Source organism: Neptunitalea lumnitzerae (genome assembly GCF_027924185.1).
Classification (GTDB): domain Bacteria; phylum Bacteroidota; class Bacteroidia; order Flavobacteriales; family Flavobacteriaceae; genus Neptunitalea; species Neptunitalea lumnitzerae.
The window spans coordinates 230,687-346,029 of record NZ_BRVO01000001.1; the positions used below are offsets into that span (position 1 = coordinate 230,687).

At 34.4% G+C, this 115,343-nt stretch carries 113 protein-coding genes (2 of these 113 running past the window's edge); 80 read left to right on the forward strand and 33 right to left on the reverse strand.

The annotated features are described in order from the left end of the window. Positions 1 to 91, forward strand: partial view of a hypothetical protein gene (locus tag Y10_RS16940; protein WP_408733611.1) — the 3' portion only. Its footprint begins 38 nt before the window's first position; the window shows 91 of its 129 coding nt (coding positions 39–129); its start codon lies beyond the left edge, outside the window; its stop codon occupies positions 89 to 91. 29 nt (positions 92 to 120) lie between these two features. Here Y10_RS16940 and Y10_RS00985 read toward each other — a convergent pair whose 3' ends face one another. After that, complete coding sequence (locus Y10_RS00985) at positions 121 to 804, reverse strand: tetratricopeptide repeat protein (RefSeq protein WP_281763491.1); 684 nt, start codon at positions 802 to 804, stop codon at positions 121 to 123. 206 nt (positions 805 to 1,010) lie between these two features. On the opposite strand from Y10_RS00985, the gene Y10_RS00990 reads away from it, so the two are divergent. Both Y10_RS00990 and Y10_RS00995 read left to right on the forward strand, forming a co-directional pair. Beyond that, positions 1,011 to 1,832: a hypothetical protein gene (locus tag Y10_RS00990; RefSeq protein ID WP_281763492.1), complete on the forward strand. Its 822-nt coding sequence runs from the start codon at positions 1,011 to 1,013 to the stop codon at positions 1,830 to 1,832. A gap of 100 nt (positions 1,833 to 1,932) precedes the next feature. Further along, a complete protein-coding gene (locus tag Y10_RS00995) occupies positions 1,933 to 2,454 on the forward strand; it encodes a GNAT family N-acetyltransferase (protein ID WP_281763493.1) in 522 nt (173 codons plus the stop codon). A 1,198-nt stretch (positions 2,455 to 3,652) separates the two neighbouring features. On the opposite strand, the gene Y10_RS01000 is transcribed toward Y10_RS00995, so the two are convergent. After that, positions 3,653 to 4,477, reverse strand: coding sequence for a phospholipase A (locus Y10_RS01000; RefSeq protein ID WP_281763494.1), 825 nt, complete (start codon positions 4,475 to 4,477; stop codon positions 3,653 to 3,655). A 101-nt stretch (positions 4,478 to 4,578) separates the two neighbouring features. On the opposite strand from Y10_RS01000, the gene Y10_RS01005 reads away from it, so the two are divergent. Next, positions 4,579 to 4,926 carry a DUF1801 domain-containing protein gene (locus Y10_RS01005; protein WP_281763495.1) on the forward strand — a complete coding sequence of 116 codons (348 nt, stop codon included), beginning with the start codon at positions 4,579 to 4,581 and terminating at the stop codon, positions 4,924 to 4,926. On the opposite strand, the gene Y10_RS01010 is transcribed toward Y10_RS01005, so the two are convergent. After that, positions 4,923 to 6,326, reverse strand: coding sequence for a KAP family P-loop NTPase fold protein (locus Y10_RS01010; protein WP_281763496.1), 1,404 nt, complete (start codon positions 6,324 to 6,326; stop codon positions 4,923 to 4,925). The two genes, Y10_RS01005 and Y10_RS01010, sit on opposite strands and share 4 nt — an antisense overlap. A 292-nt stretch (positions 6,327 to 6,618) precedes the next feature. Between Y10_RS01010 and Y10_RS01015 the strand changes: the two genes are divergently transcribed. From Y10_RS01015 to Y10_RS01030, 4 genes are all read left to right on the forward strand, one after another. Continuing rightward, entirely contained in the window at positions 6,619 to 6,981 is a 363-nt protein-coding gene (locus tag Y10_RS01015) for a hypothetical protein (RefSeq protein ID WP_281763497.1), read from the forward strand. Positions 6,982 to 7,033: 52 nt separating this feature from the next. After that, entirely contained in the window at positions 7,034 to 8,041 is a 1,008-nt protein-coding gene (locus Y10_RS01020; RefSeq protein ID WP_281763498.1) for a TQO small subunit DoxD, read from the forward strand. An 84-nt stretch (positions 8,042 to 8,125) separates the two neighbouring features. Continuing rightward, complete coding sequence (locus tag Y10_RS01025; protein ID WP_281763499.1) at positions 8,126 to 8,734, forward strand: hypothetical protein; 609 nt, start codon at positions 8,126 to 8,128, stop codon at positions 8,732 to 8,734. A 305-nt stretch (positions 8,735 to 9,039) separates the two neighbouring features. Beyond that, positions 9,040 to 9,855: a helix-turn-helix domain-containing protein gene (locus Y10_RS01030; RefSeq protein ID WP_281763500.1), complete on the forward strand. Its 816-nt coding sequence runs from the start codon at positions 9,040 to 9,042 to the stop codon at positions 9,853 to 9,855. 295 nt (positions 9,856 to 10,150) lie between these two features. Here the strand turns inward: Y10_RS01030 and Y10_RS01035 are convergent, their stop codons facing one another. The 3 genes from Y10_RS01035 to Y10_RS01045 all read right to left on the reverse strand — a co-directional run bounded on the left by Y10_RS01035 (position 10,151) and on the right by Y10_RS01045 (position 12,436). After that, on the reverse strand, positions 10,151 to 10,612 hold the full coding sequence (locus tag Y10_RS01035; protein WP_281763501.1) for a hypothetical protein: 462 nt from the start codon (positions 10,610 to 10,612) through the stop codon (positions 10,151 to 10,153). Positions 10,613 to 10,720: 108 nt separating this feature from the next. Beyond that, the gene (locus Y10_RS01040) at positions 10,721 to 11,236 is read right to left on the reverse strand and encodes a hypothetical protein (protein WP_281763502.1); all 516 of its coding nucleotides are present in this window, start codon (positions 11,234 to 11,236) and stop codon (positions 10,721 to 10,723) included. A 69-nt stretch (positions 11,237 to 11,305) separates the two neighbouring features. Then, a complete protein-coding gene (locus Y10_RS01045; protein WP_281763503.1) occupies positions 11,306 to 12,436 on the reverse strand; it encodes a lactonase family protein in 1,131 nt (376 codons plus the stop codon). Between the two features lie 624 nt (positions 12,437 to 13,060). Between Y10_RS01045 and Y10_RS01050 the strand changes: the two genes are divergently transcribed. The 5 genes from Y10_RS01050 to Y10_RS01070 all read left to right on the forward strand — a co-directional run bounded on the left by Y10_RS01050 (position 13,061) and on the right by Y10_RS01070 (position 16,519). Then, positions 13,061 to 13,279, forward strand: a complete 219-nt coding sequence (locus Y10_RS01050) for a hypothetical protein (RefSeq protein WP_281763504.1) — start codon at positions 13,061 to 13,063, stop codon at positions 13,277 to 13,279. Positions 13,280 to 13,405: 126 nt separating this feature from the next. Continuing rightward, a complete protein-coding gene (locus Y10_RS01055; protein ID WP_281763505.1) occupies positions 13,406 to 15,004 on the forward strand; it encodes a hypothetical protein in 1,599 nt (532 codons plus the stop codon). A gap of 69 nt (positions 15,005 to 15,073) precedes the next feature. Beyond that, positions 15,074 to 15,358 carry a hypothetical protein gene (locus Y10_RS01060; RefSeq protein ID WP_281763506.1) on the forward strand — a complete coding sequence of 95 codons (285 nt, stop codon included), beginning with the start codon at positions 15,074 to 15,076 and terminating at the stop codon, positions 15,356 to 15,358. Further along, a complete protein-coding gene (locus Y10_RS01065; protein ID WP_281763507.1) occupies positions 15,355 to 15,825 on the forward strand; it encodes an OsmC family protein in 471 nt (156 codons plus the stop codon). Before Y10_RS01060 ends, Y10_RS01065 begins: the two co-directional genes overlap by 4 nt. 25 nt (positions 15,826 to 15,850) lie before the next feature. Further along, entirely contained in the window at positions 15,851 to 16,519 is a 669-nt protein-coding gene (locus tag Y10_RS01070; RefSeq protein WP_281763508.1) for a hypothetical protein, read from the forward strand. Between the two features lie 18 nt (positions 16,520 to 16,537). Here the strand turns inward: Y10_RS01070 and Y10_RS01075 are convergent, their stop codons facing one another. Then, positions 16,538 to 17,083, reverse strand: coding sequence for a YcxB family protein (locus tag Y10_RS01075; RefSeq protein WP_281763509.1), 546 nt, complete (start codon positions 17,081 to 17,083; stop codon positions 16,538 to 16,540). A 368-nt stretch (positions 17,084 to 17,451) separates the two neighbouring features. Between Y10_RS01075 and Y10_RS01080 the strand changes: the two genes are divergently transcribed. The 27 genes from Y10_RS01080 to Y10_RS01210 all read left to right on the forward strand — a co-directional run bounded on the left by Y10_RS01080 (position 17,452) and on the right by Y10_RS01210 (position 41,092). After that, a complete protein-coding gene (locus tag Y10_RS01080; protein WP_281763510.1) occupies positions 17,452 to 19,542 on the forward strand; it encodes a DUF7477 domain-containing protein in 2,091 nt (696 codons plus the stop codon). Between the two features lie 5 nt (positions 19,543 to 19,547). Further along, entirely contained in the window at positions 19,548 to 20,000 is a 453-nt protein-coding gene (locus Y10_RS01085) for a hypothetical protein (RefSeq protein WP_281763511.1), read from the forward strand. 181 nt (positions 20,001 to 20,181) lie between these two features. Further along, positions 20,182 to 20,928 (forward strand): hypothetical protein, encoded by a 747-nt coding sequence (locus Y10_RS01090; protein WP_281763512.1) that lies wholly within the window; start codon positions 20,182 to 20,184, stop codon positions 20,926 to 20,928. A 70-nt stretch (positions 20,929 to 20,998) separates the two neighbouring features. Beyond that, positions 20,999 to 21,733 carry a DUF4412 domain-containing protein gene (locus Y10_RS01095; RefSeq protein ID WP_281763513.1) on the forward strand — a complete coding sequence of 245 codons (735 nt, stop codon included), beginning with the start codon at positions 20,999 to 21,001 and terminating at the stop codon, positions 21,731 to 21,733. Between the two features lie 159 nt (positions 21,734 to 21,892). Then, positions 21,893 to 22,726 carry a helix-turn-helix domain-containing protein gene (locus Y10_RS01100; RefSeq protein ID WP_281763514.1) on the forward strand — a complete coding sequence of 278 codons (834 nt, stop codon included), beginning with the start codon at positions 21,893 to 21,895 and terminating at the stop codon, positions 22,724 to 22,726. Positions 22,727 to 22,852: 126 nt separating this feature from the next. Continuing rightward, positions 22,853 to 23,716, forward strand: a complete 864-nt coding sequence (locus Y10_RS01105; protein ID WP_281763515.1) for a T9SS type A sorting domain-containing protein — start codon at positions 22,853 to 22,855, stop codon at positions 23,714 to 23,716. A gap of 105 nt (positions 23,717 to 23,821) precedes the next feature. Continuing rightward, on the forward strand, positions 23,822 to 24,451 hold the full coding sequence (locus Y10_RS01110) for a hypothetical protein (RefSeq protein ID WP_281763516.1): 630 nt from the start codon (positions 23,822 to 23,824) through the stop codon (positions 24,449 to 24,451). Positions 24,452 to 24,514: 63 nt separating this feature from the next. Continuing rightward, the gene (locus tag Y10_RS01115) at positions 24,515 to 24,964 is read left to right on the forward strand and encodes a hypothetical protein (protein WP_281763517.1); all 450 of its coding nucleotides are present in this window, start codon (positions 24,515 to 24,517) and stop codon (positions 24,962 to 24,964) included. Positions 24,965 to 25,067: 103 nt separating this feature from the next. After that, on the forward strand, positions 25,068 to 25,616 hold the full coding sequence (locus Y10_RS01120; RefSeq protein ID WP_281763518.1) for a DUF7738 domain-containing protein: 549 nt from the start codon (positions 25,068 to 25,070) through the stop codon (positions 25,614 to 25,616). 263 nt (positions 25,617 to 25,879) lie between these two features. Next, the gene (locus tag Y10_RS01125; RefSeq protein WP_281763519.1) at positions 25,880 to 26,653 is read left to right on the forward strand and encodes an NYN domain-containing protein; all 774 of its coding nucleotides are present in this window, start codon (positions 25,880 to 25,882) and stop codon (positions 26,651 to 26,653) included. An 81-nt stretch (positions 26,654 to 26,734) separates the two neighbouring features. Further along, positions 26,735 to 27,154 (forward strand): hypothetical protein, encoded by a 420-nt coding sequence (locus Y10_RS01130; RefSeq protein ID WP_281763520.1) that lies wholly within the window; start codon positions 26,735 to 26,737, stop codon positions 27,152 to 27,154. Positions 27,155 to 27,270: 116 nt separating this feature from the next. After that, entirely contained in the window at positions 27,271 to 28,206 is a 936-nt protein-coding gene (locus Y10_RS01135; RefSeq protein WP_408733602.1) for a helix-turn-helix domain-containing protein, read from the forward strand. Positions 28,207 to 28,357: 151 nt separating this feature from the next. Further along, a complete protein-coding gene (locus tag Y10_RS01140; protein WP_281763521.1) occupies positions 28,358 to 29,116 on the forward strand; it encodes an SDR family NAD(P)-dependent oxidoreductase in 759 nt (252 codons plus the stop codon). 238 nt (positions 29,117 to 29,354) lie between these two features. Beyond that, a complete protein-coding gene (locus Y10_RS01145; RefSeq protein WP_281763522.1) occupies positions 29,355 to 30,377 on the forward strand; it encodes a T9SS type A sorting domain-containing protein in 1,023 nt (340 codons plus the stop codon). 210 nt (positions 30,378 to 30,587) lie between these two features. Next, positions 30,588 to 31,625, forward strand: a complete 1,038-nt coding sequence (locus tag Y10_RS01150; protein ID WP_281763523.1) for a T9SS type A sorting domain-containing protein — start codon at positions 30,588 to 30,590, stop codon at positions 31,623 to 31,625. Positions 31,626 to 31,742: 117 nt separating this feature from the next. Next, the gene (locus tag Y10_RS01155) at positions 31,743 to 32,516 is read left to right on the forward strand and encodes a hypothetical protein (RefSeq protein WP_281763524.1); all 774 of its coding nucleotides are present in this window, start codon (positions 31,743 to 31,745) and stop codon (positions 32,514 to 32,516) included. 74 nt (positions 32,517 to 32,590) lie between these two features. Continuing rightward, positions 32,591 to 33,196 carry a GNAT family N-acetyltransferase gene (locus Y10_RS01160; protein WP_281763525.1) on the forward strand — a complete coding sequence of 202 codons (606 nt, stop codon included), beginning with the start codon at positions 32,591 to 32,593 and terminating at the stop codon, positions 33,194 to 33,196. A 64-nt stretch (positions 33,197 to 33,260) separates the two neighbouring features. Then, a complete protein-coding gene (locus tag Y10_RS01165; protein WP_281763526.1) occupies positions 33,261 to 34,592 on the forward strand; it encodes a serine hydrolase domain-containing protein in 1,332 nt (443 codons plus the stop codon). Between the two features lie 99 nt (positions 34,593 to 34,691). After that, positions 34,692 to 35,288 carry a hypothetical protein gene (locus Y10_RS01170; protein ID WP_281763527.1) on the forward strand — a complete coding sequence of 199 codons (597 nt, stop codon included), beginning with the start codon at positions 34,692 to 34,694 and terminating at the stop codon, positions 35,286 to 35,288. Positions 35,289 to 35,338: 50 nt separating this feature from the next. After that, a complete protein-coding gene (locus Y10_RS01175) occupies positions 35,339 to 36,064 on the forward strand; it encodes a carbon-nitrogen hydrolase family protein (protein WP_281763528.1) in 726 nt (241 codons plus the stop codon). A 30-nt stretch (positions 36,065 to 36,094) separates the two neighbouring features. Then, the gene (locus Y10_RS01180; RefSeq protein ID WP_281763529.1) at positions 36,095 to 36,424 is read left to right on the forward strand and encodes a TfoX/Sxy family protein; all 330 of its coding nucleotides are present in this window, start codon (positions 36,095 to 36,097) and stop codon (positions 36,422 to 36,424) included. Between the two features lie 21 nt (positions 36,425 to 36,445). Next, positions 36,446 to 37,003: a hypothetical protein gene (locus Y10_RS01185; protein WP_281763530.1), complete on the forward strand. Its 558-nt coding sequence runs from the start codon at positions 36,446 to 36,448 to the stop codon at positions 37,001 to 37,003. Positions 37,004 to 37,080: 77 nt separating this feature from the next. Further along, a complete protein-coding gene (locus Y10_RS01190) occupies positions 37,081 to 37,689 on the forward strand; it encodes a YdcF family protein (RefSeq protein WP_281763531.1) in 609 nt (202 codons plus the stop codon). 186 nt (positions 37,690 to 37,875) lie between these two features. After that, positions 37,876 to 38,253: a hypothetical protein gene (locus Y10_RS01195; RefSeq protein ID WP_281763532.1), complete on the forward strand. Its 378-nt coding sequence runs from the start codon at positions 37,876 to 37,878 to the stop codon at positions 38,251 to 38,253. Positions 38,254 to 38,268: 15 nt separating this feature from the next. Next, positions 38,269 to 39,534, forward strand: a complete 1,266-nt coding sequence (locus Y10_RS01200) for a hypothetical protein (RefSeq protein ID WP_281763533.1) — start codon at positions 38,269 to 38,271, stop codon at positions 39,532 to 39,534. Positions 39,535 to 39,677: 143 nt separating this feature from the next. Further along, entirely contained in the window at positions 39,678 to 40,346 is a 669-nt protein-coding gene (locus Y10_RS01205) for a hypothetical protein (RefSeq protein ID WP_281763534.1), read from the forward strand. 68 nt (positions 40,347 to 40,414) lie between these two features. Continuing rightward, positions 40,415 to 41,092 (forward strand): HAD family hydrolase, encoded by a 678-nt coding sequence (locus Y10_RS01210; RefSeq protein ID WP_281763535.1) that lies wholly within the window; start codon positions 40,415 to 40,417, stop codon positions 41,090 to 41,092. Positions 41,093 to 41,107: 15 nt separating this feature from the next. Here Y10_RS01210 and Y10_RS01215 read toward each other — a convergent pair whose 3' ends face one another. The 3 genes from Y10_RS01215 to Y10_RS01225 all read right to left on the reverse strand — a co-directional run bounded on the left by Y10_RS01215 (position 41,108) and on the right by Y10_RS01225 (position 43,939). Then, positions 41,108 to 41,815, reverse strand: coding sequence for a DNA alkylation repair protein (locus Y10_RS01215; protein ID WP_281763536.1), 708 nt, complete (start codon positions 41,813 to 41,815; stop codon positions 41,108 to 41,110). Between the two features lie 3 nt (positions 41,816 to 41,818). Further along, a complete protein-coding gene (locus Y10_RS01220; protein ID WP_281763537.1) occupies positions 41,819 to 42,283 on the reverse strand; it encodes a hypothetical protein in 465 nt (154 codons plus the stop codon). A gap of 147 nt (positions 42,284 to 42,430) precedes the next feature. Further along, the gene (locus Y10_RS01225) at positions 42,431 to 43,939 is read right to left on the reverse strand and encodes a hypothetical protein (RefSeq protein WP_281763538.1); all 1,509 of its coding nucleotides are present in this window, start codon (positions 43,937 to 43,939) and stop codon (positions 42,431 to 42,433) included. A gap of 259 nt (positions 43,940 to 44,198) precedes the next feature. On the opposite strand from Y10_RS01225, the gene Y10_RS01230 reads away from it, so the two are divergent. Further along, positions 44,199 to 45,860, forward strand: a complete 1,662-nt coding sequence (locus Y10_RS01230) for a patatin-like phospholipase family protein (protein WP_281763539.1) — start codon at positions 44,199 to 44,201, stop codon at positions 45,858 to 45,860. 845 nt (positions 45,861 to 46,705) lie between these two features. Here Y10_RS01230 and Y10_RS01235 read toward each other — a convergent pair. Next, a complete protein-coding gene (locus Y10_RS01235; RefSeq protein ID WP_281763540.1) occupies positions 46,706 to 48,958 on the reverse strand; it encodes a TonB-dependent receptor in 2,253 nt (750 codons plus the stop codon). An 84-nt stretch (positions 48,959 to 49,042) separates the two neighbouring features. Between Y10_RS01235 and Y10_RS01240 the strand changes: the two genes are divergently transcribed. From Y10_RS01240 to Y10_RS01310, 15 genes are all read left to right on the forward strand, one after another. Then, positions 49,043 to 49,696, forward strand: coding sequence for a metal-dependent transcriptional regulator (locus Y10_RS01240; protein WP_281763541.1), 654 nt, complete (start codon positions 49,043 to 49,045; stop codon positions 49,694 to 49,696). Between the two features lie 24 nt (positions 49,697 to 49,720). Further along, on the forward strand, positions 49,721 to 51,592 hold the full coding sequence (locus Y10_RS01245; protein WP_281763542.1) for an Nramp family divalent metal transporter: 1,872 nt from the start codon (positions 49,721 to 49,723) through the stop codon (positions 51,590 to 51,592). A gap of 189 nt (positions 51,593 to 51,781) precedes the next feature. Further along, positions 51,782 to 52,201 (forward strand): hypothetical protein, encoded by a 420-nt coding sequence (locus Y10_RS01250; RefSeq protein WP_281763543.1) that lies wholly within the window; start codon positions 51,782 to 51,784, stop codon positions 52,199 to 52,201. A gap of 96 nt (positions 52,202 to 52,297) precedes the next feature. Beyond that, positions 52,298 to 53,122, forward strand: a complete 825-nt coding sequence (locus tag Y10_RS01255; protein ID WP_281763544.1) for a ZIP family metal transporter — start codon at positions 52,298 to 52,300, stop codon at positions 53,120 to 53,122. Positions 53,123 to 53,518: 396 nt separating this feature from the next. Then, positions 53,519 to 54,412 (forward strand): hypothetical protein, encoded by an 894-nt coding sequence (locus tag Y10_RS01260; RefSeq protein WP_281763545.1) that lies wholly within the window; start codon positions 53,519 to 53,521, stop codon positions 54,410 to 54,412. Positions 54,413 to 54,468: 56 nt separating this feature from the next. Further along, entirely contained in the window at positions 54,469 to 56,940 is a 2,472-nt protein-coding gene (locus Y10_RS01265; protein WP_281763546.1) for a WG repeat-containing protein, read from the forward strand. 250 nt (positions 56,941 to 57,190) lie between these two features. Continuing rightward, the gene (locus tag Y10_RS01270; RefSeq protein WP_281763547.1) at positions 57,191 to 57,985 is read left to right on the forward strand and encodes a hypothetical protein; all 795 of its coding nucleotides are present in this window, start codon (positions 57,191 to 57,193) and stop codon (positions 57,983 to 57,985) included. A 47-nt stretch (positions 57,986 to 58,032) separates the two neighbouring features. After that, on the forward strand, positions 58,033 to 58,833 hold the full coding sequence (locus tag Y10_RS01275) for a hypothetical protein (RefSeq protein WP_281763548.1): 801 nt from the start codon (positions 58,033 to 58,035) through the stop codon (positions 58,831 to 58,833). Between the two features lie 91 nt (positions 58,834 to 58,924). Further along, entirely contained in the window at positions 58,925 to 60,598 is a 1,674-nt protein-coding gene (locus tag Y10_RS01280) for a vWA domain-containing protein (protein WP_281763549.1), read from the forward strand. A gap of 7 nt (positions 60,599 to 60,605) precedes the next feature. Continuing rightward, entirely contained in the window at positions 60,606 to 61,064 is a 459-nt protein-coding gene (locus tag Y10_RS01285) for a hypothetical protein (protein ID WP_281763550.1), read from the forward strand. Positions 61,065 to 61,210: 146 nt separating this feature from the next. Continuing rightward, entirely contained in the window at positions 61,211 to 61,738 is a 528-nt protein-coding gene (locus Y10_RS01290; RefSeq protein WP_281763551.1) for a hypothetical protein, read from the forward strand. A 75-nt stretch (positions 61,739 to 61,813) separates the two neighbouring features. Next, positions 61,814 to 62,488, forward strand: a complete 675-nt coding sequence (locus Y10_RS01295) for a hypothetical protein (protein ID WP_281763552.1) — start codon at positions 61,814 to 61,816, stop codon at positions 62,486 to 62,488. Between the two features lie 99 nt (positions 62,489 to 62,587). Then, a complete protein-coding gene (locus Y10_RS01300) occupies positions 62,588 to 63,682 on the forward strand; it encodes a glycoside hydrolase family 53 protein (RefSeq protein WP_281763553.1) in 1,095 nt (364 codons plus the stop codon). Positions 63,683 to 63,776: 94 nt separating this feature from the next. Continuing rightward, a complete protein-coding gene (locus Y10_RS01305) occupies positions 63,777 to 64,334 on the forward strand; it encodes a hypothetical protein (RefSeq protein WP_281763554.1) in 558 nt (185 codons plus the stop codon). Positions 64,335 to 64,631: 297 nt separating this feature from the next. After that, positions 64,632 to 65,780, forward strand: a complete 1,149-nt coding sequence (locus Y10_RS01310; RefSeq protein WP_281763555.1) for a lycopene cyclase family protein — start codon at positions 64,632 to 64,634, stop codon at positions 65,778 to 65,780. Here the strand turns inward: Y10_RS01310 and Y10_RS01315 are convergent, their stop codons facing one another. Beyond that, positions 65,781 to 66,755, reverse strand: coding sequence for a polyprenyl synthetase family protein (locus Y10_RS01315; RefSeq protein WP_281763556.1), 975 nt, complete (start codon positions 66,753 to 66,755; stop codon positions 65,781 to 65,783). It lies immediately after the preceding gene. Between the two features lie 278 nt (positions 66,756 to 67,033). Between Y10_RS01315 and Y10_RS01320 the strand changes: the two genes are divergently transcribed. From Y10_RS01320 to Y10_RS01340, 5 genes are all read left to right on the forward strand, one after another. Further along, positions 67,034 to 67,633: a TetR/AcrR family transcriptional regulator gene (locus tag Y10_RS01320; RefSeq protein WP_281763557.1), complete on the forward strand. Its 600-nt coding sequence runs from the start codon at positions 67,034 to 67,036 to the stop codon at positions 67,631 to 67,633. After that, the gene (locus Y10_RS01325; RefSeq protein WP_281763558.1) at positions 67,630 to 68,964 is read left to right on the forward strand and encodes a TolC family protein; all 1,335 of its coding nucleotides are present in this window, start codon (positions 67,630 to 67,632) and stop codon (positions 68,962 to 68,964) included. The genes Y10_RS01320 and Y10_RS01325 overlap by 4 nt, the downstream gene beginning before the upstream one ends. A 10-nt stretch (positions 68,965 to 68,974) precedes the next feature. After that, positions 68,975 to 70,132, forward strand: a complete 1,158-nt coding sequence (locus Y10_RS01330) for an efflux RND transporter periplasmic adaptor subunit (RefSeq protein WP_281763559.1) — start codon at positions 68,975 to 68,977, stop codon at positions 70,130 to 70,132. A gap of 9 nt (positions 70,133 to 70,141) precedes the next feature. Then, entirely contained in the window at positions 70,142 to 73,669 is a 3,528-nt protein-coding gene (locus Y10_RS01335; RefSeq protein WP_281763560.1) for an efflux RND transporter permease subunit, read from the forward strand. Positions 73,670 to 73,778: 109 nt separating this feature from the next. Continuing rightward, positions 73,779 to 74,492, forward strand: coding sequence for a hypothetical protein (locus Y10_RS01340; RefSeq protein WP_281763561.1), 714 nt, complete (start codon positions 73,779 to 73,781; stop codon positions 74,490 to 74,492). A gap of 4 nt (positions 74,493 to 74,496) precedes the next feature. Here the strand turns inward: Y10_RS01340 and Y10_RS01345 are convergent, their stop codons facing one another. The 4 genes from Y10_RS01345 to Y10_RS01360 form a co-directional block, all read right to left on the reverse strand. Beyond that, positions 74,497 to 75,198, reverse strand: a complete 702-nt coding sequence (locus Y10_RS01345; protein ID WP_281763562.1) for a glycerophosphodiester phosphodiesterase — start codon at positions 75,196 to 75,198, stop codon at positions 74,497 to 74,499. Between the two features lie 139 nt (positions 75,199 to 75,337). Further along, positions 75,338 to 76,222 (reverse strand): hypothetical protein, encoded by an 885-nt coding sequence (locus tag Y10_RS01350; protein ID WP_281763563.1) that lies wholly within the window; start codon positions 76,220 to 76,222, stop codon positions 75,338 to 75,340. Positions 76,223 to 76,254: 32 nt separating this feature from the next. Beyond that, entirely contained in the window at positions 76,255 to 77,382 is a 1,128-nt protein-coding gene (locus Y10_RS01355) for a glycosyltransferase family 2 protein (protein WP_281763564.1), read from the reverse strand. Next, positions 77,376 to 78,242: a hypothetical protein gene (locus Y10_RS01360; protein WP_281763565.1), complete on the reverse strand. Its 867-nt coding sequence runs from the start codon at positions 78,240 to 78,242 to the stop codon at positions 77,376 to 77,378. The genes Y10_RS01355 and Y10_RS01360 overlap by 7 nt, the downstream gene beginning before the upstream one ends. Before the next feature lie 95 nt (positions 78,243 to 78,337). Between Y10_RS01360 and ruvC the strand changes: the two genes are divergently transcribed. Together ruvC and Y10_RS01370 are read left to right on the forward strand one after the other, a co-directional pair. Beyond that, positions 78,338 to 78,889 carry a crossover junction endodeoxyribonuclease RuvC gene (ruvC, locus tag Y10_RS01365; RefSeq protein WP_281763566.1) on the forward strand — a complete coding sequence of 184 codons (552 nt, stop codon included), beginning with the start codon at positions 78,338 to 78,340 and terminating at the stop codon, positions 78,887 to 78,889. A 1,059-nt stretch (positions 78,890 to 79,948) separates the two neighbouring features. Beyond that, positions 79,949 to 81,742 carry a metallophosphoesterase family protein gene (locus Y10_RS01370; protein WP_281763567.1) on the forward strand — a complete coding sequence of 598 codons (1,794 nt, stop codon included), beginning with the start codon at positions 79,949 to 79,951 and terminating at the stop codon, positions 81,740 to 81,742. 737 nt (positions 81,743 to 82,479) lie between these two features. Here the strand turns inward: Y10_RS01370 and Y10_RS01375 are convergent. The 6 genes from Y10_RS01375 to Y10_RS01400 form a co-directional block, all read right to left on the reverse strand. After that, positions 82,480 to 84,252, reverse strand: a complete 1,773-nt coding sequence (locus Y10_RS01375) for an alkaline phosphatase (RefSeq protein ID WP_281763568.1) — start codon at positions 84,250 to 84,252, stop codon at positions 82,480 to 82,482. Continuing rightward, entirely contained in the window at positions 84,245 to 85,384 is a 1,140-nt protein-coding gene (locus Y10_RS01380) for an alkaline phosphatase (RefSeq protein ID WP_281763569.1), read from the reverse strand. Before Y10_RS01380 ends, Y10_RS01375 begins: the two co-directional genes overlap by 8 nt. Before the next feature lie 74 nt (positions 85,385 to 85,458). Continuing rightward, entirely contained in the window at positions 85,459 to 87,162 is a 1,704-nt protein-coding gene (locus tag Y10_RS01385; RefSeq protein ID WP_281763570.1) for a RagB/SusD family nutrient uptake outer membrane protein, read from the reverse strand. Positions 87,163 to 87,182: 20 nt separating this feature from the next. Then, a complete protein-coding gene (locus tag Y10_RS01390) occupies positions 87,183 to 90,422 on the reverse strand; it encodes a SusC/RagA family TonB-linked outer membrane protein (protein ID WP_281763571.1) in 3,240 nt (1,079 codons plus the stop codon). Between the two features lie 89 nt (positions 90,423 to 90,511). Further along, positions 90,512 to 91,438 (reverse strand): FecR family protein, encoded by a 927-nt coding sequence (locus Y10_RS01395; protein ID WP_281763572.1) that lies wholly within the window; start codon positions 91,436 to 91,438, stop codon positions 90,512 to 90,514. Positions 91,439 to 91,691: 253 nt separating this feature from the next. After that, complete coding sequence (locus Y10_RS01400; RefSeq protein WP_281763573.1) at positions 91,692 to 92,255, reverse strand: RNA polymerase sigma-70 factor; 564 nt, start codon at positions 92,253 to 92,255, stop codon at positions 91,692 to 91,694. Between the two features lie 152 nt (positions 92,256 to 92,407). Between Y10_RS01400 and Y10_RS01405 the strand changes: the two genes are divergently transcribed. The 3 genes from Y10_RS01405 to Y10_RS01415 all read left to right on the forward strand — a co-directional run bounded on the left by Y10_RS01405 (position 92,408) and on the right by Y10_RS01415 (position 94,517). Continuing rightward, positions 92,408 to 92,800, forward strand: coding sequence for a DUF1801 domain-containing protein (locus Y10_RS01405; protein ID WP_281763574.1), 393 nt, complete (start codon positions 92,408 to 92,410; stop codon positions 92,798 to 92,800). Positions 92,801 to 92,879: 79 nt separating this feature from the next. Then, positions 92,880 to 93,872, forward strand: coding sequence for a YARHG domain-containing protein (locus Y10_RS01410; protein ID WP_281763575.1), 993 nt, complete (start codon positions 92,880 to 92,882; stop codon positions 93,870 to 93,872). A 3-nt stretch (positions 93,873 to 93,875) separates the two neighbouring features. Continuing rightward, entirely contained in the window at positions 93,876 to 94,517 is a 642-nt protein-coding gene (locus tag Y10_RS01415) for a DUF2306 domain-containing protein (protein ID WP_281763576.1), read from the forward strand. Positions 94,518 to 94,522: 5 nt separating this feature from the next. Here Y10_RS01415 and Y10_RS01420 read toward each other — a convergent pair whose 3' ends face one another. Beyond that, positions 94,523 to 95,248, reverse strand: coding sequence for a tetratricopeptide repeat protein (locus tag Y10_RS01420; protein ID WP_281763577.1), 726 nt, complete (start codon positions 95,246 to 95,248; stop codon positions 94,523 to 94,525). A 136-nt stretch (positions 95,249 to 95,384) separates the two neighbouring features. Between Y10_RS01420 and hemW the strand changes: the two genes are divergently transcribed. The 3 genes from hemW to Y10_RS01435 all read left to right on the forward strand — a co-directional run bounded on the left by hemW (position 95,385) and on the right by Y10_RS01435 (position 98,074). After that, positions 95,385 to 96,530, forward strand: coding sequence for a radical SAM family heme chaperone HemW (gene hemW / locus Y10_RS01425; RefSeq protein ID WP_281763578.1), 1,146 nt, complete (start codon positions 95,385 to 95,387; stop codon positions 96,528 to 96,530). A 72-nt stretch (positions 96,531 to 96,602) separates the two neighbouring features. Continuing rightward, entirely contained in the window at positions 96,603 to 97,355 is a 753-nt protein-coding gene (locus Y10_RS01430) for a cyclase family protein (RefSeq protein WP_281763579.1), read from the forward strand. Positions 97,356 to 97,438: 83 nt separating this feature from the next. Then, entirely contained in the window at positions 97,439 to 98,074 is a 636-nt protein-coding gene (locus Y10_RS01435; protein WP_281763580.1) for a hypothetical protein, read from the forward strand. Here the strand turns inward: Y10_RS01435 and Y10_RS01440 are convergent. Next, complete coding sequence (locus tag Y10_RS01440; protein WP_281763581.1) at positions 98,071 to 99,288, reverse strand: BaiN/RdsA family NAD(P)/FAD-dependent oxidoreductase; 1,218 nt, start codon at positions 99,286 to 99,288, stop codon at positions 98,071 to 98,073. The two genes, Y10_RS01435 and Y10_RS01440, sit on opposite strands and share 4 nt — an antisense overlap. Before the next feature lie 171 nt (positions 99,289 to 99,459). Here Y10_RS01440 and Y10_RS01445 point away from each other — a divergent pair, with 171 nt between their 5' ends. From Y10_RS01445 to Y10_RS01480, 8 genes are all read left to right on the forward strand, one after another. Continuing rightward, positions 99,460 to 100,437, forward strand: a complete 978-nt coding sequence (locus Y10_RS01445) for a hypothetical protein (RefSeq protein ID WP_281763582.1) — start codon at positions 99,460 to 99,462, stop codon at positions 100,435 to 100,437. A 184-nt stretch (positions 100,438 to 100,621) separates the two neighbouring features. Next, entirely contained in the window at positions 100,622 to 100,903 is a 282-nt protein-coding gene (locus tag Y10_RS01450; protein WP_281763583.1) for a hypothetical protein, read from the forward strand. Positions 100,904 to 101,027: 124 nt separating this feature from the next. Further along, positions 101,028 to 102,044, forward strand: a complete 1,017-nt coding sequence (locus Y10_RS01455) for a transglutaminase domain-containing protein (RefSeq protein WP_281763584.1) — start codon at positions 101,028 to 101,030, stop codon at positions 102,042 to 102,044. A gap of 35 nt (positions 102,045 to 102,079) precedes the next feature. Beyond that, complete coding sequence (locus Y10_RS01460; protein ID WP_281763585.1) at positions 102,080 to 102,808, forward strand: YqjF family protein; 729 nt, start codon at positions 102,080 to 102,082, stop codon at positions 102,806 to 102,808. A 58-nt stretch (positions 102,809 to 102,866) separates the two neighbouring features. Continuing rightward, positions 102,867 to 103,559 carry an SH3 domain-containing protein gene (locus tag Y10_RS01465; RefSeq protein WP_281763586.1) on the forward strand — a complete coding sequence of 231 codons (693 nt, stop codon included), beginning with the start codon at positions 102,867 to 102,869 and terminating at the stop codon, positions 103,557 to 103,559. A 40-nt stretch (positions 103,560 to 103,599) separates the two neighbouring features. Next, complete coding sequence (locus Y10_RS01470; RefSeq protein WP_281763587.1) at positions 103,600 to 104,121, forward strand: hypothetical protein; 522 nt, start codon at positions 103,600 to 103,602, stop codon at positions 104,119 to 104,121. Between the two features lie 80 nt (positions 104,122 to 104,201). Then, the gene (locus tag Y10_RS01475) at positions 104,202 to 104,888 is read left to right on the forward strand and encodes a DUF4919 domain-containing protein (protein ID WP_281763588.1); all 687 of its coding nucleotides are present in this window, start codon (positions 104,202 to 104,204) and stop codon (positions 104,886 to 104,888) included. A 332-nt stretch (positions 104,889 to 105,220) separates the two neighbouring features. Beyond that, the gene (locus Y10_RS01480; protein WP_281763589.1) at positions 105,221 to 105,538 is read left to right on the forward strand and encodes a hypothetical protein; all 318 of its coding nucleotides are present in this window, start codon (positions 105,221 to 105,223) and stop codon (positions 105,536 to 105,538) included. A gap of 64 nt (positions 105,539 to 105,602) precedes the next feature. On the opposite strand, the gene Y10_RS01485 is transcribed toward Y10_RS01480, so the two are convergent. From Y10_RS01485 to Y10_RS01500, 4 genes are all read right to left on the reverse strand, one after another. Next, positions 105,603 to 106,040 (reverse strand): hypothetical protein, encoded by a 438-nt coding sequence (locus tag Y10_RS01485; RefSeq protein ID WP_281763590.1) that lies wholly within the window; start codon positions 106,038 to 106,040, stop codon positions 105,603 to 105,605. A gap of 133 nt (positions 106,041 to 106,173) precedes the next feature. Continuing rightward, on the reverse strand, positions 106,174 to 106,368 hold the full coding sequence (gene rpsU, locus Y10_RS01490) for a 30S ribosomal protein S21 (RefSeq protein WP_281763591.1): 195 nt from the start codon (positions 106,366 to 106,368) through the stop codon (positions 106,174 to 106,176). A 125-nt stretch (positions 106,369 to 106,493) separates the two neighbouring features. Then, a complete protein-coding gene (locus Y10_RS01495) occupies positions 106,494 to 107,051 on the reverse strand; it encodes a sugar O-acetyltransferase (RefSeq protein WP_281763592.1) in 558 nt (185 codons plus the stop codon). Between the two features lie 79 nt (positions 107,052 to 107,130). Next, positions 107,131 to 107,421, reverse strand: coding sequence for a hypothetical protein (locus Y10_RS01500; protein WP_281763593.1), 291 nt, complete (start codon positions 107,419 to 107,421; stop codon positions 107,131 to 107,133). A gap of 145 nt (positions 107,422 to 107,566) precedes the next feature. On the opposite strand from Y10_RS01500, the gene Y10_RS01505 reads away from it, so the two are divergent. The 3 genes from Y10_RS01505 (at position 107,567) to Y10_RS01515 (ending at position 111,619) form a co-directional block, all read left to right on the forward strand. After that, the gene (locus Y10_RS01505; protein ID WP_281763594.1) at positions 107,567 to 108,667 is read left to right on the forward strand and encodes a DUF4407 domain-containing protein; all 1,101 of its coding nucleotides are present in this window, start codon (positions 107,567 to 107,569) and stop codon (positions 108,665 to 108,667) included. A gap of 524 nt (positions 108,668 to 109,191) precedes the next feature. Further along, the gene (locus Y10_RS01510; protein ID WP_281763595.1) at positions 109,192 to 110,643 is read left to right on the forward strand and encodes an MBOAT family O-acyltransferase; all 1,452 of its coding nucleotides are present in this window, start codon (positions 109,192 to 109,194) and stop codon (positions 110,641 to 110,643) included. A gap of 13 nt (positions 110,644 to 110,656) precedes the next feature. After that, positions 110,657 to 111,619 (forward strand): hypothetical protein, encoded by a 963-nt coding sequence (locus Y10_RS01515; RefSeq protein ID WP_281763596.1) that lies wholly within the window; start codon positions 110,657 to 110,659, stop codon positions 111,617 to 111,619. 26 nt (positions 111,620 to 111,645) lie between these two features. Here the strand turns inward: Y10_RS01515 and Y10_RS01520 are convergent, their stop codons facing one another. From Y10_RS01520 to Y10_RS01540, 5 genes are all read right to left on the reverse strand, one after another. Next, on the reverse strand, positions 111,646 to 112,131 hold the full coding sequence (locus Y10_RS01520) for a hypothetical protein (protein WP_281763597.1): 486 nt from the start codon (positions 112,129 to 112,131) through the stop codon (positions 111,646 to 111,648). Positions 112,132 to 112,228: 97 nt separating this feature from the next. Then, complete coding sequence (locus tag Y10_RS01525; RefSeq protein WP_281763598.1) at positions 112,229 to 112,921, reverse strand: hypothetical protein; 693 nt, start codon at positions 112,919 to 112,921, stop codon at positions 112,229 to 112,231. A 113-nt stretch (positions 112,922 to 113,034) separates the two neighbouring features. Next, positions 113,035 to 113,610 (reverse strand): hypothetical protein, encoded by a 576-nt coding sequence (locus Y10_RS01530; protein ID WP_281763599.1) that lies wholly within the window; start codon positions 113,608 to 113,610, stop codon positions 113,035 to 113,037. A 74-nt stretch (positions 113,611 to 113,684) separates the two neighbouring features. Further along, positions 113,685 to 114,506 (reverse strand): helix-turn-helix domain-containing protein, encoded by an 822-nt coding sequence (locus Y10_RS01535; RefSeq protein ID WP_281763600.1) that lies wholly within the window; start codon positions 114,504 to 114,506, stop codon positions 113,685 to 113,687. A gap of 104 nt (positions 114,507 to 114,610) precedes the next feature. Then, positions 114,611 to 115,343 carry the 3' portion of an ion transporter gene (locus Y10_RS01540; protein ID WP_281763601.1) on the reverse strand. Its footprint extends 50 nt past the window's final position, so 733 of the gene's 783 nt are visible here — the last part of the coding sequence; the start codon falls outside the window, past its right edge; its stop codon occupies positions 114,611 to 114,613.

The window sequence follows — 115,343 nt, forward strand, 5'->3', positions numbered from 1 at the left end:
AGGTAGATATCAGTTAGAAGACCTTACCACAGGACTATATTTAGTAAAAATTAGCACTAACCCAGGGGGTACTTACCAAGCAAATGATTAAAAAATAATCCATAAAAAACGCCCTGAAATTCAGGGCGTTTTTGTATTCACTATTTCTGCGTTACTGCTCAAGTGTTTTTTTATAATCGCTATTTGTTTCCTATGCTCAGGAAACTTCATAAAAAATCCGGTAGCTATATAATTCGCCTTTTCACACTCTTTACCTTCCTTTTCACATTGGTGTGCATAGGCTAAAGCCCTTCTATAATTGGCATCAAAAGAATCAGGAAAATTCTTTAAAGCCATATCATATTGGTAAATTGCATTATGCCATTTTCCTCTTTTCAAAAAGTCATCGGCATTTCCCATAAAAAAGTTAAAATTACTGGTTAACTTTTCATTCCATAGGTCTGCATCGGTAGTACCAAGTAGTACTTTACGCTGTTCTACTTCTAAATTATAGCGTTGTTCTTTTTCCTCTATACGCATATAATTTAAATAAACGAGTACAGCACTAATTGAAAGCGTAAGTATACCCCCCAGAATAAGCATCCGGTTTCTACGTTCTTGCCGCTGTAAGGTAGCTTGCCTAATGGCGGTCAATTGGGCCTTATCTGCTGTTTTCGCAAAAATTAGTTTATCTCTATTTTTAATAGGAGGCTCAGAAAACGGAGATTCACTTCTTTTAAAGAGGCTACGATGCTTACTTTTTAGGCGCTCGTTATTTTTAATAGAATTTATCATGGCTTGCGCCGATCCGCCTACTCCAAACATACAAACAAAAGTTTACTCGATAACGAAGATTATCTACTGTGATACATACCTTGAACTACCAATAATTTTATGGGTTAATAGTTATACGGCACAAATACTACTTTTGTTACAAAAAATTAGAAATACATAAATAAGTCTATAAGCCAGTAACAGCAAATAATACTTTTAATTTAGTATTTTGCCATTCTTTAAAACAACACTACACCATGAAACACACGTGCTTGCTACTTTTAGTATTTGTTACCACCATTGGTTATACACAGCAGTACAAAGACCCTGAAAAATTAGTAATCGACTTTATTACAAATCAGGTAAAAACTCGTACTAAAGTTTTAACAGGGGAAGCCTATGAGCAGCAACTATCACCTCAATTATTTGAAGATGCTAGCATACAAAGTGTTACCACTATAAAAACTACTAAAAAAGAGCTGGTACAAGCGGTAACAATAAAATACCCAAGTGATGAGTTACAAGATGTATATATTTTCACCATAAAACAAAAAGGCTCTTGGTATATATCTAACATTAGAGCATTATGGATGCCTCCGTTTTTTTTACAAATGCTAGAGGCTTACAGAGGTAAAACAAAAGCAGACTTAGAAGCTTATTATGAAGGTGGATTTTCCGAAATGAAAGCTAAAAATGATACGCTTACCAGAGCGTACTTTGAGGAAGTAAATGGTACACTACCTGAATTTATTTATGAAGTAGAAAACATGAAACTCACCATTGCTACAGATGCCCAACTGATAGCACATTTTAAAAAATATGAGTCTGATTTTCAAAGTCTAAACAATTCTTTAGAAGAGGTTGATAAAGAAAGTCTGAAACACAAATACAAACACCTGTTAATTTCTAACATTACTAAATTTGAAAATATTAAGTACTTTATAATTTACAGGCTAACCGACAATGAAGTGGGATATTTGTATTGTGCCAACCCAAAGGAATTACCTGAAATTACCGCAGAAAGTTATATTATGATTAAAGAAATTGGTAATGGGTGGTATATATACAAAACCACTTAAAAGAGCTTCCAGCATTTGTACTACATAATTAAGATTAAATGCTTTGTGAATTTACCCAGAACACAATTACTCCCTAAAATATTCCTATCTTTTATAAAAAATGTTGAAAGTAGACCAACCTCAGCTTATTACCGAACGTTTAGTGTTACGAAAACTTGGCATAACCGACTGGGAAGTAGTTCAATTTTTACGCTCAGACTCGGGTGTGAATAGGTATGTAGACAGACCTGAAACCCCAACTAAAGAAGAAGCCATTGCTTTTATTGAAAAAATATGTGATGGAATAGACAACCGTAGGTGTTACTACTGGGTACTTTGTACTAAAGACAATCCAGAAATGATAGGAAGTATTTGCCTGTGGAATTTTGCCCTAGACGTTACCTCTGCCGAAGTTGGATACGACTTGCACCCGACACATCAAGGTAAAGGATATATGAAAGAAGCGCTGGAGGCTATTTGTAATTTTAGCTTTGATATACTTCAACTTACACATATAGAAGCATATACACACAAGGATAATATTGCTTCTAGAAAGTTATTAGAAAAACAAGGATTCATTTTACAAGAAGGTAAAACCGACCCAGGATTCCCTCATAATATTGTTTATAGACTAGCCCCCTAACGCCCAAAGAGGGAATAATCACTCAGATAAATTAGTATCGTCACCCTGAACTTGATTCAGGGTCACAAAAGTAGCTCAAAAAAAAAGCACTTACTCTGATGGGATGCTGAATCGAGTTCAGCATGACGCACCAGATGAAAATCACGTAATTCCGTCACCCTGAACTTGATTCAGGGTCGCACAAAAAACTCAGAAAAAACACTTACTCAAATGAGATGCTGAATCATGTTCAGCATGACGTGCACAATGAAAATCACATAATTCCGTCACCCTGAACTTGATTCAGGGTCGCACAAAAAATTCAGAAAAAACTCTTACTCAGATGAGATGCTGAAATCCAGTTCAGCAAGACGACAGATCTAATGAAAATCACATAATTCCGTCACCCTGAACTTGATTCAGGGTCGCACTAGAAGCTCAAAAAAATTACTTACTCAGATAGGATGCTGAATCTAGTTCAGCATGACGCACTAGATGAAAATGACATAATTCCGTCACCCTGAACTTGATTCAGGGTCACAAAAGTAGCTCAAAAAAAAGCACTTACTCTGATGAGATGCTTAAATCCACTTCAGCAGGACGACAGCTCTAATGAAAATAACCTAATTCCGTCACCCTGAACTTGATTCAGGGTCTCACTAGAAGCTCAAAAAAAAAGTACTTACTCTGATGGGATGCTGAAATCCAGTTCAGCATGACGTGCACAATGAAAATCACATAATTCCGTCACCCTGAACTTGATTCAGGGTCTCACTAGAAGCTCAAAAAAAGCACTTACTCTGATGAGATGCTGAAATCCAGTTCAGCATGACGTGCACAATGAAAATCACGTAATTCCGTCACCCTGAACTTGATTCAGGGTCGCACAAGAAGCTCAGAAAAAGCACTTACTCTGATGAGATGCTGAATCGAGTTCAGCATGACGTGCACAATGAAAATCATGTAATTCCGTCACCCTGAACTTGATTCAGGGTCACACTAGTAGCTCAAAAAAAAAAGCACTTACTCTGATGGGATGCTGAAATCCAGTTCAGCATGACATGCACAATGAAAATCACATAATTCCGTCACCCTGAACTTGATTCAGGGTCTCACTAGAAGCTCAAAAAAAAACTTACTCTGATGAGATGCTGAAATCCAGTTCAGCATGACGAGAGATTTAATGAAAATATGCTGATAAAATAAGCATACTTTAATTCTAGTAAAAATTAAAGTTCATATCTTTAATACTAAACCCTAAGCGAATATAGCTCAACTCTTTATCGTAGTTAATTAAATCCTGTCCGTACCCTTGAAAAAACTGTAGATATAAATACTCATTACCCGTTTTCGTAATTCTAAAGTTAACACCTAGTTGCAAACTTCCTTTCCAACCTTCAATACCTTTTCTACCGGTAGCCTCCAATATCCATCGGTTACCAGGGCGGTATGCCATATCTACTTGTCCGTACCCCAAATAATCGGTTATATCTGGGTTATCAGATTTAGAACCTACCGGCAACCATGCTTTTACGGTATACAAAAAATGTCTACTCACAGGGATAAAATACGATAACGATAAACGGTTCCAACTCCTTGATATCTCGCCTCCTTCTCCATTAGACTCATGCTCTATTTGAAACCAAAATGCCCCCTTTAGCTTATCATTTTCATCAAACACCACTTTCCCTAAACCTAAACTAGGATTATAATTAAGTGCTCTAAAAGGAAATGATTCTTCATAAATTTCCCAAAATGCCTTTTGCCTATACGCCAAAAACAAGTAAATATCCCATGGCAACGGGTCTTCTACCAAACGCTGTTTAAATCCAATCTCAAAACGAGCATCGCTAGTAGCATCAGCACTCGACTCATTTATCTGAGAACCTGCAACAAAGTAATTATCTCCATAAATGGTAAATCTTGGTGCATCTTCAATATACCGCTTGTAGTTATATCGGGTAATTTGCGAAAGCGAATCGGTTTGTGCAAAAGCAGCTAATGTAGCTATACAAAAGCTTATAAGAGTAAGGTATTGTTTCATATAGCAAATGTAAAATATAACCTATTAAAATAGTCAAAAGGAAATCTTAAGATTCCTGAATAAAGTGCTAATTACACCAATAAATTATATAACTTTTCAGCATGAATCCATTAGACCAGTTTTACAGCAAACAACCCGAACCTCTACGCAGTGTTTTCTTGGCACTACGGCAATACTTATTAGCCAAACCTGGCTTTACGGAAGCGCTTAAATACGGACTCCCATTTTTCTATTACAACGGAAAACGCTGTTGTTACTTTTGGAAAGATAAGAAAACAGCACACGTATACATTGGTTTGGTAGATGGTAATCAACTACACCACCCTTCCTTAGAGCAAGGCAATAGAAAACGGATGAAGATTTACCGCATTAACCCACATAACGATATTGATGAAAACACTCTTGAAGAAGTTATCAATGAAATGTTAGCGTTGTATAAAGGTGGTTAATTTTTTAGTGCATCCAAAAGATTTATTCTTTTAAACAAATGGTCTAAGGCTATATCACAAGAACGATCAAAATTAAAACCTTCTACTAGTTCCTTATGTGCATCTTTAGTTTTACAATATTTACTTTTAAAGATAAAATTTCCGTGTGAATCTTCTTTAAGCAAATCCTCTTTTCTTTCATAACTATTAAATTTATTATACGAATGAATCAGATTCATTTCTAAGTAAAGTAATTCATTAGAATAATCCTTTTGATAACTCAAATATTTATTTGAAACTTCATAGAATTTTACCTGAAGTTCTTTTACAGTTAGATCGCCATTACAAATTGAAAAATAAAAAGAACTTTCAAACATCTTAACAAAACATAAAAAGAAAAGAATATCAGGCAAGACATATTCGTTAAACTTAAATCCTTTCAAACTAATTCTCAAAAGAATAAATATTTTTTCCTGTTGCCTTAACAAAATTTTACCAGAACTGAAATACATACTTATTATTCTAAACAAAAGCCCACCATCTTTCATTAACTCAGGGTATCGAACTCGTTCTTCATTATTAAAGAAAGCTTCTATCTCATAATATTTATAAAGAAATTGAGCATATTTCATGGCATCAGGTTGAGGTAATGAGTACTCAATATCAATAAAACGACGTAAATATTCATCAGCATTCAATTTATCACTACCATAAACACCACGCACTGCATGTCCTAATTGCTCCTTATCAATTGAAAGTACAAAGACTATATTAGGAACAGAGAAAAAATGTTTAATTTGTTCTAAAATAGATACCGCATAATTTGGTCGGCATCTATCTAACTCATCGATAATAAAAACAAGTGGTTTCCCATTAAACTGAGTTGTTTCTATCAATTTTACGAGACTATTTTTAAAATCTTTAATACTTGCCTTTTTTGAAGCATACTCGTTAACTTCATGCTCAAAAACATCTGTTACACCCTCAGTTAAAGCTGTTAAACCAGCTTTTAAAGTTTCACCATCAACATATTTATTTAGGATAGCTTTTGTTACAACAGGCACCAAATGTTTACTTAATTTAGCTGCCTTACTTAGAGCACTCTTAAAGTCTGCATTACTGCTTTCCATTACTGCTTTCAGCTCTCCCATAAGTGCAACAAGAGCATTATCTTCAAAATCATTCTCCCAAGCATTAAAGTATACTGTATTATGCCCTACTTTTTTTAAGTATGTCTGCCACATTTTTACAAAAGTAGTCTTACCCGTTCCCCACTCATTATTAATAGCTAGTACAAAACCATCAGCATAACTATCTACAATAGTAGTCAACACTTCAGCATATACTTCTCTTCCTAGTTTACAATTGGCAAAAGGTTCATTATCTGAAATCTCAATTTCAATATTTCTTATGCTAGCCATTATATTTTAAATTTTGATTAGAAAGCCCTCATAAATATACAAATTACCTTATGCGCATAAAAATAAAACCAATTAATACCACGTTATACACTTAACTATACAACCAAGCTATGCCTCTTAAAAAACTCATACTCCATAGTACGCTTAGTTTTTGCATATATTTTACATGCGGCTCTAGTGATGTAGTTATTTTTAAAAAAATAGATCATCGATGGGTATTATACATTTATACGCACTTCGTATATTTTTAACTCCTTTTACAATCATTATAATTTAAGTACATTAGCACTTTATGAAACCCGCTAATACACATACCAACCCATTACCACGCGTTTTAGCAGTAGTACTACTACTATTTATGCTAGCACCGTGTGTGGTAAAACAAAGTGTATTACAGCCTTTGGGCATTACGTATGTAAAAACGGTAAATAAAACCAAAACTGCCCATCAATGCCAAACGCAGCAGTTACTAGAGCAAACCAACACCCAAGTAGTACATCTGCAAAAACAACAACGCAGTACTTTCCATGCGCAAAAAACTATTACTAGCCCTACAGAAGTTTATATAAATAAACTATGGTATGGTAAACTTCTTTCGGGCAATAGTCCGCCTAGGTATATCCTATACCAGCAGTTAAAATTGGCTATGGTTTAAGACTTTTCTACAAAGTTTTAAAACACAATTTTTAACTGTAATATATTTAATTATGAAACATACGGTAACCCCGGCAACCACTAATGCCGGACTATTTACATTGGCATTACGCTTGGTAACAGGCTATACTTATTTTTCTGCGTTATGGCGCAGAATAGTTTTAACCGATAAACTTAACCCTGAAGGTGCCAAATATATTGGCGAAAAATTCAATCATTTTTTACCCAATGCATTGGGCATAAAACCTATTATAGAATATTTAGTTACACACCCGGAAGCCCTCTGGTGGAATATGCTTTTATTTACCCTAATAGAAGGCATTGTAGGTTTATGCATAATGCTTGGTTTATTTACCAGACTTATGAGTATTGGGGTTAGTTTACTTGCCTTAGGTATTTTACTAGGTTCTGGTTGGCTAGGCACCACTTGTTTAGATGAGTGGCAAATAGGTATTTTAGGCATTGCCTCAGGGTTCACCCTTTGGTTTACGGGTAGTGGCCCTTACTCTATAGATTACTATTTTCTGAAAAAGCACTATAAATTTAGCACCACCAAATGGTTTAGCCTTTTAGGGTCGGGCACTTTACCTATAGGTCGTACAAAACCTTTTGTTTTGGCAGGTAGTATGCTTATTCTATTTGTTACTCTATTTACCAACCAATATTTTCATGGAGGGGTATGGGGTACCTTACACAACAAATCGGTAAAACCAAAATTAGAACTCAGTAATGGGCACATAAGCAATACACATCTATCTTTTGAAATATACCGTACCGAAGGTGCAGATGTATATGGCGCATTTGTCATTGGCATTACCATATCAGACATCAATGGAAATACCTTGAAACATTTTAATGGTGATAACTTAGCAGAGCTAGAGCCCTCAGAAATAAACAATAAGTACATTACCAAAATAAAACCAGGCAAACATAGTTTAGTAGTACCTCTGGGGGCTAAAGGAACTCTCTCCTTACCTACAGAAGACATTGCACCAACAGATGCTTATACAGTAAAGGTTACCGATATAAGTGGCCTAGAATGGATGCTTACTCTGCAATAGTTAAGTAAAATTTAAAGGGGTAATGATTATAGAGTAAAGATATATTTTCTTACTTTTAACTTAAAATCATTACCCTTTATCGCTATGGTTGATTTTTGGCTATATAGAAGAAGCATTCTATTAATTCCTTTGTTAGGGATTCTATTTTATAGCTTTGCTAGTATTAAATATGACAAATCAAGTAACTCCCCCATTATTTGGGTTGTGAGCCTATTTGGATTCATCTTATTGTGGTTATTATATGCCCGCATGTATCGTTTGGCTAATAACCTAAAAAATGGTAATTGGTATAAATTAAATCCACCACAGGACATCTGGAAAAGAAAAACTCTTAAAGTGGTTTTACCTGTTGTCTATTTAGCCATTTCTTTCTGTGCAATAAGGTTAGGCTCTGAAACCGATATCTGGATTTTTGGGTACTTTATACTTATTTATATTCTAGATAGTTTCTACCCTTTGTTTGACTATAGAGTATTGCTAACCCATAAAGGTATATTTTATGATAAAAGCTTACGTAGAACAAGCTTTATGAAATATCACGAAATAGAAAAACTAGTACTTATGAAAACAAATATTGCACTGATAAGTTTTGAGGGCGAAATTATTATTGAACTAGAGACAGAACAAGAATTTCAAGATCTGATTGAATTTTTACAGGATAAAGTGCCACAAATGGAAGTTATTGCAGAATAATTGCTTTCAAATTTTCTGTCTTAATCATAAAAAGAAATTATTATAATATATTTAAAAAAAGAAGTCACTAATCAAGTAAAATTAAATTTAGTTTACTGAATACAGACTAAAACATAAAAATACCGACCAAAAGCACAACTAAGGTATATTTTTATTAATTTGCCCGAATTATAAGTTTTTAAAGAGATTTTCTTTATAACATTTTGTTATATGCCCCCATGAAAATGATGACTGTTATTTAAAATCGTACGATTTTAAAAATGAGATTTTTAGAAGCCATAGTATTATAACAAAAACAATCACCCTTGTATCCGTTATCAATAACCACCTATAAGCCTACTGAAATATCACATGTTGTAGAGCGCATGTGGATAGCAGAAACCAACAGAAGTGACTTTAACTTACTCATGTTGTCTACACATTTTATAAATGTATTATTCCCGTTAGATGCTAATGGTATTACCATTGATGGTAATACCTACCATAAACCCATAATTAAAGGTACCGTACTAAAACCTTTTATTATGAAAATACCTGCCCATAGCAAAGTATTTGCTATACGTTTATACGCCTACGGGTTATACCCCTTTAGAGATGCTTTTAACATGGTAAATGGCAAAGCTGTTGCTTCTGAAACTTTAGAAAACTTTTTTGAAGAGCACAAAAGCATCTTTTTTTCACAAGAAGCAAAAGATATTGAATCGTTAATTACAACAACCTTACAAGACTGCTATGTACCCGAACTAGAGAAAAAAATTGCCTTGTTTAAAAACTACTACTTACAACTTTTAGAAGAACCTTGCTGCACTGATCTTATTAGTTGTTTTTGCCGTGACAACGATGTAAATTACATAAACCTCAACCGAATTTGCAATAAGGTAATAGGTATTACTCCTAAAAAACTAGAACGACTAATTAAATACCGAAAAGCGGTAGATTTCATGTTAAAAACTGACATGAATTTTACAGATATTGCTTTAAATGCCGGTTACTTTGACCAACCACATTTTGTAAAAGAATTTAAGCATTTTACAAATTCTACGCCTTCAGAGTTTATTAAATTCTTAAAAGAGGAGCAAGTTTATACCACAAAAGAAGTTACGGATTTTTCAACTTTTTAGCTGATTGTTAAAAATTTACAAGTTTTTTATACACTTTCACTTTACTTTTACAACAGGGAAAAATTGAGGATCAAATAGATCCTTGGGGTGTTTAAAGTTAATTCGGGTATGGTTTCATACCCGGATAGCTTTTAAAATTTAAGAGGTAATCTCTTTCTTTCAATTTAAAACAAGTATAATTATTAATTTATTATAGGTTTTTATATTAGTAGATTTAGCGGTCTACAAATGATTGTTGTATGATTACTCTTGCTAACAACGGTTCTTAGCCGTTATACTAGCAAGAGTAATTTATTTAATAATTATAATAAATATCTGGTTTCCCTCTAGAATCTCTATATGAAGTTTTTTCTGTGTATACCTCAATAGCCGTTTCTTTAGGTAATAATTCCGGTATTTCCACCAACGCAAAATGATCGGCATTAAAAGTAACTCGTAACGTCTCTGTAACTATATCCTTTTTAGCAAATCTTATACTAAAAGTCCCCTGTTCATCTACAAACAAATCACTAGCAATCATAAACTTACCAGAAAAAACCTGCACCATTACTGATTCATTAACAACCCTCCAGCCTAAAATTCCTTTTGCAAATACGGCTCCACGTATGGTAATGCTGTCACTTAATGCTTCTGACTGTTCTAGTTTCCAAGTACCAGATCTTTTTTTCTGGGCATTTCCAATAGTTGCTGTAAACATGGTTACCAAGAGCATAACCACTATAGAGATTTTTTTATACGTAAAAGTGTTATTTTTCATAGCTTTTTTATTTAGTATTTACCTAAGGTAATAAAATCACCTATACGAGACCATAATACTTAAACCATTTAACACCCTAAATAACATACGGATTAATAAACAGGTAAGTTACTGTTTATCTGTAGGGATGTTAACTGCGCCACAACCATCAACTTTCCACTTACCATCAACTTGTACCATTTTTACTTTAATAGTATAACTAGGGTTACTTACCCGTTGTAAGGTTACATAATCTTGGTCATCATTACTTACCACTTGAAAACCCTTTTCTGGAATCTCCTCTGAATTAATAACAGGGTCAAATGTTGAGTTTGTATCAGCAAGCGTTTTATTAAAAGCGTTTATAAAATTCTCTGTTACACTTTTGGTTGCTATCCAATTTTTTAAATCAACATCAGATTTATCTTCTTTTAAAAATGCTATATATTTATTTACAAACCTAGCAGCTTTAGCTTCTTGAACGTTATCAAACAGTCTTAAACTTTTAACTTCCTCAAAATTATCTTTATCAACAGTCTCTATTCCTATTTTGGTCCTTTTATTCACCTCTTCTTTCTTCGGTGTTTGTTCACACGCTGTTAATGTAGCTATAGACAAAACTGCTATTGAAATGTATTTTTTCATATTCATTTTAAATTTGCTTAAAGGTAAAAATATTAAACTATTCTAAAGTAATCCCAGGGTTCAATAGTACTATTCTGCTACGCTATAGGTACGCATTTGTAAACAAGAAGGATTGGTAGGAATATTGATCACAGTTCCTGTAGGTGTGAGTTCTCCAGTTTCTAAGTTTCGCTTAAAAACAATAATGTTTTTACTTTTTAAGTTGGCTACCAACAAAAAGTTACCAGTTGGGTCTATGGTAAAATTCCTAGGTCTATCTCCCAAAGTAGAAGAATGCCCTACCAAATTCAATTTTCCCGTTTCATCTATGGCAAAAATTGCAAGGGTATTTTCTTCTTCCTTTCGGTTAGACACATATAAAAACTTACCATCTGGAGATACATGCAAATCTGCTGTGGCATACCCCTGAAGTTCTTTAGAATATGCAAATATTTGTTGAATAGGCATTAAAACACCATTAGCATACTTGAATGCTGTTACGCTACCGCTTAGCTCATTAGCCAAATAAGCATAAGCACTATTGGGGTGAAACGTAAGATGCCTAGGTCCACTTCCCTTCATGGCTTCATACGTTAATTTAGAGATAGCTTTCAAAGGGCTTTTTTTACGGGTAGTAAACTTAAAAGCATGTATTTTATCCATTCCCAAATCGGGCACAAATAGATACTTATTATCTGGTGAAAAAACTGCTGAATGCGCATGGGAAACTTCTGTACTATCTATTAAAGTATTAAAATCAAAATGTTGACTATAGGCGTTTAAACCACCATCTGCATTGGTTTTGTATATGGCAGCTGTACCGCCGGTATAGGTAGCAGTAGCAACATAGGTACCATCTAACGATGTAGACACATAAGCCGGGTTATCTCCGTGGGTAGGTTGTTTATTTATAAATTGTAAAGTCCCACTACTACTGTCAAAAACAAAAGCACTAATGTTTCCATTATCCTTTAATTTACTTTCGGTACATGCGTACAAATATTTTCCGTTGGGTGACAGCGCTATATAAGAAGGGTTCACAACATTTTGCACAGCACTCATCTTTTCAACTTCTCCCGTTTGCACATCAAAACTATAAACATACAAACCACTATTGGGTTTACCATCTGTATAACTTCCTATAAACAAAAAAGTTTTACTAGTTTGACCATGCAGTACTACACAACTAAAAATGGTCAAAAACAAAAATATTTTTTTCATAAGTAGTAGTTATTCTTTTAAAAGTATCTAATGTAAAAGTACACATAACCACTAATTAAAAAAGCCCTTAAAACTAAGAGCTTTTTGTAATCAAGAACAAATATTAAAAAGTATGATACTTTTTAAAAATCGTATAATTATGTTTAGTGCATAAAAAATTATGCTAGTTAGTTTTCATTTTTCTTTACAAGTGTAAATATAACACTTTTATAACAAATAACGAAAACTAGCAAAATCTTACAATCTAGAACTAACTAAGTTATACCCTTAAAACACCTTTATATTAAAACAGCTAAACCAAGCTTTAGAGCTGTCACAACTAGAACTGAAAAGAATTATAGAGCTATATAAAAAAACCCTTTTTTACTTAAAAAGGGTTTTAATCTTAAAATTTACATACTCAAATAGGGGAAAAGTCCTTACCTAAACTAACCAATAATAAGTTATTAGCTAAATTTTTTGGATTAATATCTTAATTTAGCGTTGAAATACTTACTACCAATGAAAAACAGGCAACCAACAAACTATAGACACTGGGCTTTTAGGCTTTTTATATATGTTATTTTATTAAACATTCTATTAGTTTATATTGAGGCTACATCTACTCATCTTGTTTTCAACACAATGGAAGAACCCACAACTTATTCTAATACTGAAACAGTAGCTATGGTAGCTGGGCTATTGGCTAACTTACTTTTTTTAGCAGGCATCGTATTTACCACTATAATGTGGGTAAAAAAAGAACCCAAAGATTACAAATGGTACACTGCTACCATTGGCTATCCAATTTTTACAATGACATTTATGGGGTTAACCTTTTACTCCTTCTTCGCTATTGACTAAGTAAAACCCACCAACCCGCTTATGGAAATAGCTTCTTTTATAGAACTATCCTAAATTAGCATTTTAAATATGTTAATTATCTGCTTTTAAGATAGTACCCTATATTTTTTAGCTAATTTTAGGGTAATGAAACTATTTTCATTTCATAAAAAAAACACTCCCTCAAATTTTACCGAAGAAACAAACCTGCCCTGGCAGCATAAACCTGCATTATTTTTGCACATCAAAAATAATCTTGACGAGGGAGGCATAGTAACTTCGGAGGGGGATACTTTACCCGACGATGATCCAAACCGCAACAATGGTTTAAAATGGGTTTCCGGCGGGCATGATAGTGTATTGTCTTTTCATACCAATATAGACTACCCTGCAGATACACCTGAAAAGGTAGCCAACCTTATTGCAACAATTGCTAGCACAAACAGCCTAAACAAAAAAATTGAGCTCTATACCATTTTAATGACCGACAATGTATTGGCTTACATTGAGAAGGTAATGGAGAAAATGGCAGAATTAGAAATTCAAATTTCACCATACTTAGACAAATATGCCCGATGGTTAGCTTTTCAAGCTCCGCATAGGGGTGCAGTAAAACTTGGCATAGCCCTCTTGGGTATTATTGGCGATGCCCATGACAAAAATGGAATTCTAATTTTAGGAAAGCACGAAGAGTTTACCCTATTTGTGTCGGTGGCTATATTGTACATGTCTGATAACCCCGAGAACGATTTATGGAACATGGCTAAATATGTAAGCGGATGGGGGAAAATTCATATTGTACAAAGGTTAGCAGAAACCGCTAATCCGAACATTAAAAAATGGCTTATAAGAGAAGGTTATAAAAATGATATTTTATATGAATACCTTACCTACACTTGTGCGAAAGCAGGAAATTTATATCAAGAACTTTCAGCTAAAAATATTGATGACAAACTATTTAGAGGTGCTGGCGATATTATTACTACTTTATTAAACGACAACAGCCCAGTAGAAGATATTTATAGCTATGATGAAGGTGCAGAAGTAGTACAGTTGTTTATTGCCCATATGGAACAAAGACCCTCCTACGGTGTAGTAGATTTTATTATTTTACATAGAATTAAAGCCTTTTTAGAAAGTAATAAAGAAGATTGGGAGGCTTTGCAACAAATGGGATGGACAGATGACCACAAAGCTAACTTATTAATAGACATCCACACCCTACTTACTCATATTCCATGGGATACTATTATTCAGGAACAATCTGAACTACCATCTAATCATTTTTGGCAAATTAAAAAAGCCGGAGAAATGTTGGCTATTGATACTTTTAAAGGGTATCTAAAAAATCTTAAAGCTGCCGGTATAGACCCTAGGCTATGGCATATGACTACCGATTATGCCAACCAGACCACAATAGACACACTAATTACCATTGCAACAGAAAAATTTACACCTGAAAGAATAACAAATAATAAAAACCCAAACGAAGAATTTCCACTATATAATGCATTCGATTTTTTCTTGAACACTTTGGAAGGCTATCCTGGAAAAGGGTTAAACCTAATAAAACTAGCACTTAAAAGTCCGGATAGAAGAAACCGTATCACCGCAACCAAAGTATTAAACGCTTGGGGAAAAGCCTATCATACTTTTAAAGTTAGATACATGATTAGGTTAGCGTTAAGAAAAGAGAAAGAAAAAGACATTAAAGGACACCTAGCAGATCTCTTAAAAAAGTACTAAATATAGGCTCTAACAGATTTTACAATCTCTTAATTAAGTATATTTATGGTTTATTTAAAATACTACCCCATGCAATATACCCTAGTTGAACATTTTTTGTCGGAAGAAGGCAAAAATTATTTACCACAATGGATAAAAGAAATTAAAGTAGCCCTAAATGACTTTGACGGATTTCAAAAACTAGAATTACTCGAAGACGTTACCGACAATGAACGAACCCTATTTTTACTACAATTTGAAACTCTAGATAATTTACAAAAATGGGCCACCAGTGAAACGCATAATTGGTTTTTAAAGAAACTGCACCCCCATATGCTACAAAAACAACATTCACAACTTTTAAGATCTAAATGAAATCTCACCAGTATAAAATTACTGTAGAATGGACAGGAAATACAGGAGAAGGAACTAGCAACTATCGCAGTTACACCCGAGACCATTCTATTTTAGCAAAAGGAAAATACAAGGCTATTTCAGCGTCTTCTGATCCTGCTTTTTTAGGAGATGCTACTAAATACAATCCAGAAGATCTATTCTTATCATCGTTAAGCGCCTGCCACATGCTGTGGTATTTACATTTATGTACCGTTAATAATATTGTGGTAACTTCATATACAGATGATGCTACAGGCACCATGAAAGAAGAAAAAAACGGAAGTGGCCAATTTACCAGTGTTACTTTATACCCTAAGGTAACCATCACCAACGCTTCTCAAATAGCACTTGCCAATAGTTTACACAAGAAAGCAAATAAAATGTGTTTTATTGCAAATTCTTGTAACTTTACCATACACCACCAACCAGAAACCATAGCAACCTAAATAAACAAAACTTAATCAACAACCTATGCATTTAACCCGCTTATTTTTACTATTGTGCTTCTTTACACTATCGCTTACCACTAAAGCACAAAAATCTTTTGAAGGAATTATTACTCATAAAATAACCTATAACTTTAAAGACAACAAAGAATACTCTGAGTATTACCAAACCATGTTGTCTGACACCATTACCTTTTACATTGGTAAAAAGAAGCAGATGTATGTTTTTAATGCCAGTGCCTCTAGCCCCACTTCAAAAAACGTATTACTAATTAAAAAAGGACTTGATTATACATACACAGCTGGGAATGATACCATTTTTACCGCAAACGCAAACGAGAACAAAGATGTACTAATGTCATTCAAAAAAAACCAAAAGCCTAAGAAAACAATTATGGGGTTAGAGTGTGAATCTATAACTATGAGAGTAAAAGGTACAGAAGGAGGGTATACCGTAACTAGTTATTACAATCCAAAGTATTACCTAAATCCAAAACCCTACAAAAATATTGAACAATCTTTTTATAATCAATTCATTGAAGAGGCCAAATCTATAACACTATCTACAATTATTGAATATGAAAGCGGACTTACCGTTACCTTTGAAGCAATTAGCGTTAACCCACAAAATATAGCAGACAGTACATTTGAACTTCCAAAAGATAAAGTATATGCAGAGGGGAAAAAACAGTAGTGCTATCGTATAAGGTGTTTATTTAAAACCGCCCCATTTCCATTGTTTTTCGTCTACATAAGTTAGCCCGTAACTTTTAAATTCAGTTATAAACTCTTCTGAATTTGAAACAGCTTCTTTTGGCACCATTACCGCATTATTATTATCCATTTGCAAAAAGAAATGGGTTGGCACCTCTATTATGGTAGTAAACTTTTTCATTTTAATGCTACTCTGCCCTGCTTCTTCAATAATGTTTACAAACTTTTTAGAAATATCCAGTGTAGTTTCTTGCCCAAGAGCATCTTCATACTTCTTTTTAATATTTTTAAGGTACATATTTTTATAACTATATGCATTATACATAGGTTGCAACCACCACCAAGCAATAGCAAAAATTACAAATACCAAACCATATAACCACTTGTGTGTAGCCACCACAATAAAAACACCTAGCCCAACATACAAAATAGGTATTAACCAACGGCTACGTAAACGCCTTTTTCTATGGCTTTCAGACTTAGAAGTCAGGTACAATCTATACATCAAAAGGTCTTCTGCAGATACAGTATAAGTAACAGTCATATAAAATAAAAACTTTATGCCGTGCAAAGTTAAACATCTTTATCAAAACCAGTTTATTTATTCACTTATACCTACCTCTTAGCAAAAAAAATGCTCATTTTCAATAGGTAAAAACCTAGTTGCTTTTTTCCAATACCTTTCTCAGTAACAAAAAAAGAATAAACCACTCTAAAACAAACACTTACAACTACGTTAAATTTAAGAAAAATCTTCACTAACCCAATAAAAACAAGTGTATTACTAATAAAATTGAAATTCAATTGATTTTTTTATTAAATTGTAAATCAGATACATAAATAAACACTTTTACTCCCCCAAAATGTACTTTTAATAACTAAAAACAAACCTAACACTTAAAAGCTTTTACAATGAAAAAATTAATTTTTGTTTTAGTAGCATTACTATGCTACAAGACAGGAATTTCTCAAACATTCTACGAGACTTCCTGGAATGGTTCTGACGGCACCACGTATACAGGCTTATTAATTTATTATGATGATAATGATGCCTTAATGCGCATTAAGTATAATAAAAACGGTAGTTATAAAGTTGCTGAGTATAGATGTAAAGGCAAGTACTTTGACAAAAACGGATTAGAAGGGTATTTGCTAGACGGCCAGAATGCTAAAATTGTGTATGGTGATAAAAATAACTCTACCTATTACTCTGACAATTTTATTTTTGTAAAAAGAGGCGATACCTATGGTAATCCGGTTTTAATAGATGAGGTAGGTTTAACCTCTAGTAATCCTAAAAGTAAAACACATGATGTAACGTATTGGAAAACCATTCCTACCAGTACTTTTACTACTGACTACGTTCACAATTTTTTTGAAAAAGACGAAGATTTATACAATGAACTTTTAGCTTACAACAGTGCTGAGCCAACCACTACTACCACTACCACAACCACAACAGCAGGTTTACAAGAAGGCACCATACCTTATGGAGAATATGTACTAACAAATATTAGTACGGGGCCCGAAAAATGGGCTTTTATAATGAGTGAAGGTAGCGGATTCACTTCGCAGAAATGGCAAAAAATAGATGATTTCCCAAAAGACTTTATAAGAGAACAATGGGATGATGGATATTACATAACCAATCTTGGGCATAAGGACGGTAACTGGGTTGCTGTGATGAGCAAAGGCTCGGGGTATACACATCAATATTGGAAAAAATCGGATACGTTTCCTAAAGAATGGATTTCAGAAAAATGGGATGAAGATCACTCCATTACCAGTGTTTCCTATGGACATGGAGAATGGGCTCTGGTAATGTCTAAAGGAACAGGATACGGATATCAATCTTGGAAAACAAGCAAGGAATTTCCACAAGAATGGATTAAAGAACATTGGGATGATAGCTATTATATTACTTCTGTCTCTTATGGTAACGACTTGTGGGCTGTAGTAATGACCAAAGACTGTGGTATATATCAACAATCTTGGAAAACCAATTATGACTACCCTAAAGATTGGATACGTGAAAAATGGGATGACACCTATTATATAAACGCCATTGCAAAATCATCCGATTTGTGGGCAGCTGTAATGTCTAAAGGAACAGGATATACTAGACAATCATGGAATAGTGGTAAAAACTTTCCAAAAGATTGGATTAACGAAAAGTCGGGCGGATATAGCAATACTACTACCACTACACCAACTACTACAACCCCTACCACCACTACACCTGTAGTAAACACAGGAAATGCTAAAATTCATTTGATTACCGTATCTAATACTATGAGTAATATTGGTCCAAGTTGCCAAGTAGATGAAAACAACATGGTTCGTGAATTTGAAAATATTAGTGAAGCATTAAATATACCATTAAACAAAGTGGTATTAAATAATAAAGACGTTTCTAGAACTGCTTTGTCAAATGCCTTAAGAAATTTAAATCCAGGAAGTAACGATATAGTAGTATTTGCCTATTCGGGTCATGGCTACCGTTGGAGCAACCAAACCTCTAAGTATCCTAATTTGGATTTAAGATACTCAGACTACATGGAAATTTCTAATGCTAATAATTATAATTTAGAAGATGTTTACAACGAAATTACCTCTAAAGGTGCCCGTTTAAATATTGTTATTGGAGATTGTTGTAATAGCGATATTGGTGTAACCAGCCGTGGTGGGAACCCATCGTTAGCATCTCGCAGTTTTACGCAAGGTCAGGTTGAAAAGCTTGCAGAATTATTTATTCAAAAAAGAGGAAATATTATAGCCGCTGCTGCAAGACCTTACGAAACCTCTTGCGGTAGTAATGCAGACGGAGGCTACTTTATTAGCAGCTTTATTGCTTCTTTACACAAAGAAACCAGCAGTATTGCAGATGATGAACCACAATGGAGCCAAGTATTTGATTTAGCCATTGAAAGTGCTAATTATAAAACTCAAAACCTTAATGGTTGTGATACTCAAAACGGAATGTACACTTCAACTGTAAACTAATGGCTATGAAAAAAATACTATTTATATTTTTAATACTAAGTATAGGTCTTATGGGATGCGAAGAACTAAATACCATAAAAAGAAAAATTAACAGAGCTCATAATGTTTCTGTATATGCCGTGGCTATATCACCTACAGCACCAGAGGCACAAGACTCCTTGAAACAATATATTTTAGACTTTGAAATAACAGACACACTACCCGTAAATGACACTGACCTAGCAGCCTTAAAAAAAGCATTTGTAAACGAGGATAATTATGACTCATTACATATAAAACGTTGCCCTTTTATAGGAAGTTATGCTGTAACTTTTGACGATAAAGTAACGGCTATTTTAAGTAAATCTAGCTGTGCTAAGATAAAAGCAAAAATTACGAAAAAAGATACATTATATGCATTTGACCTTTCTAGCGATAATGACATTTATAAAGTTTTAGATAGTTTACAACCAAAATAACAAGAACAAGAAGCATCTTAAATGCTACCTTAAGATAAGAAAACAGCATTTTATTTTGATTATAAATAAGCAAGCGTACGGAATACCGTAAACAATTTATAAGGTATTTCTATATATTTACTATCAGATTAATTATTGTAAAAAAATCGAATAACTGATACTAATTTTAAAGTTTAAAAATTTGCCAACACCTTATTTTTTAAATTTAGTTTCAACGCTCAACTTAGGGCTGTTATCTTCCCCCGCAGATTTAGAAAAAACATGTAAATCGTTAGCGGTACTGGAAGCTATTATCTGTCCGGAATGGAAAAATCGTTATTGTACTTTTGAAATTATAAACAACGAATCTTTATTTCACCTACAAAATGAGCAAGGTGATCATATGTGTATTTGGTTTACTAGGCATGGTGTTCTTATTAATGGTTTTGCTATGGAAAGTACTATGAATGGTTGGAGAAATAAAAACACCCAAGACAAATATTCTGTTTTTAAATTGTTCAAAATGGGGAGTAGCTTTTTTGAACTAAAAAAGCACTATCCCATGTGGAAAGGTCTAACCGATAACATACCAGAAGAACTACATAATTACATATATAAAGAGCCTATAAAAAGCCTAGGGACTACTTTTTGCATATGGCAAGCAAACCACCAAAATTCTTGGCAAACTGGTAACATAGAATTACCCAATGATGACATAGGAGACGGTTCTGAAGAGCTTCTATTCTTAGTAGATGGTAATGCAGATACCTACTATATTTGGGCAACAGAATACTATGATTTTCAAGATTTACAATTAGATTGTGTAGCCCTTATTTATCAACACGAACCCATCTCCAAAGAATTACTTTATCAAATCAATTCTGAATACGTATCGGTAGACTTGCTTAAAAAAGAGCTAGACGCAATAGAATATCCGCATAACCTCTAACGCTACCTTAACCTTTTCATCGTACTTTTTTTACTATTTTTGCGTTTTATACAAAACCCCACAAGTGCATATGAAACGTATAGTAGGTATTTATATAATAGTTTTTTTGAGTAGCATAACAACAATGCTGGCTCAAAACTTTGAAGGTTCTTTAAGTTATTCCGTAGATTTTGAGTTAACACCAAAAATGAAAGAAAAAGGAATGACCAAAGAAATAGTAATGGAAATAATGTCTAAAGACGGTGGATTCTCCAAAGTTATCAACTACTGGTACAAAAAAGATAACTACTTATTAGAAGTACCCAATACGGGATCTAAAAGCATTTACATTGGAGAAAAGAATACACTATATAGTTTTACTAAAGAGAACCCTAATACCATTATAGCAACTGATGTTACCATAAACCTTGACAATCAAATGTATGGTAATAAACCAACGGTTTCTGTAGAAGATACTGATGAGGTAATTTTAGGCAAAAAATGTAAGCGTGTTACTATTAGCTGGAGTAACGGTACTACGGAATATTATTTTAGCCCTGGGTTTCTACCAATGGACGCAAAACTGTACAAAGACTTTAACCATAACATGTGGAATGCTTATCTTGAAAAAAGCAATGCACTACCGCTACGAATAGTAAAAAAAGGAAGTAATGACTACCTTACCTTTATTATGAATCTACAAAACATTGATGAAACCAGAGTAAGTAAAAAAGAGTTTGATTTACCTGAAATGGTTATAGATGAATTGAACTCCGATTTTATGCCTGCTAACCAAAAAGCATATACCAAAATAAGTAAAAAATAGTACCTTCATACTATAGTAAACACATTGGGCTACCTAAAGAAGTTTACTATTAACAACTAATTAAAGCTCCTTTAAATCAATGATTTAAAGGAGCTTTTGTTTTATAGGTATATTTTTATACTTTTAAAATCTAATCTAACTATACTATTGGTTAGCCCTATGCAAACAGTTACCTTACCACACCCAAATACACTAATTGCGGTAGAGCCTTTAGACTACCCCAACACATATGACATACATACACCTCACCGACATAACTACTTTGAGTTAATGCTTATAGAAACAAAAGGAGGACATCAATTTATAGATTTTACCAAACACCCATTACAAGCTCAACAAGTATTTATTATCTACCCAGGGCAAGTGCACCTATTAGCAAGGGAAAATGCTCATGGCATTGTTTTACAATTTAAAAAAGAAATATTCGATTTTTTATTTCCTTTAAAGCATCATCAATTTTATAAAGAAACACCCCTTCTCAAAGTTTCTCCCAATTGCTTTAAACACTTATGTGATTTAAGCCATACTATTGGACATTTTCTAAAAGAAGAAAATCCGTCTGCTTTAGCCAAAGAAAAAGTTTATAGCTATTTAAAAATAATTCTAATAACCATAATTGAGCAGCAGGGAAATAAGAGCATTAGCCTTGAACAACAAAACTTTGCTTCTACCTTTCTATCGTTATTAGAGCAACATATTTTCACCAAGCGAAAAGTAACAGACTATACAAAGCTAATGGGTTTAAGCAATGATAAATGCACCTTACTCTGCAAACAAACTTTTGGTAAAACACCCCTAAAACTAATTCATGAAGAACTACTAATGCAGATTAGGCGTTTGCTACTATTAAACCAATACACGCTAAAAGAAATAGCCTTTGAACTTAACTTTGACAGCCAGGCACATTTTAGCAGTTTTATAAAACAAGTTACGGGTAAAACAGCCTCCGACCTGCAAACAGAGATGCTAAACATCTATCAAACAACCTCATAACCAACTACTTTTAGCCATCTAACCTCCATAATACTGTTCAGAAAATCTATAAGTTTTTTCATATTTTTTATAACCCACAAACATAAAAGCTATAGTAGGTTTGTATACAACTCAAAACTATTACAGATGAAAAAACTTTTACTAATGGTAATGATGCTTCTAAGCACAATTACCCATGCGCAAGTACAAAACTTAGATTTTGAAAGTTGGGAAGCCTCTATAAATAGACCTACTGGTTGGGAATGTGGCTATTATTACAATTCAGATCCTTTTACCAACTTTTACTTTCCACCAGAAACCAATGCACAAAACAACAACTTTGCACTTAAAATATGCTTATGGTATATGTATGTAGAAGATATGGCTATACAAAAAGCTCCTATCAACTATAAACCAACTTCTTTACAAGGTTATTATAAATACGAACATAATTTGATTTATGACAGTAACGATAATATAGTAACAGATACGGCTACCGTAAGTGTGTACCTAACCAAATGGAACCCTACAACAGTACAAAGAGACACCATTGGTTCTGGCATACTAGAGCTAGGAGAAGAGAAACTAGCATACACACCATTTACAAACCCTATAACTTATGTAAATACACAAATGCCAGATTCTATAACCATGGTATTTGAGCCTTCTAAATTTCCAGCCTATTATTTACCAGGATTAACGGCAGACCAAACCTCCACTTCATTTTTTACCATTGACAATTTAATGTTAACCCAACTACCATTAAAAACTGATGAGGTACTTAAAAATGAAATTAAAATATACCCCAACCCTGCTAATAAGCAATTAAGTATTGCCAACTTCACAGGGGTTATAACCATTTATGACAGTACAGGTAAACTTGTATTAAAAGCGGAAGACATTACTCCTATACACAACAAAATAAAGACTTCTGATTTAACAGCTGGCATATACACGATACAACTTACACAAGGCAACAACAACATATACCGCAAGTTTATAAAGCAATAATTAGACGATAAAATAAAGAATACATTTTAATGATGTTAAAAGGATTATAAAGCTAGCTTTATAATCCTTTTATTTTAGGTACTTTACCACCCTAATTAAAGACGTATGCAAAAGATAATAGCACTTGTTTGTTTTTGTTTGTTAACACTAGTATCCAATGCGCAATCTATATTTGAGCTAGATACCGATGCCATTGAAAACCCTAAAGAAGAAAAGCCTTTTCAAATAGACTTAGAAGACTCTGCTAACTACAGCACCTATATAGCCGATTCTTTAGCGTTAAGCATAGGTTTACCCGACAGCTTAGTAGTTATTAACACCAACCAAAACGGAAACCCTCTAATCAATATAGGCCAAAACAAAGAGCATTTTCATAGAGAAACAGCCACTACCATGGTTATTGTAAATACCCAACAAAAGGGAAACCCAAAAGAGCTTATTACCAGAGATATCTTAAATATTTACGATAATATGAAAGATGATCCCGAACACTTACATGAGCTAGAAAACGGAAAAGATTATATTAATGGTTCAGAAGCGTATTGGTTTTTAACTTCACTTACCAATACCGATTCAGGTAACCGAAATTCCTTTTTAGGGTTTTATGTACAGCACCCAAAAACCCAAGAGATATACAATATTTTCATTTTTACTTTTGAACCAAAAAACTATAAGAAACAACTAGGTACTTATTATAATTACTTGCAAACCTTGCAGTGGAACAAAGCTGAATAATAGCCAAAAAAAGGAAAGCTTCTTGCTTAAATTCCGTATATTTAAGTATACTTTCACAGCACTATGAATACGGATGATTTTAAACCAACAACAATAGATATCACCCCCAGAGACACGGTATTTTGTACCTGTGCAGAGCATACACAAGAAAACATTTTACTCATTACGCTTTCTGGTACATGCGAACCTGGTTCTACAGGAGAAAATTATGGTAGATTCTTTTACCAAAAAATTGGTTTAGCCCTGTTAAAATTTCAACCCAACGCGGTATTAATAGACATGAGAAATTTATCTTATAAGTATGGCGACCGTATAGGTGGGGTGTTTCAGGTATTTAATGAGGTACGTATTCATGAAGATGATGTAGTGTTAGCTGCTTTTGTTCTTTCTAACAAAAATGTGCACGGTATTGCTTCCCTATTAAATTTTAACCCTGACAACCTAGAACCTCCATTATTTTTAGACATTGACACTGCTTATAGTTATCTATACACAGAATACGATAAAATATAGTAGTTGTCTACTCCTTTCACAGGTAATAATTTTAAATTTTCAAGAATATAAAAAACTTTATATTTGAATGATATTTTAAAACCCAACACAAAATAGTTACCAGATGAGCATTTTAAAAAAATCGTTTCCTATTTCTATATTGTTCTTTTGCTGCTTTACACTTACCGCATTTGCACAAACAAAATCACACACGATTGTATATTCTGAAGAAGGATTTACCATAGACGGTGTAGTAATTAACTCTGGTAAAACGGTAAAACAAGTAGAACGTATTTTAGGCGTGGAGGGTAGAAAACAAAAGTTTGCTGGTAACGCTTATGCACATGTGTATGACGAATTAGGCATCACATTGTTTTCTAACAATAAGAAAATTGAAAGCTTAACTATTAATCTAGTAACCGGACTAGAGGAAGGCGCTCCTGATAAAGCATATACTGGCACTTTTAAAATTAACGACGTTACCATTTCTAAAACAACCACCCGAGAAAATATCTATGCACTTAAAAATATAGATATGCATTGCCCTGGCACAAGTTTTTGCGAAATTCAAATGTACCGTAACCCAGCAACAGCAATGATAGGTTTTACAAAAGAGGGTACCGTAAGTGTTATTAATTTTATCTTTACCCATATACACGCAAGCCACAAGTAGTAATTAAAAAAGAGAAACACTAAACTACACCTCATCAATTAATTATCACAACTACAGTATGATGTTATAAACAGCTTGTTCTGTAACTAATCCTATTTTTAGCAAGTATATTTTTTAGTTCTATAGTATGCTTGAAGAGCTAAATAAATGAATAGCTCACCTTAAAGAAAAACATCCTCTCAAAAAGGTTAAATAGTGCTAAAACCAGCGGTTATCTGTTTTATTCTACCTATATTCAACTAATTAAACAAAACTAATATAAGATGTCTTTAAAAGGCATTACTAACACCAACATGGATAATAACAAATTTCATATAGCCGTTTTAATAGATGGTGACAACGCACAACCAAAACTTATAAAAGAAATCATAGAAGAAGTTTCTAAATACGGTAAAGCTACTATTCGTCGTGTGTATGGCGATTGGACAAACCACCTCATGAATGGATGGAAAGATGTAATTAATCAACATTCTATAAATCCAATTCAAAAATTTTCATATACCACAGGTAAAAATTCAACCGATGGTTCATTGATTATAGACGCTATGGATATATTACACACACAAAGCTCTGATGGCTTTTGTATAGTAAGCAGTGATAGTGATTATACGGGTTTAGCAAAACGTATACGAGAAGAAGGGTTGTTTGTAATGGGGATAGGACAGAAGCATACGCCTGAGGCATTTGTGAAATCATGTGAAGTATTCACCTTTACCGAAAATTTACAACCGGAAGAAACCGAAAAATCAAAAGAAAAAACGCTTCAGAAAACAGTAAAATCTAGTCCTAAGTCTAAAATTAGAATCTCTAAAAAAGACTTAAGCATTATTGACAAAGCTTTCGAAATTTCTGCGAATGAAGATGATGAAGCGCACATTTCTAAAATAGGGGATAATATTAGAAAAATTGATCCTAGTTTTGACCCACGTTCGTACGGGGTTAAAAGTCTTACCCGTTTATTTGAAACCATAAATAAGTATGAAGTAGTGAAAAATGTAGTTGGTGGACTTAATCATCCTATGCTTCGATTAAAGTAAACTATACAAAAAGGGTTACACAATTTGAATAATGTAACAAAAAATTGGTTTAACGACTAATACTTGTAAAACCAACACATTATGGAAACAGTTCAACCAATTAAAAACAATTTAAGCACTTTTAGAACACTTTATCTGGTATATGCCATACTGATAGGATTAGGCACCCTAGCATTAGTAGCTTACGGACTTTTCTTTTCATATTTTCTGGAAGGGGCTGTAGAAGCTGAGATTCAACAAGAAATGATGCACAATGATATGCCTTTTAATCCACTGAATGTTTTATCAATCATATTAGGAGTTGCTTTTCTATTCTCACTTATCGTGTGTATCATGAACTTTTTAGCTAGTAAATATATTAAAGAGCAGACCCATTACAATCTTATTTTTGCTACAGCTATTTTAAACTTCTTTTCTGGTATTTTAGGTATATTATTAGGTGTCTTCACTATTGTAGAGCTAAACAAGCCAGATGTAAAGCATTTATTTGGTAAGAAATAAAACAATATTAACATATAAAGCAAAAGCATGGCTCGTTTATGTGCCATGCTTTTTTGTTCATCGCTATACACACAAATATTGTATCTTTGAATTTTACAAATTCAATGTCATAAACAATGAAAGCAGGCAGTAATTCTTTAGATGACTTTTACAAAGAGGCTGCGGCCTTTATGGGGAAAGATATTACAGACTTATTACCTCCTGGTATTCAGAATGAAGTAGGCCATTTTAATGTATTTGATATTTCACAAACCATCAGAGATTTCAAAAAGAAAAATATAATGCCTTATAACCGCAGAGATTATTATAAAATTAGTCTCATACGCGGTAAGAACAAAGCAGAATATGCAGATAAGGTTATTGAAATAAAAAAGAACGCTTTACTTTTTGCAACACATAAAATACCCTACCACTACGTTCCTTCTGATGATAAGCAATCCGGCACATTTTGTGTTTTTACAGAAGCCTTTATGGTAAAAAATAAAAGCGGAGTTATACTAGATGAACTACCTATTTTTAAAGTTGGCGCAACCCCCATATTTGAAATATCAGACAAGGAAGCCGATGATTTACAACTCATTTTCAATAAAATGAAAGAGGAGCTTGTATCAGAATATGAGTATAAATATGATTTATTACGCAATTACGTAGTAGAGCTTATTCATAGAGGTCAAAAACTACAACCTGCAACCACTTTACACCATACACAAAATGCGGCAAGCAGAATTATTTCTTTATTTATTGAATTATTAGAACGCCAGTTTCCAATTGAAACACCAGGGCAACGTTTGGAATTGCGCTCCGCTAAAGAGTATGCCAATCGTTTATCTGTGCATGTAAATCATCTTAACAAAGTACTTAAAGAAAGTACTGGTAGAACTACTTCAGAAATTATTAGCAGTAGAATTTTACAGGAAGCTAAGATTCTTTTGAAACAAACAAGCTGGACCATTTCTGAAATAGCTTATAGTCTAGGTTTTGAAGAGGTAGCACATTTTTCTAATTTTTTTAAAAAACACACAAAGATGACTCCTTTAAAATTTAGAGATTAACTTTTTAAAGACTTAGAATTCTCTATTATTCTAACCAGTTACCCCACCTCATTCTTATTATTTGATTTTTGCAAATGATGGTTTGTTACTTGCAAACTCCTAGCACTATACCCTTCCGATATTTGCAGCATACAAATAATAAAACAATATAATGAAAACAAAAATTGCATTAATTACTGGAGGAAGCCGTGGATTAGGAAGAGACATGGCATTAAGCTTAGCTAAAAACGGAACTGATATTTTATTTACCTACCATAGCAATAAAGAAAAAGCTAATGAGGTAATAAAAGAAATAGAAAACCTAGGCCAAAAAGCATGGACACTACCTTTAGACACTGCTAAAACCACCAACTTTGATGCTTTCTTTAGAGAGGTCTCTACAGTTTTAGAAAGCGCAACAGCAAATAACAAGTTTGATTATCTAGTGAACAATGCCGGTACTGCACTGTATAAATCTTTTGTAGAAACTACCGAAGAGGAATTAGATAATATGATCAACATCCATTTTAAAGGGGTGTATATGTTTACCCAAAAAGCGCTTCCATTTTTAAATGATGGCGGACGTATTGTAAATATTTCTAGTGGGCTGGCACGTTTTTCTTTCCCAGGTTCATCTGCATACGGGGCTATGAAAGGGGCTATTGATGTATTAAGTAGATACATGGCGAAAGAATTAGGTGAAAAGCGTATTACAGTAAATTCTGTAGCACCAGGAGCTATACAAACCGATTTTGGTGGTGGCCGCGTTAGAGATGATAAACAAATGAACGAAACTATTTCTGCGCTAACAGCATTAGGTAGACCAGGATTACCCGAAGATATTGGTGGCGTTGTAACCTTTTTATGTTCTGAACAAGGCCGCTGGATTAACGGGCAACGTATTGAAGTAAGCGGCGGTATTTTCCTTTAAAAAATGTACCCTTTAAACTCAAATTAATGCTTCTTAAAATTAACTTTAAAAAATTGATAAATACCAACTTTTAGGTATTTTTTAGGTAGGTAAAGATTGTACATTTACACCTAACATTAGTTAACAAGATCGCTATTAATTTATTAATGTTTCCAAACAGCTTGTACAATAGTACAAGCTGTTTTTCTATACGTAAATTTTAAAAATACGTATCTTTCCATTCTATAAGTAACACCACATGATCAGAAATACAATTACATTCATCATCTTTTTTATAAGTATTGGTTTAAAAGCACAAACACCCGTTTTTACAGGGTTTACTTTTCTGTTTGGAGTACATATTGAAGGTGACAGCCTGTATTTTTGCGATGCGAATGCTTTATACAAAAGTAACCTTACACAAACTCCCCTAACCTACACTACTGTTTATAACAACTATTTAGAAACTCTTGGGTTTGATGTGTATAACAACTATTTATATGGAGCCTCTGAAGGTGCCGATGAAATTTATAAAATTGATTTAAGTACAGGTGTAAGAACCACGGTATTATCAGGTCTTTCAAATCCGGAAGGAGTAGTAATTATAGGAGATCATTTATACTATAGTTCTGTACTAGACAGTAAAATATACGCTATAGACCTAACAGCAGCCACTCCATCTCCAATACCAATAGTAGATGGTTTAGCAGGCGGTGCTGGTATGTACAATGTTGGAACTACCATTTACGTAGCAGATTTATATGGTAATGGCATTTACTCTTTTAATAGCGCAGATACACTACCATCCCTTACCCTAGAAGTTGCAGAAACCTCTATAGTAGATCTTATAGTTATTGGTAATTATGTTTACTACATTAACCTATCTAATGCCACACTTAGTAGAGCAGACCTTACGGGAAATACACCTAACACTGTACTACTTTCTGGACTTGGTTATCCTGTTTCCCTAGACGCTCATGGAAATCAGCTCTATATTTCAGACGGAAATACTACCCTTTATACCTATACACTACCTTCTCTTAATACTGAAGACGTAGCTCTAAATAGACTGAACCTGTACCCTAACCCAACGTCAGAATATATACAACTCAATAACCTTAAAGAAGCTACAGATTTTTCAATCTATGATATGTTAGGTAAAAAGGTTCTAAAAGGTACTATGCTTCCAGATACACCTTTTAAAATTTCGGCATTAGAAAATGGGAGCTACTTTTTAAAAACAATTGACGGACAAACTTTTAAATTTATTAAAAACAGGTAACTAACTTCTAGGCAAACTCAAGAAGCATTTATTTAAGCATAACTAAATAAAATCTTGTAAGTATGGGTACATCGTATCTCTATTTTCAAGTAAACTTTTAAAACTCACGCCTTTAAATATAACCTTTATTTAATTAACTTTTTTTTAGGTAATGTAGTACTTTTGCGGAAATAGCAATCTGAAAAACTAACGTAAAATAAGTACACAAGTATGAAAAGAAAATTACCTTTTTATATAGCAGCATTAGCCTGTTTTTTCTTCATTCAATTAAATGCCCAAACTACTGTCTTAAGCGGAATTTCAAACACACTGGGTTTAGCCGTTGACGGTGATAATCTATACTTTAATGATGCATCTGGGTTTCATATGATAGATTTAACCCAAACAACACCCTCTGTAGAAAATATCTTTACACAATCTAACAGTAATACAATAGGCATGAATGTGTATGACAATAAATTATACTGCGCATCTGAAGGAATGGATGAAGTTTTTCATTTAGATTTAACCGAAACCTCACCTTCTAAAAATACACTTGTAAGCGGCCACACTAACCCTGAAGCAATTATAAAAATTGGAGACATTATTTATTTTTGCGTATTAAATAGTGGTAGTATTTACCAATTAGATACAGCCAATAGTACGGCAACGCCTCAATTAGTTTTAGATGGTTTAGCTGGCCCTACGGGAATGTGTAATGTTGGTAATAAATTTTATGTAGCCGATTTATATGGAAGCGGTATCTACTCCTTTGATATTACCGATCCGGCAAATACATTAACATTAGAGGTTACCGATATTTATGTTACTAACCTAGTCGTTTCTGGTAATTACATTTATTACCTAAACCTTGCCTACGGAGATTTACGTAAGGTAGATCTTAACGACCCTACTTCAATAATTACGGTACACAGTGGTTTAAATTCTCCTTTCGGTATTGCAATTCAAGGTAATACGGTATATTATAGTGATGCACAGAATATTTTTAAAACAACTGATAATTCATTACTAAACACAAGTACTGTAACTGCTAACAAATTAAAATTGTATCCTAATCCGGCTTCTAGTGTTATCTACGTTAGTAACTTAAAAGCCAATACTTCTTACAGCATTTTTAGTATAGATGGTAAGCAAGTACAAACAGGGGTTGCATCACCTAACACACCAATTCATTTAGATAAATTAAATACGGGTATGTACATTATAAAAACAGCCAATGGACTTACCCAAAAAATAAGCAAGTTATAAACGAAATAAATTCATAAAGACCTTTATTTCGCTTATTGAATAAAAAATAGAAAAACGATCTACCTAGTGTAAATCGTTTTTTTTATTTTAGACAACTACACATCAACTATTCAATAAATGAAAAGCCATTTTTGTCTATTTCTATTATTAACTATTACTGGTGCTATATACGCCCAAACATCTATTGATACTGAGCTATCACTATTAATACCAACTAGACAGGGTTATTATAAAGTAAAACACGGTGAACCTAAAGAGATTATCGTAACCATAGAAGATAGAGGAGAAAAAAGTAATATACACTACCAGTACTATAATCCGCAATCCATAGGTTATACAAATAAATCGTACCGAGGAACCATACATCTAGATTCTTTAGGAAGAAAAATTTATCAGGAGAGCTATTCAAAATATAAGCAAAGATTACGGTATACCCGAACCAAATATGTATATACACAAAACACCAAAACCATCCTGAATGTTACAAAAGATGATGATACCTTAAACACGTATAAGGTTACCTTTAACGAATTTGGTCACCCTACCAAAATAGAAAACTTTACTCCCGACGGTTATTTAGAATCTTACGCCACTGCAACCTACAGCATTGCTGAAGGTACTTTTTTGTATGAAGTCTATAACTTTAATGGTAGAAGGGTTTTAAAACAATTGAAATATTTTAATCCGTATTTTATTATAAATACCAATGAGCACGGAGATGTTTCTGAAATGTATTGGCCTACCAGCTATATTGAAAGTGAAACTACATACACCATTGAATACAAATATGACAAAAAAGGAAACTGGACCTATGAAAAAGTAGTAATGCACACACCAGAATCTAAAAAAACCATTAAAAGAGTTACCCGAAAAATTAGTTACAAAAACTGAATTTATTTACCATAAAGAGATGATTCGTACGTAAACCCGAATAGGTTATAATTATATCTGCTATCTTAGCTAGTATGGAAAATTGGACACAACAACCGATATTAGAACATAACACCGTACAACTAATTCCTATGGAAATTAGTCATAAAGAAGCACTTTTAAAAGCTGCTTCAGATGGTGAACTTTGGGATTTATGGTATACCTCTGTACCTTCTGAAGACACTATAGAAAACTATATGGGTACAGCCCTAAAACATAAGGAAACAGGATATCAGTTTCCGTACGTAGTTATCTACAAACCTACGAACACCATTATTGGCACTACCCGTTTTGACCAAATGGACCCCAGCAACAGACGCTTAGAACTAGGCTACACATGGTATGCAAAAAGTTACCAACGTACTGCAGTAAATAGCGAATGTAAATACTTAATGCTACAGCTAGCTTTTGAAAAGCTAAACTGTATAGCCGTACAAATTTCAACCAACTGGCACAACCATCAATCTAGAGCAGCCATTGCTCGTTTAGGAGCAAAACAAGATGGCGTAATTAGAAATCATAGAATTAATACCGATGGCAGTTATAGAGACACCGTAATTTTTTCCATAACCAACAGCGAATGGATAAGTGTTAAGAAAAACCTCTTGTTAAATTTTAAAAAGCACAACAATTCTAATTAAGTTTATTCAGTAATCAACTGTAACAAAACAACATACCACCCTACCTATTAATAAAACATTGTCTATGAAATATCTTTTACACGTTTTAGTAATACTATGTTTAGGTTGCTCAACTGTTAGTTTTGCCCAAGAAAACAATTGGGTTAACACCAAAAACTTAGACCGCTATTTTAATGCATTAGAAAAGCACAACAAGTTTATGGGAACGGTTATGGTGTATAGAAATGGAGAAAAATTCTATACAAAATCGGTAGGTTATGCCACTATAGAAGACAATATCCCAAATAAAAGAAATACAGTATACCGCATTGGGTCTATCTCTAAAACCGTAACTGCAACGCTGGTTTTTAAAGCTATTGAAGAGGGTAAGTTAAAACTATCTGACAAACTAAATACTTGGTTCCCATCCGTACCAAATGCCAAATCAATTACCATACAACAGTTACTAAACCACCATAGTGGTATAGCCAACTTTACTAATGACCCCAATTACAAAACCTATATGACTACCGCTAAAACCGAAAAAGAACTGGTAGCTATTATAGCAAAAGGAGGCAGTGATTTTACACCTGGTAGTAAAGCGGAATATAGCAATAGTAATTATGTGCTATTATCGTACATTTTAGAACATACATACAACCAAAGTTTTAAAACCATTGTAGAAGAAAAAATAAGCAAACCGCTACAACTTGAACAGCTTCGGTTTGCCAACGGTGAAGATATTAAAACCATAACTACGGCTTCATACACTTTTGCAGGCAATTGGAAAAAAGCACCGTTAACGGCTCCTTCAATTCCTATGGGTGCTGGGGGTATTGTTACTAACGCAGATAATCTAGCGCAGTTTGGGGTAGCTCTTTTTAATCATAAAATTATAAACGAGAAATCTTTAGCTACTATGGAAACACTTACCGATGAGTATGGATCGGGGTTGTTTAAGTTTCCGTTTAATGATAAATATGCATACGGACATATGGGAAGTATTGACGGCTATAGAAGCACATTGGGTTATTTCCCTGAAGAAAACCTATGTTTTGTAATACTTGCTAATGGTTTGAATTATGATAGTAACGAAATTACAATTGCACTTTTAAGCGCTATGTTCAACAAGCCTTTTGAGATACCCAATTTTGAAACTACGGAAATATCAGCTGAAACCTTACAACAATATGTTGGTATATATACTACACCACAACTACCGTTAGATATCACCTTTACCATTAGCGGTACTACCTTAATGGGGCAAGGTACCGGGCAACCTGCTTTCCCTTTAGAATATAAAGGAGACCATACCTTTACCAATAATATGGCGGGTATTAAAATTATATTTAACCCAGATAATAACACTATGATTTTAGAACAAGGCGGAGGTACATTTACGTTTACTCAAAAATAAATATGATATGTTAGGCTGTTTAACTAAAAGACCTAATTTACGCAACCATTAGGTTATGCAAGCATCTATAAATAAACATACAAGCTAAAATTCACCTTTATGAAAAAATGGATGTTTATGACCTTAGTGGCACTATTAAGCTCACACATTGCTATTGCCCAAAATGAAAATCTAGAAAAAAGTATTTGGGGTATTCAACTAGACACTGGGCTTGACTTTTACAACGAAACCAGACTAGCCAACAACCTATCTTTACGCGCAGAAGCAGGAGTTGCTATGACAGTATCTAACGAGTTTTTATTTTTAATTGTTCCTTCGGGCTTAGTACCCAAAGTAGCATTGGAATCTAGATACTATACTAATTTTGGAAGAAGACAAAAATTAGGAAAAAACACAGCCGGCAATAGTGCTAACTTTATCTATGCTAGAGACGAATATAGAGCCGATTGGTTTGAGATTCCGTTTGATGAACCATTAACCTATGCTAATTCAAACGTATTTTCATTTGGGTATGGATTGCATAGACAATATGGAGATCATTTTTCTTTAGGCATTACCATTGGTCTATCATACATCTCATTTACTGGAGATATAGATCCCGACTTTTTTAACGATTATGTGCCAATTATCGCTTTTAAATCTGAACAAGATAGCTGGGCGTTAGACAATGGTATTACATTGAGTTATCGTTTTTAATAGCAATTCACTATATCATATAGAATTAAAAATTTTAATATCTTAAGGCTATGAAAATAGCCTTAGCACAAATTCAACCAATTGCAGGGTCTATAGCCACTAATATGGCTACACACTTACAGTTTATAGAACGCGCTGCCAAAGAAAAAGTGAAACTCATTGTTTTCCCCGAACTCTCACTAACCGGTTACGAACCCCGATTAGCAAAAACCCATACCGTATTAACTTCAGATGGGTACCTTCAATTTTTTAGAGATGCCTGCGAAAAGCACCATATTACCATAGCTGTTGGAGCACCTGTACAAGCAGATGAAGGCATTGCCATTGGAATGCTTGTTTTTCAGCGAAAGCCAGGGTTAGAAATTTATGAAAAACAGCTATTGCACCCAGACGAAGAACTATACTTTACTCCAGGTAAAAAGCAACTTATTTTTGAAGTTAAAAAAAACAAAATTGCACCTGCCATTTGTTACGAATCCTTACAACCAAAACATGCTGTACAAGCCAAAGCACTAGGAGCCGAGATGTATATAGTATCAGCCGCAAAAACAGGAGGTGGTATGATAATGGCGGAAGACCATTATGCAGAAATTGCAAAAACATACCAAATGCCTGTCTTAGTTTGCAATAGCATTGGGTTTTGCGATGACTTTATGAGTGAAGGATTATCGGCAGTATGGGATAAAAACGGAAAAAAAATTGCACAACTATCAACTGACACGGCTGGCCTATTGATATATGATTCTGAAACTAACATAGCTACCACTCACTATTAATATGTACCTTTACCCTAGTAATAAATTCATATGGCATCTGATCAAACCTTTGTAGATTTTGTTGTAGACCAAATACAAAACGCAGGCGTTATACATGCTCGTAAAATGTTTGGAGAATATGGCATATATTCCGATGGTAAAATATTTGGACTTATTTGTGATAACAAACTATTTATAAAACCTACCCAAGCTGGTAGAGAATATATAGGCACGCCTGTTGAAGCCCCGCCATACTCAGGTGCAAAAAATAGTTTTTTAATAGAAGAACAATTAGAAGATGCTGAGTGGCTAAGTGAATTAGTGCGTGTTTCTGTAAAAGAACTACCAGAACCAAAACCTAAAAAGAAAAAAAAGAGTTAATACCTTACTTTTAGCACTCGTATGTTAGAAAAACATCAACATTGCAATTACTGTACCCACCAAGAAAAAAACGTGTTTAAAGGTACTTTATGTGGGCTTACGCATGAAAAACCTAACTTTAATAAGACTTGCCCAAAAATACAATGGAGTACCTTATTAAGTAAAAAAATTGCAGCAGTACATACCTTAAATGCTTCCCTAGAAAAAGACCAGCTATATACCTACGTAAAAACCATATTGCTTATTGTATTAGCCATGTCTATGGGGTTAGCCCTATCTGCATATGTACAAACAGAAGAATTCATTCGTTTAACATCAGAAGGTTTTGCTGTTAAAAGCTATAAAATTTATGCTATTCCGGTAAGTTTAGTAGCTGCTATGATTATTTTAGTACTCTATGCAGTTAAATCTTTTGTAAACTACCTCAAAGCAAAAAAAGAAGCTAACCAGAAAAAACAACAATTAGATACTTTACTACAATTATACGGAATCAGTTTTAGAAAGGCTGTTGAACTAAGTGAAGAAAAAAACGGGATAGAACAACTAAACTCTCTCACAAAAATTAACGGAATTAGTTAATATTTTGTCTGTTGTATAGCCAAACCACAACTATTTTCTATTTTAGTCGTTAAATTGCTAAGCACTGATTGCTTTTTATGACCAAAAGAAAAAAGATAAAATTTTACATTTCTGTATTGCTATTGTTGCTTGTAGGATGCTTTGCTTACACCGCAATAAGCATTCATAATTATGCCAATGAATACTATGAAACTCCATCAGATGTAGCATTGGTATTAGGGGCAGGTACTAGCAAAGGTAAAATTTCTTATGTTTTTGAACAGCGTATTTTACATGCCGTAGAACTTTATAAAAGCCACAAAGTAACCTACATTATATTTACCGGAGGTTACGGAGAAGGGCAAACTATATCTGACAGTAAAGCAGCTAAAAACTTTGTAGTTTCTAAAGGAGTACCCGAAGATAAAATATTAATAGAAGAAGCCTCTACCATTACTTTTTCCAACATTAAAAATGCAAAGAAAGTAATGTACAGCAATCACCTAAACACGGCATTATTGGTTTCTGACCCATACCACATGAAACGCGCCATGGCTATGTGCCATCAAATAGGTATTAACGCTTTACCTTCACCTACTCCCACATCTATGTACAGATCTACCAGTAAAAAGTTTAGTTTTTTAATGAAAGAAACTATTAATTACTGGGCTTATCAAGTAGTGGGAAGATACAGAGCTACCAAATAGTCTATACCATTCTCATTCTCTACCTAGCATCTAAAAAAAACTGTAACAAATCTTTTCTTGTTTTTTGTAAATTTACACAAAAAGCGTTAGGATTTATCCTTTGCATGATTAGGCATACACCTACTCAGTAACACGCAACAACCATTTACTTTTACCAAAAATTAATCAATCTAAAACCTATGTATTATGGCAGTCTACATTGAAAAATCTGGCAAACTTGTAATGAAAGTAAATAATGATCATAGCGAAGTAATGCTTAAATTAAACACCTATCATGGTACTATTGCTACCGTTTCTTTCTACGATATTCTTAACAACGAAAAAATGGTTCATTATGGAGGAAAGATTCAAGTTGGTACAGGAAAACAATTAAAAGGAAAAACAATAGTATTTGTAGGGGCCTCAGGAAACCCGGATGGAGGTCAGATTAAAATAGAACACCTATTTTTAGAGAATAATATTGCTGAATTGGAGTATACCTTTCCTAACCATTATACAGGCTCACCAGCGGTAGAACCGCAAGATGAACAGCCCACCTATATTTTCACTGTTACCTTTATCTAATCTAAACCTACAAAAATGAAACGTTTTCAACCACTATTCATCATCATCTGTCTTTGTTTTGGAAGTGCTTTATATAGCCAAAGTTTTGAAGACCTGAATGCTCCTTCTTTCCCTGCTGCTACCATTATCAATTCAGATGCTAACGAAATTAGCAGACCAAAGTCATTAAAAGGTTTTGAAGCTGTATTGTTAAACAATTTTGTAGACTCTACCAATAACATCTTAGTTCCAAATAACTTTGCATTAGAATTTAACCCTTATACCTTAAGCAAAAGAAAAAACTTTAATTACGAGGACTATATAAACAATTATAAGGGGTTAAAAACCTTATCGTTTTCGTTAGCAGCCAATACAACTTATAAAATCAATGATTCTACTAATATTGAAGCCATTGGTGTGGGTGCCAGAATGTTTATTTTAAACGGATTACCCGCTTCTTTTGATAGTACAAAATATCAACGGCTAGTAGCTCAATACAAAAAACTAACATCATATAATTCTTCACTCATATTAAGAGCTACAGCATTTATCGCTACAAAACCAGAGGCTACTATAGCTACTGATGAGTTAAAAAATGCCCTTAAAAAAGAAGGTGATCAAGAAGAACTTTTAAACTTAATTGACCTAATTTTTGAAGATATAGACGCAACAATAAATAAAAATGAAATTGTAGAGGTACTTGACACTAGTATTAAAACAAAGTCTAGAAATAAAACTTTAGAAGCGTTTAAAACCTACCTAGACAAAGTTAAAAATGAAAGATACGGCCTTATTTGGGAAATTAATGGAGCCGTAGGAATTGCCAATGCAGCTACTATAACCTCACCACAACAGGGAATATGGTCTACTTTTACCTACCGACCTATTAAGAAAGATGAAAATGGAGATAATGTACCGTCTCCTTTTGAGTTTACCAACCTCATTAGGTATACCAACATTAATAATGATTTTATAAAAGGCATTGACCCCTATGCAAATGCTATTAATCTGGAACAAAATTTTGATATAGGACTACAAACTGCTTTAGACTTAGATCAGTTCTCGTTAGAATTAGAATACATCTATAGAATTAATAGCGAAAAGAACACTGATAAACTATTACTAAATGTTGGGTATAACATTACAAATGATATACTGGTATCATTTAACTTTGGTAAAGATTACCATGAACTTTACGATACCTCTAAAGAAAATCTTATTGCAGGCTTATCGGTTGATTTTGGCTTTGGCACTATTTCTAAAAAGAGTATTACTGACTTATTCAACAACGACTTAAATTAGCAACTAACATTCAACTATATATATAAGCACCTTACTAAAACAGTAAGGTGCTTTTATTTTTTAAATAAAGTAACCCAATCAAACATCTTTGGGTAAAAAATGCAGATGGCATATATTTGTTATTCAAAACCAACCTCTAAAACATGATAAAAAAAATAGTTTTTACCGCCTTACTTGTGTGTACACTAACCAGCCTACAAGCACAAAACATTATTTGGCATACCTACAAATTTGATAACAACTTTGGAGTTGAGATGCCAGGTACGGTTAAAAAAACAGAAAGCACTAATGCGTATGCAAACATTACCAATCATATTGTACATACAAATGAAAGCTTTTGCGAAGTTATAAAAGGTAAGGTTAAAAAAACTACCGATGGGCAATCGTACCTTTTAGATTTACCATACAATAAAGAAGGTTTAAAAACATTCTACGAAGAAGTTATTGAATACTTAGAAGATACATACGAAATCTCTAATGCAACGGTTGAGTACATTGAAAGTCAAAGTTTATCGGGGGCACAAGTAGTTGCCCAATCAAATGGAGATTTACAATATTACGAAGCAAAAATATTTTTAATAGGTGATACGTTTTATGCGCTTAGCTACGGAAGTAAAGGTGAAGCAAACCAACAAATGAAAGATCGCTTTTTTGATACTGTTTCCTTTATTGACCCAAAAAACATGAACCAAACTATTGGTGTTGAAAATGCAAACTCATTACCTATTGCATTTTACATTCTTATAGCAGCCACTATTGCTATGGGTATGTACGTTCTGGTAAAAATCAAACAAAAAAGAAGACAACGCTAAGATTGTGTTAATAGCAAGGCATTGCTAAGAGACCTTTGTATATTAGGTGAATCACATAAATACTTACCATGAAACTAAAACATATTATTTTTGATTTTGACGGCACACTGGCAGATTCTGAAGCACTGCATTTTAAAGGTTGGAATGAAACATTAAAACCTTACAATGTGCAACTTGATGATTTTGAGCATTACCTTAAAACGTATGCAGGTATACCTACCCCAGCAAACGCAAAGTCATTTATTGATATGTTTAACCTACCTATGACGGTAGAAGAATTTTCAGAAAAGCGAGAGCACACCTTTCATACGCTATTAAAAGCGCACGAACCGGAGTTTATGCCATACGCTATAGAAACGCTCAACTTTTTTAAAGACAGAGGCTACCCTCTTTATTTAGTTACTGGTAGTCCACGGTTGACCATTGATATTATTTTTGAGAAAACAGGTCTAAACAAGTACTTTGAATTTGAAGTGACCCGATCTGATGTAACCCACAGCAAGCCACATCCTGAAAGTTATATAACAGCTATTGAAAAAATTGGTGACACCCCTGAAAGCATGATTGTTTTTGAAGACACCAACAGTGGCGTAACTGCCGCTAAAGCTGCTAATTTGCGTTGTTTTGCCGTACAACATGATGTAGAAGCTCATGCTAATTTAAACGCTGCCGATAAAATATTCACCAACTTAAAAGACGCTACAGATTTTTTAGAAACCACAGATTTACTCAATAACAAAGATTAAGTAGGTTGAGGTTCTTTAAACAGAAGGTCGGTAAATGCTTCTTGGATAATCAGACATACGCACCTCTTTTTTGGTTAGCTCTTGCAAGGCATTACTCCCTACCCAGTAAGCCGTTTTATTTTTAGTTTGTACCAACCTGTTGGCGCAAGCAATTGCTTCTTTTTGTAAATCTCGATTACGTTTACCAATACTTCGCAACGCCCAATTAACAGCTTTCTTAACGTATAAACGCTCATCGGTTGCATGCTGTTCTACAATTTCTAAAAGTTGCTCGTAAATATCGTTCGTAGCTTTTTTGTCGGCCATACAATAAGAAGCCATCGTTGCTAAACCAGCTCTCTTCTCATATTCAGGTGTACGTTGGGTAAATTCTAAAATACAATGCAAAGCCAAGTTACTTTTACCAAAAACAGCCAAGCAAAAAGAATCACAGTCTTCCCAATTCGTGAAGCTCTTTACCCATTTTTCAGCAATTTCTTCTGTCAGATGGGCAGGCTTAAACAATTTAGCACATAGTAACCTTGCCTCGTAAACACCCGTATCAAAAAGTTCCATAGCCAACTTAGTATCTTTAGGTAATTGTTTTGCTAAAGCATTCAAATCTTTCTGGTAAATCCCTAACGCATTATCAGCAACAATACCAAAACGCTTTTGCTTATTTTCAATTACCGAAGCATCTGCTAGGCTATGTAATTCTCTTAGTATTTCTGCACAGCTTTCCATTATCTAAAAAGTAAAACTCTCATAGAAACGTTGAAAACGAAAGTCTTTCACTCCTGCATTTTCAAACTTATACCATTTTTCAGGTGTTTTAAGAATTACTATTTCGCTATATAAATCGGGGTTACTAGACTTGGTAGCAATAATACGCTCTGCCTCTTTTCCATTAATAGTAATAGTTTCACGTTGTACATCGTATCCTTGATAAAAGTCTGCATCGTTAAAGATAAAGTCAATACGATCTTGGTCAGTTACGTCACTCCACATAATCATAAATTCAGCATTACCAAAGCCCGACTCTTTCCCACAATAGAACCCGTTTTCACCACCCTTAGCTTTCCACTCTTTAGGATACATAACTGAATACCCTAATTTCTTATTTTTATACGTTTTCCACTCTTCCTTTTGCGCCATTCCTGCGGTACAAACAAAACAAAAAAGCAATGCCATTAGGGTGTGATGTAATTTCATATCTAAAAAAAATTTAACTTATTGTAGATACGAATATACTAACTTCCTGATATTAGAAAATAGTTTCATGGTATTTAACAAAAAAAGGGCACCTAACTATGTATAACAGCAGATGCCCCCGACCAATCAATAAATAAACTACTTCACTTATTGTTTCATTTGTTTCATATAATTTGCTAATCCAGTGGTATCTATATTACCTTGTACAGACCACGCAAAATCAATTTTTAACTGGTGTTTAAACGCGCTATCATTCAAACCTATATAGGCATTACCTACATAAGGTGTAACCGAAAAAATACTGCTATCCATCATACTAAATTCAGCTGGATTTACGGTTGCCATGGCGTGGCAACTCATACAATTGGTACGCACACCCACATAGGTAGGAGTAGCTTCACCAGGCGTTTCTACATAACTTAAATCATCATCAAACACCGAGTATCCAAATCCTGCTTCCAAATATGGGTTAAATGCATAATTAGTGCGTTGTTCCTTTGGTGCCGTATACTTATTTTCTGTAGGGTTTACCATATAATACGCAACTGACATTGCATAATGACTTGCCGCACCTTCTAAAGCATCCGGACGATAAGAGGCTATTTCACTACTACTAGGTAACGGAGGATTATCAGCATCTGGTGCCCACCAAAACGTTTGCCATGTCCAGCGTTCAATTTCTCTGGTAGTAACGTGCATTGCCACCAAAATAACTGTATCACCTGGTACTGCTTTCACCTCATCTTTATCAATATCTTTATTGTAAGCTTCGGCATCTTCCTCATTTAACACATAGTAAATAAAATCATTTAACTTATAGGTTGCCTTATCAATCTGTTCAGGTGTTGGGTTGTCACCCACCATTAACTGGCTACCATTGCCCATACCCTCATTGGCTGTATTTACATACACATAACTCTTCCAGTCTTTTTCAGGAAATTCAGTAAAATCATCGGTTGTTCCGTGCCAAGAAGCAATAGGAAAAACTTCTAAACCAGATGTACTAGTTTTAAGTAATTTATACACCGGTTTAATGGTGATACCCGTACTAGGAAAAGGTGGTATGTTTTTTATTAAAGAATCTGATTGCTTATAAATATCAAGTAAAGAGGTGGCCATAAACAGCTTATTTTTTATAGCGTGCTCTGCCGCAGTTGGGTCATAGGCTACCGACTCTTTTATGGCGTTGTTTACTACTACAGTATCTTGAAACTTAATAGCTTTAAATGCAGGTGCTTGTCCGAAATGAGTTAACTGATGTGGTTTTTTTAGGTTAGAACGGTTACTACGTAAAAAGGAATCTGTTTTAATGACGCTAATCATTTCAGGCGGAGTTAACCAAGTTTCGTATACGTGCATGGCATCTTCCTCTACTACCTGCCCCGTAAGTTTTGTTAACCCAGCCCAAATACCCCATCCGTGTATGTAAATGGAGTCATTTTGCTCTTTCTCTACCCAATCTATAAGTTTGTTAGGGTCTTCAGGAAAAGAAAATCCTGCAATATCTAGTACCGGAAAAGGTACTGGTGTTACTTTAGTATATTCATACGTTGGTTCATCATCAGGAGCGTCCTGAGCCCCTGGTTTTGTATTCTTGTCACAAGAACATAGGCACAATGTTAGCAAACATGCCCATACATAGTTAATTTTTTTCATAACATATCAATCTAAATTAGCTTAAAAAGTAGGTGCTTCAACATCTCTGTTGATAGGTGATCGTGACCAAGACAAGGGGATTTTGAATATGGTTTTTGTTATAAAGCAATATTATAGCTTTTTTAATTGTTAGAAATACCTACTTCTTGGTATTTTTGTAACACAGAAACATTTTAAAAATACCCACAGACAGGTATTGTATTGATTCATACTATTTTATAAACTACACACGCCAAATCTCATCTTAAAAACCTGTAGCATGTTACAAAATATTGCATTATGTTTTAGCGGAGGCGGATACCGTGCTGCCGGCTTTTCATTAGGTATTTTATCTTACTTTAATCATGTTGAAATAATTGACCCCGCAACTCAATTAAAAAGCCCCCTTTTAGACAACATTAACGGACTTAGTACTGTTAGTGGTGGTACGTTAACGGGGGTAATTTTTACGCTTTTTAAAGCTAACGAACGTTCGTTTGAAGATTTCTATGCGTTCTTCTATGAGTTTTTAGATGATGACCTTCTATTAGAAAAGGCTCTCACTATTATGGAAGATGATGAGATTTGGAAGCATACTTTTAAAAAACAATCCCTTATCAATGCCTTTTCTATTGCCTATAGAGAACTACTTACCGAAGAAACCTTTGCCGATTTGAAACCTGCCGAAGGTTCCCTTGCAGATTTTTGCTTTAATGCTACTGAATTTACAAACGGATTGGCATTCCGTTTTCAGAATAATGGCTTGTTTGGTAATTACTATTTTAGAGATAAAGACGGACTACAGAACCATAAGGGTGACTTTTACCTTGCGGATATTATCGCCTCTTCTTCTTGCTTTCCGTTAGGTTTTGAACCGCTTACTATGCCCAATGATTATTTTGCAAAGGACTCTATAACCTATAAACAACTAATGCAAGATGCCGACTTTAGAGCGGGTGTTGGTATTATGGATGGCGGTATTGTAGATAACCAAGGTATTGGTAGCACCATGCTTGCCGACAAACGAAAAAAGGAAAACAACTTACCCCAATACGATCTTATTTTAAATTGTGATGTAGGGAGTGGTACCATGCCGCCCTGGGCACCAAGTACCACTAATACTGATAAAACAAGTACTATTGACCAACTGTTAAACAAAGCAGGAAGCTGGTTGAAAAATAATGTTTTGCCTACTATTTTTATCATACTAGGTGCAGCAGGCATTATTTTTGGTCTACTAACCCCGTTGTGTATAAGTGATTGGGCATTGGTGTTTGGTAGCTTTTTATTAATGGGCGGTGTATTGTTATTTTTAGGCAAATACCTAGTGCTGTATTTTTATAAATTTCTGCACAATAAAATAAAAGCTGTGATACCTCATTTTTATGAGGACAAGCTTAAAGCCTTTGACCAAATTGGATTAGGGGTTTTGAAAAGAATGATTACCGAGCGCCTTACCTCTGGTTCTTCTATGATTAATTATGTTTTCTTAAACCAGATTAGACGCCTTAATTATGACTTATTTTATAAAAGTGACGATTTAGAAGGCAGACGTGCCTCGGCACTTATCAATGCGCTTACCAAGGAAAAGTATACTGAAAGTAAACAGGTTTATAAAAATATGAATGCTGAACGTACTTTAGATATTGAAGTACTAAAACACATACCAGAACCTAGCACCGCTATTTTTAATTCTGCTGAAATTGCAGCTAGTTTTGGTACCACCCTTTGGTTTGTACCCGCCGACCGTGATGTACAGCGTTTAAAAAACCTGGTTGCCTGCGGACAATTTACAGCCTGCTATACCTTACTAAAATTTGTAATACGCACAGAGCTTACAACCGATACGCCTATACCAGAACTAAAACCGATTAAAGAAGCACTTTTAAAAGATTGGGAAGCATTTATAAAAGACCCGTTTGTGTTTTTAGGACATGATTGATTTGGTTAACAACGTCATGCTGAACTTGATTAACTACGTTGAATCTCCGATTTCAGCAACACACAAGAAGCTAACGTACTACATAGCTTACTCTGATGGGAACCGGAATCTCGTTCAGGGTGACGATACTCTAAAAAAAGACGTCATGCTGAACTCGATTCAGCATCGCACAAATAGCTTACGTACTGCATGGCTTACTCAGATGAGATCCTGAATCTCGTTCAGGGTGACGATAATCTAAAAACACAAAAACAACGTCATACTGAACTTGTTTCAGCATCACACAAATAGCTTACGTACTGCATGGCTTACTCAAATGAGATCCTGAATCACCTTCAGGGTGACGATACTCTGAAAAAACACAAAAACAACGTCATACTGAACTCGATTCAGCATCCCACAACAAACTAACGTATTGCATCGCTCACTCTGATAAGACCCTGAATCATGTTCAGGGTGACGATACTCTGAAAAAACACAACAAAAAACGTCATGCTGAACTCGTTTCAGCATCTCACAAAAAGCTAACGTACCACATGGCTCACTCTGATGAGACCCTGAATCACCTTCAGGGTGACGATACTCTGATAAACATATCCAAAACGTCATGCTGATTTGATTAACTACGTTGAATCTCCGATTTCAGCATCCCAATACAAACTAACAAACAACATAGCTCACTCAGATGAGACCCTGAATCACCTTCAGGGTGACGATACTCTGAAAAAACACAACAAAAAACGTCATGCTGAACTCGTTTCAGCATCACACTAAAAGCTAACATAATACTTGGCTCACTCTGATGAGACCCTGAATCCTGTTCAGGGTGACGATACTCTAAAAAATTACAAGATTGTATACCTCAACCCTATAAACCCACGAATACCTTGGTTGGGTGCATATACATAGCCAGGATCAAAAGTAAGTGCATAGGGGTTATTAGCGGTTTGCAACACATTCCCATTGGTATCATACTGCACATTTTCATCAAATGGGTCGTTAGCACCAGCAATTAAAAATGGTACGCTTTTATCAGGTGTCCAATTTAATAAGTTCTTAACCCCTCCGTAAAGCTCAAGGTTTTTTACTTTTTTAAAAGTAGCCTGAATGTTTTGTATGCTCCATGTAGGCGAATATGGAGCGCGCGGATCATACTCACCTGCCAAAGGCAATAACATGGAACCATAAACATTCCCTGTATAGTCAAATGTCCAATCATTATTTTCGGTAGTATAAGACACCGACCATGTTCCCGAAAAACGCTCCGTAAGTTGTTGTCTACTTTTAATTCCCTGTTCTGTTTTGGTAACATCCATCAAAGTAGCGCCTGCACTTATGGTAATCTGATTAGGAAAACTAAGTTCTACATCTGCACTTACCCCTTGGGTAACCGCATGCCCTGCTAAATTAGCAAACCTAATCTCATTGGCATTCGTATCATAATCAGGTAAAATCTGATTGCTAAAATACGTATACCATGCCGAGGCATCCACGGTAGCTACCAATCCACCTTTCAAGTAAAAGCGTTGCAAGTAGTTTAGATTTACATTCATAGAACGCTCTGGTTTCAAGTCTTCTTCAATAATAACTTCCCTTGCACCAGTTAAAGCAGCATGTTCCTCTGTAAAAATACTTACAGCTCTAAACCCGGCACCGGCATTTAATCTAAGTACGGCATCGTTACTAGTATTCAATTTATAAGCAATACGAGGCGTAACTATATGCCCATGACGTTTATCATAATCCCATCGTGCCCCTAGCAGTATACTATGATGCTCATTAAAAGTATGTTCGTTTTGTACAAACACCCCAGGAATAGTTACCTCATCGGCAGTGGGTGTAGCTACCGTATTATCTTGATAATAATTATATTTTACAGCACTTCCTAATAGCAACTCATCTTTCTCAAAACTCTTAAAACAAGTTAGCTGAGCAAAGGCAATTTCTTGTTGGGCATCAAACAGGGTATTTCCATAAACCGAATTTTGGTCGTGATATGTATAAGACGTATTTAGCATTACCAAATCTTTAAATGGCAACTGGTAACTCCCTAGTAACTCCACTCTATTGGTATAAATACTTTCGCCATATACCTCATCACCCCCACGATACTTCGGTTCCCATTGCATTTCACCTCCCCATCGGTCTTCATAAAAATAGCGCCCTGCTAAGGTAAACTTACGCTGTTCAGGCCGTTCAAAACTAACTTTATTAAATACTGAAACTCGGTGCTGTAAGGTTACATCGGTAAAATTATCATTGTTATTATCGGTGGGATTATCAAAATAATAGTAATTCACTCCTGTTAGAAGAGAAGTCTTTTTACCCAAATTGGTTTTAAAGCCAATATCTAAATTATTCTCTAACCAACTGGTAGTATAAGCATCTACCGATAGTTTTGGGGCACTAAAATTTTGTTTTGTTATAATATTGATAAGTCCTCCCACTGCCTCGCTACCATATAAACTAGAGGCAGGACCTTTTACTACCTCCACCCGTTCAATAAGCGAATTAGGGATACCACTTAACCCATACACAGTGGAGAGCCCGCTTACAATAGGCATACCATCAACAAGTACCATCGTATAAGGTCCTTCTAATCCGTTGATATGAATATCCCCTGTATTACAAATATTACAATTCAGCTGTGGACGCACCCCATTTACATTTTGTAAGGCTTCAAAAATATTTGGTGTTGGATTCTTCTGTAAAAAAGCAGGACTATACACCGCCACCGGTATGGGGCTTTTTAGTCGGCTCACCGCTTTTAAACTACCCGATACCACCACCTCATCTAATGTAGTATCTTCCTCTAAAACTATTTCTAATACTACATTATTAGCTACCACTAAAGTAGTGCTGTATGGCTTAAACCCTGTATAAGATACTATCAACGTTTGTTTACCCTGTAAAGAATGTGAGAGTGTAAAACTTCCATCTTCTGTGGTAGCCACGCCAATAGCCGTATTTTTAATGTATACACTAGCATAGGGCAACCCTGTACCTGCTGCATCTACTACCTGTCCTTTTATGATATTTTGAGCACAAGTAATTTGCACTAACCCCATCAACACTATACACCTCAACAAATTAACCATAGTCTAATTTTAAATTTAGACAAATCTAAAAATAGTTTTTTACAAATAAAAATGTATTTTTGTACTCATGTAATTTTGTATTGTATGACGCTTTCTGAAGAGAACTACTTAAAAGCTATTTATCACCTATCGGCAAAGTCTGGAATTGCTGTAACCACTAACGATTTAGCAGATGCCATGGACACCAAAGCTTCTTCTGCCACCGATATGATTAAAAAGCTAGCCGATAAAGATTTTGTAAACTATAAAAAGTACCAAGGTGCCACCCTTACTAAAGAAGGCCGACTTATTGCTGCCTCAATTGTAAGAAAGCACCGTTTATGGGAAGTTTTTTTAGTAGAAAAGCTGAACTTTAATTGGGATGAAGTGCATGAAGTAGCAGAACATTTAGAGCATATAAAATCTGATAAACTAATTGAAGAATTGGATGCTTATTTAGATTACCCAACCGTAGACCCGCATGGCGACCCCATACCAGATAAATATGGCGAAATACAAGCTGGTAAAAAAGTTCCTCTGAGTAGTTTAAAACCAAGCGAGAAAGGACTTTGCGTAGGGGTTAAAAATACTTCTAAAGAGTTTCTACAATACTTAGATAAAATTGAAATTGCTTTAGGGATAGAACTTACCATAATAGAAAAGGAAGTTTTTGATGGTTCTGTAACCATTGCCTATAAAGAATTTCAGAAAAATATATCGGCAGTGGCAGCCGCTAACTTATACGTGCGTAAAATATAATTAAGTACCTTAAAATACATTTTTATGAAAGGTAAATCACTTGAAGAAGTTCATGAGTCTATAGACACCAGCCAAAAAAAATCGTTATGGAAACGATTTGTTGCCTTTTTAGGTCCGGCATATTTAATTAGTGTTGGTTATATGGATCCTGGTAACTGGGCTACCGATATTGCTGGTGGTTCTCAGTTTGGGTATGCTCTTATATGGGTTTTATTAATGTCTAACATCATGGCATTACTACTGCAAAGTTTAAGTGCTAGGTTAGGTATTGTAAAAGGGAGAGATTTAGCTCAAGCCTCTCGTGAGACATATTCGCCTTTTGTAAATTTCATTTTATATATCATGGCAGAAATTGCCATTGCTGCCTGTGATTTGGCTGAGGTATTAGGGATGGCCATTGGATTGGAATTATTGTTTGATATTCCACTACTTTGGGGAGTTGGTATTTCTATGCTAGATACCTTCTTACTTTTGTTTTTAATGAATAAAGGCATCCGTAAGATGGAGGCTTTTATTATTACTTTAATAGCCATTATTGGAGGTTGTTTTTTACTTGAAATGGTATTAGCTAAACCCGATTTTAGCGAAATGGCTACCGGTTTTATACCTACCCTACCCAACAAAACAGCGTTATACATTGCTATTGGTATTATTGGAGCAACAGTAATGCCACACAATTTATACCTGCACTCATCACTAGTACAAACTAGAAAGTTTAACAGAGATAAAAAGAGTATTAAGCAAGCACTTAAATACAACATTTTTGATTCTGCCATAGCACTTAACTTGGCATTTTTTGTAAATGCCGCCATTTTAATATTGGCAGCAGCAACGTTTCATAAAAACGGATTGTTTGAGATTGCAGAAATACAAGATGCACACCGAATGTTAGAGCCGTTGTTAGGATCTAAATATGCATCGGTGTTATTTGCATTGGCTTTAATTGCCGCAGGGCAAAGTAGTACTGTTACCGGTACGCTTGCCGGGCAAATTGTAATGGAAGGATATCTAAACTTGCGTATACAACCATGGGTACGTCGCATCATCACCCGTCTTATTGCCATTGTACCCGCAGCTTTAACCGTATTTTATTTGGGAGAAAGTTCTACCGGAGAATTACTGGTACTTAGTCAGGTAGTGCTTAGCTTACAATTAGGTTTTGCCATTATACCGCTTATTCACTTTGTAAGTGATAAAAAGAAAATGGGCGACTTTGCTATTAGCTTAAAAACCAAAATAGCATCATGGGTAATTGCTATTATTATTGTTGGACTTAATGTACAATTAGTATATGACGAAATTAGTAAATGGATAAACACTTCAAATCATCCTATTTACATTTGGATATTTGTAGTACCTGTAGCTATTGGCGCTGCGGTTTTACTGGTTTATATTACTATTAAACCCATATTTAAATCGCGCATTAAGGTTACCAAGCATGTACCGCACATAGATGAATTAATGCTTACTAAGAAAATACCTCCATTATCGTATAAACGTATTGCCATAGCAGTAGACTTTTCAGATGCTGATAGTAATAGCATTTACAAAGCGTTACAAATTGGTAAAAAGGAAGCGAGATACAGTCTAATACATGTAGTAGAAACACCAGGAGCTTTGGTACATGGAGAAAACACTAAGGACTATGAAAGTAGTAGTGACCAAGCATATCTAAATCATTACGAAGAACAACTGGTAGCTCAAGGTTTTAAAGTAAGTACCCATTTACGATTTGGAAGTCCGAAAAAAGAGATTCCAGCATTGGTAAACAAGGCAGAATACGATTTGCTGATTATGGGAGCTCATGGCCACTCATGGTTTAAAGATATGGTATTAGGTACCACAATAGACACTGTACGTCATAAAGTAAAAGTACCAGTAATGATTGTGAAGTAGTATACATAGGGGTTTACCTATTATAGTATTAGGGTTTTTCCTTGCTAAAATCTTACAACCCCTAAAAAAACATACGTTAAAGGGTTATATTTTTGTTTTTAAACGATTTCAATCAAATATACATTGAATATCACATAGTTAATTATTAACTTAAATGTATAAAAACAAACCTTTTAAACCACTTTAATTATGAAAAAGTTTATTCTTTTTAGCTTCTTATTTATTAGTATGTATACTCTTCAGGCGCAATCGAGAGATTTTGATGGTATTTGGACAGGCACCCTTACTACCAATGATGACCGTACCATGAGCGTAACCCTGTATATTGATGACAATAACGTTTATTCTGTAACCACCGATTCCGATGGCGACCGAATAAAAGACACGGACTACGAAGTTATTTGGAGTAAAGGTTATGGTGAACAACTAAACTATGTTTGGATGAACAAAGGAGGGGTATGGACCGAAACGCAATCGTACTTTATGGCTTATATAAATAGCACTAAATTATCCGTGTATTTTACACGACACGTATCTAACGAAAGTGAAGATTATGACGGTAATACCGACTGGGGGTATACTGCAACCGGATATTTGTATAAAGAGTAAAATTAAATTACCATAACCAATCGTTAGCCCTTACTTATGTACGTAACATGTAAGGGCTTTTTTGTATCTTTCTACCATATAGAATAACGTACATACATGTTTACATCTTTACTTGAATTTTTTGAATCTATAGATCCGGTATGGGGTGCTTTAATAGCTACCGTATTCACTTGGCTAGTAACTGCCGCAGGTGCTGCTTTTGTTTTCTTTTTTAAAACCATGAAACGTACCGTACTAGATGGCATGTTAGGATTTACTGGTGGTGTTATGGTGGCTGCTAGTTTTTGGAGTTTACTGGCCCCTGCTATTGAAATGAGCAGTGGCGAGGGTTTTGCTAAAGTAATACCCTCTGCTATAGGTTTTGCATTGGGAGCACTATTCTTATTTAGCTTAGACAAGCTATTGCCACATTTACATATAAATTTTACCCCAAATGAAAGTGAAGGTCTCACAACTAATTGGCATAGAACTACTTTATTAGTACTTGCCATAACCCTACACAACATACCAGAAGGGCTAGCCGTTGGAGTGCTGTTTGGTGGAGTAGCCGCAGGCATACCAGAAGCTTCTATTTCAGCAGCTGTTATATTGGCTATTGGAATCGGAATTCAAAATTTCCCTGAAGGCATTGCTGTTTCCATGCCATTAAGAAGACAAGGTATGAGCAGAAGACGCAGTTTTTTCTATGGGCAACTTTCTGCTATTGTAGAACCCATTGCAGGTGTAGTTGGGGCTATAGCTGTAAGTTTCTTTACCCCTATTTTACCCTATGCACTAGCATTTGCCGCAGGAGCTATGATATTTGTAGTTGTAGAAGAGGTGATACCAGAAACCCAACAAGATGGTCATACAGACATATCGGTGCTTGGTTTTATAGGAGGGTTTTTAGTCATGATGATTTTAGATGTTGCTTTAGGGTAATTGCTAAAACTGGTGATGCATAACCTAACCTATATCGATGAACTACACATCTTTGTCATTTACCTTTAGATAGCTACCATTCGTCTACAGATAAAATACACTCGACAATACTTTTGTAAAAAAGTGAAGATTTCGCTTTAACATTGCCTTGTAAGTTTAAGTAGTAATATAAACATCTTTTTTGTCCCAAACCAAAACGAATGTATGATTAAAAATTTACTAATGTAATTTACATTTAATACATACATGAAATATTACCGCCATAGCCTAAAGCTTTTCACCAATTCATATCTTTAGAGCAAACTAATAAAGTAAATAATTAAAGTGAAAATTAACTTGAAGCTTACGGCGGTAGTATTAAAAAATGAGTATATTAAGGTTTACATAGCCTTTATCATGAAAAATATTCTTCTTACATTTTTCTCTTTAATTAGTACTATTTCAATGTTTGCCCAAAATGCCAATACTTTTGAAGTAGCCGTAAAGAAAACAAATACCTATCTTTCAGTATACAGCCAGGTACAGCCCTATCATTTCGAGATTTCCCTAAATGAATATACCCTTCCGAAAGAGGATATTTTAGCATTACATAAAGAGTACAACATCACCAATGACTCCATTGACACCATTGATACTTATGAGTTTTTAGGGTATTTACAAGATAAAATAATACACCACTTGGTGACAGCTATCAACCAACCAGAATTCAATACAGCAAAAATTGAAAACCTTTTTCATTCAAATTTAGGCATTCTTATTTCAGACGACGGACTACTTTATAACTTTATGCTAGATGAAAAAACCGGAGGCTCTTATCGTAGTTATCTATCTTTTGTTTACTATAAACCACTTACTACTGAATTAAAGGTAACTGCAGAACAACTAAGAAACAAAGAACTACCTCCTCCCTATTCAGCATTTTCAGGAGATGGTTTTACCGCCATTAAAAAAATGACCTCCGCAACAAATGAGGTTCAGTACATAGCTGAAGGTTATGTTAAAGGTTGTGGCACCTGTTTTATAACTTATGTTAGTTTAATAACATTGCGTAATGCTAATTTTGAAACAGATTTTAGTTACGCCGTTGAAACCAGATTAAATGTAGCAGATATATCCTATAGCAACCATTTAAACACCATTACTATTACCTACGATACAAGTGATTTAACTCCTGATTGTTATTGTACTGAAGAAGAATCACACAAAGATTACAACCCAGAAAATAGCTCAAAAAAATGCATTTGCATTTTTAACTACAGCAACGGTAATTTTAAACCGTCCAATTTTTAAAGTAGGATTTTTCAAAAAAAATAGTATTTTAGCTACTACAACAACCCAATGCATACATGAAATTTTTCCTTTTTGCTGCATTCCTACTTTGTGGTATTACATTAGTTTCTGCACAGGTAACTTATGCAACAGACAGTCCACACGAAAAAACTGATAGCAATCCATATTCACATTTTTATAAACTTCCAGCACAACCCAATGGCAAAACGGGAGTTATAAAAGGGAAAGATACCATCATACCTCCCAAATATGACATTATCTACAAATTTGAAAATCGTGGGTATTTTGTGCAAAAGGGAGATAAAATGGGATATTTTGGAAAAGATGGCGAAGAAATTATTCCAGTAAAATACGACTCACTAATTCCATTTAAAACCATTAATTACTATACATATTCCATCAAAACAAAAAACAAAGGTTTGTATGGATTAATGAATATTCATGGTATAGAATATTTAAAAGCGGAATATAAAGATATTTTAGGCTTCAACACAGCCAAGCAATATGCAGTCTACGATAAAAAAGGAAATTTAACGATTATATCCGAGTCGGGTAAAAACAAGAAACTGAATCCCGACAAAATAATTTTTTATGAAAATGCCTTAGTGTTATACCAAGGGGGAAAAGTGGGCTTTTTTACCAATGATACCTTTACAGGCTACCAGTATGATATTATAAAAAACGGAATATCAAAAATACCAACACCTTTACCTGATGCTCCTAAAGAAACTATTTCCTATATAAACACAAAATTAGAATATCCTATAGCGATACAAAACGGAAAAGTAGGCCTCTTAAACTTGCAAGGAGAAGTGTTGATTCCTTTTAAGTACAACGGAATTACCAAACACAACAACAACGATTACTTCACCTATAAGGATAATAATCTATTAGGTATATATTTTAGAAAAACAAACACCTATATACCAGCTAAATATCAAAAAATACAGCAAAAAGGACAAGATAATTTCATTGTATCAGAAAATGGGAAATACGGCGTATTAGACTATAAAACCGGAGCTGAATTAATACCCTCTAAATACAAACGTATTACCATTTATGGTTCTAAATCTAATCCTATTTATGAGGTTAAAATAAACCATAAATATGGTTTTATAGATGCTAACGGAAAGATGATTTTGGAACCGGAATATGATGCCATTTCCAAAATTTATGGTGCAAGAGGTATACCATCTAGTACCTATATAACCAAAAAAGATTCTTTACATGGCCTTTTTGACATTTACAAGGGAAAATTAATGCCTGTAAAATACCTTTATATAGGCAGCTTTGCTAACAAATATTTAATGGCTTGCACCCCTGCACCAAACCGTAAATACGGCCTTTTTAACTATGATGGCACCACCGTTTTAGACACCGAATATGACAATATCTACGAGAAAAGAGACTCCCACTACAAGAATTACAAGTTTAAGAAAGATGGTTTGTATGGCTTTATTGATACCAATGGAAAGGTAACCATACCAGCACAGTATACCCATGTAACTACCACACCAACTATCAATCATGATATTATTTACCCGGAAGGCGTTAAAAATCATTATCAAACGATAAGTACCAAGAACGGAAAAAACGGAGTTATAAACCGTTTTACTAATACGATTCCTATACCAGCAGAATACGATACCATTGTAGCTAAGCTAGAAGATACAGACAACAATGAGGTATATTTTGTAGCTAAACATGAAAAGTATTATGGAATTATTGATGATGCTAATAAAATTATTGTTCCTTTTAAATATGATACCTTAGACCTCTATTTGAATGAAGAATATCAAAGCTTTGACAAAGCTGATATAACCTTTGCCGCATCAAAAAAAGGTAAGTTTGGTATTTTAAACTTAAATGAGAAAGAAATACTCCCCTTCAAGTACGAGTATATAAGTAAAGTTAGTGCTAAGAACCTATTTAAAGTAAGAGAAAACGGGGCATACAACTTATACAAAAACAATGTTAGAGTAACCACCACAGGTTATGACGAAATATCAGAATTCGAAGGTAGCAAAGCCTTAGCTTTTAAAAATAATAAAATGGTTGAGATTGATTTAACAGGAAAGGTGCTAACACAACCAGTACCCATGCAACCTCACCAAGGTTTCACCTCAATGTATGCCATGAAAAAGGCATTTTACGATGCTATGGAAACCAACACTGAAGAGGCGTTTAGAGACCTTGCCAAAAAAATGGCTCCGTCTCCACATCTTATGTATTTCTTTAAACACAAAACCAGTAGAATACAGCAACACATCTCATACCTTAATTATGAAAATATTGAAGAAGAGTACTACCAAATACTAATAAAAATAAGAGGCTTAATTTGGTCTTATGATTATGATAAAAGAAATTTATTAGACACCGAAGACTATACTATAATTGAAAACGGAATAGAAACAAATACGAGGACGAACTCTCACACTTATGACAACAAAAAATACGTGGAGAAGTTTTTAAGAAACTCCTTAAAAATAAATGGTTATTGGATTAGTTCTTACTTTTTTAGATTTTAAAGAAAGGCAAGGCCCATTAAAATACGTAAAAATACGTACAAAAAAAATCCAGCAAACCGATAAGTTTGCTTTGTAAAATAGAAATACATTTTTCCCAACACAAAACGCCCCTACATCTATTTTTCCCCCCGATGCCTTACCTATCCCAACAGGTAAGGCGTCATCAGGGGCTATAAATTTCCTTTGAGTTATTAAACTCCTTTTGCTAGGTTTACGTATCTTTACTACGAGCGTTTTAAAAATGCTGCTAATGAGAAAGATAAAATGGGCTGTGATATTGCCATCACCAAAACTAAAAAACTTGAAGTACTACATAATTCTGCTAGCTACATTTTTGGTAGCATGTGACAGCAGTTTCGATGCTAAGAAGTATCCCCAACAGGTGACCAAAAAAACCAAATGTTTCCCTGTTCATAGTTGCTATGCAACAAACTATAACGACTTTAGTTTACTTCCAAAATCTATAAGAAATAGTATTAATAATTACCTTGCAGATAGATTAGGTGATAGTATTTACACTAAAGTTACCTTTAATGATTGCACCGTTTATACCAACATTCCTAAAACTGAAATTGGAGCTAGTAAACAAGTTGCTGAATTTTTATTACACGAAGGAGACTCACTACCCCAAACATTAACAGGGTGCGACTCTAACATGGCATACCCCATATATTCTGCACTATATACACTACACTGGCCAGAAAAAGGGATAGAACGTTATGACTTTTGTATAATGTTAGATAAATACGGAGCGCCAGTTTTAGATATTGCTTTACCCAGTAAAAAACATTTGACAAAGTTATTACCTATAAACACCGTAATAGACACCCTTATACACCGCGAAATACCCTATAAAAACACACAAATTAACTTGTATTTTGATAGGTATTTAGAAACTCTCCTATGGGAAGCCGCATTAATTACCGAACCTTGTGATGAAAGCGTAGCAGGGTGCACGCCCAAAGTAAAACACCTCTTTACACTAAACGCCTATAACGGAAAGGTAATGCAGTTTGACCCTAGTAATTTACAAGTGAATCATTAGGGGATACTAAATAGTAGCTAAAAACGTTTTAACATAAAAAAATCCTTATGAAATTATGGTTGATACTATTTATTACTATAACTCCCTTACTGGCAACTGCACAAAAAAACTTAGAGAATAAAACATTTATAAATGGTAGTACGGCATATTGGAATAAAACATCTGACTTAGATACTTCTAAAAGCATTAACGATATAACCCTAAGAGCAGACAATACCTTTCAAGTTTACTCTAGACCCAGTTACAGTTGTTGGTCATGGCAATCATACGAAGGCAACTATACTATTCACAAAGACACGTTAACCATGTTTAGTAATTATGAAGTAAAAGAAGCATCATATACCATATCATATTCTAATACTGAAAAACGTGAAGCCTACCGCATTCATTTCAATCTAGATAACAACACCTCCTTAAATACCGAAACAGTTTTCATAGCATATAACTATGATGAATATTCTCATATAAAAACAACAAAAGATACTTTATACACTAATACCAATGGTGTACTAGAAATACCCTTTAAAAGAGTAAAACACCGAAAAAAACTTACTTCTATTCAAATCAAATTACAACGAAACATCGATTATGTTGTACATATTAAAAATGATAATTCGCTAGACATTAAACCATTTGAAATTCCTAATACTATACAGGTAGCCCTCAAAACTAATCCAAAAATTGATACGGTTTATAGAACAGTAAAAGCAATTCTAAACGACACTTTCTTAAGAGTTATCTCGATAAACAAAACTGTCTCCAAATATCCTGAAGCTGATTATGGTAATGGCATTTACTTTCATGATCTCCATTACGAAAGCATATACACACTAAACACAAACCTCTAAAAACAAGTGTTTTATAAAATTAATAGCATCATTCACAAGTTTGGCATCTTTATTGATTTTCGCATAACAGCAACCAATAAAAAAACATGTGATGAAAAAAATGATGCTTTCTGTCGCCACGCTTTTAGTACTAATAAGCTGTGGTTCTAACACCCCAAAAGAAGATGTAACTAACCAAGAAAACGCACCTAAAAGTACTGTTACCAGTACAGATAAAACTCCACCACCACCTAAACAACAACAAAAAACCGAAACCTTACAATTTGTAGTTATGGAAGATGCAGAAGAAGTTGCACCTAACGGTTCCTATAGCTACGATATGGGGGCATTGCAAAAAACTTATAATACCGAAGAATACGATGTAATTACTGAAAACAATTTTAAAGAAGTACTTAAAAATCCGCTGTCTACTTTTTCTGCAGATGTAGATGGAGCATCGTACAGTAACACCCGCCGTTTTATATCTAAAGGGCAACTACCACCTAAAGATGCGGTGCGTGTAGAAGAATTTATTAATTATTTTAATTACAACTATAAACAACCCAAAGGAAATCATCCGTTTTCTATAACTACAGAGGTAAGTGATTGCCCATGGAATGCAAATAACAAACTAGTACATATTGGTTTACAAGGTAAAGAAATAGATATGGAAAATGCCCCTAAAAGCAACCTGGTATTTCTATTAGATGTATCAGGCTCTATGGATAGCCCAGATAAACTACCTTTACTAAAATCATCGTTCAACCTTTTAGTAAACCAACTAGGAGAAAATGACCGTATTGCCATCGTGGTTTACGCCGGGGCAGCTGGCGTAGTTTTACCCTCTACTACATGTAATTATAAAGAAACTATTATGGAAGCTATTAACAACCTTAATGCTGGTGGTAGTACCGCCGGTGGCGAAGGTATTCAGCTTGCTTATAAAATTGCCCATGATAATTTTATACAAGGTGGTAACAACCGAATTATACTAGCAACTGATGGCGACTTTAACGTGGGTACTTCTAGCAATGCAGCATTGGTAAGGCTTATTGAAGAAAAAAGAGCATCTGGCATCTTCTTATCGGTATTAGGGTTTGGAACCGGAAATTATAAAGACAATAAGATGGAACAAATAGCCGATAAAGGAAACGGAAACTATAATTACATAGACAACTTGTTTGAGGCTAAAAAGGTATTGGTAAATGAAATGGGCGGTACGCTAGTAACCATTGCTAAAGATGTGAAAATTCAAGTAGAGTTTAACCCAGCTAAAGTAGCTCAATACCGTTTAATTGGGTATGAAAACCGAACTCTAAATGCTGAAGATTTTGACAATGACACTAAAGATGCCGGTGAGTTAGGCTCTGGACATACCGTAACCGCTTTATATGAAATTGTTCCAGTAGGTAACGAAAACACCACCGAGGCTGGTTATAAATACCAACAAACTACTATTGCCGAAACTGCTTATAAAGGAAATGAATTAGCTACTGTAAAATTTAGATACAAAGCACCAGAAGCCAATGAAAGCACATTGCTTGAAGAAATCATAAAAGACAATGGAGTAACCTTGAACAAAACCTCTGACAATTTTAGATTTTCTGCTGCCGTAGCCGAATTTGGATTGTTACTTCGTGATTCTAAATTTAAAGGCATCTCTAATTACGCACAAGTACTTGCGCTAGCCAAAGCCGCAAAAGGAACTGATGAAAATGGTTACCGTATTGAATTTATTAAAATGGTAGACATGGCTAAAAACTTTGACACCAATGGAAACCAATAAAAAACATATGAAAAACAAAAGAGCACCAAGAAAAACCGTAAGCTTTAAAATGGTTCATATGGCTATTATTCTGTTAATAGTAACCGCATTTGTAACCATGGCTATGAAACCGGCACCTTCTGTAGAAGAGAACATAGTTGGTAGTTGGACATTTGATTTCTCTAAGGGTAGAGAAACTATTCAACTTAAAAAAGTAGATAAATTAAAAAGAGATGCATCTGGCATCACTTTTAAGGCAGACGGTACCTTAATAAAAAGACAAAATGAAAGCTGGTGTGGTACACCGCCTATATCTTATAAAAATTTCTTTGGCACTTGGGAAAAAGTGGCAGAGAATACGTTGCTACTAAAATATGATTATTGGGGTGGTAAAATTCACAGTACTTGGAAAATTACCGAGGTTTCTGAAAATACAATTACTTATAACGAATTGAAAAGCGAAACTATTAGAAACAAGAAAAGATAGCCATCCCCGATGAAAAAATTAAAAATAGCACTGGCTATATCTAGTTGTTGTATGGGGTGGTATGGGCATAGCCAAAATACCACTTCATTAACATTGCTTTAAATATTCAACTTATTTAAAACTAAAAAACCTACTTCCACTACTCAATGAACCTCATTACCAACAAAAATTACGGTATACTTTTTACCTTGTACATACTCCTAACCACTGTTGGGCACACACAAGAACAACCAGACTTTAATAAGTTTGCTAGGTACAAATCGGTTAACCTTTACACGGGTTATAACTATAGCTTTGGCGATCCGCACAGTAATAACTTTCATCTTTTAGATATTGGTGTTAATAAAGCTGCATATGGCGGGCGTCATGGAGGAGGTTTCCAGTATGGGCTTGGAACAGAAATAGCTCTCAACACACATCACTTTACTGTAGGACCTAAAATTACTGCCCACATATCTACTATGGGACTAACCATTGGCTCAGAACTTATTACTTATACAGATTTTAATAACTACACTTTACGGTATGTTCCGTATTTTGGTATAGGTGGCGAAAAATTAAGAATTACCATCAATCCTCATGTAATTCTTACGAATAAGAAGTATCAACCTATAGATAAAGGGGCTGTAACTATTGTCTTTAATTTAGCACTGAAGAGGGAGGCTATTGATTAACCTCAAACAGTCATTAATAATAAAAAATGTATTTTCACAAACTTAACTATGTAAAGCAAACATATAATATTATTTATGATTCATAAGTTTTATAGTAAAACATCCAAAGAGCAAAAAAAAGTTCAAATAAAAATAGGTCTGCTTGCCTTGTTAATAATAGCAATTGGAGTATGGATAGCGTGGTTCACCCAGGTATACATTATAGGCATTCTTATATTTTTCATAATAATTACCCTGCTAGCCCCATTTGTAGATACCCCTTCAATGAAACAAGCTGGGCGTTTAACCTATCACTCTTTACTATTTATTACAGAGAAGCCAAAAGACAATAAAATAAAAGTACATGGTGGTACCTTATTTGATTATGTTTTTGTGCTTTGCAAACAAATACCACGAGAGAAACGAATTCATTTTATTTTACAACAATACGTAGAAGGACTTATACACCTCATTACCTCTTTAGAAAATAGCAAAGAAGAACATATAATAATTAGTGGCACCAGTTATATAATCAATGAACGCACGGCTAAACGACTAGGTTTTAAAGTTATAGACACTGACGGCCTGCAACTTATAATTTTAGCTTTGAATTATTGTAATATCACCACCTCTTACTCCATTGCTAAAGGAAAAATAACCCTTCCCAATATTGCTAAAACCAAAACCTTTGAGGTTTCATTGGCCGATCTTAAAGAAAAGAAAAGCTACCTAATAAGTCTGAACAAAAAATTGTACTCACGTTTAAAATAGCACAACAAATAAAATCAACCACCGTTTAATAAAAATTGATATTCATCATAAATTCAAATTGAGTATTCTCTATATTTGTTTTAGAAATAGATTTTAATAATGATTCGTTCTATAAAACATAGTATCTGTGCATTCCTATTGCTATGGGTATGGTCATGTGGTTCTAACAATGACAATGAAACTCCAGATACTCCCGAAGAAACAGAAACTACTTTTATCTCTGCTGTTGATATTTCAAGTTTACCAGAAATTTTAGAAGCTAATACCATTTTTTACAACTTAGACAATGAGGCTACTAATGCGCTCACCTTGTTAAAAGATAGTGGAGTTAACACCATACGCTTGCGCTTATGGGTAAACCCTGAAAACGGACACTCTGGTTTTTCAGAAGTACAGCAATTTGCTACTACTCTTAAAACCTATGGTTTTAAAATATGGCTTACTGTACATTATTCAGATACTTGGGCAGACCCAGCGCAACAATCGATACCTGCTGCTTGGGAAAACGATAACATGGCAGCACTAATTACCCATGTACAAGATTACACTACCCAAATAATGACAGATATAGCACCCGATTTCATACAGATAGGGAATGAGATTAATAGTGGTTTTATGCACCCTATGGGTAACATTAACACCAACCCATCTCAGTTTATCACCCAAATGGAAACTGCCATTTCAGTAGTACGTATTGTAAAACCCAACACCAAAATTATAGTTCACTATGCGGGCATAGAAGGTGCTGAGTGGTTTTATAATCAAATAAACATGTTAGATTATGATATGATAGGGCTCTCTTATTACCCTATTTGGCATGGCAAAAGCTTTACCGATTTAGAAAACACCATAAATACCGTGGCTACCACACACAACAAACAAGTGGTTATTGCAGAAACAGCGTATCCGTTTACCTTAGGGTGGAATGATTGGACTAATAACATTGTTGGTCTAGATGAACACCTTATTTTACCTGACTACCCAGCTACTCCAACAGGCCAGAAAGACTTTGTAAATGCTATTAAAAACCTTATGCTAAACAACAGTAACGGAATAGGATTTTGTTACTGGGGAGCCGAATTAGTAGCTTGGAAAGGTACAGAGGCCACAGACGGATCCTCATGGGAAAACCAAGCTTTATTTGATTTTGATAATAAGGCATTACCTGTAATAGAAACTTTTGCCGTAGATTAACAAATAACCAAAATAAACCACATATATTAAAATATCAATATTTTTTTTACGATAAAAAGATAATATCGTATCTTTTCCGAATAACCAATTTAAAATGAAAACACCCCTCCTAAAAATTTTAATTGGATTATTACTGCTATCCTTTGTTGGAATAAAGTATCATCCAGAATTTAATGAACCAGACTTTTTTATTAAACACAAGCCTAGCCTAAAAATGGAATATAGAAGTCCGTTAGCAGAAACGGACAGTGATATCTCATTACTCAGCAAACAAGATCAGGCAGAAGAATTAGCATATCGAGAATTTGTAGGCACTTATATGAACTATGACCTATTTGATGATATAGCGCCCCTTATTATTGCCTTAATTATGTATTGCTTTTCTACCGGTATACTTCAAATAGCTATTAAAAGGCGTAGAAGAAAACCTAACAATTTAAAAAGGAAAATAACCAGTTACCTAGGTAATCTGATGTTATTTTTTGTTTTGTATGCATTTTATTGGAATGTATACAGTAACGGCGTTGTATTGATAGTAACATATGCTGTTGCAAGCCTTTCCTTCCAGTATGTACTATTTAAGTGGAACCGGAAAAAAAAGAAAAAAAAACCTACACACAACGATTACGGTTTACGTAAAAACTATAATTAGACCAAAAATTACGTATAAATAGGTATACCGCCGCCTACTTTTTTAAAGTAAAATTGCGGCGACCAAACTGTAATAAATAAATTTAAATTTTCACTAGTAATGGAAATCGAAAAGCACCTTCTTAAAGGTGCTTTTTGTTTTTATTACTTTTTTATCTTTTTATAAAACCAACTTTTCCTTACTTTCGTAAATACCCATAAAGAATCTAATAAAACAAAGTTTTAAGTAAATGTCTACACTTTAGTTAGAAAAAGATCGTTTTTACTATAGATTCAATTACATTTTAAAAAAATATTAATGGGGGGAGACAAATATGTAATTGCAGGCGGGGGAGCGTCTGGTTTACTACTAGCATATAGATTGGCAAAAGATAGTTTTTTTGATAATCACCAGATACTGCTAATTGAAAAAGAGAAAAAAAATGAAAATGATAGAACTTGGTGCTTTTGGGAAGATAACCAAAATGAGTTTGAGCACTTACTTTCAAAAACCTGGAATCAGTTTCATATAAGTAATAGTAACGGATTTTCTTGCTTACCTACCAATCCATACTCCTATAAAATGCTAAGAAGTAAAGCATTTTACCAACATATTCACAGCTTCTTAAAAACAAAACCGAATGTTGAAATGATACATGACACAGTGGTTTCTATTAATGATAAAGAAACAATTGTAGAAGTACAATTAAGCAACCAAATAATAGAAGCTGACAAAGCATTCACTAGCATAATTGATAGTCAAGAGATAAAGAATACCACTACGCCATTACTATATCAACACTTTATAGGTTGGTTTATTAAAACTGAGCAACCTGTATTTGATGAAGAGGTAGCAACCTTTATGGATTTTTCGGTACCACAAAAAGGTAATACAAGATTTATGTATGCGCTTCCAGTGTCTAACAATGAAGCTTTAATAGAGTACACATTATTTTCTGAAGATTTACTTAGTGATAATGAATACAACGATGCCATAAAAGCGTATTTAGAAGAACAGGAAATTACCAACTATACCATTATAGAAAAAGAAAAAGGGTGCATACCCATGACTACCCATAATTTTTATAAAAAGAACACAAAAAACGTATTACATATAGGCACTACAGGTGGCTTTACAAAACCAAGTACCGGTTTTACTTTTAAAAACTCACAAGAAAAATCATTTCTTATAGCAGAGGCATTAAAACATGGCAATGTAGACGTAAGCAAACTCTTTAAACAAGATAGATTTACAAAATACGACACTATTTTATTAGAATTACTAGCTAAAGAAAATCATAAAGGCGCAGAAATATTTAGCACCATGTTTGAGCATAACTCGGCACCATCAATTCTAAAATTTCTAGATGAAAAAACAAGTACTGTAGAAGAGTTATCTATCATCAACAGTTTGCCCAAAACACCATTTTTAAAAGCACTTATAAGAAGCTTTAAGCAAGTAGTATAACTATACCGTACGCTTCATTAATGTATTACCAAACGCTCTTAAAAAACTCTTTTTGTCTTCAGAGATGTTAATTTTCTCTAATGCATCAAAAGCCTTGTTGGTATACATCTCTATAGCTTCTTGAGTAGCACCATCAGCTCCAGAGGAGATAAAATAAGCTTTTACTTCTTCTATTTTATCTGTTGGGTCTACGGGTTTAATAGCAAATAAATGTTGCAATTGCACCTGTTCGTCTGCACTTAAAGACGCCATAGTTTTAAGATACAAATAGGTCTTCTTATTTTCAATAATATCACCCCCAACTTGTTTACCAAAAGTAGCCGGATCTCCAAAAGCATCTAAATAATCATCCTGTAATTGAAAAGCGATCCCTAAATTCAACCCAAAGTCATAAATAGCATCTGCTTCATCACAACTAGCATCTGCAACTATAGCTCCCATTTTCATTGCTGCAGCCACTAACACCGCAGTTTTGTAGGTTATCATTTTAAGATATTCATCTAAAGATACCGTATCTCTTGTTTCAAAATCAACGTCATATTGTTGTCCTTCACAAACTTCAATAGCCGTTTTACTAAACAACTTAGCTAATTTTTGAAACTTAGCAGGCTCATAATATTCAAATAACTGATATGCTATGATAAGCATCGCGTCACCCGATAAAATTCCTGTATTCAAATCCCATTTCTCATGTACGGTTTGCCTTCCTCTTCTTAAGGGTGCATCGTCCATAATATCATCATGTACCAGAGAAAAATTATGAAAAACCTCAACAGCAAGGGCTGCATCTAACGCATCTTCATAACGATTTCCAAAAATATCGGCAGTCATTAGGGTTAATAACGGGCGCAAGCGTTTACCGCCAATACCTAAAATATAATGCATGGGTTCATACAAATTTTTAGGCTCGGTAGCATTGATACGACTTTTTAAATGTCCTAAAAAAACCTCTCTGTAATGATCTAGGGTTTGCATAAAGAAAATTTTTCACGAAAATACCATAATATTTAAAATTTACCAGCTATAAAACTCGTTGTATAGACGCTTTTAAGAAAATATTAAAAAAAAGTTCCTTTTTCCTGTTATAAAAATCTTAGTTACGCGTCTAAGTACTAAGTTACCCTCCCCTCTTCCAAACCAACTTACTGAAAAACAAGAAATAACAGCAAAAAAAAACAGAACGTTAAGTTAGTGTAAACTATGGAAACTTTTTTTGTTTCTTTAGTTTCCTTTTCACTATTTTTGTATTCGATATGGAAGACAAAATTGTACATCAGGCAACCGAACTATTTTTAAACCTAGGTTTTAAAAATGTTACTATGGACCAAATTGCCAAAGAAGCCGGTATATCAAAAAAAACCATTTACCAATATTTTGAAAACAAAACAGCACTAATAGAAAGCTGCTTAGAAAATACATTGGTAACCATTGGTGAAAATATTAGCTACGTAAAGAGCAAAAACTTAAATGCTGTAGAAGAACAGTTAGAGATTAAAAAATTATTAATGCAACAAATGAAGCTTGAAAAAACTTCACCGCATTATCAATTACAAAAATACTACCCTAGCCTTTATGCCAATATAAGACACAAACATGTTGCCGTAATGCACGCCTGCACGGCAGAAAATCTTGCCAAAGGTATTGAAGAAGGGGTATACCGAAAAGAAGTAAATATTGAACTGACGACCAAAATTCACTTTATCTGTGCTATTGAATTAAAAAATGCAGAGCACTTTCCTCCAGATCAATACTCAGCAAAAGACATCATGAACATTTATACAGAGCATTTTTTACGGTCTGTAGTAACACCTAAAGGATTAGAAATATTAGAGCAACAACTAAAACAACAATGAGAAAAATTTTAATACCTATACTATTAGCATGCATTGGTATTGTACAAGCGCAAGAGCAGCCTTTAAAGTTTAGTCTTGAGGAAGCCATTAATTATGCGTTAGAGCATAACCGTACTGTGATAAATGCACAACGTGATATTGAAGCAGCCAAAAAGCAAAAATGGGAAACTACGGCTAGTGGTTTACCACAAATTAGTGCTGCAGTAGATTATCAGAACTACTTAAAACAACAGGTATCTTTATTACCTGCAGAATTTTTGGGAGGAGAACCAGGCACCTTTGAGCCCATTACTTTCGGAACCAAGCAAAGCGTTTCTGCTACGGCTACCCTATCTCAATTAATATTTGATGGGTCATATTTAGTAGGGTTACAATCTGCTAAGGTATACTTACAAATTTCTGAGAATGCCAAACAGAAAACAGACTTACAGATAAAAGAAATGGTTATTGAGGCTTATGGCAATGTATTATTATCTGATGAGAGCATAACCATTCTTGAAAGAAATAAAAGTGTATTAGAAAAAAACTTAAACGAAACTCAACAAATGTTTGAGAATGGTTTAAGTGAAGAAGAAAATGTAGAACAGCTACAAATTACACTTTTACAGATAGAAACTACTTTAACGAATGCCAAACGACTTAAAAAATTAGCATATGATATGCTAAAAGTTACCATTGGTGTAGACATTAGAGATGAAATTGAACTAACAGACGATTTAGATGCCTTAGCCATAGAAAACATTGACCTTGATTTAATAGAAGCTGAATTTATTTTAGAAAACAATATTGATTACAAGATTGCCAAAAACACTGAAATTTCTCAAGAACTTCTTTTAAAACTAGCTAAAAGTAACGGACTGCCAACCTTAAGTGCTTTCATTAATGGTGGGTACCAAGGGTATGCAGATAAAGAGTTTACATTTTTAAATAGCACACAAGACTGGTTTGGTTCTTCCCTTTTTGGAGTTAGCTTAAACGTACCCATATTTAGCTCGTTAGCCAGATCGGCTGCTACCCAACGTGCCCGAATAGAATTAGAACAAGCTAAAACAGACCTTACCGAAACAGAGCAACAGCTGCTTTTAGGGTTTGACCAAGCTAAAAGTGAGTATCAATATGCTATAGAATATTTTGAAACTACACTACAAAACCTGGAGTTAGCTGAACGTATAGAACACAAAAACCAAGTAAAATACACTGAAGGTATTGCTACTAGTTTTGAACTTAGACAAGCACAAACACAGCTTTATACTGCACAGCAGGAATATTTACAAGCCATGTTAGATGTGATTACCAAAAGAGCCTCACTTGAAACTATCCTAAATAATTAAAAAGACTACAATGAAAAAATTAATCCTATCCATATTAACACTTGCAAGTATTGTTTCCTGCGGAGATAAAGACAATAAAACTGTAGAAAAAGCACTTGAAAGCAATAACACAAAAGAATTAAAAGAAGCCAAATCTCAGGTAGAAGCTAAAATTGAGGCTTTAAAAGTTCAGGTAGACTCTATTGATGCCAGATTAGCAAAACTTGATACAGTAGAAAAATTTGTTTTGGTAACGGCCTTTACTGCTAAAGACACATTATTTAAGCATTTTCTTGAGTTACAAGCCAATGTAATTACCGACCAAAATATTGAGTTAAACGCTGAGTATAGCGGTATCTTAACTAACATTTACGTTAAAGAAGGTCAACGCGTGCGCACTGGACAGTTACTTGCTAAAATAGATGATGGTGGTTTAAGTCAGCAATTAGCTCAATTAGAAATACAAACAGAATTGGCTAAAACTACGTATGAGCGCCAGAAGCGATTATGGGACCAGAAAATTGGTTCTGAAATTCAGTTCTTACAGGCAAAATCTAATTACGAAGCTCAAGAGAAAGCGGTTACACAATTGAAACAACAAATTGGTAAAACCACTATCAAAGCACCATTTTCTGGTACTATAGATGAAATTATTACAGATGCTGGTTCAGTAGTAGCGCCAGGCGCTCCTGTATTCCGTATTATTAATTTAGGTAATATGTACCTAGAGGCAGATGTACCCGAAAGTTACATAGGCAGTATTAACGAAGGTACTGTTGCTAAGGTAGACATTCCTGTACTACAAGAAGAAATAGAAACCAAGGTAACGCAGGCTAGTAATTTCATTAACCCAGGTAACCGTTCATTCCGTATTAAAATAGATGTTCCTAACAAAGAAGGACATATAAAACCAAACCTTACTGCAAAAGCAAGAATTAATGATTACACCAACAAATCGGTAGTTCAGGTTCCTGTAAGCATCTTATCTGAAAACTCAGAAGGAGAGCAGTATGTTTATCTTGCAAAAGAAAAAGATGGTGCTACTGTAGCTGTGAGAACTATAGTAACCACTGGTAGAACACAAGACGGAAAAATAGAAATACTATCTGGTATTAAAGCAGGAGATACTGTTTTACTAGAAGGTGCCAGAAGTGTAAAAGACGGTCAAAAAATAAGCATCCAAAAATAAATATAGACCATGAGCAACAGCAATACAGATAAAGAATTCCGCCTCTCCTCCTGGGCTATTGACAATAAGGTTACCATTTATGTATTAGTAGCTATATTTTTAATAGTAGGTACACTAGCATACATGGGGATGCCACGTGAGAGTTTTCCGGAAGTAAAAGAAACCAAAATATATGTAAGTACAGTATACCCAGGTAATACCGCCGAGGATATTGAAAAACTTATTACCACCCCGTTAGAAGACGAACTTAAAAATCTTAACAATAAAACCGATATTGAGTCTACCTCGCAAGAAGACTATTCCATAATAACGGTTGAGTTTGATGAAAATATAACGGTAGAAGCTGCTAAGCAACGTGTAAAAGATGAAGTAGACACCAAAAAAGCAGGTGAAGACTGGCCTACTTTTAACGATGCCAAAGTAGAACCAAACGTATTTGACCTGAATTTATCGGAAGAAATGCCGATAATGAATATTAATATTACCGGAGACTATCCTATTGAAAAACTGAAAGACTTTGCCGAGTACCTGCAAGATGAAATAGAAAGTTTACCAGAAATTAAAGAAGCTAGCATACGTGGTGCACAAGAAAAAGAAGTTGAAGTTGCTGTAGACATTTACAAAATGATGGCTGCTAAAGTAAGCTTTGACGATGTTATCAATTCCATTAGAGGTGGTAACGTAACCATGTCTGCCGGTAGTTTAATTACAGAAGGGCAACGTAGAATTATTCGTATTCTAGGAGAAGTTGAAGACCCTAAGTTATTAGACAATTTTGTTGTAAAAACACAGAACGGCGTAGTATACCTAAAAGATATAGCTAAGGTACGTTTTAAAGAAGAAGACAGAACCACCTATGCACGTGATAGAGGTAATAACGTGGTAATGCTAGATATTAAGAAGCGCGCAGGTAAAAACATGGTAAATGCTTCTGAAAAGATTGATGTAGTGCTGGAAAATGCTACTAAAAAATTACCACCAGATTTAACCATCACCAAGGCAAATGACACCTCTGAGCGTACTATAAATCAGGTAGATGATCTTGTAAACAACATTATTTTTGGTATTCTGTTAGTAGTATCGGTATTAATGTTCTTTTTAGGATTCCGAAATGCATTATTTGTAGGGTTTGCCATTCCTATGTCTATGTTTATGTCGTTTATGATATTAAATGCTATGGGCTATACCCTAAACACCATGATTCTATTCGGATTAATTATGGGACTAGGGATGCTAGTAGATAACGGTATCGTGGTGGTAGAAAATGTATTTAGGCTAATGGACGAAGAAGGCATGAGCCGTATGGAAGCCTCTAAAAAAGGGATTGGAGAAATAGCTATTCCTATTATCATATCTACCGCAACAACAGTAGCGGCCTTTGTACCACTAGGTATGTGGCCTGGTATGATGGGGTCTTTCATGAAATTCTTCCCTATTACACTGTCAGTAGTTTTAGGTTCCTCGCTCTTTGTAGCCATATTTATAAACTCTATGTTGGTATCAGAGTTTATGAAAGTGGAAGAAGACAAACTTTCTATAAAACAGTTAGTTGTACTTTCTATAGTTTTAGGAGTACCAGGAATACTTATTCTACTTAGCGGAACTAGCTATAGAGGCTTAGGTAGCGTAATGATATTTTTAGCTGTAATGTTCTGGATGCACCAATTATTTTTGGTAAAACTAGCACACTGGTTTCAATATACCATTCTTACGGCTTGGGAAAACTTGTATGCAAAAATGCTTAGAAATGCATTGCACAGATACATGCCTATTATTTATGTAGTAGGTACTGTTTTACTACTTATTGTATCGGTAATGTGGTTTGGAAATAGAATAGAAAACAAGCAAACGGAAGTATTGTTTTTCCCAGAAAATAAACCCAACCAAATATTTGCATATATAGAGTACCCAGAAGGTACCGATATTGAAAAAACCAACCGATTAACTAAGGAAATTGAAAACCGCGTATACGGTATTATCAATAACCCTATGTATAAAGATGACGAAACTGGTGAAAACTTTATGGTTGAAGCGGCTGTATCTCAGGTGGGTGAAGGTGCAGGTAACCCACAAACCGATGGAGGTTCTGCTGCTGAAATGCCACATAAAGGTAAAGTTTCTTTAACCCTTAGAGAATTTAAGTACCGTAGAGGTATGGACTCTCAAGAGCTTCTAGAAAAAATACAGGACACTTTACGCAATGTATATCCTGGAGTATTAATTTCGGTAGAAAAGGATGCTGTTGGACCACCTGCAGGATACCCTGTAAACATTGAATTATCTGGTGAAGACTATGATGAGTTAATCAATGTTGCTGAAAACATGCGTGACTTTGTTAATAGTAGAAATGTAGAAGGTGTAGACGAACTGAAACTAGACGTTAACAAAAACAAACCTTCTATGGAGGTAGAAATAGACCGTAAAAAAGCAGGAGAGTTAGGAGTTTCTGCGGCTATGATTGGTAACCAATTAAGACGTTCTATTTTTGGTGAAAAAGCCGGAGTTTACAAAGAAGGCGGTGACGATTTTGACATCTATGTTCGCTTTAACGCAGATAACCGCTATAACATGAGTGCGTTGTTTAACCAAATGATCACCTTTAGAGATCAGGCTACAGGACAACTAAAACAGGTACCGTTATCTTCTGTGGTTAAATATAAAAACACAGCAACCTTTACAGCTATTAAGCATAAGGAAACTACCCGTGTTGTAACCGTATACTCTAACCTAGCACCTGGATATAACGATGCAGGTTTCGTAGTAGAAAATATTAAAAAGGAATTAGAAGCTGGAGGTTTTACCATACCAGACACTGTGAAATCTGACTTTACAGGACAGATTGAAGAACAGAACAAGCAAATGGCCTTTTTAATGACCGCGTTATTTATAGGACTTGGCTTAATTATGCTTATTTTAATATTCCAGTTTAGCTCAGTATCCAAACCATCTATTATTATGGTAGCCGTATTTTTAAGTTTTATTGGTGTATTTTTAGGACTATGCTTTACCGGATGGCCGTTTGTAATTATGATGACCATGATGGGTATTATATCACTTGCCGGTATTGTGGTAAATAACGGGGTAGTATTATTAGACTATACCCAAATATTATTAGACCGTAAAAAAGAAGAAATAGGCGCTCCTACCAACGCGTTTTTACCAGCTGCTCTTGTAAAAGAAGCGATTGCACAAGGTGGTAAAGCACGTTTACGCCCTGTATTATTAACGGCTATTACAACCGTATTAGGGTTAATACCATTAGCTATTGGACTAAACATTGATTTCTTCTCACTAGCAGCAGATTTTGACCCTAAAATATATGTGGGTGGTGATAACGTTATTTTCTGGGGACCACTAGCTTGGACCGTTATCTTCGGATTGGTGTTTGCTACCTTCTTAACTCTGGTAATTGTACCCGTATTATTTTATCTGTCGTTACGTTTAAAGTTTGCTCTAATAAAAAGCAGACGTTTTGAACCAAAATTAATAGAAGACCATGAGTACCCTATTGTTCCTTCTGATAACAAGGAGGAATAATCTATATACCTGTTATTAATGCAGAACCCCCTCAGGAATCACTACCTTGAGGGGGTTTATTTTTTATAATTATAATTATCTTAATAAAGTGAAATTATATTAAAAGTAGATGAAAAAAAAGAATATTCAATTACCATCAGAATATTTAAATTCTAGACCAGAATTAATTGAAACATGGGATTCAATTAAAAAATTGATTTTTAATATTACACCCATCGGAGCTGCTCTTCATGAAATATTATTTGAATTACCTAGTAAGATTCAACAAAAAAGAATCAATGATACGGTTGAATTGATATCTAAAAATTTAAAAAATATCGAAGAAAATAGTATAGATAAAAAGTACCTAAAATCAGAAGATTTTTATGACTTTACTAGAAAATTATTTCAAGAGTCATTAAAAGTTCAATCAAAAGAAAAGAGAACTTTACTAAGCAACATATATACTTCAGCAATAATTAAAAATGAAAGTTTTGACAATGGACGAAGTCAATTTTTCATGAGGATAGTTAGCGATATATTTATTGAGGAAATACTAATACTTAAATATATAGAAGAAAACGAGTATAAATTAAAGAAAATCAGTAATTACATCAATTTCTATGATCATTTTAAACAAAAAAATTCAAATTGGTATAAAGGAGAATATGATTTCAAATATTTCTGTTTAAACCTAGAAAACAAATCTTTAATATCTACTGGATCAGGACTTAAAGATTTTAGGTCAAAAAGTAGTTTTATTGCTCTCGAAAATCATGAAGAACCTTCCGTTACAGTAACACCACTCGGAAAAAAGTTCATTGACTACATCTCTTTTAAATAAGGTATTATTGCACTCTATCAGGATAATTCGTGATGATTCCGTCTACACCAAGCATTTTCATATAGGCAATGTATTGTTTGCTATTAACTGTCCATGTGTAAATCTTAAATCCTTTTTCATGAATTTTTGCAACAGTATCTTTAGTAAGGCTTTTGTAGTGTGGGTTAATAGCCTCTGCATGTAACTTGCCTGCCACTTCTAAAGCCAATAACGGATCTTTCTCTGTTAATACAGCTAAAGGCATGGTACTATCTAAATCGTATACCTTTTGTAGCTCATCCCATCTAAAGCTAGAGAATATTACCTGTTCTTTTGTCCAACCTTTATTAGCTATATAATCTATAACTACTTGGTAGCTATCCTTTGCCGTATTAGCTCCTTTCAATTCAATATTTAAACGGCATTTTGTACCAATAAGATCCATTACTTGTTGTAACGTAGGTATTTTATGTCCACCCTTAACGGTAAGCTTCTGTAATTCTTCAAAAGTGAAATCTTCAATAGTGCTATCGGTACCCGTTAATCGTTGCACATTATTATCATGGAATACCACCAACTCACCCGACTTTATTTTGTACACATCTATTTCAATAGCATCTACCGAAAAATCAAGTGCCTTCTGAATAGAAGCCAAAGTGTTCTCTGTTGCATACCCCATAGCACCGCGGTGCCCAATAACTAAAGGTTTTTCTTGTGCTGAGACCATAAACAAACCCATTAGAAAAAATAAATACAACGCTTTCATAAGTACAATGATAGGTATAAAACAACCTAACCAATTAATGTAAATATTAAATTTTGGCTAAATAAACACTACCAAACAGGTAGCCTTTGCCTTATGATACTTAAAGTTTAAACTTAAGTCCTAAATTTAAATCAACAGGAAACTCTCCATTACTCTCATAAAAAACAGCCACTATATCGGTATACTGAAAGGTTAAGAAAAGAGAATTTGAGATTTTTACGTCTGCCCCAAAACCAAAACTTACAGGTATATCTACATCTAAACCATCTTCTTCATAACTCTCTACAGCATTATCCACTACATAATAATTTGTATAAGACTTATAAGCAAAACTGAATATCTTGGCTTGACCATATAATTTAAAAGCATCTTTATTTACTACCTTATATCTATAGTTTACAGAAAGTTCTGTTGCTGTATAATCAAAATCATCGGCTGTAAAATTCTGCTTTAAATGTAAAAATGCACTATGCCCAGATGCTGGGTTCAATGCATTATATGCTTCAAGCTCTGCAATTACCTGTGGTGCCATTACATTTTCAGGATTACTAGTAAACACATTGTTAGACACTCCTCCCATAATCCCTAAATTTAAACCTAGTTGAAAATGCTTATTTTCATACACATAAGAAGTATCTTTTTGTCTGTTATATGCCAACACTACTTTCTTTAAACTAGTAATAGTTAAGGTAGTACGCTCTATATTTACATCTAGTTCTACATCAGACGTCTGTTCCTTTAAAACCGCTTTATACTCAAACTGATATGTTCCTGAAGCATCTTGTGTATTTACTAATTCATAAAAAGTATCTCCCTTAGCTATAAAATATCTATAGGTATAGTTTTCTTTACTAACATATAAAGACATAGGCCCTTCTACTTCTGCCTCCATAGTTACAGAAGTTCCGTTAACGGTATGCGTTTCTTGTGCAAACCCTATTAACGACATCAAACAAACCAGTAAACTAACAAGTGTATTTCTCATAGATTTAAGTTTAAGTAGGCTAAAAGTATCAATTATTTTTTAAATGTTTTTCCTTTCCAGTTATATGAACCAAAAAAACTACTAAGTGCAACATAGCAACAAAAACCAGGATATATAAAAGCCGCTAAATAATAGGTCCGTAGTAACTGTTGCTGTTTAAAAAAACCTGCGGTAGTGTAGATCAGAAAAAAATCGAGATTAAACTTTACCGCAAACCCTAATAACAACCATTTAAACCCAAACACCCCTAACATAGAGAGTACTGTAAATACGGGTAAAGAAAGGTTCATGAGTAATACAATAACCGCCACTAACTGCGACCATGGGTTTTTATATACAGATGCCTTAGCTGCCCATCGTTTACGTTGGTGCAGAAGCTTTTTAAAAGTAGGCTGTGGTATGGTGGTTACAATAGCTTTTTCAGATTTTAAATAATGAACGCCTTCTGGGTACTTATGGGCTATTTTCTCCATCATAAAAATATCATCTCCGCTGCTAATATGGTTGTTCCCTTCAAAGCCTTTCACCTTGTAAAAGGTACTTTTCTCATAGGCTAAGTTGGCACCATTGCACATAAAAGGTTTCTTCAATCCAAAACCACCTATGGTGCTCCCCATTAAGCTAAGAAAATCTATCAACTGAAACTTATCTAAAAACGTATTATTTACAACATAGGTTACTGGCATTGCTACCATTTTAGGTTGCTGCTTTGTAATAAAACCGGATAATGTTTCTAACCATTTTTTGGGTACTAAACAATCGCCATCGGTAGTAACAACCCAATCAAAATGGGCTTGTGATATAGCAAGGGTAATAGCATCCTTTTTAGGGCTACCACTAGCCCCCATACTATGCAGCATGTGTATATTATATTCTGGGTTGGCACTCATAAAATCGGTTACCACCTTTTCAGATGTATCCGTAGAATTATCATTTACCAATAAAACTTCCCATAAGCCTCTAGGATAGTCTAATTGTTTTAACGCAGTAAGCACTAATGGCAAATGCTCAGCTTCATTTTTAAAAGGAATTATAATACTAAACCCTATGGCCTCAATTTTTTTGGAAGGCTTATATGTTTTTACCTTAGAAAACCCATACAATAATGCAATAATTAACAATGCGTATAGTGCACAAATAACACCCCAAACAATTAGCATACGGTTGTAGATTTTAATTTAAAATTACCGACCACAAAGGTACCTAACAAAGCTGGAAAACCAGTATTACAAATCCACATTAATACGGTAACTCCTAAAACTATTATTGCCGGTACTTTAAAAACAGTAAATAAACTTACTGCTATACCCGTTTTTAATACTACATCTAATAAAGACATTAATGGCACTAATGAGGCTAACAAATACATGGCAGTAATACAGCCCATACACGTTGCATAGTCTAAAGGTACCTGCAGCACCCACAAAAACAAGTAAAACTGATGCGAGAAAACAATGTACCGCATCACTGACAAAAGCATATTCCACGCTCGGTTTTTTAAAGGGATGGCTTTATAGGTATTATACAGTTGTTGTAATGAATAGCCTTTAACCACTTGCCTCTTTAGAAGTTTAGAGAGCATAAGCATTGCTAAAAAACCTATCACAATAAAACTTGCCATATAGGTATAAGACAAATAAAAGAGTCCTAAAACACCGGCTACAAATGTTATCCCTAACTGGTGCATGTTATGATAAAAAGTAAATGCCAACACCTTTCCCTTCTGTCCTTTTGGATAAAATAAGGCTTTACCGCCATACTCTCCTAACCTACCTGGTGTAAGTATGGCTAAGGTTTGGGCACCTATGGTTTGCTGATAGGCATTTTTAAATAATGTAGGCCGAATTACCTCTGCTAGTTGTTTCCACTTAAACACCTCAAACAACCAGTTGAATACCGAAAGTAACGAAACACCCACTAACCAAGGGATTAATTGTTGTTGGTTGGCTACCTGCCATAAGTATTGTATGCCATCTCCATCGGTTACCATACGGTGGTACACCACATAAATTGCTGTCAATATTATCACTGCTTTAAGCAGAACTATAAGATATTGTTTAGATTTGTAAAAAGGCAACCGCATAGGGGTGCAAATTACATAATAAAGAAACACTATTGAAAACAGAGAAGATTATATTAGGAATTGACCCGGGAACTACCATTATGGGGTTTGGACTTATTAAGGTGGTAGGAAAAAAAATGGAGTTTTTACAACTGAATGAACTAGACCTTAAAAAGTATACCGACCATTACCTAAAGCTGCAAAAAATCTTTGAACGTACTATAGAGTTAATAGACACCCATCACCCAGATGAAATTGCTATTGAAGCTCCGTTTTTTGGAAAAAACGTACAGAGTATGCTAAAGCTTGGACGTGCCCAAGGAGTTGCCATGGCTGCCGGACTTTCTAGAGAAATTTCTATTACCGAATACGAACCTAAAAAAATAAAAATGGCTATTACCGGTAATGGTAATGCCAGTAAAGAGCAGGTTGCTAAAATGCTACAACAGCTTTTAGGCATTAAAACACTTCCTAAAAACTTAGACTCCACCGACGGACTAGCTGCCGCGGTATGCCATTTTTTTAATGGTGGTAAACCCGCTAAAACAAAAAGCTATAGTGGTTGGGATAGTTTTGTTAAGCAAAATCAGGATAGGGTGAAATAAAAATCCCCCTAGCCCCCAAAGGGGAACACTCTCTCAAATGAGATGCTGAAATCGGAGATTCAACGTAGTTAATCCAGTTCAGCAGGACGGTACAACACAAACCATCGTCACCCTGAACTCGATTCAGGGTCGCACAAGAAACTCACATACTGATTGACTCACTCTTATGGGATGCTGAATCCAGTTCAGCATGACGGAAAACAACAAAACCATCGTCACCCTGAACTCGATTTAGGGTCGCACAAGAAGCTCACGTACTCATTGGCTCACTCTAATGAGATGCTGAATCCAGTTCAGCAGGACGGCACAACACAAAACATCGTCACCCTGAACTAGATTCAGGGTCGCACAAGTAACTCACGTACTGATTGACTCACTCTTATGGGATGCTGAATCAAGTTCAGCATGACGGAAAACAACAAAACCATCGTCACCCTGAACTCGATTCAGGGTCGCACAAGTAACTCACATACTGATTGGGTCACTCAGATGAGATGTTGAAACAAAGCCCCCTAGCCCCCAAAGGGGGAAACTCACTCTTATGAGATGCTGAATCTAGTTCAGCATGACGGTACAACACCAATCATCGTCACCCTGAACTCGATTCAGGGTCGCACAAGTAGCTCACGTACTCATTGGATTACTCAGATGAGATGTTGAAACAAAGCCCCCTAGCCCCCAAAGGGGGAAACTCACTCTTATGGGATGCTGAAACCAGTTCAGCAGGACGGAAAACCACAAAACTATGGTCACCCTAAACTCGATTCAGGGTCGCACAAGTAACTCACGTACTGATTGACTCACTCGGAGGAGATGATGAATCCAGTTCAGCAGGACGGTACAACACAAACCATCGTCACCCTGAACTCGATTCAGGGTCGCACAAGTAACTCACATACTGATTGACTCACTCTTATGGGATGCTGAATCAAGTTCAGCAGGACATAGATTGTTTTATATTCAAATCTGAAAGCCTACAGTTCACTCAATCCTTAAATTTCATTTAACTTACACCTGCTAAGGAATGTTTATTTTTATTGTTTACAATTCCGTATTTTCATGTTTTACAGAACCATTTGTTTACTCCTACTCATAAGTTTTAGTGCTATGGCGCAACAAACCAATTCCCCTACCCAAATTGCTTTTTTAGCAGATGTTCATTTACAAGATATTTATGGTAGTTTTTCAGACACTGATTATAAAGGTATTGTAAACCCTAAAATAGGTAAGTACACTATTGCCCGCACTATGGGTTCGCAACTACATTCTACCCGCATATTTAATGAGAATTATTTTGCCTTTATAGCGGCTTTAGAAGATATAGTAGCACGCAACATAAAACTGGTTGCCCTTCCCGGAGATTATTCAGATGATGGACAACCCATACACATCAAAGGGTTAAAACGCATACTGCAACACTATGAACAGCAATATAATATACAGTTTTTCATTACTACCGGTAATCATGATCCGGTAGGACCTTTTCAGAAAGAATCTGGAAAAAGCGACTTTCTAGGGGAAGGTGGAAAAGCGCAACCTATTTATAGTAAAGAAGGATTGCATTCCGTAAACCCCGAAACAGAACACCCTACTATTATAACTAAAGACATTGCTAAAATGGGCTATGATGGTATTTTAAAAGAGCTAGGGTCTTTTGGTTTTTATCCTAGAAAAGAACACCTTTATTGGGCTACTCCTTTCAGTACATACACTTATGAAGATTATAGTTATGATAAAGCCCATAAAGAGGCACAACTACCCCACCGTACATATGAAGTTGAACCTAATTTTATAGTGCCTGACGTAAGTTATGTAGTAGAACCCATACCGGGTATTTGGCTACTGGCTATTGATGGTGATGTATACCTACCCATAGATAAAAATAAAAGTGCCACCAACCCTAATAACTACCATGGTGCTAGTACAGGTTACAACAATGTACTTACCAATAAGCAACACCTTATTAGCTGGGCAAAAAGGGTTGCAGATGAGGCCAAAAAACAAGGAAAAACGCTAATTACCTTTAGTCATTTTCCAATGGTTGATTTTAATGATGATGCTAGCAGTACCTTACGTGCATTGCTAGGTCCTAAAAAATGGCAATTAGAACGTGTACCCGATGAAACGGTAGCTGAAGCTTTTGCAGAGGCTGGTATTACCATTCACGTAGCAGGACACATGCATATTAACGATACTGGGGTTCGCACTACCAAAAATGGAAATACTTTAGTGAATATTCAGTCACCATCTTTAGCGGCTTATATTCCCGGGTATAAAATTTTAACCCTGCACGATAATACAACTGTTGAGGTTGAAACCATTACTTTAAATGAAGTGCCAAGATTCAATGAATTATTCCCAATATACGAAACAGAGCATCAATTCTTAACCACCTTAAACATACTTGGAATATGGGATAAAGAAGTACTTAACGCCAACACTTACCATGATTTTATGTTATGGCATTTAAAGGAATTGGTGCGTTTACGTTTTTTGAATGACTGGCCAGCACCCGTTAAAGAATTTTTACTTACTGCCAACCTAGAAACTATTGCTAATAAGACTAACGTAACGCTTTCAGATGGAGCTATTGCTTATTCGGGAACCGATTTATTATACGATTTTTACAAACTACGCAATGCCGATGTTTTAGCATTAAAAGATATTCCTGAAAAGCGATTAAAATATTATAGACAGCTCATAAAAGCTTATAAAACTATCACCCCCGCCGATACACTAACAGCACAATTACAACAAGTCTTTTTCTGTATGAATCAGTTTTTAAATGGGGCACCTTCACAACATTTTATGGTGAATTTAAAAACTGGAGAGGTAAAAGCTATAGTCCCCTAGAACACTCACTCTTATGGGATGCTGAATCTTGTTCAGCATGACGGAAAACAACAAAACAATCGTCACCCTGAACTCGATTCAGGGTCGCACAAGTAACTCACATACTGATTGGATCACTCAGAGGAGATGCTGAATCTTGTTCAGCATGACGGAAAACAACAAAACAATCGTCACTCTGAACCCGATTCAGGGTCGAACAAGTAGCTTACGTACTGATTGAATCACTCAGAGGAGATGCTGAATCTTGTTCAGCATGACGGAAAACAACAAAACAATCGTCACCCTGAACTCGTTTCAGGGTCGCAAAAGTAGCTCACGTACTCATTGGCTCACTCTTATGGGATGCTGAATCAAGTTCAGCATGACGAGAGACCACGAAACAATCGTCACCCTGAACTTGTTTCAGGGTCGCACTACTAGCTCACGTACTGATTAACTCACTCAGAGGAGATGCTGAAACCAGTTCAGCATGACGGAAAACAACAAAACAATCGTCACCCTGAACTCGATTCAGGGTCGAACAAGTAGCTTACGTACTGATTGGATCACTCAGAGGAGATGCTGAATCAAGTTCAGCATGACGGGAAGTGCATTAACGCATAAAGCGTAGCTGCAAGGCTACGCTTTATAATAATTCAACTAAACACAAAAAAGTAATTCCTAATTGCCAAAAATTTGGGGTTTTTAGCAAACTGAATTAACAATCTTAAGATTGTTAGTAGGTTAAGTACTCAACACTATTGTTCTAATATCTCCAATATTTTATGGAAGATATCTGTATTTTCAAATACACCTTTAAACTGTTCTGCTTGCGGACCATAGGCAAATAATGGCACCATTACGGCGGTATGGTCGTGAGTTAAAAACCCAGCCTTAATACCATTATTATCCAAGCCTTGCATAATTGCCAAACCACTAGTTTCATGGTCGGCTGTAATAATTACTAGTGTATTTTTATTTTTATCAGCTACCTTTAATACCTCAGCAATTGTAGCATCAAAGTCTAGCATTTCATCTACAATACCTTTAATATTATTGGTATGTCCGTTACTATCTATTTTAGCACCTTCAATCATCATAAAGTAAGGAGCTTCTTGAGCCTCTAATTGTTGTAGCACCTGCTTTACATGTTGTGGAAAAATAGCGCCACGCTCACTAGCCGCACCAATACTTTTTTCAGAAAGGTACATAGCCGCTTTCTCTTGTACCGAAGTAAAATCAGTTATATTCTTTTGAGTATATGTTTGGGAAATTGCAGGATAATCTTCTGCTCCAGCCGACACAAAAAAGTTGAGATTACTTTTACTTAAGTACTCTAAAATAGCCTTACTATTATCACGTTCTTCTACATGCGCAAAAAATGATGATGGAGTGGCCCCTGTAATACGGTCGGTAGTAGCAATTCCGGTAACAAAACCTTTTTCAGATAGGTACTCTACCATAGTAGTTAAAGCATTTCCATTCGGGTCTGTACCAATAGCTCTATTATTTGTTTTAGTACCTGTTGCCATAGCCGTACCACCTGCTGCAGAATCGGTTACCAAATCATCATAAGAACTAGTTTTTACCAACCCTATATCTTGTAATTGTGTTACCGTTAGGTTACCTCCATTGCTAATCATAGCAGAAGAAATCTGACTTAACCCATTTCCATCACCCACCATTAAAATAACATTCAAAGGCTTACTTTGCTTATCATAAGCATAGGCAGGTTTATAAATATCTTGTTGTTGGGGTAAGGTATAACTTTGGGCATCTACGTTTGCCAAAAATGCCGTAGCCTCGGCAGGTTTATCGGTATTTATGAAATCAACTCCTAATTTTGCAAACCTAAACCACGCGGTTTTAGTATCCGGAGCTGCCCAAAATCTAAATGGCTTACCTGTTTTATGTGCTTTTTCAATAACCGCGGTTACTTTTTGTAAATCTTCTTTTGTAAATCTACCTAACCCATTCCAAACCGAGTATGGTTTAAAGCTTGTACTTATCAAAGCCACCTTGCTCAAATCTGCCGTATCTAAATCATCTAAATTCTGATGATCGAACCAAACATAGTCAGGGTACTTATGGTACTCTTTAAGTGCAGGTCTGTTTCCTGAAATTACCAACTTAAAATTCTCATTCCCTATTAATTTAGGGTAGTTTTCCATAATTTTCATCAACTGCTTCAGTGTTGGTTTTGCCTTAGATTTAAGGTCTACCAACAACTGCAGCGGTTGCAATGTGTTTTGCTCAGCCAACTGAGCAATTGGGGTAATATATAAAGATTCAAAAGTGTGGTTGGGGGTTATTTCATCCTCACTATGTGTTACGTATACTATGCCATTTTTTAAAAATACATCTACCTCTATTGAAGCCGCCCCGTTAGTATAAGCTCTCCAAAAAGGAAACTGCTGCTTATAATCGTTATGCGAATGTATAGCATACTGACTTTGTGCAAACAAAGAAGATACTCCTAAAACCAAAAGTAGTGTAGTGATTATTAAAACTCTATAGGTTTTGTTATTCATTGGTAGTAGTATTTAAAGCTTTAAAGAATTTGTGGTAAATCTCATTATTTTCATAAATACCTCTAAATAACTCTTCTCCCTTTCCTTTAGCAAATACGGGCACTAACTCTGTACTATGCTGGTTATCATGAAAATAAATTTGCACTTTATCTTTTACTTCTTGTTTTTTGCCATCAGCACCCGTTTTATAATATTTACCAATACTTGCCCCTCCGGTTTCGTGGTCTGCAGTAATTACCACTAAGGTATTTGGGTGTTTATTTACATAGTCTAATACAACCCCAATGGTTTTATCAAAATCAAGTACTTCTTTGATCATCATGGTATCATTTTCGGCATGTCCGCCCCAATCAATAAAAGAACCTTCTACCATCATAAAAAAAGGTTTATTTTGCGCCTCAAAATAATCTAAAGCTGTTTTGGTAGCATCTGGCAAATAATCGCCACGCCCTTGAATTTTGTTTGGCAATTCATCATCTGCCAATATATAAGCATTAGGTTTACTAAAATCAGCCTTACCTAAAGAAACGGTATCTAATTTATAATTTTTAGCCAACAAACTATCTAACAGATTTACTCCATCTGCACGTTTGTTAAAGAATTTTTTCCCGCCACCAGCAAAAAAATCAATATTCGCATCTATCAATTGTTTTGCAATTTCTTCATGCATATCTCTGTCTGCAACATGAGCATAAAAGGCAGCCGGTGTTGCATGTGTAATAGAGGTTAAGCTTACCAAACCAGTAGCATACCCTTGTTTTTTAAGGTCTTCTAAAATAGTAGCCTTAGGCATTGTATCTGTAGTAACACCAATAGCTCTTTTATATGTTTTTTCTCCAATAGAAAAAGCGGTTGCGCCAGCAGCAGAATCAGTAATTAAATAATTGCTACTAGAAGTTCTACTTAATCCTAAAGAAGTAAATTGTTTAAAGTTTGGAGTTTCATCACCAAAATAAAAAGCACTAGATACTTGCGGAACTCCCATACCATCACCTACCATAAAAATAATGCTAAGTGGCTCTTCATTTGTAGCAGAAGTAGTCTGCTCAGTTGTTGTTTCTGTAGCCTTATCGCATCCCCAAGTTAAAGATGCCAAAGCTACTACCATTGCTATTTTTCCTAAATATCTCATCTCTCTTTTTTAAAAAATAATGGCAGAAAGCATACTTCACTTTCTGCCATTAGAATACACTTATGCTTAATCAATTAATATCCAGTATTTTGTTCTAAATACCCCTCTGCACCTGGTGCATCAATAACACTTTGTGGAATAGGGAATAAACGTTTGTGCGGATCGGCATCTGTTTTAGAAGTCCAAGAATCCTCATAATGTCCAAATCTAATCATATCAGAACGTCTTTGCATTTCCCAATAAAACTCAAAACCACGCTCACGGTACATAATATCTAAATCAATAGCCGTTAAAGCAGCAGGTACAGGAGTTCTTGCTGTTCTAGAAGTTCTTACAAAGTTTACATCTGCTAAAGCACCAGCGTTATCTCCATTTCTAAGATATGCCTCTGCACGCATCATATAAATATCTGCATAACGTAATAAAACTAAATCTGCTTGCCCTCTGTTTCTACCGGTGTTAGAAGTACTAGAAAACTGGTATTTCTCTACACGGTATCCATCTGAGTAATCTCTGTTATTTTCAAGGTCAATAAGTAAAGTATGGTCTACATAACTATCGTACCCACCTCTTTGTTCAATTACAGGCCCTACATAATAAGAACCATCTGAACATAAGTCAAAAGGTTGTCCATCATCAGCATTACGTAATCCCCATTGTACACCTCTTAAAATACCTCTATTAATTTCAAAATCAGCACCATCAATACAAAAAGAATCGTCTGTAGTGTATCCATCAGGCACTACTAAATTCTCTTTAAAGAAACGGTTATCTGCCTCAGCAGGGTCTACATTCCCATACGCATCTACCCAAGTTTGGTAAAAGTCTGGCGTAATAGCAGGCCCATCAGTACCATTTGCACCAGGGTAAGCAGGTAACGGATACATACTACCTGAAAGTGACCAATAAGCCCAACGGTTATGGCTACCTTCTAACTCAGGACGTTGATCTATTGCAAAAATAAGCTCTGGGTTTTCGTGGTTATCATCATCAAATACATCAAAATATTCTGGTGAAAGACTAAACTGACCTGAATTGATTACTTGATTACAATGGTAAATTACATTATTCATATCTTCTGCAGAAAATGAAGGAGTACCATAAGGGTCACGGTATACCGCAGCATTTAAGTATAATTTTGCTAAGAAACCATGTACTGCCTGGCTGGTAATTCTACCTGGCCCTACTGTATCATCTAAATAATCTGCAACTTCTAAAAATTCACTTTCAATATAATCTATCGCCTCTTGTCCTCTTAAAATCTGAGAAGTTTCTTGCGTAGAATTTTTCACAAAGGCAATACCCCAGTTATCTAAGATTAATAAATTATAATATGCTCTTAAAGCACGCATTTCATACGTAGCTGCAATAGCATCCGGATTATCTGGAGTTTTACTAAACTCTTCTATAGCTACAACAGCCCTTGCAAACAAATCGGTAGTTAAATAACTCCAAGCATCTCCTACAACTCCATTACTTGTAGTAAATGTATGTCTGTGTAGCTCAATATATTTTCCGTTATCATACCAGTCCTGATTTGCCCCACGTGGAGGTAAAATACCTTCATCTGAAGCCACTAACTGCAATCCAAAATAACGTGTATGTCTAAAAGCTTGCGCCATTGGCCCATAGGCAGCAGATAAAAATGCATCTACCGAGCTTGATACCGTTTCGTCTCCGGTTAAAGACTCATCTATTACTTGCTCCTCTAAATCGGTACAACCCCATGTAAATAAAAGATTGATCCCTAAAAACGCTATACATATTTTCTTTATCATTGTAATACTGTTTTTATAATTTAAAAATTAACATCTAAACCAAACATGAATGTTCTGGCTTTTGGATAACTGTTATAATCGATACCAAATGATTGTACTCCACCTGTAGAGTAATCAATATTTACCTCCGGATCGAACCCTGAATAATCTGTAATTACAAATAAGTTTTGCCCAGTTACAGATAAACGCATACTCTTAACTACGTTCTGTATTCCAAATATTTTAGTATCAAATGTATACCCTAAAGTAGCATTGTTTAAACGTAGGTAGCTACCATCTTCTAAGTAACGTGTAGATACTTCTGAAGTGTTATTAATATTCTCATTAGGATATTGTACTGCAGCATCTGTAGTATTAGAAGAGATTGATAAATCTCCAATTGTAAATGAAGTCAACGCTGTATTATTGAATATTTTATTTCCTGAAACTCCATTAAAGTTTAATCCTAAATCAAAACGCTTATACTTAAAGTTCATGTAAAAAGCATACGTAACATCTGGTAAGGCAGACCCAACCGCCATACGGTCGTCGTCATTACTTTCACCATCACCATTAATATCTCTAAAAATGTTATACCCATTTCCATCTATCCCCAAAAACTCTTTCATGTAGAAAGCTCCAATAGGCTGACCATTTACATACCCATTAACCGTTGCATTTGTTAACCCTGGTCCTTGAGCAGATCCCGTAGTTAATACTGTAAAAGGAGAATCTTCAACTTTGTTTTTAATGTAACTTACATTACCACCTAAACTAAAAGAAAAATCATCTGAAATTTGCTCTGAATAATCTAATGCGAATTCTACCCCTTCATTCTTAATTTTCATGCTAGGCACATTATACCAACCTACACTACTAATAGAAATAGGATCTGATATAGAAGCTTCTAACAATACATTATCAGATGTTTTATTAAAGTAATCTAACGTACCGCTTAATTTTCCTTTTAAGAAACCAAAGTCTAAACCAATATTAGTTTGTGTAGTAACTTCCCACTGAATATCTGGGTTTGCTACACGTGTATAATAACTACCTGTAGGTAATTCATCAGTTCCATAAATAGGGTATGTGTTGTTTTGTCCTGTAGAGTTCACAAAACTTCTTTGAGTAATTTTATTAGGTAAATCTTGGTTACCTGTTTTACCCCAACTTACACGTAGCTTTAAGTTATTCAATACATCTTGGTTGCTCATAAAGTTTTCCTCAGTAATTCTCCAACCTAAAGCTACCGATGGAAAATAACCATACTTATTATTAGAACCAAATTTAGAAGAACCATCTGCTCTAAAAGTACCTGTAATTAAATAGCGGTTATCAAAGCTATAATTTACTCTACCAAAGAACGACTGTAACTCGTTAATAGTAGCTTCAGATGAAGGCACGTAACTATTAGTTGCCGCTTCTGGCTGATACTGTGGCTCAATCCCATTTACAGGAAACAAGTCGTAATTCCAGCTCTTATAGTTATAAAATATCTCTTGGTAAGTATGCCCTGCTAATAAAGTTACATCATGTTTACCAAAATTAGCTTTATAGGTTAAAGTATTCTCTACCAAAGAGTTTCTGTTTTCTACATCTGTTAAGGTTAAACTACCCTCCTCGTATGGTAATACATTTGGTGTATTCTGTACTACTCTGCTTGTAGTTGAATAATCTACCCCTAAGTTTAACTTATAAGTTAAGCCTTTTACAATTTCTAAAGATGGAGCAACATTGGCTAAAATTCTATTGTTATTTGTTTCATCTTTATACAATTGTTGTCTAATAAGTGGGTTAAAAGCACCATTGTTAAAAGTAGTTGTAGGTTGCCCATCTGTGTATGCAGGATACGTTGGGTTTAGTGTTAACATATTACCCACTATAGTAGAAATTATTGGACGGTTATTTTTAGTACGCGACCCTGTTAGGTTAAAATCTACTTTAAAACGATCATTAAACATTTTTTGAGTAATGTTAACTCTACCCGTGTATCTTCTTAAATTACTGTTTGCAAAAATACCTTCTATATTCTGACCATTAATAGATCCATAATACGTAGTTTGCTTGTTACCACCACTCATAGAAAAACCAAGGTTATGAGAAATTCCTGTTCTGCTTAATACATCTTGCCAATCGGTATTTCCATCAGCATCATCTAACGTACCACCAACAGCAACAACCTGGTTACGAAATTCATTTGCAGAAAACACATCAATTTCATTTGCCATATTAGAGATAGAAACACTAGAGTTAAACTCCATATTAGCAGTTCCCGTTTTACCCTGCTTAGTAGTAATAACAACTACCCCGTTAGCTGCTCTGGTACCATAAATTGCCGCTGCAGAAGCATCCTTTAAAATATCAATGCTTTCAATATCCTTCGCATTGATAAAGCTTAATGGGTTAATAGGCATACCATTGCTTGTATTATCTAAAGCAAAACCATCTACCACATATAAAGGTGTTGTACCAGATCGTAAACTTCCGATACCTCTAATAGTAATGTTTTGTGCACTACCAGGCTCACCACTAGCAGAAGTAATGTTTACCCCAGCAACTTTACCTTGTATCATTTGCTCTGGAGAAGTAACAATACCACTATTCATATCTTCTTCACCTAGAGATGTTACAGAACCCGTTACATCTGATTTTTTCTGAGTACCATATCCTATTACTACAACCTCATCTAACTCTGAAGTATTTGGTTGTAAGGTTACATTAATAGCCGTTTGCCCATTTACAGCAATTTCTTGGGTTTCGTACCCTAAGTAAGATACTACTAAAACAGCATTCCCATTAGTTACATCAATAGAATAGTCTCCATCAAAACCAGTAGACACCCCATTGTTTGTTCCTTTTTCTACTACTGTTACTCCTGGCATTGGCACATTTGTTTCATCAGTTACTATACCAATAACTGTTAGTTGTTGGGTGTAAGCAGTTGTATCTTCGGGTTGGGTTATAATAACGTTATCACCTTGTGCAATATACCCAAACGATGCTTTACCAGATAAATCATCTAAAATAGTCTTCACTGTAGTATTTGTATACACAGCTTTGTATTCATATTGATTTTCTAGTACAAATTCACCATACGTAAAAGTAAGATGAGACTTTTTTCCTATTTCAGAAAAAATCTTGCTTAAAGAAGCTTCTTTTAAATTAATACTTATTTTTGTTTCTTCAATTTTGTTCTTCCCTATTGCGTAAGAAGAAGTAAGCATTAAGAAGAGGAAAGCAACGGTACAGTACAAGTACCTGTTTTTTTTCAAATTCATCATAAAATGTAATTAAGTGTTTGTGTTATCTATTTGCATTGACGCTTTTTGTGGAGAGCCTGTGACCGCAGGCTCTCTTTTTTTAGTATCTATTAGTTTACTTTTTCAATAATAATCATGTTTGTTGGCTTTTGAGTTAGTTTAACTTCGTTTAAAAGGTTTATACGTGCTATAATGTTTTCAATAGCTTCTCCACGGTTAAAACCTACAGATACTCTAACCGATTTAGAAGCTTCATCTTTAAAAATTACGTTACTATGAAATACTGCTTCCAACACCTTAGAAAAATCTTCCATAGTAATACCCGTTAGGCTTACTTTCTCATGTTGCCATAAATTGTACAAGCCGGACTTAACAGGTTGCTCTTTTAATTGAGCCGATTGTAAATCAAACACCCCTTGCTCATTTACTACTAAGTTTACGGTATCTTTTTGGTGGTATACTTTTACTTTACCTTCTGTTACAGTAACCTTAATATCTTTTCTACTTTCTTTAATATTAAACTGAGTACCTACCACTCTGGTTTGTAATGCTCCTGTTTTTATAATAAAAGGCTTATCTGGGTTTTTAGCCACTTTAAAAAAAGCCTCTCCCGTTAACGTTACATTTCTCCCTTCATCATTAAAGTTATTTTCATAAGCCAATGTGCTATAAACATTAAGCGTAACAGAAGTACCGTCTTTCAGCATTACTTTTTTAGGAGCATCTCCTGTATTTTTAACTAGAATAGTATTCAGAGTAGTTTTACTATACTGCAATACCCCAAAACCAGCACCTATAACAAGTATTACCGCAGCAGCAATACGCAACCAAAAGTTCCATCCCTTACTAATTCTATTTTCTACACTTTTAAAAATTTCATTCTTAATTCGATGTTTTTCTAAATCTGTAGTAAACACTTTTTGGTGTTCGGTATTCATAAAATGGCTTTCAAACCTTTTTAGTAATTCTTCTTCTTGTTGAGTTGCTTTCCCCTCTAAATATTTTTGCAAAACAACTTTAAATTCCTTCTCTGTCATTAGGTGTCTTTTGCCTATATATACCAACGCCCCCTACTATCCCCTACTCATTTTTTTCAATTAATGTTTTGGTAATACGAAACTGCAAAAACCTAGTTTTTGTTTACATTGACTTAATAATTCGGTTGAATTTTGTTTACAGAAGTGTATATACTCAGTAATGGAGATTTAACAACCATAGGTACCACAATCCAGGGTAAGTTTTTAAGAATAATAATAAATAAAGCTATGCTTAGGTAGTTTATTAGTAGCCTTACGCTACTAAAGACATTAGTAGTGCTGCCGACTTTTTAAGCAGTTTAAAAGCCTTGGTAATATGGTTTTCTACGGTACTTTCAGAAATGCCTAGCTCCTCTGCTATTTCCTTATTTTTAAGTCCTTCTAAACGACTCAATTTAAACACCTCTTTACATTTATCGGGTAATACCTGTAACTTTTGCTCAATAAGCATTTTTGTATCTTCCATGGTTACCACATCTTCTTCGGCGTCTGCCTCTTCAGAAACTTCTACCTTTTTTAGTGCTTCCAGGTGTGATTCTTGAAATTTAATATTTCTAAGTTCCTTTAATACTCTAAAACGTACTGCTTTGTACAAGTATGCCTTAACGTTATCATTCTGAATATCGTTTTTGCGCTCCCAGAAATCAACCCATACATCTTGCACCATGTCTTTGGCAAGGGTTTCATCTTCTAACAAAGAAAAGGCGTAGTAATAAAGAGGTTCCCATAAGAGGTCGAAAAGTTTACGGAAAGCTTTTTCATCAGAAGCCTTCACCTGTTTTACATAAGAAGCTATGAGTACAGATTCACTTTTCATGTAGCAAAGAAATGAAAATTCATTCGAAGGAAATTTAAGAAAATGTAAAATGATTGGTCACTTTACACATTTTACACACAGCCGTTTTAGAAAACATAAAACACCCCTCATTATTTAATTGAGTATATTTAAAATTCATAAATAATACCGTTATGATTAGTGAAGCCATTCTTACATATAATGCACAGCTACCTGCTAAGGCTAAGGCCACTTGCGCTTTACTTAGTACCCTTATTACACAAGAGTTACCTGAAGCCGAAAATAAAATATGGCATGCCCATCCGGTTTGGTTTTTAGAAGGAAACCCCATTGTTGGTTATAGCAACCTTAAAGATGGTGTACGTCTATTATTTTGGAGCGGACAAAGTTTTGAGGAGCCAGGATTAGAACCACAAGGAAAATTTAAAGCCGCTGAAAAACGATACCAATTACCTGATGATGTTGATATAAAGAAACTTAAATTATGGCTTTCTGAAAGTCGCAATGTACAATGGGATTATAAAAATATTGTAAAACGAAAAGGTGTGCTTATTCGACTTGTATAACCTTGCAGACAACTGGCATACAATTTGATACTTATTTTATACGTTATAGTTGTAACCATTACCAAAAACCAAAAGCTGTATGAAAAAAATAACCGCCCTTTGTTTACTAGCCGCAACCACCTTTTCCTGCAAAGAAATTGTGAAGAATAATGAAGTTGCTGTGATTGAAGAACCAGGCACAGAAGTAGTAACTACACCTAAGACTTCAACTCCTGAACCTGAAAAAATAGCATCGTCAGTTGAAAAACATCCGCTTACTGGCTATTGGGTTGGTTTCTTTAAAAATGCACAAAATAAAGAAGATGAAGAGGAGTACTATGATGATTATTTAGGCAGATATCCTAAAAACCAAAACAAAATAAACTTAGCGATTGAGAAGGTAGCAGATACTACGGTAACTGGGTATAGTGTTGTATCTGGTAACGAACGACCGTTTACCGGCACCATTACAGAAAATGATGGAGTTACTTTTGCAGTGACTTTAGAAGAACCAGGAGATAATACTTATGACGGTACTTTTACCTTTATTATGACTAAGCATAGCTTAAGAGGTACCTGGACACCTTTTAAAAAAGGTAGCACAATAAAACGTAAATATGTTCTGGAGAAAAAAACTTTTACCTATAATCCTAATATTAAACTAGACGAAGATAAACGCCTTATAAAGTGGGAAGAATCTAAACCAGTATTAGATACTTTTGGGTATGACATCCCTGAACCAGATTCCTTAGGAAATCAAGAAATCAACTATCATGTGTATGAGAATACTGGATATCCATCTTCTTCTGAAAAAATTTATACTATTAATGCTTCTAAACAAGTACTTACAGAGGCGGATGTAGAAAACCTAACTAAAACCGACTTATACTTGATAAGAAACACCATTTATGCAAGACACGGATATTCTTTCAAAAATAAAGAACTACGGGCTTTTTTTGATAACCAAAGCTGGTACATACCCATGTATGCAAACATTAGAGAAGTTCTGACCCCACTTGAGAAAAAAAATATTGAATTACTCTTGAGATATGAAAAAAACGCTACCGAATACTACATTACCTTTGGTAGATAGTTTATGAAAAAGGTTAGCAACATCGTTTTTAAAACATGCTATTACGCATTGCTTGTTTTTAGCACGTATTTAATGGTGCTAATTACACTGCAATACATCCCCTTGCGTTATGATGTTGCTTTTTTAAACATTAAACAACAACAAATAGGTAATATCCATTATAAAATTGCTTTTTTTAGCCATGTGTATACCAGTATTTTTGTACTAATAGCAGGTATACCTCAATTCTCTGGGTATGTGCGGCGCAAATATGCAACCGTACACAAAAATTTAGGTAAAGCATACATACTACTTATTTTATTAGTAGCCGCACCATCTGGACTTATTATGGGAATAGAGGCTAATGGAGGTACTTCTTCTAAAATATCGTTTGTATTACAAGCTATACTTTGGTTTGTATTTACCTTTATTGCCTACCAAAAAGCAAAATCAAAAGACTGGCAACAACATAAAAACTTTATGTTACGCAGCTATGCCTTAACGTTAGGCGCTATTACCTTACGCTGGTTAAAATTTGCATTGGCAAGTACACTAGCATTACCTCCAATGGATATTTACCGAATTATTGCTTGGGCTGGGTGGTTATTAAATCTAATAGTTATTGAACTATACATACTCAAAACCAACAAGTGTAGTTTGGTATAAACCCACTAATTTTGTTTGATAGATTTAAGTCGGTTCAAAACATCGTCATGGCTCCCATTTACATAATTTAGTATGGCTGCTCGTTGATATTCATTCAAATCTGGGTTTTCTAGTACTTTCGTTACTAATTTTTTAGCTCGGGTAGTATCTAAAACCTCCACTAACATAGCCACCATACTTAAAGTATCTACCTTTTTCCAATACTCAGCTTCCTTTTGTTTAAGTGCTCTGCGTGCAGATGCATAATAATCCTCTGCTTTTTTAGGTTGTTCTAACAGCTCTAACTGCATAGCAGTACGGGTGTAACTTTTATAATTAGTAGGATCTTGTTGTATCAATATCTTAGCGTGGGCAAGTGCTTCTTTAAAATTACCTGTTAACATATAATTATCTGCTAGTAACTCATGAGCTCTGGTTTGTGAAGCATCTTGCTCTACTATCTTTTTATAGTAAGTAATCGAAGCAACTCTATCTTGTTGCATACGTGCTTTATCACCTAACGCATACAACTCTGCTATATCCGTAACCTCATCTACCCCTTTAAGTGTTGCAGTAACTGTGGTATCAATGGTTATTGACTTCCCTCCTTTTCTAGGTAAAGCAGCGTCTAACTTCTCTTGGTTGATTATTGATTTAGTAACTTCTATATCTGCTTCTTTTTTAGTAGTTCCTGAACAAGATAAAAGCAAACTACCTAATAAAAGCAGTAAAATTGAATATGATATTTTCATAACCTGTGTTGCTAATTAGTAAGCCCAAAGATAAAAGTTTTCACTGAATGAGTATGTTCAATCATGGTTGATAATGCTTATAACATTACTACTATTTCATTCTAATAGGTCTATTGAAATCTACTACCTTTGCTGCATGTCTGGCATATATATACATATTCCGTTTTGCAAGCAAGCTTGCCATTACTGCGACTTTCATTTTTCTACTTCTTTAAAAAAGAAAGAAGAGATGGTGCAAGCGCTGCTTACCGAAATAGAAATGCGCAAAGATGAATTTGCCAACCAAGAGGTTGCTACTATTTATTTTGGTGGGGGTACTCCTAGTATCTTATCTGTATCAGAAATTGAACAGCTTATACAACAAGTATATACCCACTACACTGTTGTAGACACTCCCGAAATTACTCTTGAAGCAAACCCTGACGATCTACAACCAAATGTATTTGTGCAGTACAAAAACATAGGGATTAATCGTTTAAGCATTGGGGTACAATCTTTTTTTGAAGAAGATTTGCAACTTATGAATAGAGCCCATAATGCTACCGAAGCAAGTATATGTATTGAAGAAGCTACCAAATACTTTGATAATATTACCATAGACTTAATTTACGGTATTCCTAATATGAGTAACCAACGTTGGTTGCAAAATATACAAACAGCATTAGATTTTGGTATTCCGCATATTAGCAGTTATGCCCTTACTGTAGAACCCAAAACGGCACTTGCTAATTTTATAGCCAAAGGCACTGTACCCGATGTAGATGATGCTGTGGCACAAGAACATTTCTATATATTGGTAGCTACTTTAGCAGCGCATGGCTTTGTACACTATGAACTTTCTAACTTTGGTAAACCAGACTACTTTAGTAAAAACAATACCGCCTACTGGTTGGGCAAAAAATACATTGGTATTGGGCCTTCTGCCCATAGTTATAATGGCACCCAACGCAGTTGGAATGTTACAAATAACACCAAATATATAAAAGCCATTACTACAGGTGTACTTCCGTCTGAAACAGAAACCCTCTCCGTAACCGACCGTTACAACGAAGCCGTAATGACGGGTTTACGAACCATTTGGGGCGTATCGGTAGCACGTGTGGCTAGCGAATTTGGAGCTCAATACAAAACCTATCTTTTAGAACAGGCATCTAAACCTATTGAAAATGGACTACTTACCCTAGAAACCAATAACGAAGAAACTGTTTTAAAAACTACTGCCAAAGGAAAGTTTTTAGCAGACGGACTAGCATCTGATTTATTTCTGCTAAATTTGGAATAACAACACGTTATTGAACAAGATAAGTCTCAAACTCTTAATCTTGATGATTAAATAAACCATAGCAACTCCATAGTGAAAGCAGTTATTGAACATTTAGGCACCCAATTTCAGGTAGATTTACAACAACCTATAGACATTTCTATTCCCTTAACCGGAACCCCAGAGAATGTAAATGCATGGTATGTACCACATCCTGAAATAACACCAGTAACTGATGGTGACTTTACAGGAAGTGTAGCTGCCGGAGCTTCTACCAATTTTAATAACATACTGTTTAATCCACATGGGCATGGTACGCATACAGAATGTGTGGGCCACATTACCAAAGACTTTTATAATGTAAATGATGTGCTCTCTGAGTATTTTTTTATGGCTGAATTGGTATCGGTAACGCCTGAAGTACATGGAGCAGACCATGTAATTACCAAACAACAACTAGAAGGTGCTTTACAAGAAACAACTCCCGAAGCTATTGTTATACGTACATACCCAAATACTTCCGATAAACTGCACGCACATTACTCGCATAGCAATCCGCCTTATTTACTAGAAGAAGCGGCTTTATTTTTAAGAACCATTGGAGTAAAACACCTATTGATAGATTTGCCCTCGGTTGACAAAGAAAAAGACAATGGAGCACTACTTGCGCATAAAGCTTTCTGGAATTACTATGGTCAGCTACGACTAGACGCTACTATTACCGAATTTATTTATGTGCCTGATACCATTAAAGATGGTTCTTATTTCCTCAACCTACAAATAGCCTCTTTTGTCAATGATGCTTCACCTAGCAAGCCGGTACTATATTCACACCAACCACTTTAAATTCAATATTTTATACTACCAATCAAATAATTATGTAACTTTATAATACCCCCAAACATGTATTATACCAAATAATAGATGTTATGAAAACAAAGTTACTTTTTTGGGGTTTCTGTTTTATTGCCCACAGCATACTTTATGCCCAATACCCCGGCACCAATACCAAGGCTAGTTTTATCGCTACTGAAAAAAAAGCAGCAAAGACTGATAGCTTAATTAGTGTTTTAAAAGACACCATTACCACTTGGGAAAAAGAAGGTAAATTCCATACCTCTGAAACCGATTACTCTAAAGTTATGGTAGATTTAGATAGCCTAAGCGCAACCGAAAAAAAAGTATTAAAAGATAATTTACCTAACATTACTACCGGAGAAGGAAGGTTTAAGTACACCGCGTACACCAATAGCAAAACCAATAGCCTTATTAAAGTCGTATACACCAGTACAATGAAGTATAAATACGACCCAAAATTTAAAGGTGAAGGAAACACCGAAAAAATGGACATCACTTTTTATTATGAAGATTTAAAACCCTATTTCGCAACTGTAAGTGAATCACATTTTACACACTCCAAAATGTTATCACAAACCCAATATACACTACAATTAGGAGAGTTAACCCAAAAAGATATATATCATTCGTATCAATTTCAGCACCTACTCCAAAAAGAAATCATGGCTTTAAACAATCAAATTTTAAAAGCCTATAAAAAGCGCTAGTGCTCTGTTAACTGGCTAACAATAGCTTTTGCAGCAATAAAACCACTAGTCCAAGCATTCTGAAAATTAAACCCTCCCGTAATAGCGTCAATATTCAACACCTCACCTGCCAAATATAGCCCTGGGTGTAACTTGCTTTCATAGGTTTTAAAGTTTACCTCTTTAAGCTCAACCCCACCAGCGGTTACAAATTCCTCTTTAAAAGTACTTTTTCCATTTATCTGAAAAGCAGCAGAAGTAAGCTCATGAGCCAGGGCATTTATTTGTTTTTTAGAAATATCTGCCCAACGGATATCTAACAATCCTATTTCAGTTAACACACCTTCCCATAAACGTTTTGGAACATCAAAAACCTTAGCATTCCCCAAAGTCTTTTTAGGGTGTTCCTCTTTAGTTGTTTTAAGCATCTCAAGTGCATCTTCAAAAGTAAGTTGATGCAGCCAATTCACCTGTATTGTAAATTGATAATTCAAATCAGACAAATCACGCGCGCCCCAAGCAGACAACTTCAATATGGCGGGTCCGCTAAACCCCCAATGGGTAATTAGTAAAGGGCCGGAAGAAGTTAACTTAGTACCCACAACTTTCACGGTAGCCATTGTGGCCACCCCAGGTAAAGGCTTTAAAAGCGAATTGGTACAATTAAACGTAAACAATGATGGCACCGGCGGTACAATACTATGCCCCATACCTTCTAATAATTGCCATATTTTAGGGTTACTACCTGTAGCAACTACTACGGCTTTTGCATTCAAAACTTCTTTAGCAGTTTGCACTTGGTACCCACTTGCTACTTTATGAATACTCTTTACAGGCATCCCTTTTAAAATGGTAACCCCATGCTTTTTAGACTCATTTAGAAAACAATCAATAATAGTTTGAGAGCTATCCGTGACAGGAAAAATACGTCCGTCCTCTTCAATTTTCAAAGCAACACCACGAGATTCAAACCACTCCATAACATCACCACTCATAAAGGTATGAAAAGGTCCTTTCAGTTCTTTCTCTCCTCTTGGGTAAAACTTCACAAGTTCTTTAGGTATAAACTCAGCATGTGTAACATTACAACGCCCGCCACCCGAAATTTTAACCTTGGTAAGTACCTCTTTACCACGTTCCGCTATAGCAACCTTAAGGTTACTTTGTGCGGCAATATTTATTGCTGTAAAAAAACCAGCTGCTCCGCCCCCTATTACCAGTACATCTGTTTCCATACTACAAAGGTACTTTTTTCAAACCAAGTTTTCTATAAGTCAACACAATCCAACACAATAAAAACAACCCGAGCAGCATATTTAAAAATTAACATATTTTTTGATACTTAATCGAGGTAAGCATTTAAATTTGAAGTAAAATATTATTCAAAAAGCAATAAAACCTTACAGATGAAAAAAATTAATGCACTCTTAGCCATGTTTGCGGCTACCACTATGTTATTCTCTTGTAATAATGACGATGATGGTGGAGGAACTAATATTCCGGACCCAGCAGAAAACACTTCACTTTTAATTGCAAATGATTCAGGTGATCTTTACGAGGTTCAAGATAACAATGCACAATTTACTGATTATGGGCAAATACAAGGCATCGATTTTCAGGTAAACAATAGTGCTATGGTAAGCACTAATAATAATATCTATGCTATAGAACGCCAAGTGAACAGCTTAAGTGAGTATGAACTTCACTTATTAATTTACAATAAATCTGATGATTACACACAAAACGTAATCTTATCATTACCAGCCAGTTTAAATGTCACTAACCCGTCTATGACAGCATTAACCATAAATGGATCATCTATATATGGTGTACTATATGAAGGATTGTCTAGCGCTACAATTAAAATAGTGAGTATAAACACCTCTACTTTTGAAATTACAGATACAGGCATTGAAATGTCTAATATAAACGCGGCTGTAACAGGCTTACTTTACACCAACTCAAAACTATATATGTCTACATGGGGTGCAGGCTTTTACGAAATAGATTTAGAAGCTCAAACCACTACAGAAATTCAAGCTTTAGGTGAACCATTAAATTCAACACGTATGGCAAAATTAGACAACACCCATATAGGTATGCTAAAAATTGTACCTAACTATACTAACGGAGGTAATTTTGTAATTTTAAACTTAGAAGACAATAGTCTAATTAATACCTTTCAAAACAACATTTACCAAGTAAGTTCTATCTCTGGTAATGGTTTTTTTAATGAAGACACCTACTATGTGTACGGAACAAGTGTTGCTACACCAACATATCCTGGTTTATTAGCTTTTAATGTTTACACTGGACTACCTTCTTTCATTAATAATTCTAACACCCTATCAGGTAATTTAATTATTTTAGACACCATAGAATAATCAATATCAACATATTAAGAAATAGCCGGAAATATTTCCGGCTATTTTTATTTAGGTTATTTTCAAATCATATTTTATGTTTTCTTTGATACTCTTTAAGAATTCTTTGATAGAAACCCTCTCTTTTTCTATATACTTTTGTAAATGATGCAATGTATCTACGATTGATAAAAGAAAGGAATTAATGATGTCTTCAAACATGAACCATAATCCATCATCCGCAACGGGGATGCTACTATCTATTCTACATTTGATAGGAGGTATACTTATAGCTATGGGCATACTGCTTATGGCGTTGCTTTTTGGTGGTGGTATGCAACACATACTGCTTATGGCTCCCGCACTAATACTTTTGGGAGTTATAGCTCTTGTTTCATACAAAACACACTATAAAAATTTATCTTACGGAATTATAATTGGGTCTGTAGTACTTGTTTTGGTTACGTTATTTTACTTCAGTTTATAAAAATTTAATTAGTAATTCATTCCATTTTTCAACTCCACCAAGATATAACTTTAAAGTTATATACTTTTTATACGCAACAGGCGGGTTGGCATAACTATTGAGTAAAGAGTTTTAAACAACCTTTATGAAAATAACACTATTACTATCACTGTTCCTTTTAACATTTCATACAAAAGGACAAAATAACGATATAAGCTCCTACGATTTTTATAATATAGATAAACATGCACTTCATTGCCCGCAGGATAAAGTTCATTCTATAGACGCTATTGCAGACTATCTAAATAGTATTTGTTCCAACGACCTAGAAAGAGCAAGAGCAGCTTTTGTATGGATAACTAATAATATACGTTATGATGATAAAGCTATCAACAATAACAAACTAAAGAACTCTTCCTTAAAGCAAATACTTAGAAGAAAAAAAGGAGTTTGTGAAGATTATGCTTCGTTATATGTTGCTTTAGGTGAACGAATGGGATTAAAAATAATGAAAGTACACGGGTATGCCAAGGGATATGGTTACAGAAACAGAACTCGTTTTAGAAACTCTAACCATGCCTGGAATCTAATTAAAATTAATGGCTCTTGGGAAATATTTGATGCTACATGGGGTGGAAGTGCAGCACACAAAAAGAAAAACGGAAAACTAGAGAGTGTGAAAGTCTTTGACCCTTATTGGTTTGCTATACCTTCTTATAAGAGTATATTTACGCACCTCCCAGAGAATCCTGATTATAGTATGGTTAGCCCAGTAGTATCTTTAAGAGATTTTGAAAAAATGCCGATCCTAAACAAAGCTTTTTTCAAACTTGGCTATAACGCTAGAGAAACCTATCATAAATTATACCCCAATACCAATGTTATATATCCTCAGTATTATGAAATAGAAGACATACAAGTAATTACAGCTCCTCAACAGAAATATTTACACCTTCATAAAACTTATGCACTACAATTTACTAGCAATAATGCTTTAAGGATGTTTACTGGAAACTATAGAAAGCACTTCAACGAATTTAAAAAGGAAGGAAATACATTTACACTTGAATTTACCCCCAAAATGCGTGGAAAACTAACCATTTATTGTGAAACCACATCAGGAATATTAGAACCCATTATAGAATACTTTGTAAAAGATTAAAAAGAGAATTCTTATCTTTAGAAAAACCAAAAACCATGAGTTTCCTAAAAGCAGAATGGCGCAAACTTGCCCTAGCAAATTATGTAATAGACCCTACCGTTTTAGAACCCTATATACCAGCAGGTACAGAATTAGATATTTGGGAAGGTAAATGCTACATAAGCCTTGTGGGCTTTATGTTTGTTAATACTAAATTACTAGGCATAAAAGTACCTTACCATGTAAATTTTGAAGAGGTTAATTTACGATTCTATGTAAAACGAAAAGAAGGAAATGAATATAAAAGAGGAGTTGTATTTATAAAAGAGATTGTACCCAAACATGCCCTTACCTTTGTAGCTAATACAGTGTATAATGAGAACTATGAAACCATGCCCATGCATCATGCTTGGATTACTGAAAACAATACCCTAGAAGTAACCTACAATTGGCAAAAAAACAACCTTTGGCAACACTTTAGCGTTCAAACAGAAATACCTGCTGTAGAGATACCACAAAATAGCGAGACCGAATTTATAACCGAACATTATTGGGGCTATGCACACTTAAATAAACACGCTTCTAACGAGTATGAAGTTACACACCCTAGATGGAATGCCTACAAAGTAATTAATTACAGCATAGAGGTTGATTTTGGTTTGGTATACGGCCCTGAGTTTTCTTTTTTAAATGATGTAAAACCAGCCTCTGTAATGTTAGCAGAAGGCTCGCCAATAACGGTAGAAAGCAAACGAAGAATTAAAGCTGAACAAGTTTCGGTATAAAGTCGGAAAGGATTTTATTTCGTATTTTAAGCATACGTAACTAAAAAAGCAGTCAACTATGAAAAATTTCATAATAGGCATCGTCTGTTTTCTAACAGCACATACGATAAATGCACAAGTAATTAATGATGAATCTTATCTGGATGAAAGTTTTTATAAATTCAAAATTAAACTAGAGAATGCAGTTTTGAATAGAGACCGTGAGGCTTTGAGTTCCATGCTTGCCGATAGTATTAATGAAAGTGCTAATGGGTGCGGGTATAAATGTCCTAAAAAAGAATTTCTTGATTTCTTATTCCCCAATAAAGAATCTAATGAATGGACCTCTCTTTTGAATCATATTAGATTTGGCTTTAAAAAGAAGAGTACGGCAGACAATGCGCTTGATGCCGTTACAGACACCCCTTATTACTTCTATGCTCCCTCTTTTAATGATGAGATAAACTTAGAAACGCAACTGATTATATTGGGAGAAAATGTAAACATTAGAGAAGATGCTGGCACAGACAAAAAAGTAGTAGCACAGTTAAGTTACGAAATAGTAAGGTGCAACTGTAGTATTACCAATATAACTGATGATACTTATAAATATGCAGATGGCATAGACTGGATTCAGGTTACCTTAAAAAATGGAGTAAAAGGTTATGTAGCCGCAAACCTAACCTCTCAAAACATCTCTAGAGACCTGGTTATAATCAACACAGCTACAGGATGGAAAATAACATCGTATTTTATGAGTCCGGGTTGTTGATTTTTCCTATTTTTAAATTTACTAACCAATCAATACTACAATGACCAAAAGAGATTTTTTACGACTTCTTATTAAATTCATTGCGCTAAACTTATTAATAACCTGCTTGTACACCTTAATAACTCAAGTTTCTTATGCTATTAATTTCAACAATTTGAACACTAATATACTCCTAGCAATTTCAATGATACCACCTCTAATATTATTCTGGGTATTAATCACAGGATCTGATAAAATTATATCCTTCTTAAAACTAGATAAACATTTTGATGACGACCATATTATTATTGGTAATATGAACTTAAAAGGAATATACGCTACGGTAATCATTTTTATTGGTGCCTACTTATTTGTAGACCATATAGCTGATTTTATTTATCAGAGCATTTTAGTGTTTAAAGATACTATTAGCAAACAAAACCCAATATCTACTTCACACATTCCGTTAAAACCTATGAATTATCAAACCTGGATTACCTCAGGTATATGCATAACAATAGGTTATTTAATGCTTACCAATGCTAAGCGCCTAGGTGGGTGGCTACATAAAAATAATGATTAAACAATTTAGTTAATTACTATATTTCACTATTTTTATACAACCCTGTAATATCCGAACCCATAACATTAAATTACTTCGTTATGAGATACCTTTTAAGTTTAGTTTTACTAGTTTCGCATTTTATTGCACATAGCCAAGAAGAACCTTTACAAGAAGCCCCTAATTATGGCAATATAGAAAAGGCAATCACTAAAAAGAAGTCTTCTTTCTATTATCCATTATTAATGAAACGCTTCCAAAAAGCAGATACTACTTTAACATTAGAAGATAAAAGACATCTATACTATGGGTATCAATTTCAGGAAAAATATAATCCATATGGCAAATCAGTATATAATGATAGTCTGGATTTATCATTAAAAATAACCAATCCAACCGAAGATACTTTCAAGGATATAATTAGGTATAGTGATTCAATTTTAGCCGAAAATCCATTTGATTTACGTACCATAAGCAATCAATTAAATGCTTATGAGACCTTACAAATGGAAAAAGAATTTATGATTAAGTTATTTCAGTTCACAAGCACCATAGATGCCATAATAAGCTCAGGAGACGGTAAAGAAGAAGAGACCGCTTTTTATGTTCTTTATGTACCCCATGAATATGATTTGATTAACATAATAGGACTTGAATTTGGAGGAGAACAAAGTCTCATTAAAACTTACGACTATCTTACATTGAAAGAAAACGAGTATGATCTTAAAGGATTATATTTTGAAGTATCTGCAAGCCTTAATCATATGTCGCAAATGTTCACTAAATAGCACAACCCACCAAGTAACTACAATTTTTAACACTCTACAATTCAATTATTTACAATTAAATACGTAATTTGTATTTAGCTACCGCTTAGCAAACACGGGTAATAAATAATTGAATAACCATTATAATGTATATTATGGGGTGGAAGAAAATTGCTCGTTTTATAATTTTTGTAACGTTCTTAGTTACTTCCGGGGTTTATATAGGTCTCGGCTCATTCTCCTATTTCATATATTTTGCGCTGTTTTGCTTAGCAGGCATTCTTATATCTGCATTTTACTTAACCTTTAGCCATATAGACAAATACAAAATATTTAAGCATTTTTATTTGCTTATGTTTTGTGTAGGGTCTTTATTAACCTGTGTAGCTACCTACCAAATCAAAAACTACTGTAACTTAAAACGTGGAGAACTACTGGTAGACGCAATTGAAGAGTACAAATTTAAGAACAATAGTTACCCTAGCACCTTAACAGATTTGGTACCTGAATACCAAAAATCGTTACCAAAATACATCTTTAAGCTAAAGCAGCATTCATATAATTATTTGGTTAGCCCAAGAAAAGATTTCTTTTTTCTAGAATACAATATTGATAATTATACTTATAGAAGCTATAAAAGCCAATTTGGTATTTGGTATATAGAAGACTAAAAAAGCCTTAAACACTTTAAGTGCTTAAGGCTTTATATTATAAATGTAGATACTATTTACAAGACTAATTTGTGAACCATAAATCATACGGAATTCTTGATAAAAGTAACACTAAACCAATGGTATAGAATAATGCAATTTTACCAAATTTACCTTTAGCAGTTGTTTGCTTTTTGTGTTTAGACCAACCAATAGTAATTAAAGCAATAGCTATAATATTAACTACAGGGTGCTCCACTAAAACCAAACGTAATAAAGAGTTTTTCATAACCCCACCACCAAGCTCAGACCATACATTACGTTCTGTAACAAAGTATAAAACTAAACCAATAAGTAATTGTACATGCGTAACAATTAGCCCGAATAAACTAATTCTTAAATCTTTATCTGTAAATGGCTTATTGCTAGAAAATTTTACAATAGCATTTAAACAGGCCAATACTAAGATTAAAACTACTAAGTAAGCCCAGTAAGAGTGTATGGTTAAAACCGATTCGTACATAATAAGATTCTTTTAAGTTGGTGCTAAAATACAATTAAACTAATTTCTATACCACCTAAAAGTAAAAGTAATTGAATATTAAAATATAAAAAGCCGCTATCGTTATGATAGCGGCTATTTATATCGTGTAATTCTATTCTTCCAGATTTCTTAAAAAAGCTTCTTTGTGAGCTGCTTTTTGTTTTGCTTTTCTTCTGGCAACAGATGGCTTTGTGTAGTGCTGTCTCTCTCTTAACTCATTTAACACTTTAGTGTTTCTAAATTTTCTCTTGTGTCTTTTAAGAGCGCGTTCAATACTTTCGCCTTCTTTTACAACGGTTTTTAACATATAAAGTCCTCCTTTAATTTAATTATACACCACCATTATAACATTTTAATTGGCAAAAGCAAATTACAGCGCTACTTTATGATAATTATAATAGAATTTACGCATTTTATACAAAAATTGTATGGCTATCGTAATTGTTTCTGCACTTTACAAGGGTTGCCAAAGGCTACAGTATGTGGTGGAATACTTTTGGTTACCACACTACCTGCTCCTATAGTACAACCATCTCCTATGGTAACGCCTGGCAGAATAATACACCCTCCACCTATCCAAACATCGTTACCAATGGTAATTGGCGCTGCTTGCCCTTGATGTGCTTTACGCTCTTCTAAATCTAACGGATGGGTTGCTGTATACATTTGTACGTTGGGTGCAATAAACACATTGTTACCTATAGTAACAGGGCAACAATCGAGAAGTACAAAATTAAAATTGATAAATACATTATTTCCCATTTTTGTGTTAACACCATAATCTACACGCAATGGTTTTTCTATATGAACATTAGTACCTACTTCAGCAAAAATCTGTTGCTGTAAAGTATCTTTCAGATCTGCATCTCTTGGTGAGGTTGCATTAAATTTATCTACAGTTTCTCTTGTTTTGTATCGTATTTCAACTAGTTCGGGGTCATTAATCCAATACCACTCTCCAGATACCATTTTTTCTCTTTCGGTCCTCATTGCTCTTATTAGTATTTAAAAATTTAAAGTTACTATAAAAGCATTAGGTTATATATCTTAAATGTATTTTTAACACTTGTTAATGAGCTCCACTTAAAAACATCATTACAAATGCGATACCTCCAAAAAGTAATAGCACCGGACTTAAGAAACTTATTATCAATCCAGCTATAGAGAGTCCCATACCATTTTCTAATTTTCCCGCCTGTACTATGCCAATAATACTAAAAATACCCCCAAGTATCCATATTATAAAATCTAGAAATGGAACCCAAAATAAAAAAATGGCTAACAGCGCTAAAATAAAACCAGCGATAGCAAAACTATTTGTTTCTTTTGTCTCAAACTGATGGTTAAATTGCTTATTCATCCTTGCCTATTTGTATACTCGATAATTAAGATTAACTATTTCAAAAATCTAATATACAAGTTATTAAATAATGTACTTGTAACATTTTACCCAAAATTGCGTTATATAGCTATCATCATCAATCAAAAAATATACATGTACAGTTATGATTCAAAAATTTTTTATTCTGTGCTCCGGCGCAGATACGCAAATATTAGACACTTGTTCTAATGGAGAAAAAAATAAATATGCTGGCATGGGGGCCACCGTTTTTTTCACGGCACTCATGGCATGGATAGCAGGTTCGTACGCTCTATACACCATATTTGATAATGCTTATACCTCCGGATTTTTCGGACTCATTTGGGGATTACTAATCTTTAACTTAGACAGGTACATTGTAGGTACCATGCGCAAAAAAGATTCTAAACTAAACGAAATGGTCCAAGCCATTCCACGTATTGTACTAGCTATTATTATTGCCATCGTAATTTCGAAACCTTTAGAATTAAAAATTTTTCAAAAAGAAATTGATGCTGTTCTTCAAGAAGAACGTAACCAAAAACTAATTGATAATAAATCACAGATAACCTCTTACTACCAAAACGATATTAACCACTTAAATCAAGAAATTGATAATTTAAAAAAAGAAATTACAACTAAAGAAAGTGAGGTAAATAACTTATACAAAACCTACATAGAAGAGGCTGAAGGCCTTTCGGGCACTAAAAAACTAGGAAAAGGCCCAGTATACGAAGAAAAAAGACAAAAACACGATGCTGCATTACTAGAGTTACAAACACTAAAACAAACCAATCTTGAAAAAATTGATAAAAAAGAAGCGGAAATTGCAGTTGTACAAGATCAGTTAGAGCAACAGTTATCCGATACCAATCCTATTATTAAAAACTTCGATGGTTTAATGGCACGTATCAACGCTTTAGGCAAACTACCTTGGTTACCTGTTTTATTTATCACTTTATTATTTTTAACGATAGAAACTGCTCCAGTAATTATTAAACTATTAGCATCTAAAGGAGAGTACGATGCTAAACTAACCGATCTAGAAGAAACACAAATAGGTTGGCTAGGTCAGAAAGCGTATCAACGTACCAAACAACAAGAAACCGACAAAGACCTTAATAATCGTATTTATGAAGATCTTAAGTCAGATGAAGCTCTTTATTCTGAAAAGAAAGAGAAAGCCGCAGAAATTGCAAAATTACAAGCAGAAGCATTTTACAAACAGCAAAAATCTGTTCTCTAAATAAAATTTAAAAATATTATAGTCATAACAGGTAGTACTGACTACCTGTTTTTTTGTGATTTTATTTTTTAGTAATTATAACAGATTACAGATTGACGCACTGATTGTTGCATTTTAAAGAGAAAAGATACGGTAAAACTTACCAAGACAATACAAAAAGAACAAAAATCCAGGTTCCCACAAACCATGCAATCTTAAGAATACTGACCATAACTTAATCTTGCTATCCCAATAAAAACAAGAGATCTTAACAATTACAAAAACGCCTCAAAACACTCTAATATTTACACATTAAGTGTTAGACTTATCTTACATGAAAATCTCGTACTAAATCAAGAAAAAACAAGATTTAAATCTCATTGTATAGAATTTTTATAAATATTGATACCTGCAAACCACTTTAAGCATAAACAACACATACACAATTAAATAAAAATATATAATTTTAGCAAAACACGTATATCTACGTATTTTTTTATACGGAATATATTTCTATTTTAGCTAAAATAACTAAACCAACTAATATGCTATTTCACTCTATTACTTTTTTGGTATTTCTACCAATTGTTTTTATACTATATTGGTACATAACAAATAATAACTTAAAACTTCAAAACGTTTTAATTTTAATTGCCAGTTATGTTTTCTACGGCTGGTGGGATTACCGCTTTTTAGCACTTATTGTTTTTAGTACAGTGGTAGATTTTATATGCGGTTTGCAAATACATAAAACCTCTATTAAATCTAAAAGAAAACTGTTTATGTGCATAAGTCTTATAGCTAACTTAGGGCTATTAGGATTTTTTAAGTACTACAATTTTTTTATAGAGAGTTTTGTAGAAGCTTTTTCTAATGTTGGAGTAAATATTGAAATATCTACCCTTTACATCATCTTACCTGTTGGTATAAGTTTTTATACTTTTCAAACATTAAGCTATACAATAGATATTTATAAAGAAAGACTGAAGCCTACAAGTGATTTTATAGCTTTTGCCAGTTTTGTAAGCTTCTTTCCTCAATTAGTTGCCGGCCCAATAGAACGTGCCAGCAACCTTCTCCCACAATTTTTCAAAAAAAGAACCTTTGATTATGCAAAAGCAACCGATGGTTTACGACAAATGCTTTGGGGCTTCTTTAAAAAAATGGTAGTAGCAGATAATTGTGCTCAAATAGCTAACGACATATTTAATAACTCAGACTCATATAATGGTAGCACTCTTGTTATAGGTGCATTAATGTTTACCTTTCAAATATATGCCGACTTTTCAGGATACTCTGATATAGCTATTGGCTGTGCCAGACTATTTGGATTTAATTTGAGACAAAATTTTGCGTATCCTTATTTTTCAAGAGATTTTGCAGAGGCATGGAGACGCTGGCATATTTCTTTAACAACCTGGTTTAGAGATTATTTATTTATTCCTATCATAAGATTATGGAAAAAACATAAATGGGTTAAAGTACCTGTTATATTTTTGCAATTCATTATCATAGGCTTTTGGCATGGAGCTAACTGGACATTTTTTTACTGGGGACTATTACAGGCATGTTACTTCATACCTACTATTTACAAAAAAAGTAAAAAACCGCAAACTAAAGTTGTTGCCCAAGGTAAATTTTTCCCAAGCCCAATAGAATTATTAAAAGTACTTAGAGTGTTTACTTTGGTATGCTTCTCTATGATATTTTTTAGAGCTACCAGTGTTTCACAAGCATTTGGATACATTGGCACCATATTTTCTTCTTCTCTTTTTGAAAAAATACAGATTACCAGTCCTAGAACATTTACAACTACTAGCATTTTAGTAGGTATTTTCTTTTTGGTAGAATGGCTAGGAAGAGAAGATCAATATGCAATTGAGAAAATTGTACTTAAGTGGAAACGCCCACTGCGTTTTGTTTTTTACTACGCTATTATTGCAACCATATTTATTTACAAAGGTGAACCTCAAGAATATATCTATTTTAACTTTTAATACATAAATTGTCATGACCAATAAATTTGTTAAAAAAATATTGATATTTTTAGTACCAATAGCCGTAAGCCTTCTGCTTGTAGAGTACTTTGTTAGAGATATTCCTAATGACTACATTCTAAAAAGAGAATATTTAGATAAGAATGCTACCGATGTTGAAACTATCATACTAGGAAGCTCTCATACGTACGTTAGTCTTAACCCTGAATTATTTAGTAGCAAAACATTTAACGCAGCTAAAGAACTTCAGGATATTCAATACGACCATGAAATTTTTAATAAGTACAAAGAAGAGTTTAAGAACAATCTTAAAACTATTATTATTCCCATTTCTTATCCTTCTTTATGGTCTAATTTATCTGAACAAAAATCAAGCGAATTCGATTTGAAAAATAATAGTTATCGCATGTTCTACGGGTTCAAAAAAAACACATTTTCCCTATATGATTACTCCTATATTTTGAGTTTTGACTGTCGTGAATTATCCTCAGAATTGTTTTCATACTATATTTTAGGATCTACTAACATGGTACATTGTAACACACTAGGCTGGAAAAAACGTCCTAAAACTGAGTTAGACACAAATTACTTAAAAAATACTGCTTTAAAACAAAACAAGTTTCATACCGTAAAAGATTTAAACGATGAAGCTGCAAAAAGGAACTTCGAACAAAACAACAAATGCTTACAGCACATTATTAAATGGGGAAAAAATAATAATGTTAACATTGTTCTGCTAACCACTCCTAAATATAAATTTTACAGAGCGTTAGCTAATAAAGAACAATACAAAATTATGCACAACACAATAGACAATTTTGCTAAACAGAATACAAATTGTTATTATTTAAATTTGGCTGCCTCTGAAGATTTTGAAGATGGGGATTTTGCTGATTCCGGCCACTTAAACGAATTAGGAGCTATAAAACTGAGCAACAAAGTAAATGATTTTATTGAAACCGAAATTAAGCCATAGTTAATAGGCAATCAATTATTTATTATTTAGGCTTTTATTGCGGAGAGTAAGGATATTAAACCAAGAAAAATTACCAAGACCAAATAAATCCACCAGGTAAGTATTTCAAAAGGATATTCTACTAAAAATAATATAAATCCTATAAATAGAAATAATAAATAGTGTAAAAGATTTTTATTTTGTTCTATTATAGCAGCTAAAACTAAACTCACTAACAACATAGCTGCTGTAACTGGTATTAATAAACTCCCAGATATAAAACCAAACTGCCAATGTGTAATTTTTAATAATACTCCAATTATTAAAACAATTATACAGGCGTATATAAGTATTTTAAAAGGTAGCTTTTCAACAAATTTACCCTCCATTCTTATAATAAATAGCATCAACAGTAATCTATAATTCCAAGGGGATACCAATAAATCCTTGTACGTAAAATATCCATAAATACATTGCACTGCTGCAAACAAAAAAGCCACGGAAAGAATACTATAGTAATGCTTTTTGGTCATGGTTTTAATTGATTATTTGCGAATACCCTTTTCATTACACACAGAAAAGGAATTTTACTAAAATAGAAAAAGTATAATTATTTTTTACAAATAAGTGTTATTTCTCTTTAGCTTTCATATGTTCTATGTATGCTCTAACCAATACTTCAAAATCTTCTTGCAAAAAATCTTTGTTTAGTATTCTTTTCACCAATTCTGGTTCATCCTGAAAATAATTAGCTGCACGGTTACGAAATTGTTTTTCTACGCCAGACACACTAGCACCGTAATAACCACTCTCTGCAACATAAGATACTATATCTTCATTTTCTCTTTTTAAATAATAACTAAACGCCGCAAAAGCACCTCCTGCCTGAGACACATATATAAACTCTCCATCTTCATTTACATAATATTTACCAGAAGACTTATACACATTAATAAACTGATTTGTAAATAATCTAACAACCCATATCTTTTTCTTATACGTATGTCCAGAACGTTTTGTTAAAAGCCTCCAATGTACTCTATCAAAAACCACTGAATCACTTTTACTTAAATGAAAAGTAATTGTACTAATAGAGTCTGAAACTATTTCTGTTTCATCAGACGTATCTGACTTTTTGAATTGAATTTCTTTGGTTGTCATTTTAATAGGTACTACTGCATAACCATCTAAAGTACTTCCATCGTTAAGTGCTATATCAGCTTTATAAAAATCCTCATTAGATGTTATTAAATACCTTAAACTCTGAGATTTTGCTGTGTAAGCTGAAATCAGCACAACAAAAAGTAACAAAACTCTTTTCATTTCTATATATTTATTGATTAGTTATTAGGTAACGCTAATATATAAAAAACCATAAAATAATAAGCCGTCAGTTTAGCTAAACTGACGGCTTATATTTAACAAGGAACGTGCTATTAATCTTCAAAACCTAAATTTTCTGGAGTAGCCAGTATTATTCGTTTAGTAGTTTTTTCCGACGCTAGCGCTTCTACAACTTCAAATTTTAAATCATCAAACCACATAGAACCCGTACCCACTAAAAGTCCACCAAAATTAAGCGTAGCTGCAGATTGTGGAACTTCTAACGTAATCTCATACTGCTTCCAATCACCTGTTCCACTAACATGTTGATTCTTCATATTATCAAAATCTAGTACATCACCATCTAATCCATCTACTCTAAGCCATAGTCCTGCCCATTTCTTCACGTCTTCTGTTTTTATATAGCCAGACAGTTTTACTTTCTTACCCCTAAATAAATCGGCCTTGCAACTTTGCATTAAGGTACCAAAACCTTTTACCTTTTTCTCAGTAGACCTAATTACTGCGGCACTTCCTCCACTATAATATACCTCTTTATCTGAACCCATAAAATAAGCCTCCTTTTCTGAGCCCGATTTAAACCATCCCTCAAGATTATCTTGAGCTTTAAATGCAAATAAACTTAGTACAGCAACTACACCTACAATACTTAAAAATGCTTTTTTCATTCTGTTTCGTTTTTTTGTTAATGAATAGTCAAATGTATCTTGTAGAAATTTTCTGTAATTGTGTTTTTTAGACATTAACGTTTTTTAACTTTCTTAAAATAGATATGCTGATTAGAGTAACTAGAAACGTTTTTAAAGAAGTTTCCCGGTGTTTCACCCGTCAAACGCTTAAAGGAGTTAGAGAAATAAGAAACGTCACAATACCCCTGTAAAAAAGCAATATCAGATAAACTAACACTCTTGTGCTCAGCTTGAAGTTGCTCCAGGGCCTTTCTAAAAATTACTATCTGTTTAAACGTTACAGCACTTTCACCACACAGCTTATAAAACAATCGTGATAGTTTCTTTGCACTACAACAACATTGCACAGCTAAATCTGAAATGGATACATTTTCAGTCTCTAAAATAGAAAATGCCTTTATCATTATCTCGGTACCTGGCTTTTCAGATAGCTTACCAAACAAATACGCATCTAAAATATCTATTTTAGTATCCATCCCAGCTTTTAAAAATGTAGGGTTGAGCGTAAAGAAATCTGTAAAAATTGAAAAAACTTCTGCTTGCTTGTCAGTTACTATAGGTAGCGGCTCTTCTTTAAATTGAGCTAAGCCATAAGGCTTAAACACAATACAAAACTCTTTTACTTTACCCTCTACAATAATCTGAATTGGCTTTTTAAATCTATTAAAAACATACACTCCACCTTTAGCACCTGTAGCTTCAGAAACAATAGTGCTATAATCATTTGCATTTACAAACGCATGCTGCATTATTGAACAAGGCAAATTATAATGCGGATACGCATAATAGTCTATATCTTCTAGGGTAGTCTCGTAATAATAAGCAATGTATTTTTGAAGTCTGCTATCTTTTGGTAAATATGTAGCTATTTTCATATAAGGATGAATTCATAAATCCGCGCAATATGTAAAAAACTACCTATATAATTTTTATAAGCAATTGTTAAACAATCTAAACAAAGTATTAATTAACGTAAAAATCATTTATTAATTACCCTGCCACAATGTGGACAGCCACATTGATCCACTTTAATCGTTTTATTATTCTGCAACCTCTCTATAAAAGCAGAACTCAATATACCTGTAGGCAAAGCCACAAAGCCTATACCAATTAAAGCTATAATAGCACTTAATAATTTCCCAATTGGTGTTATAGGATAAACATCTCCGTATCCCACAGTAGTTAAAGTTGCAACAGCCCACCAAAGTGAATGACCTATACTGGCGAAATTTGAAGGTTGCACATCATGTTCAACATAATACATAAAGGTGGAGGAAAATATCAATAAAACAAAAGCAATGAAAACAGTAATCAATAATTCCGACTTAGTATCCTTTAAAACTTGACTAATCGTCTTTAAAGCTTTAGAATACCTCCCAAGTTTAAAAATTCTTAACAACCGAAATAACCTCAATATTCTTACTATTCTAAAATCAAAAGGAAAAATAAACGGAAGATAAAAGGGAAGTATACTAACCAAATCTATAATCCCGAGTGTTGAGAAAAAAAATGAAAACCTATTTTCTTTAACTAAATCTGAACTCTCTAAAACTACATTTGAAGACCACAACCGCAATAGGTATTCAATTGTAAAAACTATAATCGAGAAAATTTCAAAAGTCTTAAAACCATTTTTAAACTCAATATAAATAGCATCATAAGACGCAAGTATCAAAGCTAAAACATTTGCTATAATTAAACTATAAATGAAA

What these genes read in the sequence shown, in the direction of transcription:
- Y10_RS00985 (WP_281763491.1), bottom strand. Translation starts at nt 804, where the DNA reads ATGTTTGGAGTAGGCGGATCGGCGCAAGCCATGATAAATTCTATTAAA.
- Y10_RS00990 (WP_281763492.1), top strand. Translation starts at nt 1,011, where the DNA reads ATGAAACACACGTGCTTGCTACTTTTAGTATTTGTTACCACCATTGGT.
- Y10_RS00995 (WP_281763493.1), top strand. Translation starts at nt 1,933, where the DNA reads ATGTTGAAAGTAGACCAACCTCAGCTTATTACCGAACGTTTAGTGTTA.
- Y10_RS01000 (WP_281763494.1), bottom strand. Translation starts at nt 4,477, where the DNA reads ATGAAACAATACCTTACTCTTATAAGCTTTTGTATAGCTACATTAGCT.
- Y10_RS01005 (WP_281763495.1), top strand. Translation starts at nt 4,579, where the DNA reads ATGAATCCATTAGACCAGTTTTACAGCAAACAACCCGAACCTCTACGC.
- Y10_RS01010 (WP_281763496.1), bottom strand. Translation starts at nt 6,326, where the DNA reads ATGGCTAGCATAAGAAATATTGAAATTGAGATTTCAGATAATGAACCT.
- Y10_RS01015 (WP_281763497.1), top strand. Translation starts at nt 6,619, where the DNA reads ATGAAACCCGCTAATACACATACCAACCCATTACCACGCGTTTTAGCA.
- Y10_RS01020 (WP_281763498.1), top strand. Translation starts at nt 7,034, where the DNA reads ATGAAACATACGGTAACCCCGGCAACCACTAATGCCGGACTATTTACA.
- Y10_RS01025 (WP_281763499.1), top strand. Translation starts at nt 8,126, where the DNA reads ATGGTTGATTTTTGGCTATATAGAAGAAGCATTCTATTAATTCCTTTG.
- Y10_RS01035 (WP_281763501.1), bottom strand. Translation starts at nt 10,612, where the DNA reads ATGAAAAATAACACTTTTACGTATAAAAAAATCTCTATAGTGGTTATG.
- Y10_RS01040 (WP_281763502.1), bottom strand. Translation starts at nt 11,236, where the DNA reads ATGAAAAAATACATTTCAATAGCAGTTTTGTCTATAGCTACATTAACA.
- Y10_RS01045 (WP_281763503.1), bottom strand. Translation starts at nt 12,436, where the DNA reads ATGAAAAAAATATTTTTGTTTTTGACCATTTTTAGTTGTGTAGTACTG.
- Y10_RS01050 (WP_281763504.1), top strand. Translation starts at nt 13,061, where the DNA reads ATGGAAGAACCCACAACTTATTCTAATACTGAAACAGTAGCTATGGTA.
- Y10_RS01055 (WP_281763505.1), top strand. Translation starts at nt 13,406, where the DNA reads ATGAAACTATTTTCATTTCATAAAAAAAACACTCCCTCAAATTTTACC.
- Y10_RS01060 (WP_281763506.1), top strand. Translation starts at nt 15,074, where the DNA reads ATGCAATATACCCTAGTTGAACATTTTTTGTCGGAAGAAGGCAAAAAT.
- Y10_RS01065 (WP_281763507.1), top strand. Translation starts at nt 15,355, where the DNA reads ATGAAATCTCACCAGTATAAAATTACTGTAGAATGGACAGGAAATACA.
- Y10_RS01070 (WP_281763508.1), top strand. Translation starts at nt 15,851, where the DNA reads ATGCATTTAACCCGCTTATTTTTACTATTGTGCTTCTTTACACTATCG.
- Y10_RS01075 (WP_281763509.1), bottom strand. Translation starts at nt 17,083, where the DNA reads ATGACTGTTACTTATACTGTATCTGCAGAAGACCTTTTGATGTATAGA.
- Y10_RS01080 (WP_281763510.1), top strand. Translation starts at nt 17,452, where the DNA reads ATGAAAAAATTAATTTTTGTTTTAGTAGCATTACTATGCTACAAGACA.
- Y10_RS01085 (WP_281763511.1), top strand. Translation starts at nt 19,548, where the DNA reads ATGAAAAAAATACTATTTATATTTTTAATACTAAGTATAGGTCTTATG.
- Y10_RS01095 (WP_281763513.1), top strand. Translation starts at nt 20,999, where the DNA reads ATGAAACGTATAGTAGGTATTTATATAATAGTTTTTTTGAGTAGCATA.
- Y10_RS01100 (WP_281763514.1), top strand. Translation starts at nt 21,893, where the DNA reads ATGCAAACAGTTACCTTACCACACCCAAATACACTAATTGCGGTAGAG.
- Y10_RS01105 (WP_281763515.1), top strand. Translation starts at nt 22,853, where the DNA reads ATGAAAAAACTTTTACTAATGGTAATGATGCTTCTAAGCACAATTACC.
- Y10_RS01110 (WP_281763516.1), top strand. Translation starts at nt 23,822, where the DNA reads ATGCAAAAGATAATAGCACTTGTTTGTTTTTGTTTGTTAACACTAGTA.
- Y10_RS01115 (WP_281763517.1), top strand. Translation starts at nt 24,515, where the DNA reads ATGAATACGGATGATTTTAAACCAACAACAATAGATATCACCCCCAGA.
- Y10_RS01120 (WP_281763518.1), top strand. Translation starts at nt 25,068, where the DNA reads ATGAGCATTTTAAAAAAATCGTTTCCTATTTCTATATTGTTCTTTTGC.
- Y10_RS01125 (WP_281763519.1), top strand. Translation starts at nt 25,880, where the DNA reads ATGTCTTTAAAAGGCATTACTAACACCAACATGGATAATAACAAATTT.
- Y10_RS01130 (WP_281763520.1), top strand. Translation starts at nt 26,735, where the DNA reads ATGGAAACAGTTCAACCAATTAAAAACAATTTAAGCACTTTTAGAACA.
- Y10_RS01135 (WP_408733602.1), top strand. Translation starts at nt 27,271, where the DNA reads ATGAAAGCAGGCAGTAATTCTTTAGATGACTTTTACAAAGAGGCTGCG.
- Y10_RS01140 (WP_281763521.1), top strand. Translation starts at nt 28,358, where the DNA reads ATGAAAACAAAAATTGCATTAATTACTGGAGGAAGCCGTGGATTAGGA.
- Y10_RS01145 (WP_281763522.1), top strand. Translation starts at nt 29,355, where the DNA reads ATGATCAGAAATACAATTACATTCATCATCTTTTTTATAAGTATTGGT.
- Y10_RS01150 (WP_281763523.1), top strand. Translation starts at nt 30,588, where the DNA reads ATGAAAAGAAAATTACCTTTTTATATAGCAGCATTAGCCTGTTTTTTC.
- Y10_RS01155 (WP_281763524.1), top strand. Translation starts at nt 31,743, where the DNA reads ATGAAAAGCCATTTTTGTCTATTTCTATTATTAACTATTACTGGTGCT.
- Y10_RS01160 (WP_281763525.1), top strand. Translation starts at nt 32,591, where the DNA reads ATGGAAAATTGGACACAACAACCGATATTAGAACATAACACCGTACAA.
- Y10_RS01165 (WP_281763526.1), top strand. Translation starts at nt 33,261, where the DNA reads ATGAAATATCTTTTACACGTTTTAGTAATACTATGTTTAGGTTGCTCA.
- Y10_RS01170 (WP_281763527.1), top strand. Translation starts at nt 34,692, where the DNA reads ATGAAAAAATGGATGTTTATGACCTTAGTGGCACTATTAAGCTCACAC.
- Y10_RS01175 (WP_281763528.1), top strand. Translation starts at nt 35,339, where the DNA reads ATGAAAATAGCCTTAGCACAAATTCAACCAATTGCAGGGTCTATAGCC.
- Y10_RS01180 (WP_281763529.1), top strand. Translation starts at nt 36,095, where the DNA reads ATGGCATCTGATCAAACCTTTGTAGATTTTGTTGTAGACCAAATACAA.
- Y10_RS01185 (WP_281763530.1), top strand. Translation starts at nt 36,446, where the DNA reads ATGTTAGAAAAACATCAACATTGCAATTACTGTACCCACCAAGAAAAA.
- Y10_RS01190 (WP_281763531.1), top strand. Translation starts at nt 37,081, where the DNA reads ATGACCAAAAGAAAAAAGATAAAATTTTACATTTCTGTATTGCTATTG.
- Y10_RS01195 (WP_281763532.1), top strand. Translation starts at nt 37,876, where the DNA reads ATGGCAGTCTACATTGAAAAATCTGGCAAACTTGTAATGAAAGTAAAT.
- Y10_RS01200 (WP_281763533.1), top strand. Translation starts at nt 38,269, where the DNA reads ATGAAACGTTTTCAACCACTATTCATCATCATCTGTCTTTGTTTTGGA.
- Y10_RS01205 (WP_281763534.1), top strand. Translation starts at nt 39,678, where the DNA reads ATGATAAAAAAAATAGTTTTTACCGCCTTACTTGTGTGTACACTAACC.
- Y10_RS01210 (WP_281763535.1), top strand. Translation starts at nt 40,415, where the DNA reads ATGAAACTAAAACATATTATTTTTGATTTTGACGGCACACTGGCAGAT.
- Y10_RS01215 (WP_281763536.1), bottom strand. Translation starts at nt 41,815, where the DNA reads ATGGAAAGCTGTGCAGAAATACTAAGAGAATTACATAGCCTAGCAGAT.
- Y10_RS01220 (WP_281763537.1), bottom strand. Translation starts at nt 42,283, where the DNA reads ATGAAATTACATCACACCCTAATGGCATTGCTTTTTTGTTTTGTTTGT.
- Y10_RS01225 (WP_281763538.1), bottom strand. Translation starts at nt 43,939, where the DNA reads ATGAAAAAAATTAACTATGTATGGGCATGTTTGCTAACATTGTGCCTA.
- Y10_RS01230 (WP_281763539.1), top strand. Translation starts at nt 44,199, where the DNA reads ATGTTACAAAATATTGCATTATGTTTTAGCGGAGGCGGATACCGTGCT.
- Y10_RS01235 (WP_281763540.1), bottom strand. Translation starts at nt 48,958, where the DNA reads ATGGTTAATTTGTTGAGGTGTATAGTGTTGATGGGGTTAGTGCAAATT.
- Y10_RS01240 (WP_281763541.1), top strand. Translation starts at nt 49,043, where the DNA reads ATGACGCTTTCTGAAGAGAACTACTTAAAAGCTATTTATCACCTATCG.
- Y10_RS01245 (WP_281763542.1), top strand. Translation starts at nt 49,721, where the DNA reads ATGAAAGGTAAATCACTTGAAGAAGTTCATGAGTCTATAGACACCAGC.
- Y10_RS01250 (WP_281763543.1), top strand. Translation starts at nt 51,782, where the DNA reads ATGAAAAAGTTTATTCTTTTTAGCTTCTTATTTATTAGTATGTATACT.
- Y10_RS01255 (WP_281763544.1), top strand. Translation starts at nt 52,298, where the DNA reads ATGTTTACATCTTTACTTGAATTTTTTGAATCTATAGATCCGGTATGG.
- Y10_RS01260 (WP_281763545.1), top strand. Translation starts at nt 53,519, where the DNA reads ATGAAAAATATTCTTCTTACATTTTTCTCTTTAATTAGTACTATTTCA.
- Y10_RS01265 (WP_281763546.1), top strand. Translation starts at nt 54,469, where the DNA reads ATGAAATTTTTCCTTTTTGCTGCATTCCTACTTTGTGGTATTACATTA.
- Y10_RS01270 (WP_281763547.1), top strand. Translation starts at nt 57,191, where the DNA reads ATGAGAAAGATAAAATGGGCTGTGATATTGCCATCACCAAAACTAAAA.
- Y10_RS01275 (WP_281763548.1), top strand. Translation starts at nt 58,033, where the DNA reads ATGAAATTATGGTTGATACTATTTATTACTATAACTCCCTTACTGGCA.
- Y10_RS01280 (WP_281763549.1), top strand. Translation starts at nt 58,925, where the DNA reads ATGAAAAAAATGATGCTTTCTGTCGCCACGCTTTTAGTACTAATAAGC.
- Y10_RS01285 (WP_281763550.1), top strand. Translation starts at nt 60,606, where the DNA reads ATGAAAAACAAAAGAGCACCAAGAAAAACCGTAAGCTTTAAAATGGTT.
- Y10_RS01290 (WP_281763551.1), top strand. Translation starts at nt 61,211, where the DNA reads ATGAACCTCATTACCAACAAAAATTACGGTATACTTTTTACCTTGTAC.
- Y10_RS01295 (WP_281763552.1), top strand. Translation starts at nt 61,814, where the DNA reads ATGATTCATAAGTTTTATAGTAAAACATCCAAAGAGCAAAAAAAAGTT.
- Y10_RS01300 (WP_281763553.1), top strand. Translation starts at nt 62,588, where the DNA reads ATGATTCGTTCTATAAAACATAGTATCTGTGCATTCCTATTGCTATGG.
- Y10_RS01305 (WP_281763554.1), top strand. Translation starts at nt 63,777, where the DNA reads ATGAAAACACCCCTCCTAAAAATTTTAATTGGATTATTACTGCTATCC.
- Y10_RS01310 (WP_281763555.1), top strand. Translation starts at nt 64,632, where the DNA reads ATGGGGGGAGACAAATATGTAATTGCAGGCGGGGGAGCGTCTGGTTTA.
- Y10_RS01315 (WP_281763556.1), bottom strand. Translation starts at nt 66,755, where the DNA reads ATGCAAACCCTAGATCATTACAGAGAGGTTTTTTTAGGACATTTAAAA.
- Y10_RS01320 (WP_281763557.1), top strand. Translation starts at nt 67,034, where the DNA reads ATGGAAGACAAAATTGTACATCAGGCAACCGAACTATTTTTAAACCTA.
- Y10_RS01325 (WP_281763558.1), top strand. Translation starts at nt 67,630, where the DNA reads ATGAGAAAAATTTTAATACCTATACTATTAGCATGCATTGGTATTGTA.
- Y10_RS01330 (WP_281763559.1), top strand. Translation starts at nt 68,975, where the DNA reads ATGAAAAAATTAATCCTATCCATATTAACACTTGCAAGTATTGTTTCC.
- Y10_RS01335 (WP_281763560.1), top strand. Translation starts at nt 70,142, where the DNA reads ATGAGCAACAGCAATACAGATAAAGAATTCCGCCTCTCCTCCTGGGCT.
- Y10_RS01340 (WP_281763561.1), top strand. Translation starts at nt 73,779, where the DNA reads ATGAAAAAAAAGAATATTCAATTACCATCAGAATATTTAAATTCTAGA.
- Y10_RS01345 (WP_281763562.1), bottom strand. Translation starts at nt 75,198, where the DNA reads ATGGTCTCAGCACAAGAAAAACCTTTAGTTATTGGGCACCGCGGTGCT.
- Y10_RS01350 (WP_281763563.1), bottom strand. Translation starts at nt 76,222, where the DNA reads ATGAGAAATACACTTGTTAGTTTACTGGTTTGTTTGATGTCGTTAATA.
- Y10_RS01355 (WP_281763564.1), bottom strand. Translation starts at nt 77,382, where the DNA reads ATGCTAATTGTTTGGGGTGTTATTTGTGCACTATACGCATTGTTAATT.
- Y10_RS01370 (WP_281763567.1), top strand. Translation starts at nt 79,949, where the DNA reads ATGTTTTACAGAACCATTTGTTTACTCCTACTCATAAGTTTTAGTGCT.
- Y10_RS01375 (WP_281763568.1), bottom strand. Translation starts at nt 84,252, where the DNA reads ATGAATAACAAAACCTATAGAGTTTTAATAATCACTACACTACTTTTG.
- Y10_RS01380 (WP_281763569.1), bottom strand. Translation starts at nt 85,384, where the DNA reads ATGAGATATTTAGGAAAAATAGCAATGGTAGTAGCTTTGGCATCTTTA.
- Y10_RS01385 (WP_281763570.1), bottom strand. Translation starts at nt 87,162, where the DNA reads ATGATAAAGAAAATATGTATAGCGTTTTTAGGGATCAATCTTTTATTT.
- Y10_RS01390 (WP_281763571.1), bottom strand. Translation starts at nt 90,422, where the DNA reads ATGATGAATTTGAAAAAAAACAGGTACTTGTACTGTACCGTTGCTTTC.
- Y10_RS01395 (WP_281763572.1), bottom strand. Translation starts at nt 91,438, where the DNA reads ATGACAGAGAAGGAATTTAAAGTTGTTTTGCAAAAATATTTAGAGGGG.
- Y10_RS01400 (WP_281763573.1), bottom strand. Translation starts at nt 92,255, where the DNA reads ATGAAAAGTGAATCTGTACTCATAGCTTCTTATGTAAAACAGGTGAAG.
- Y10_RS01405 (WP_281763574.1), top strand. Translation starts at nt 92,408, where the DNA reads ATGATTAGTGAAGCCATTCTTACATATAATGCACAGCTACCTGCTAAG.
- Y10_RS01410 (WP_281763575.1), top strand. Translation starts at nt 92,880, where the DNA reads ATGAAAAAAATAACCGCCCTTTGTTTACTAGCCGCAACCACCTTTTCC.
- Y10_RS01415 (WP_281763576.1), top strand. Translation starts at nt 93,876, where the DNA reads ATGAAAAAGGTTAGCAACATCGTTTTTAAAACATGCTATTACGCATTG.
- Y10_RS01420 (WP_281763577.1), bottom strand. Translation starts at nt 95,248, where the DNA reads ATGAAAATATCATATTCAATTTTACTGCTTTTATTAGGTAGTTTGCTT.
- hemW (WP_281763578.1), top strand. Translation starts at nt 95,385, where the DNA reads ATGTCTGGCATATATATACATATTCCGTTTTGCAAGCAAGCTTGCCAT.
- Y10_RS01435 (WP_281763580.1), top strand. Translation starts at nt 97,439, where the DNA reads ATGAAAACAAAGTTACTTTTTTGGGGTTTCTGTTTTATTGCCCACAGC.
- Y10_RS01440 (WP_281763581.1), bottom strand. Translation starts at nt 99,288, where the DNA reads ATGGAAACAGATGTACTGGTAATAGGGGGCGGAGCAGCTGGTTTTTTT.
- Y10_RS01445 (WP_281763582.1), top strand. Translation starts at nt 99,460, where the DNA reads ATGAAAAAAATTAATGCACTCTTAGCCATGTTTGCGGCTACCACTATG.
- Y10_RS01450 (WP_281763583.1), top strand. Translation starts at nt 100,622, where the DNA reads ATGATGTCTTCAAACATGAACCATAATCCATCATCCGCAACGGGGATG.
- Y10_RS01455 (WP_281763584.1), top strand. Translation starts at nt 101,028, where the DNA reads ATGAAAATAACACTATTACTATCACTGTTCCTTTTAACATTTCATACA.
- Y10_RS01460 (WP_281763585.1), top strand. Translation starts at nt 102,080, where the DNA reads ATGAGTTTCCTAAAAGCAGAATGGCGCAAACTTGCCCTAGCAAATTAT.
- Y10_RS01465 (WP_281763586.1), top strand. Translation starts at nt 102,867, where the DNA reads ATGAAAAATTTCATAATAGGCATCGTCTGTTTTCTAACAGCACATACG.
- Y10_RS01470 (WP_281763587.1), top strand. Translation starts at nt 103,600, where the DNA reads ATGACCAAAAGAGATTTTTTACGACTTCTTATTAAATTCATTGCGCTA.
- Y10_RS01475 (WP_281763588.1), top strand. Translation starts at nt 104,202, where the DNA reads ATGAGATACCTTTTAAGTTTAGTTTTACTAGTTTCGCATTTTATTGCA.
- Y10_RS01480 (WP_281763589.1), top strand. Translation starts at nt 105,221, where the DNA reads ATGTTTTGTGTAGGGTCTTTATTAACCTGTGTAGCTACCTACCAAATC.
- Y10_RS01485 (WP_281763590.1), bottom strand. Translation starts at nt 106,040, where the DNA reads ATGTACGAATCGGTTTTAACCATACACTCTTACTGGGCTTACTTAGTA.
- rpsU (WP_281763591.1), bottom strand. Translation starts at nt 106,368, where the DNA reads ATGTTAAAAACCGTTGTAAAAGAAGGCGAAAGTATTGAACGCGCTCTT.
- Y10_RS01495 (WP_281763592.1), bottom strand. Translation starts at nt 107,051, where the DNA reads ATGAGGACCGAAAGAGAAAAAATGGTATCTGGAGAGTGGTATTGGATT.
- Y10_RS01500 (WP_281763593.1), bottom strand. Translation starts at nt 107,421, where the DNA reads ATGAATAAGCAATTTAACCATCAGTTTGAGACAAAAGAAACAAATAGT.
- Y10_RS01505 (WP_281763594.1), top strand. Translation starts at nt 107,567, where the DNA reads ATGATTCAAAAATTTTTTATTCTGTGCTCCGGCGCAGATACGCAAATA.
- Y10_RS01510 (WP_281763595.1), top strand. Translation starts at nt 109,192, where the DNA reads ATGCTATTTCACTCTATTACTTTTTTGGTATTTCTACCAATTGTTTTT.
- Y10_RS01515 (WP_281763596.1), top strand. Translation starts at nt 110,657, where the DNA reads ATGACCAATAAATTTGTTAAAAAAATATTGATATTTTTAGTACCAATA.
- Y10_RS01520 (WP_281763597.1), bottom strand. Translation starts at nt 112,131, where the DNA reads ATGACCAAAAAGCATTACTATAGTATTCTTTCCGTGGCTTTTTTGTTT.
- Y10_RS01525 (WP_281763598.1), bottom strand. Translation starts at nt 112,921, where the DNA reads ATGAAAAGAGTTTTGTTACTTTTTGTTGTGCTGATTTCAGCTTACACA.
- Y10_RS01530 (WP_281763599.1), bottom strand. Translation starts at nt 113,610, where the DNA reads ATGAAAAAAGCATTTTTAAGTATTGTAGGTGTAGTTGCTGTACTAAGT.
- Y10_RS01535 (WP_281763600.1), bottom strand. Translation starts at nt 114,506, where the DNA reads ATGAAAATAGCTACATATTTACCAAAAGATAGCAGACTTCAAAAATAC.